The 114780-nt window shown below is 64.5% G+C and carries 100 protein-coding genes and 9 pseudogenes (1 of these 109 running past the window's edge); 69 read left to right on the top strand and 40 right to left on the bottom strand.

Annotated elements, in window-relative coordinates; genetic code table 11:
* The first annotated feature begins 145 nt into the window (after positions 1 to 145).
* The 3 genes from SJY11_RS01340 (at position 146) to SJY11_RS01330 (ending at position 4336) form a co-directional block, all read left to right on the top strand.
* A complete protein-coding gene (locus tag SJY11_RS01340) occupies positions 146 to 1510 on the top strand; it encodes a nucleotide sugar dehydrogenase (protein ID WP_376984678.1) in 1365 nt (454 codons plus the stop codon).
* Positions 1511 to 1743: 233 nt separating this feature from the next.
* On the top strand, positions 1744 to 2766 hold the full coding sequence (gene mgrA / locus SJY11_RS01335; RefSeq protein ID WP_376984677.1) for an L-glyceraldehyde 3-phosphate reductase: 1023 nt from the start codon (positions 1744 to 1746) through the stop codon (positions 2764 to 2766).
* Between the two features lie 148 nt (positions 2767 to 2914).
* Entirely contained in the window at positions 2915 to 4336 is a 1422-nt protein-coding gene (locus SJY11_RS01330) for a phosphomannomutase (protein WP_376984676.1), read from the top strand.
* Here the strand turns inward: SJY11_RS01330 and SJY11_RS01325 are convergent.
* Positions 4297 to 4572, bottom strand: a complete 276-nt coding sequence (locus tag SJY11_RS01325; RefSeq protein WP_376984675.1) for a hypothetical protein — start codon at positions 4570 to 4572, stop codon at positions 4297 to 4299. The genes SJY11_RS01330 and SJY11_RS01325 overlap by 40 nt on opposite strands.
* Before the next feature lie 826 nt (positions 4573 to 5398).
* Here SJY11_RS01325 and SJY11_RS01320 point away from each other — a divergent pair.
* Positions 5399 to 5902 (top strand): ParB/Srx family N-terminal domain-containing protein, encoded by a 504-nt coding sequence (locus SJY11_RS01320; protein ID WP_376984674.1) that lies wholly within the window; start codon positions 5399 to 5401, stop codon positions 5900 to 5902.
* Positions 5903 to 6065: 163 nt separating this feature from the next.
* Positions 6066 to 6560 (top strand): phage terminase large subunit, encoded by a 495-nt coding sequence (gene terL / locus SJY11_RS01315; protein ID WP_376984673.1) that lies wholly within the window; start codon positions 6066 to 6068, stop codon positions 6558 to 6560.
* A gap of 108 nt (positions 6561 to 6668) precedes the next feature.
* On the opposite strand, the gene SJY11_RS01310 is transcribed toward terL, so the two are convergent.
* The 4 genes from SJY11_RS01310 to SJY11_RS01295 form a co-directional block, all read right to left on the bottom strand.
* Entirely contained in the window at positions 6669 to 7034 is a 366-nt protein-coding gene (locus tag SJY11_RS01310; RefSeq protein WP_376984672.1) for a hypothetical protein, read from the bottom strand.
* A gap of 28 nt (positions 7035 to 7062) precedes the next feature.
* The gene (locus SJY11_RS01305; protein WP_376984671.1) at positions 7063 to 7425 is read right to left on the bottom strand and encodes a hypothetical protein; all 363 of its coding nucleotides are present in this window, start codon (positions 7423 to 7425) and stop codon (positions 7063 to 7065) included.
* Positions 7426 to 7529: 104 nt separating this feature from the next.
* Positions 7530 to 8162 carry a lambda exonuclease family protein gene (locus tag SJY11_RS01300; protein WP_376984670.1) on the bottom strand — a complete coding sequence of 211 codons (633 nt, stop codon included), beginning with the start codon at positions 8160 to 8162 and terminating at the stop codon, positions 7530 to 7532.
* On the bottom strand, positions 8162 to 8884 hold the full coding sequence (locus SJY11_RS01295; protein ID WP_376984669.1) for an ERF family protein: 723 nt from the start codon (positions 8882 to 8884) through the stop codon (positions 8162 to 8164). The genes SJY11_RS01300 and SJY11_RS01295 overlap by 1 nt, the downstream gene beginning before the upstream one ends.
* A 235-nt stretch (positions 8885 to 9119) precedes the next feature.
* Between SJY11_RS01295 and SJY11_RS01290 the strand changes: the two genes are divergently transcribed.
* From SJY11_RS01290 to SJY11_RS01145, 30 genes and pseudogenes are all read left to right on the top strand, one after another.
* Entirely contained in the window at positions 9120 to 9482 is a 363-nt protein-coding gene (locus tag SJY11_RS01290) for a helix-turn-helix transcriptional regulator (RefSeq protein ID WP_376984668.1), read from the top strand.
* Between the two features lie 203 nt (positions 9483 to 9685).
* Positions 9686 to 10267 (top strand): SIS domain-containing protein, encoded by a 582-nt coding sequence (locus SJY11_RS01285; RefSeq protein WP_376984667.1) that lies wholly within the window; start codon positions 9686 to 9688, stop codon positions 10265 to 10267.
* 40 nt (positions 10268 to 10307) lie between these two features.
* Positions 10308 to 10880: a D-glycero-alpha-D-manno-heptose-1,7-bisphosphate 7-phosphatase gene (locus SJY11_RS01280; RefSeq protein WP_376984666.1), complete on the top strand. Its 573-nt coding sequence runs from the start codon at positions 10308 to 10310 to the stop codon at positions 10878 to 10880.
* Entirely contained in the window at positions 10859 to 11596 is a 738-nt protein-coding gene (locus SJY11_RS01275; protein WP_376984665.1) for a transaldolase, read from the top strand. Before SJY11_RS01280 ends, SJY11_RS01275 begins: the two co-directional genes overlap by 22 nt.
* 24 nt (positions 11597 to 11620) lie before the next feature.
* On the top strand, positions 11621 to 12634 hold the full coding sequence (locus SJY11_RS01270; protein WP_376984664.1) for an NAD-dependent epimerase/dehydratase family protein: 1014 nt from the start codon (positions 11621 to 11623) through the stop codon (positions 12632 to 12634).
* Positions 12634 to 13635, top strand: coding sequence for an NAD-dependent epimerase/dehydratase family protein (locus SJY11_RS01265; RefSeq protein ID WP_376984663.1), 1002 nt, complete (start codon positions 12634 to 12636; stop codon positions 13633 to 13635). Before SJY11_RS01270 ends, SJY11_RS01265 begins: the two co-directional genes overlap by 1 nt.
* Entirely contained in the window at positions 13566 to 15191 is a 1626-nt protein-coding gene (locus SJY11_RS01260; RefSeq protein ID WP_376984662.1) for a PfkB family carbohydrate kinase, read from the top strand. The genes SJY11_RS01265 and SJY11_RS01260 overlap by 70 nt, the downstream gene beginning before the upstream one ends.
* A gap of 4 nt (positions 15192 to 15195) precedes the next feature.
* Complete coding sequence (locus tag SJY11_RS01255; RefSeq protein ID WP_376984661.1) at positions 15196 to 16137, top strand: Gfo/Idh/MocA family protein; 942 nt, start codon at positions 15196 to 15198, stop codon at positions 16135 to 16137.
* The gene (locus SJY11_RS01250) at positions 16134 to 17411 is read left to right on the top strand and encodes a nucleotide sugar dehydrogenase (protein WP_376984660.1); all 1278 of its coding nucleotides are present in this window, start codon (positions 16134 to 16136) and stop codon (positions 17409 to 17411) included. The genes SJY11_RS01255 and SJY11_RS01250 overlap by 4 nt, the downstream gene beginning before the upstream one ends.
* 6 nt (positions 17412 to 17417) lie before the next feature.
* On the top strand, positions 17418 to 18302 hold the full coding sequence (locus tag SJY11_RS01245; RefSeq protein WP_376984659.1) for an NAD-dependent epimerase/dehydratase family protein: 885 nt from the start codon (positions 17418 to 17420) through the stop codon (positions 18300 to 18302).
* Positions 18295 to 18954 carry a class I SAM-dependent methyltransferase gene (locus tag SJY11_RS01240; protein WP_376984658.1) on the top strand — a complete coding sequence of 220 codons (660 nt, stop codon included), beginning with the start codon at positions 18295 to 18297 and terminating at the stop codon, positions 18952 to 18954. Before SJY11_RS01245 ends, SJY11_RS01240 begins: the two co-directional genes overlap by 8 nt.
* Positions 18951 to 19463, top strand: a complete 513-nt coding sequence (locus SJY11_RS01235; RefSeq protein WP_376984657.1) for an NUDIX hydrolase — start codon at positions 18951 to 18953, stop codon at positions 19461 to 19463. Before SJY11_RS01240 ends, SJY11_RS01235 begins: the two co-directional genes overlap by 4 nt.
* A gap of 16 nt (positions 19464 to 19479) precedes the next feature.
* Positions 19480 to 20472: a GDP-mannose 4,6-dehydratase gene (locus SJY11_RS01230; RefSeq protein ID WP_376984656.1), complete on the top strand. Its 993-nt coding sequence runs from the start codon at positions 19480 to 19482 to the stop codon at positions 20470 to 20472.
* 7 nt (positions 20473 to 20479) lie between these two features.
* Positions 20480 to 21316, top strand: a complete 837-nt coding sequence (locus tag SJY11_RS01225; RefSeq protein ID WP_376984655.1) for a transketolase — start codon at positions 20480 to 20482, stop codon at positions 21314 to 21316.
* Positions 21313 to 22233 (top strand): transketolase family protein, encoded by a 921-nt coding sequence (locus SJY11_RS01220; protein WP_376984654.1) that lies wholly within the window; start codon positions 21313 to 21315, stop codon positions 22231 to 22233. Before SJY11_RS01225 ends, SJY11_RS01220 begins: the two co-directional genes overlap by 4 nt.
* A gap of 20 nt (positions 22234 to 22253) precedes the next feature.
* A complete protein-coding gene (locus tag SJY11_RS01215; RefSeq protein ID WP_376984653.1) occupies positions 22254 to 23117 on the top strand; it encodes a sugar nucleotide-binding protein in 864 nt (287 codons plus the stop codon).
* Complete coding sequence (locus tag SJY11_RS01210; protein ID WP_376984652.1) at positions 23063 to 23587, top strand: glycosyltransferase family 2 protein; 525 nt, start codon at positions 23063 to 23065, stop codon at positions 23585 to 23587. Before SJY11_RS01215 ends, SJY11_RS01210 begins: the two co-directional genes overlap by 55 nt.
* Positions 23574 to 24173: a hypothetical protein gene (locus SJY11_RS01205; protein ID WP_376984651.1), complete on the top strand. Its 600-nt coding sequence runs from the start codon at positions 23574 to 23576 to the stop codon at positions 24171 to 24173. Before SJY11_RS01210 ends, SJY11_RS01205 begins: the two co-directional genes overlap by 14 nt.
* A gap of 103 nt (positions 24174 to 24276) precedes the next feature.
* Positions 24277 to 25362 (top strand): CDP-glucose 4,6-dehydratase, encoded by a 1086-nt coding sequence (gene rfbG / locus SJY11_RS01200; RefSeq protein ID WP_376984650.1) that lies wholly within the window; start codon positions 24277 to 24279, stop codon positions 25360 to 25362.
* Positions 25359 to 26132 carry a glucose-1-phosphate cytidylyltransferase gene (gene rfbF / locus SJY11_RS01195; RefSeq protein WP_376984649.1) on the top strand — a complete coding sequence of 258 codons (774 nt, stop codon included), beginning with the start codon at positions 25359 to 25361 and terminating at the stop codon, positions 26130 to 26132. The genes rfbG and rfbF overlap by 4 nt, the downstream gene beginning before the upstream one ends.
* Positions 26133 to 26146: 14 nt before the next feature.
* Positions 26147 to 27379: a class I SAM-dependent methyltransferase gene (locus SJY11_RS01190; RefSeq protein WP_376984648.1), complete on the top strand. Its 1233-nt coding sequence runs from the start codon at positions 26147 to 26149 to the stop codon at positions 27377 to 27379.
* Positions 27380 to 27388: 9 nt separating this feature from the next.
* Entirely contained in the window at positions 27389 to 28300 is a 912-nt protein-coding gene (locus tag SJY11_RS01185) for an NAD-dependent epimerase/dehydratase family protein (protein WP_376984647.1), read from the top strand.
* Between the two features lie 48 nt (positions 28301 to 28348).
* A complete protein-coding gene (locus SJY11_RS01180) occupies positions 28349 to 29113 on the top strand; it encodes a cephalosporin hydroxylase family protein (protein WP_376984645.1) in 765 nt (254 codons plus the stop codon).
* A 21-nt stretch (positions 29114 to 29134) separates the two neighbouring features.
* Positions 29135 to 29698 (top strand): dTDP-4-dehydrorhamnose 3,5-epimerase, encoded by a 564-nt coding sequence (gene rfbC / locus SJY11_RS01175; RefSeq protein ID WP_376984643.1) that lies wholly within the window; start codon positions 29135 to 29137, stop codon positions 29696 to 29698.
* Positions 29698 to 32418: a putative sugar O-methyltransferase gene (locus tag SJY11_RS01170; protein WP_376984642.1), complete on the top strand. Its 2721-nt coding sequence runs from the start codon at positions 29698 to 29700 to the stop codon at positions 32416 to 32418. Before rfbC ends, SJY11_RS01170 begins: the two co-directional genes overlap by 1 nt.
* Complete coding sequence (locus tag SJY11_RS01165; RefSeq protein WP_376984641.1) at positions 32415 to 33875, top strand: hypothetical protein; 1461 nt, start codon at positions 32415 to 32417, stop codon at positions 33873 to 33875. Before SJY11_RS01170 ends, SJY11_RS01165 begins: the two co-directional genes overlap by 4 nt.
* Positions 33872 to 34729 carry an ABC transporter permease gene (locus SJY11_RS01160; protein WP_376984640.1) on the top strand — a complete coding sequence of 286 codons (858 nt, stop codon included), beginning with the start codon at positions 33872 to 33874 and terminating at the stop codon, positions 34727 to 34729. Before SJY11_RS01165 ends, SJY11_RS01160 begins: the two co-directional genes overlap by 4 nt.
* Positions 34730 to 34744: 15 nt before the next feature.
* The gene (locus tag SJY11_RS01155; protein ID WP_376984639.1) at positions 34745 to 36241 is read left to right on the top strand and encodes an ABC transporter ATP-binding protein; all 1497 of its coding nucleotides are present in this window, start codon (positions 34745 to 34747) and stop codon (positions 36239 to 36241) included.
* Between the two features lie 181 nt (positions 36242 to 36422).
* Positions 36423 to 36957 (top strand): annotated as a pseudogene (locus SJY11_RS01150) (helix-turn-helix domain-containing protein); the annotation flags it as partial.
* Positions 36958 to 37386: 429 nt separating this feature from the next.
* Positions 37387 to 37539: a hypothetical protein gene (locus tag SJY11_RS01145; protein WP_376989414.1), complete on the top strand. Its 153-nt coding sequence runs from the start codon at positions 37387 to 37389 to the stop codon at positions 37537 to 37539.
* Positions 37540 to 37563: 24 nt separating this feature from the next.
* Here the strand turns inward: SJY11_RS01145 and tnpC are convergent.
* From tnpC to SJY11_RS01105, 7 genes and pseudogenes are all read right to left on the bottom strand, one after another.
* Positions 37564 to 38496, bottom strand: a pseudogene (gene tnpC / locus SJY11_RS01140) (IS66 family transposase); the annotation flags it as partial.
* Positions 38497 to 38504: 8 nt separating this feature from the next.
* Positions 38505 to 39242: an IS630 family transposase gene (locus tag SJY11_RS01135; protein ID WP_376989225.1), complete on the bottom strand. Its 738-nt coding sequence runs from the start codon at positions 39240 to 39242 to the stop codon at positions 38505 to 38507.
* Positions 39134 to 39448: pseudogene (locus SJY11_RS01130) on the bottom strand (helix-turn-helix domain-containing protein); the annotation flags it as partial. The gene SJY11_RS01135 and the pseudogene SJY11_RS01130, both read right to left, overlap by 109 nt.
* 184 nt (positions 39449 to 39632) lie before the next feature.
* Positions 39633 to 40208 (bottom strand): annotated as a pseudogene (locus SJY11_RS01125) (transposase domain-containing protein); the annotation flags it as partial.
* A 98-nt stretch (positions 40209 to 40306) separates the two neighbouring features.
* The gene (tnpB, locus tag SJY11_RS01120; protein WP_376984638.1) at positions 40307 to 40663 is read right to left on the bottom strand and encodes an IS66 family insertion sequence element accessory protein TnpB; all 357 of its coding nucleotides are present in this window, start codon (positions 40661 to 40663) and stop codon (positions 40307 to 40309) included.
* Entirely contained in the window at positions 40660 to 41103 is a 444-nt protein-coding gene (gene tnpA / locus SJY11_RS24620) for an IS66-like element accessory protein TnpA (RefSeq protein ID WP_465247431.1), read from the bottom strand. Before tnpA ends, tnpB begins: the two co-directional genes overlap by 4 nt.
* A gap of 35 nt (positions 41104 to 41138) precedes the next feature.
* Positions 41139 to 42119: an IS481 family transposase gene (locus tag SJY11_RS01105; protein WP_376984637.1), complete on the bottom strand. Its 981-nt coding sequence runs from the start codon at positions 42117 to 42119 to the stop codon at positions 41139 to 41141.
* A 64-nt stretch (positions 42120 to 42183) separates the two neighbouring features.
* Between SJY11_RS01105 and SJY11_RS01100 the strand changes: the two are divergent.
* Positions 42184 to 42705 (top strand): annotated as a pseudogene (locus tag SJY11_RS01100) (IS630 family transposase); the annotation flags it as partial.
* A 181-nt stretch (positions 42706 to 42886) separates the two neighbouring features.
* On the opposite strand, the gene SJY11_RS01095 reads toward SJY11_RS01100, so the two are convergent.
* Positions 42887 to 43795: a hypothetical protein gene (locus SJY11_RS01095; protein WP_376984636.1), complete on the bottom strand. Its 909-nt coding sequence runs from the start codon at positions 43793 to 43795 to the stop codon at positions 42887 to 42889.
* Positions 43796 to 43948: 153 nt separating this feature from the next.
* On the opposite strand from SJY11_RS01095, the gene SJY11_RS01090 reads away from it, so the two are divergent.
* From SJY11_RS01090 to SJY11_RS01060, 7 genes and pseudogenes are all read left to right on the top strand, one after another.
* Positions 43949 to 46138: a hypothetical protein gene (locus SJY11_RS01090; protein WP_376984635.1), complete on the top strand. Its 2190-nt coding sequence runs from the start codon at positions 43949 to 43951 to the stop codon at positions 46136 to 46138.
* A gap of 141 nt (positions 46139 to 46279) precedes the next feature.
* Positions 46280 to 47397: pseudogene (locus SJY11_RS01085) on the top strand (IS5 family transposase).
* A gap of 407 nt (positions 47398 to 47804) precedes the next feature.
* Complete coding sequence (locus tag SJY11_RS01080; RefSeq protein ID WP_376984634.1) at positions 47805 to 48506, top strand: WbqC family protein; 702 nt, start codon at positions 47805 to 47807, stop codon at positions 48504 to 48506.
* Positions 48499 to 49350 carry a class I SAM-dependent methyltransferase gene (locus tag SJY11_RS01075; RefSeq protein WP_376984633.1) on the top strand — a complete coding sequence of 284 codons (852 nt, stop codon included), beginning with the start codon at positions 48499 to 48501 and terminating at the stop codon, positions 49348 to 49350. The genes SJY11_RS01080 and SJY11_RS01075 overlap by 8 nt, the downstream gene beginning before the upstream one ends.
* A gap of 25 nt (positions 49351 to 49375) precedes the next feature.
* The gene (locus tag SJY11_RS01070; protein ID WP_376984632.1) at positions 49376 to 50329 is read left to right on the top strand and encodes a glycosyltransferase family 2 protein; all 954 of its coding nucleotides are present in this window, start codon (positions 49376 to 49378) and stop codon (positions 50327 to 50329) included.
* 84 nt (positions 50330 to 50413) lie between these two features.
* On the top strand, positions 50414 to 51136 hold the full coding sequence (locus SJY11_RS01065; RefSeq protein WP_376984631.1) for a TylF/MycF/NovP-related O-methyltransferase: 723 nt from the start codon (positions 50414 to 50416) through the stop codon (positions 51134 to 51136).
* Positions 51133 to 52572: an NAD(P)/FAD-dependent oxidoreductase gene (locus tag SJY11_RS01060; protein ID WP_376984630.1), complete on the top strand. Its 1440-nt coding sequence runs from the start codon at positions 51133 to 51135 to the stop codon at positions 52570 to 52572. Before SJY11_RS01065 ends, SJY11_RS01060 begins: the two co-directional genes overlap by 4 nt.
* Positions 52573 to 52699: 127 nt before the next feature.
* Here SJY11_RS01060 and SJY11_RS01055 read toward each other — a convergent pair.
* Positions 52700 to 53227, bottom strand: a pseudogene (locus SJY11_RS01055) (IS630 family transposase); the annotation flags it as partial.
* An 84-nt stretch (positions 53228 to 53311) separates the two neighbouring features.
* Between SJY11_RS01055 and SJY11_RS01050 the strand changes: the two are divergent.
* Positions 53312 to 54450, top strand: a protein-coding gene (locus SJY11_RS01050) for an IS3 family transposase (protein WP_376984629.1) whose coding sequence is annotated in 2 segments (ribosomal slippage) — positions 53312 to 53570 and positions 53570 to 54450 — 1140 coding nt in all. Because the reading frame shifts where the segments join, the coding sequence is not laid out codon by codon here.
* A 61-nt stretch (positions 54451 to 54511) separates the two neighbouring features.
* Here the strand turns inward: SJY11_RS01050 and SJY11_RS01045 are convergent.
* Positions 54512 to 54933: pseudogene (locus SJY11_RS01045) on the bottom strand (helix-turn-helix domain-containing protein); the annotation flags it as partial.
* Positions 54934 to 55022: 89 nt separating this feature from the next.
* Positions 55023 to 55409, bottom strand: coding sequence for a DMT family transporter (locus SJY11_RS01040; RefSeq protein WP_376984628.1), 387 nt, complete (start codon positions 55407 to 55409; stop codon positions 55023 to 55025).
* An 86-nt stretch (positions 55410 to 55495) separates the two neighbouring features.
* On the opposite strand from SJY11_RS01040, the gene rffA reads away from it, so the two are divergent.
* Entirely contained in the window at positions 55496 to 56632 is a 1137-nt protein-coding gene (gene rffA / locus SJY11_RS01035) for a dTDP-4-amino-4,6-dideoxygalactose transaminase (protein ID WP_376984627.1), read from the top strand.
* Positions 56629 to 58773, top strand: coding sequence for a hypothetical protein (locus SJY11_RS01030; RefSeq protein WP_376984625.1), 2145 nt, complete (start codon positions 56629 to 56631; stop codon positions 58771 to 58773). Before rffA ends, SJY11_RS01030 begins: the two co-directional genes overlap by 4 nt.
* 143 nt (positions 58774 to 58916) lie before the next feature.
* Here the strand turns inward: SJY11_RS01030 and SJY11_RS01025 are convergent, their stop codons facing one another.
* Positions 58917 to 59048, bottom strand: coding sequence for a hypothetical protein (locus SJY11_RS01025; protein ID WP_376984623.1), 132 nt, complete (start codon positions 59046 to 59048; stop codon positions 58917 to 58919).
* 48 nt (positions 59049 to 59096) lie between these two features.
* On the opposite strand from SJY11_RS01025, the pseudogene SJY11_RS01020 reads away from it, so the two are divergent.
* Positions 59097 to 59558, top strand: a pseudogene (locus SJY11_RS01020) (helix-turn-helix domain-containing protein); the annotation flags it as partial.
* Positions 59450 to 60187, top strand: coding sequence for an IS630 family transposase (locus tag SJY11_RS01015; protein ID WP_376989223.1), 738 nt, complete (start codon positions 59450 to 59452; stop codon positions 60185 to 60187). The pseudogene SJY11_RS01020 and the gene SJY11_RS01015, both read left to right, overlap by 109 nt.
* On the opposite strand, the gene SJY11_RS01010 is transcribed toward SJY11_RS01015, so the two are convergent.
* The 6 genes from SJY11_RS01010 to SJY11_RS00985 form a co-directional block, all read right to left on the bottom strand.
* Positions 60141 to 61712 (bottom strand): hypothetical protein, encoded by a 1572-nt coding sequence (locus tag SJY11_RS01010; RefSeq protein WP_376984621.1) that lies wholly within the window; start codon positions 61710 to 61712, stop codon positions 60141 to 60143. The genes SJY11_RS01015 and SJY11_RS01010 overlap by 47 nt on opposite strands.
* A complete protein-coding gene (locus SJY11_RS01005) occupies positions 61681 to 63414 on the bottom strand; it encodes an MBOAT family O-acyltransferase (RefSeq protein WP_376984620.1) in 1734 nt (577 codons plus the stop codon). The genes SJY11_RS01010 and SJY11_RS01005 overlap by 32 nt, the downstream gene beginning before the upstream one ends.
* Positions 63339 to 64568 (bottom strand): TIGR00180 family glycosyltransferase, encoded by a 1230-nt coding sequence (locus SJY11_RS01000; RefSeq protein WP_376984618.1) that lies wholly within the window; start codon positions 64566 to 64568, stop codon positions 63339 to 63341. The genes SJY11_RS01005 and SJY11_RS01000 overlap by 76 nt, the downstream gene beginning before the upstream one ends.
* Before the next feature lie 54 nt (positions 64569 to 64622).
* A complete protein-coding gene (locus SJY11_RS00995) occupies positions 64623 to 65774 on the bottom strand; it encodes a class I SAM-dependent methyltransferase (protein ID WP_376984616.1) in 1152 nt (383 codons plus the stop codon).
* A 117-nt stretch (positions 65775 to 65891) separates the two neighbouring features.
* Entirely contained in the window at positions 65892 to 66758 is an 867-nt protein-coding gene (locus SJY11_RS00990) for a glycosyltransferase family 2 protein (RefSeq protein ID WP_376984614.1), read from the bottom strand.
* Between the two features lie 60 nt (positions 66759 to 66818).
* The gene (locus SJY11_RS00985; RefSeq protein ID WP_376984613.1) at positions 66819 to 67187 is read right to left on the bottom strand and encodes a hypothetical protein; all 369 of its coding nucleotides are present in this window, start codon (positions 67185 to 67187) and stop codon (positions 66819 to 66821) included.
* Positions 67188 to 67754: 567 nt separating this feature from the next.
* On the opposite strand from SJY11_RS00985, the gene SJY11_RS00980 reads away from it, so the two are divergent.
* From SJY11_RS00980 to SJY11_RS00935, 10 genes are all read left to right on the top strand, one after another.
* Entirely contained in the window at positions 67755 to 69803 is a 2049-nt protein-coding gene (locus SJY11_RS00980; protein ID WP_376984611.1) for a hypothetical protein, read from the top strand.
* Positions 69804 to 69888: 85 nt separating this feature from the next.
* A complete protein-coding gene (locus tag SJY11_RS00975) occupies positions 69889 to 72039 on the top strand; it encodes a hypothetical protein (protein WP_376984609.1) in 2151 nt (716 codons plus the stop codon).
* A gap of 170 nt (positions 72040 to 72209) precedes the next feature.
* Positions 72210 to 73121 carry a sterol desaturase family protein gene (locus SJY11_RS00970; protein ID WP_376984607.1) on the top strand — a complete coding sequence of 304 codons (912 nt, stop codon included), beginning with the start codon at positions 72210 to 72212 and terminating at the stop codon, positions 73119 to 73121.
* A 140-nt stretch (positions 73122 to 73261) separates the two neighbouring features.
* Complete coding sequence (locus tag SJY11_RS00965; protein WP_376989222.1) at positions 73262 to 74230, top strand: lysylphosphatidylglycerol synthase transmembrane domain-containing protein; 969 nt, start codon at positions 73262 to 73264, stop codon at positions 74228 to 74230.
* Positions 74227 to 74766, top strand: a complete 540-nt coding sequence (locus SJY11_RS00960; RefSeq protein ID WP_376984605.1) for a hypothetical protein — start codon at positions 74227 to 74229, stop codon at positions 74764 to 74766. Before SJY11_RS00965 ends, SJY11_RS00960 begins: the two co-directional genes overlap by 4 nt.
* Positions 74763 to 75257: a helix-turn-helix domain-containing protein gene (locus tag SJY11_RS00955; protein WP_376984603.1), complete on the top strand. Its 495-nt coding sequence runs from the start codon at positions 74763 to 74765 to the stop codon at positions 75255 to 75257. The genes SJY11_RS00960 and SJY11_RS00955 overlap by 4 nt, the downstream gene beginning before the upstream one ends.
* A gap of 75 nt (positions 75258 to 75332) precedes the next feature.
* The gene (locus SJY11_RS00950; RefSeq protein ID WP_376984601.1) at positions 75333 to 76034 is read left to right on the top strand and encodes a glycosyltransferase family 2 protein; all 702 of its coding nucleotides are present in this window, start codon (positions 75333 to 75335) and stop codon (positions 76032 to 76034) included.
* Positions 76035 to 76065: 31 nt separating this feature from the next.
* Positions 76066 to 77049 (top strand): class I SAM-dependent methyltransferase, encoded by a 984-nt coding sequence (locus tag SJY11_RS00945; protein WP_376984599.1) that lies wholly within the window; start codon positions 76066 to 76068, stop codon positions 77047 to 77049.
* Positions 77050 to 77191: 142 nt separating this feature from the next.
* Positions 77192 to 78361: a hypothetical protein gene (locus SJY11_RS00940; protein WP_376984597.1), complete on the top strand. Its 1170-nt coding sequence runs from the start codon at positions 77192 to 77194 to the stop codon at positions 78359 to 78361.
* Between the two features lie 197 nt (positions 78362 to 78558).
* The gene (locus SJY11_RS00935; protein WP_376984596.1) at positions 78559 to 80598 is read left to right on the top strand and encodes an NAD(+) synthase; all 2040 of its coding nucleotides are present in this window, start codon (positions 78559 to 78561) and stop codon (positions 80596 to 80598) included.
* A gap of 9 nt (positions 80599 to 80607) precedes the next feature.
* Here the strand turns inward: SJY11_RS00935 and SJY11_RS00930 are convergent, their stop codons facing one another.
* The 5 genes from SJY11_RS00930 to SJY11_RS00910 form a co-directional block, all read right to left on the bottom strand.
* Positions 80608 to 81363 (bottom strand): SDR family NAD(P)-dependent oxidoreductase, encoded by a 756-nt coding sequence (locus SJY11_RS00930; protein WP_376984594.1) that lies wholly within the window; start codon positions 81361 to 81363, stop codon positions 80608 to 80610.
* On the bottom strand, positions 81336 to 82376 hold the full coding sequence (locus tag SJY11_RS00925) for a ketopantoate reductase family protein (protein WP_376984592.1): 1041 nt from the start codon (positions 82374 to 82376) through the stop codon (positions 81336 to 81338). Before SJY11_RS00925 ends, SJY11_RS00930 begins: the two co-directional genes overlap by 28 nt.
* 160 nt (positions 82377 to 82536) lie before the next feature.
* Positions 82537 to 83490 (bottom strand): isoaspartyl peptidase/L-asparaginase family protein, encoded by a 954-nt coding sequence (locus SJY11_RS00920; RefSeq protein WP_376984591.1) that lies wholly within the window; start codon positions 83488 to 83490, stop codon positions 82537 to 82539.
* Between the two features lie 192 nt (positions 83491 to 83682).
* A complete protein-coding gene (locus SJY11_RS00915; protein WP_376984589.1) occupies positions 83683 to 85272 on the bottom strand; it encodes an ABC transporter substrate-binding protein in 1590 nt (529 codons plus the stop codon).
* On the bottom strand, positions 85269 to 85820 hold the full coding sequence (locus SJY11_RS00910; protein WP_376984587.1) for a MarR family winged helix-turn-helix transcriptional regulator: 552 nt from the start codon (positions 85818 to 85820) through the stop codon (positions 85269 to 85271). Before SJY11_RS00910 ends, SJY11_RS00915 begins: the two co-directional genes overlap by 4 nt.
* A gap of 161 nt (positions 85821 to 85981) precedes the next feature.
* Between SJY11_RS00910 and SJY11_RS00905 the strand changes: the two genes are divergently transcribed.
* The 10 genes from SJY11_RS00905 to SJY11_RS00860 all read left to right on the top strand — a co-directional run bounded on the left by SJY11_RS00905 (position 85982) and on the right by SJY11_RS00860 (position 96482).
* On the top strand, positions 85982 to 86683 hold the full coding sequence (locus tag SJY11_RS00905) for a creatininase family protein (RefSeq protein ID WP_376984585.1): 702 nt from the start codon (positions 85982 to 85984) through the stop codon (positions 86681 to 86683).
* A gap of 211 nt (positions 86684 to 86894) precedes the next feature.
* Complete coding sequence (locus tag SJY11_RS00900) at positions 86895 to 87869, top strand: ABC transporter permease (protein ID WP_326906222.1); 975 nt, start codon at positions 86895 to 86897, stop codon at positions 87867 to 87869.
* The gene (locus SJY11_RS00895) at positions 87866 to 88762 is read left to right on the top strand and encodes an ABC transporter permease (protein WP_376984583.1); all 897 of its coding nucleotides are present in this window, start codon (positions 87866 to 87868) and stop codon (positions 88760 to 88762) included. Before SJY11_RS00900 ends, SJY11_RS00895 begins: the two co-directional genes overlap by 4 nt.
* A 178-nt stretch (positions 88763 to 88940) precedes the next feature.
* Complete coding sequence (locus tag SJY11_RS00890; RefSeq protein WP_376984581.1) at positions 88941 to 90644, top strand: dipeptide ABC transporter ATP-binding protein; 1704 nt, start codon at positions 88941 to 88943, stop codon at positions 90642 to 90644.
* A 127-nt stretch (positions 90645 to 90771) separates the two neighbouring features.
* Entirely contained in the window at positions 90772 to 91671 is a 900-nt protein-coding gene (locus SJY11_RS00885) for a polysaccharide deacetylase family protein (RefSeq protein ID WP_376984579.1), read from the top strand.
* A gap of 116 nt (positions 91672 to 91787) precedes the next feature.
* Entirely contained in the window at positions 91788 to 93617 is a 1830-nt protein-coding gene (locus SJY11_RS00880; RefSeq protein WP_376984577.1) for an OmpA family protein, read from the top strand.
* 149 nt (positions 93618 to 93766) lie between these two features.
* Positions 93767 to 93952, top strand: coding sequence for a hypothetical protein (locus SJY11_RS00875; protein ID WP_376984575.1), 186 nt, complete (start codon positions 93767 to 93769; stop codon positions 93950 to 93952).
* A 158-nt stretch (positions 93953 to 94110) separates the two neighbouring features.
* Complete coding sequence (locus SJY11_RS00870) at positions 94111 to 94254, top strand: hypothetical protein (protein ID WP_376984574.1); 144 nt, start codon at positions 94111 to 94113, stop codon at positions 94252 to 94254.
* Between the two features lie 90 nt (positions 94255 to 94344).
* The gene (locus tag SJY11_RS00865; protein ID WP_376984571.1) at positions 94345 to 95085 is read left to right on the top strand and encodes a M48 family metallopeptidase; all 741 of its coding nucleotides are present in this window, start codon (positions 94345 to 94347) and stop codon (positions 95083 to 95085) included.
* Positions 95086 to 95285: 200 nt separating this feature from the next.
* Positions 95286 to 96482: a multidrug effflux MFS transporter gene (locus SJY11_RS00860; RefSeq protein ID WP_376984569.1), complete on the top strand. Its 1197-nt coding sequence runs from the start codon at positions 95286 to 95288 to the stop codon at positions 96480 to 96482.
* 17 nt (positions 96483 to 96499) lie between these two features.
* Here SJY11_RS00860 and SJY11_RS00855 read toward each other — a convergent pair whose 3' ends face one another.
* Positions 96500 to 98647: a transglycosylase domain-containing protein gene (locus tag SJY11_RS00855; RefSeq protein ID WP_376984568.1), complete on the bottom strand. Its 2148-nt coding sequence runs from the start codon at positions 98645 to 98647 to the stop codon at positions 96500 to 96502.
* Between the two features lie 303 nt (positions 98648 to 98950).
* Between SJY11_RS00855 and SJY11_RS00850 the strand changes: the two genes are divergently transcribed.
* Positions 98951 to 99352 carry a DoxX family protein gene (locus tag SJY11_RS00850; protein WP_326906212.1) on the top strand — a complete coding sequence of 134 codons (402 nt, stop codon included), beginning with the start codon at positions 98951 to 98953 and terminating at the stop codon, positions 99350 to 99352.
* Positions 99353 to 99426: 74 nt separating this feature from the next.
* On the opposite strand, the gene trxA is transcribed toward SJY11_RS00850, so the two are convergent.
* The 11 genes from trxA to SJY11_RS00795 all read right to left on the bottom strand — a co-directional run.
* Positions 99427 to 99747, bottom strand: coding sequence for a thioredoxin (trxA, locus tag SJY11_RS00845; protein WP_067988329.1), 321 nt, complete (start codon positions 99745 to 99747; stop codon positions 99427 to 99429).
* A gap of 114 nt (positions 99748 to 99861) precedes the next feature.
* Positions 99862 to 103332 carry a double-strand break repair helicase AddA gene (gene addA, locus SJY11_RS00840; protein ID WP_376984566.1) on the bottom strand — a complete coding sequence of 1157 codons (3471 nt, stop codon included), beginning with the start codon at positions 103330 to 103332 and terminating at the stop codon, positions 99862 to 99864.
* Positions 103329 to 105212 (bottom strand): double-strand break repair protein AddB, encoded by a 1884-nt coding sequence (gene addB, locus SJY11_RS00835; RefSeq protein WP_376984564.1) that lies wholly within the window; start codon positions 105210 to 105212, stop codon positions 103329 to 103331. The genes addA and addB overlap by 4 nt, the downstream gene beginning before the upstream one ends.
* A 1217-nt stretch (positions 105213 to 106429) precedes the next feature.
* The gene (locus SJY11_RS00830) at positions 106430 to 107149 is read right to left on the bottom strand and encodes a nucleotidyltransferase family protein (protein WP_376989221.1); all 720 of its coding nucleotides are present in this window, start codon (positions 107147 to 107149) and stop codon (positions 106430 to 106432) included.
* A gap of 229 nt (positions 107150 to 107378) precedes the next feature.
* A complete protein-coding gene (gene tsaE, locus SJY11_RS00825; RefSeq protein WP_376984562.1) occupies positions 107379 to 108923 on the bottom strand; it encodes a tRNA (adenosine(37)-N6)-threonylcarbamoyltransferase complex ATPase subunit type 1 TsaE in 1545 nt (514 codons plus the stop codon).
* Complete coding sequence (locus SJY11_RS00820; protein ID WP_376984560.1) at positions 108920 to 111400, bottom strand: sensor histidine kinase; 2481 nt, start codon at positions 111398 to 111400, stop codon at positions 108920 to 108922. The genes tsaE and SJY11_RS00820 overlap by 4 nt, the downstream gene beginning before the upstream one ends.
* A gap of 410 nt (positions 111401 to 111810) precedes the next feature.
* Positions 111811 to 113253 (bottom strand): adenosylhomocysteinase, encoded by a 1443-nt coding sequence (gene ahcY / locus SJY11_RS00815; RefSeq protein WP_376984558.1) that lies wholly within the window; start codon positions 113251 to 113253, stop codon positions 111811 to 111813.
* A 196-nt stretch (positions 113254 to 113449) separates the two neighbouring features.
* Positions 113450 to 113731: an HPr family phosphocarrier protein gene (locus SJY11_RS00810; RefSeq protein ID WP_236840553.1), complete on the bottom strand. Its 282-nt coding sequence runs from the start codon at positions 113729 to 113731 to the stop codon at positions 113450 to 113452.
* Between the two features lie 59 nt (positions 113732 to 113790).
* Positions 113791 to 114192: a PTS sugar transporter subunit IIA gene (locus tag SJY11_RS00805; protein WP_069053509.1), complete on the bottom strand. Its 402-nt coding sequence runs from the start codon at positions 114190 to 114192 to the stop codon at positions 113791 to 113793.
* 109 nt (positions 114193 to 114301) lie between these two features.
* Positions 114302 to 114748 carry an HPr kinase/phosphorylase gene (locus SJY11_RS00800; protein ID WP_376984556.1) on the bottom strand — a complete coding sequence of 149 codons (447 nt, stop codon included), beginning with the start codon at positions 114746 to 114748 and terminating at the stop codon, positions 114302 to 114304.
* Positions 114749 to 114755: 7 nt separating this feature from the next.
* On the bottom strand, positions 114756 to 114780 hold the 3' portion of the coding sequence (locus SJY11_RS00795; protein ID WP_376984555.1) for a stimulus-sensing domain-containing protein. Its footprint extends 1775 nt past the window's final position; only the last 25 of its 1800 coding nucleotides appear in the window; its start codon lies off the right edge, out of view — the gene reads right to left on this strand; the stop codon is at positions 114756 to 114758.

Genomic DNA, 114780 nt, shown 5'->3' with positions numbered 1-114780 from the left:
ATGTGCGAGCGATTGTCCTGCCATCTTCAGCGCGATCCAGCGCCGTGCGCAATTCTCTGCCTTGCTTGCGCGCAATAGGCATGGCGCGTTACCGGATGCGGCCGCGCCTCTCTCAGGTGTCGTAGCGAAATCGGAAATGCCATTCATGATCGATACCTCGGCTCTCGGGAATGGGGCGCTCGTCGACGCTGCCGTTCTCGAAGAGCGATTCCGAAAAGGCCGGTCTCGCGTCGGCATCATCGGGCTGGGTTATGTCGGGTTGCCGCTGGCGCAAGCCATCGCCGCCAGCGGGCACTGCGTGCTCGGCTTCGACATCGACCCGTCCAAGATCGAGGCGTTGGCGGCCGGGCGCTCCTATATCCGGCACATCGACGGCGCCGGGCTCGCCGCCTTCCGCGCGCAGGGCCGGTTCGATGCCACCACGGATTTCTCCCGGCTCGGCGAGATGGACGCGATCCTGGTCTGCGTGCCGACGCCGCTGACCCGCCAGCGCGAGCCCGATCTCAGCTACGTCGCCGAGACCACCCGCCAGATCGCCAGGACCCTGCGGCCGGGCCAGCTGATCGTGCTCGAAAGCACGACCTATCCCGGCACCGTGGCCGAGGTGATGAAGCCGATCCTGGAGAAGGGCGGGCTGATCTCGGGTCGCGATTTCTTCCTGGCCTATTCGCCGGAGCGCGAGGACCCCGGAAATGCCGATTTCGCGACTGCCGCGATCCCGAAAGTGGTCGGTGGCGACGGTCCTGATGCGCTCAGGATGGCGCTGGCGCTCTATGGCGAGGTGGTGCAGCACACCGTGCCGGTTTCGACCATCGAGACGGCCGAGGCCGTGAAACTGACCGAAAACATTTTCCGGGCGGTCAATATCGCGCTGGTCAACGAGCTCAAGGTCGTCTTCGACGCCATGGGTATCGATGTCTGGGAGGTGATCGAGGCCGCCAAGACCAAGCCTTTCGGCTATATGCCCTTCTATCCCGGCCCCGGGCTCGGTGGCCATTGCATCCCGATCGATCCGTTCTACCTGACCTGGAAGGCGCGCGAATTCGGTCTCTCCACCCGCTTCGTCGAGCTTGCCGGGGAGGTCAACACCGCGATGCCGCGCTATGTCCTGGCGCGGTTGGGCGAAGCGCTCGACCAGATCCATCGGCGCGGATTCAACGGCTCGCGCATCCTCGTGCTGGGCGTCGCCTACAAGAAGAATGTCGACGATGTGCGCGAGAGCCCGGCGCTCAGCCTGATCGAGTTGATCGAGGGCAGGGGGGCGACCGTCGATTTCCACGACCCCTTCGTGGCGCAGCTGCCGCCGATGCGTGAGCATGCCAGCTTGCATGGTCGGCGTGGCGTGTCCTGGCATGAGGCGCTCAGCGGCGGCTATGACGCCGCCCTGATCGCCACCGACCATGACGGCGTGGACTATGCCGCTCTGGTCGATGCCGTCCCCCTCGTCCTCGACACCCGGAACGTCTGCCACCGGGCGGGCCTGCAGCGCCCTCATATCGTCAAGGCCTAGCCCGACCTGGTGGATTGTCAGGACGAGCCAGCGTCTGGCAAACCGCGGGTCGGGCAGGTGGGAGAGATTGCGGGAGGGAAGCCGGCTGCGGGTTGGGCCGCCTGCGGTCAGCATGAATGCGCCGGCCGCACAAGAGCCCCACATGCAAGCGGCCGGAGCCCGATGGCGGCTGCCACCGGGACGGCAAAGCGCTAACCTCGCGGCACCATGCCGAATCGGGAGGGAAGAGGCCGATGCCCAGCGAGACCCGCTACGACCAGATGACCTACAACCGCTGCGGCCGCAGTGGTCTCAAGTTGCCGGCCCTGTCGCTCGGTCTCTGGCATAATTTCGGCGAGACCACCGCGCCCGATCTCGGCCGCCGGATCTGCCGCACCGCCTTCGATCTCGGCATCACCCATTTCGATTTGGCCAACAATTACGGGCCGCCGCCCGGCTCGGCCGAGACGGCGTTCGGGGAGATCCTGCGGCGCGATTTCGCCGGCCATCGCGACGAGATGGTGATCTCAACCAAGGCCGGCTACCGCATGTGGCCGGGCCCCTATGGCGAATGGGGCAGCCGCAAATACCTGCTCTCCAGCCTCGACCAGAGCCTGAAGCGGATGAAGCTCGACTATGTCGACATCTTTTATTCGCACCGCTTCGATCCCGAGACCCCGCTGGAAGAGACGATGGGCGCGCTCGACACGGCCGTGCGTCAGGGCAAGGCGCTCTATGTCGGGCTGTCCTCTTACAATGCCAAGCGCACGCGCGAGGCGGCCGCGATCCTGCGCAGCCTCGGCACGCCCTGCCTGATCCACCAGCCGAGCTATTCGATGATCAACCGCTGGATCGAGGAGGACGGTCTGCTCGACACGCTCGATCAGGAGGGCATCGGCTCGATCGTGTTCTCGCCCCTGGCCCAGGGCATGCTGACCTCGAAATATCTCGGTGGCGTGCCCGAGGGCAGCCGCGCCGCGAAGAAGGCGCCGTCCTTCCGCGACGGCTTCCTCTCCGACGATAATCTCAGGCGCATCGCCGCCCTCAACGAGATCGCCGCCGGCCGCGGCCAGAGCCTCGCCCAGATGGCGATCGCCTGGGTGCTGCGCGGCGGCCGCGTGACCTCCGCCCTGATCGGCGCCAGCCGCCCCGAACAGGTCGAGGATTGCGTGGCGGCCCTGAAGCGGCCCGATTTCACGGCGGAGGAACTGGCCCTCATCGACGCGCACGCCGGCGAAGGCGGCGTCAACATCTGGGCGGCTTCGGCCGAGCGGTGAGCTGGGACGATGGGGGGCTGAGCTTGACCCCGCATCGGCTAGCGGCATCCCGTTGCCTCCGGTGGCGTCGTCAGATTAGGAAATTTGGTTCCCCAACGCTGTCTCCGACGACGGCGATCTGTATCCGCAACATTGACAGGTGGTCCCGATGACGAGTCTCAAATTCGGAACCTCGGGCCTGCGCGGCCTCGTTGCCGAGCTCGTCGGCCTGCCGGCCTACAGCCATGTCCGCGCCTTCTGCGCGATGGTCGGCGAGGACGGCGCGGCGGGACCAGGCGGCGACGTTCTGATCGGGCGGGATCTGCGCTCGTCGAGCCCGCTGATTTCGGCGCAATGCGCGCGGGCCATCGTCGATGCCGGGCTGGTTGCGGTCGATTGTGGGGCGATCCCGACGCCGGCGCTGGCGCTCGCGGCCGTCCAGTGCGGCGCGCCGGCGATCATGGTCACCGGGAGCCATATCCCCGATGACCGCAACGGCCTCAAATTCTATCGCCGCCAAGGCGAAATCGATAAGGCGGACGAGGCGCGGATCCTTGCCTGGCATGCAAAACTGAACCTCTCTGTCGCCCCCGACGAGCCGGTCACGCCCCGCAGGCACGATGCGCTGGCCGCCTACCAGGCCCGCTATCGCGAGTTCTTTGGCGCGGATGCCCTGCGGGGCCTGACGGTCGGCGTCTACCAGCATTCCTCGGTCGGGCGCGACGTGATCTGCGACCTGATCGCCGCGCTTGGCGCCACGCCCGTCCCGCTCGGGCGCGCCGACCGCTTCATCCCCGTCGACACCGAGGCGCTGCGTCCCGAGGACGTGGCGCTGGCGGTCGAATGGGCTGGCAGCCAGAAGCTCGACGCGATCGTCTCGACCGACGGCGATGCCGATCGCCCGCTGGTCGCCGACGAGTTGGGCCGGTTCCTGCGCGGCGATCTCGTCGGCGCACTGACGGCGGCCTTTCTCGGTGCGGACGCGATCGTGACGCCTGTGACCTCGAACTCGGCACTGGAGCGCTTGGGTCTGTTCCAGCAGGTGATCCGCACCCGCGTCGGTTCCCCCTATGTCATCGCCGGCATGGCGGAGGCGACAGCGGCCGGCGCGCGCCTCGTCGTCGGCTTCGAGGCCAATGGCGGCGTGCTGCTGGGCTCTGAAGTCGCGCATGAGGGCGTCAGCCTCGCCGCCCTGCCGACCCGCGACGCGATGCTGCCGATCCTCGCCACCCTGACGGCCATTGCCCGCGCCCAGAAACCGCTGAGCCGCCTCGTCGCCGAGCAGAAATTCGCCATCGCCCTGTCGAACCGCCTCCAGGAGGTGCCGCAGGAGAAGACGGCCGCCTTCATCGCCAGGCTCGACGCGGAAGATCCGGCTTTTCGCGATGCGGCCTTTGCCACGCATGGCGGTGTCGCCACACGTGACCGCCGCGACGGCCTGCGCCTCACATTGGGCGACGGTAACACTGTCCATTTCCGCGCCTCCGGCAATGCGCCCGAACTGCGGGTCTATGTCGAGGCGATGGATGAGGCGGCGGCGGGCGCCCTCCTTCAGGAAGGGCTGAAATTCGCGCGCGAGACGACTGCCTGAGTCTGATTGCTGCAGCGGCTCGCACTGGTCAGCGCCCGTTCAACGAGTGCCCGAGTTCTTTCGAGGCACTCGTCGACGGCGTACCAGAGCCGCGGATTGAGTTCGATGTTGAACAGGACGCCGTCGGGGAAGACGCAGCGCTCCATCACCGCCTCCCAGGGAATGGCGCCCCAGCCGACCGGCAGGTGAATGTCGCCATGGCCGAAGGCGATTTTCTCGCTCGGAACATCAGCCACTACGTCGACGCGCGGGCGCAGCGCGGAATGTGGCTCTGGCGGGCAGCGAATTCACCGTCCGAGCCGGCTATTGCGACGTTCATCGGTTCCCCATCTCGGCTCACTTTTCGCCGATGTCGCCTGCGAGAGGCGCTTATTGTTCGACCGCCCTGACAAAGCCGATGGCACGGGAGCTTCGATCGCCTCGGAAACCGGTACACAGCCCAACGATCAAAGGCTCGAGTGCGTTGCCAAAGAGAGGGAGCCGACAAATTCCCTGCTAGTAGGGAAATCTCGGCGGATTTGCCCCCAATTGCGGGCTCTCCAACCCTGCACTGGAGCGGAAAATCCGAAGCGTTTCCATCTCCTTGGTCGAATCTGATGTTCTTCGCGCGCTGGAGTTCCGTGCCTTTCAGCAGGGAATTTCCATCCAGCGCAGCAGGGAAAGTCCTGGCCGTGAGCAGGGAATGGCCGGCTGGGAGCAGCGATCTGTCATTCGGCTGCTGCGCCGACCGGCGCGAAGTTGGCTTTGTCAGCGCCGATCGAAGCGTGGGCGGCTTTGCGGACGAAGAGACCCTATGATCCTAGAATCGTTGGGGAATTTTTTCCATGATCCCTTGCAGGACACAGCGGGATGGCTTATATCGATCCCCGTCACGACTGTTCGTGACATCAGCCGAGACCGATCAGATCGAGTCGCGGCATCCTTGTTGATTTGGCATTTTCACTTCGCGTGAGCAGCCCTTTTCAGGCAAGGCGGAATCCACAGCAGTGATGCTGGCGGGATACGCTTTGCCGCGGGTGCTCACTTGTCCTGGTCGTCTCCTTGCAAAAGGAAACGATCGAAATGTCTTCCCTGCCCGAACCGATCCCCACGCCGTTTCGCATCCGTCAGCGGTGCCGTCCGCCCGCGGGCGATGCGACCGTTCAGAACACGGACGCTGAGTTGAACAGCGCGATGGCGCAGTTCAAGGCGGAGGTTGTCGAGCGCCCGCTCGCCGCACTGAAGCCCTCGCCGCGCAATGCACGCACGCACACCAAGAAACAGATCCACCTGATTGCCGAGAGCATCAAGGGGTTCGGTTTCGTGGCGCCGATCCTGATCGATGGTTCGGGTGAAATCGTTGCCGGCCACGGGCGCTACGAGGCGGCCAGGCTGCTGGGCATGACGACGGTGCCGGTTGTTTGCCTCGACCATCTCGCTCCTCACCAGATTCGCGCCTACCGGATCGCAGACAACCGCCTGGCCGAGCTGGCAGGCTGGGACAACGAGATACTCAAGGCCGAGCTGTCGCATCTGATCGAGGTCGATTTCGAGCTGACGGATTTGAAACGCCGCAGATTGACCTGATCGTGAGCAGCGATGTGAGCCCGGCGCCCAAGGTCGATCCGGCTGATGCGGTCGAGCCGGTTGGTGAGCAGGCGGTGACGCAGCGCGGCGATCTTGGCTGCTGGGGAACACCGCATCCTGTGCGGAGATGCCCGTGAGCGGGCGGATTATGAGACGCTGATGGGTGGTGACCCTGTCAGAAGCCTCCGACTGGTCGGTCGGTACGGTCTGGGGTGCGCGGGGGCAGCACTACTACCTGCTGGATGTGGTGCGCGGTCGCTGGGAGAGCCCCGAACTGCGGCGCAAGATGATCTCTGTGGCCGCGGAGTACGGCGTCGACGCAACGCTGATCGAGGACACCGAACTGGGCCGAGCGCTGTCACAGGATTTGCGCCGGACAGGCCAGCTCTACCCGCTTCTGCAACAGGCCCGGTTCGACAAGACGGCAAGGCTGCTCGCCCAGGCAGCCCGGTTCGAGGCAGGGCAGGTGTTCTTGCCTGAACGGGCCGATTGGCTGGCAGACTACCTGTCTGAGCTGCTGGCGTTTCCAACGGGGCGTCACGACGATCAGGTCGATTCCACCAGCCAGGCCCTGAAGTATCTGACCGCGCGCACGCCGGTGGTTCCTGTGCGGCCCCAAAAGGTCGTCCGGCCGCAGTCGCGCTTCCAGCGGGCTTGAACTAGGCACGCCGGCGCTGTTGCAACACAGCGCCGGCGGCGTTGGCGGTGATGTCAGTCGACACGACAGACACCTTCCTCGAATGTCGATCGGCACAAACCCGCCCCATCACTGCGGCACCGTCACCACGGTCATGGTGTAGCCGCGCTGGGCCATACAGCCGACCATGATCTGCCGCAGCGCGCTATTGCGCTGGCCCTCCAGCCTACCGGCCTCCATCGCGTCGGCAAGGCTGCGTCCCATATAGATCGGGGCCGCCATGGCCTGCGCCTTGGCGACCTCGCCTTTGCAAATCGCATCGTCCTGCTGGAACTGCGCCAGGGCCGTGGCATCGGAGCGCCCGTCGAGGCGGTTGAAGCTCATGACGGTGCGGGTGGTGCAGGCCGATAGCGACAGGCTCAGCAGGAGGGCGCCCAGGATAGGCCATCGCCTTGGAGGGCGTTGATACGGCGGCGAAAGATTTGCGGTCGTCATGCGGGCGTCCCTGATGAAAGTGATGGAGTTAACGATCGTCGCGGCGCCAGGCGGCGGGCTTGGCCAGCGGGCGGGACGCAGATCGCTGTGGTTCTGGCGCTGCAAACCCCGCCGTCCTGAGCCGCGGTCGGGTCCGGATGCCAAGATGCCTGGCCTCGCGGCGCTTGGCCTCGGCAATGTCGGCGAGGTCATGGGCGGTCTTGCCACCGGGCGCACGGTGACAACAGTCGCGCCCAAGCACGCGGCCATCAGTGATTGAAAGCGCGGCGCTCTTGTCGAGGATGAGGGCTTCGGGAATGATGTGATCAAACTCGATCACCTTGCCGGTGATGTTGAGCCCGCAGCCCTCGCAGATGATCTGGTTGGCGCCCGTCATGGTGCGCTTGATCATCTCGACCTTCTGGGCCCGCGAGAACTCGCGGCGTGGGGGCGAAGGAGGCGAGGGGGCTCGCCCTGGAACGGCGATCCCGTCGCCGGATGTGGACCCCGCTGACATCAGGCGGCCTTGGCCTGGCCATAGCACCTGATTTTCTCGACGGTGAGATCAAGCTCAGCGTTGAACGCTTCGACCGCGTCAGCCAGCTCACCGATATAGGCTTCATCGCGATGTGCGCGGGTGATGAAGATCGGCATGCCCGGCCAATAGACCGCGATGTCGATCCATTCGCGCTGCGCGATCCAGAGCTGGCCCTGGCATTGTGCCTTGTGCTCGGGCGGGAACTCGCCGCGCAGAATGGTCTCGACCATCAGGTGGGGCAGCTTGGTCTTGATCTCTAGCAAACCATCATGGCCGATCAGGGCATCGGGCGAGGCACCGGCCCGGCCCCGCCGCAGGAAACCGACGCGCTCGCAAGCCGTACCCGTGACGAAGCCGTAGACGCTGCGGGCTTCGTCCTCCATCAGCTTGCCGCGCTCCATGTGGAAGGAGCTGATCGTCTCCATCGGTTCGCCGGTCAGGCGCTCGCCTGCGAGCTTGTAGAGGTAGCTCAGCCGCGTCTTGCTCTCGGCGCCGCCGCGTCCCTTGGTCAGGATCGCGGCAAACTCGGATGCCGTGGGGATGCCGAGGCGGCTTTGGATCCAGTCCGGAGAGCCCTGCTCGCAAGCGATGATCTCGAGGTTGTCGTTCATCAGTTGGTCCGCCTTGAGTTGAGCATGGTGAGCGCCTGCCGAAACCGTGTGGCTGGCAGATCGGTGACGCCCTTGATCTGGAAAAACTGCAGCAGCGCGTCCTTGTCGGCGCCGACCACCTCGATCAGGTTGAGGAGCTCGCGCGCCTGCTGGCGCGTAATCTGCGCTGATGAGGGGCCGGCTGCCTGACCGTCATCGTCGTCGGAGGCGGCAAGGCCGAGCGCGGCCTTCAACGTCATGCGCTGCAGATAGGTCAGCGTCGATCCAATCGCCTGGATGCTGTTCTTCTCGCCGCTTTCATCGGGGCTGGCCGAGAGGCTGTTCTCCTCGCTATGGCCATCGCGATGCGAGATCACACAGAAGACCGTGACGAGTGCGCCTGTGCTCTGCGAGCGGAAGCGGTAGGACAGCCCGTTGCGGGCGAGGATCGGGGTGATGGTCCGCGCGATCTCGGCCAGATCCTCATGCCGATAAGGCTGCCGGCCCAGCACCGCCGTACGATTCTTGGCGATGATCGGGATCTTCGCCTTGGCTGCCGCGAGAGCCTTGTCGAACGCTCTGCGAGCAGCCTGCGCCTGCAGGCGCTCATGAAAGCCGATCAGGCGATCGAGAACCTCGCTATCGGCGCCCCTCGCCAGAGCAGCGCTCAGGAGGTCCAGCACGGGCGGTGGAGGCGGGGAGGGGGGCTTCGCTGCTGTTGGGATGCGGGCCAATCGTGACATCGGGTTCTCCTGGCGACTGAGGTGTGGGCGTGACTCATCGTTCCTCCGCTGAGGCAGCGGGAGTCGGTCAGAATCGCGGATGGCGGGATCAGGCGAGCGCCGAACGTCCAGCCGGCGCAGCGCAGCTGCTGGTCAGGTCGATGGGGCCAAAAGCGCCGCTGCGTCGTCGGAAAAACTTGGAGAAGGGTGATGGGTCGATCGCTGCATGGCTGAACTCCGGTAACGAAATACGTCGATGAACGACGATTACCGTCGTCTTGCGTGGCCAGTCAACGGAAAGCGTCGATGCTCGACAAAAATCGAGATCGAGGGTAGATGCATGCGCATGATCACCCCTGCCCAATCCCGCGCAGCGCGAGCCCTCATCGAATGGTCACAGGAGGACCTCGCCAAGGCGGCCCATCTCGGATTGTCGACCATCCGCGATTTTGAAAAAGGACGCCGGACCCCATCTCACAACAATATGCTTGGGATCAAAACAGCGTTGGAAACGGCCGGCGTGTTGTTCATCCCGGAAAACGGTCACGGCGTGGGAGTCAGGTTGGCGAAACGATACGCAGAGTTTAGGGACGGTAAGCAAATTTTAGTTCGGGCATAGAGAATGCCATATAGCCCCTGTCGCGCGGCAGTTGGTCCTAGCTTGCCCGCTCGAGGTGTCGTCGCAGCGAGGCGTCATTGACGTGCCCTCTCCGTGAGGGACTACGAGACCCAGAGTTCCGGATCTCCGCATCCTTTCTGGGTCCTTGACGATCAACGAGCCGCGCCTATAGATGACGGCTCACCAAGGGGCTGTGGTTAAAAATGCATTCCAGTGCTTTCTTCGCGAAAGCGGCAGATATCTGCTCGCAGATCGACGTGACCAAAGTGGAGGCGCTTGCCGACGAACTCGTCGCATTGCGCGATCGGGGCGGGCGGTTGTTCATCCTGGGCGTCGGCGGTAGTGCCGGCAATGCGAGCCACGCCGTCAACGATTTTCGCAAGCTCTGCGGCATCGAGACCTACACGCCGATCGACAATGTCTCGGAGTTGACGGCCCGCACCAATGACGAGGGTTGGGAGACCGTTTTCGCCGGCTGGCTTGAAGTGAGCCGTCTCAAGAGCGACGACGCGCTGCTGATTTACTCGGTGGGCGGCGGAGACGTCGAACGGAACGTCAGCGTTAACATGATCCGTGCCATCGATCTCGCCAAGGAGCGCGGTGCAAAGGTGTTCGGCATCGTGGGACGCGACAGCGGCTACACGGCGAAGACGGGCGATGTCGTGGTCGTCGTTCCGCAGGTTGCACCGGAGTGGGTCACCCCCTTGTCGGAAGCCTTCCAGGCCGTGGTTTGGCACGGGCTGGTTTCTAACCCGAAGCTTCAGAAGCGCGCCACGAAGTGGTGAGCCATTCGGGCGTACGCGGCCAGTAGGGGCTCGCACGGGCATGACTGAAGTTCCTGCCGTTTTTCTTGATCGGGACGGCGTCATCGTCGTTCCGGAATTCAGGAACGGGCGGAGCTACGCGCCTGTGACGCTTGAGACCTTTGCTCTTTACCCGGCGATCGCGCCGTCCCTGTTGGCGCTGCGCGAGGAGGGATTCCGGATCGTCGTCGTCACAAATCAGCCGGATGTCGGCAAGGGGCTTATTTCGCCCACAGTTCTCGACGAGATGCATCGCATCATGTGCGAGTCGCTGCCGATCGATGATGTCCGAGTGTGCGCTCACACGCGCGAAGCCGCATGCGACTGCCGGAAGCCTCGGGCAGGCATGCTGTTGGCGGCTGCCCGTGCGAACGGTCTCTCGCTGACCGAAAGCTATATGGTCGGCGACCGCGACAGCGATATCGAGGCCGGGAAAGCCGCAGGCTGCAGAACTCTCTTTGTCGACCTCTCCTATACTGCTGAACCGAAGCCAGCGAATCCCGACTGGGTCGTATCTTCGCTTCAGGAAGCCGCTGCCGTCATCCTTGCCGACAAACGAAAAAGGAACCCAAGATGTCCGCCCTCGACTCTCTGAAGGTCAAGATTTTTGCCGACGGCGCTGAACTCGACGGCATCGTCAAGATGTCTCAGAACCCCCGCATCAAGGGCTTCACCACCAACCCTACGCTGATGCGCAAAGCCGGCGTGACGGATTACGAGGCTTTTGCTCGTAAGATCATCTCAGCCGTGCCGAACTACCCGGTGTCGTTCGAGGTCTTCGCCGATGATTTCGACGAGATGATCGCCCAAGGGCGCGCCATCGCCACCTGGGGTCCGAATGTCAACGTCAAGGTGCCGGTGACGGATACCAAGGGCAATTTCGCCGGACGTGTTATCGAGACCCTTTCGAAAGAGGGCGTTGTCCTCAACGTGACGGCGATTATGACGGTCGATCAGGTGAAAGCGATCGCCAAGGTGCTTGATCCCAACGTCGCTGCGATCATCTCGGTGTTCGCAGGCCGGATCGCCGACACCGGCGTCGATCCCATGCCGCTGATGCGCCGTTGCGTCGAGGCGCTGGCTGATTGCCCAAAGGCCGAACTCCTCTGGGCGAGCCCGCGTGAGCTGCTCAACATTTTCCACGCCGATGAAGTCGGCTGCAAGATCATCACCGTCACGAACGACGTACTCGCCAAGCTGGCCCTTGTCGGCAAGGATCTCGAAGAGTATTCGCGCGAAACGGTTCAGATGTTCTACAAGGACGCGACGGCGTCCGCTTTCACCATCGACTCGTCCAAGGTCGCCGCGTAAGCCGGTCCTGTCTCGGAGCTACCCATGTCCCTTCCTTTCAAGAACGTCCTCGTGACAGGCGGTGCGGGCTATGCCGGCAGCCTGCTCTGCCCGCAGCTCCTGGCCAGCGGTTACAACGTCACCTGCTACGATATCGGCTTTTTCGGGACGGAGTTCCTCCCGCACAGCAATCCGAACTTCAAATTCATTCAGGGTGACATCCGCGATGTCGCCAAGCTGCGCGAGGCCTTCAAAGGCATCGAATGCGTCGTCAATCTCGCCTGCATCTCGAATGACGCCAGCTTCGAGCTCGACGAAAGCCTCTCGACCACGATCAATCTTGATGCCTTTGAGCCGATGGTGATCGCGGCGAAGGAAGCCGGCGTGAAGCGCTTCGTCTATGCTTCTTCGAGCTCGGTTTACGGCGTTTCCGAGTCGCCCAACGTTACCGAGGATCATCCGCTTCTGCCGCTGACGCTCTACAACAAATACAAAGGCATGTGCGAGCCGCTGCTCAAAAAGCACACCGACGACAGCTTCATCGGCGTCATCTTCCGTCCGGCGACGCTGTGCGGCTACGCTCCCCGCCAGCGCCTTGACCTCTCAGTCAACATCCTGACCAACCACGCCGTCAACAACAACAAGATCACCGTTTTCGGCGGCGACCAGATGCGCCCGAACCTACATGTTCAGGACTACTGCAACGCGGTCGAGATGCTGATGACCGCTCCTGCGGAGAAGGTCCAGAACGAGACCTTCAACATCGGCTTCCAGAATATGAGCATTGCCGACCTCGCGCTGCTCGTGAAGGCTGTGGTGGAGGAGGAGTTCCCGGAGAAGGCGCCGATCGGCATCGTCACGACGCCGAGCGACGACAACCGATCCTACCATATCAATTCGGATAAGGTGACGCGCGTCCTGGGCTTCAAGCCGCAATTCAGCATCGAGGATGCCGTGCGCGACCTGTGCAAGGCATTCAAGGCGGGCAAGTTGTCCAACTCGATGACCGATACGGGTTACTACAACGTGAAGACGCTCAAGGCCAAGGAAGCCGCCTGATGAGCAAGCCTGTCGCCGTCGTCACAGGAGGCGCGGGCTTCATTGGCAGTCATATGGTCGACGTTCTGATCGAGGCCGGCTTTGCCGTCCGCGTCGTCGACAACCTGACCGGTGGGCACCTCAGCAACCTCAAGCAGCATCACGGCAATCCCGATCTCACGACGGAATGGGTGGACATCCGCACTCTCGAGCCCGGCAATGCCGTGTTCGAGGGCGCCCGCTATGTCTTCCATCTGGCGGGGATCGGCGACATCGTGCCGTCGATCGAGAAGCCCATCGACTACATGGACGTGAACGTCCAGGGCACGGTGCGCGTGCTGGAATGCGCGCGCGCGGCAGGCGTGCAGAAGCTCGTCTACGCGGCCTCGTCTTCCTGTTACGGTCTCGCCGACACGCCGACCCGGGAGGACCATCGGATCGATCCGATGTACCCCTATGCGCTCTCAAAGTATCAGGGTGAGCAAGCTGTTTTCCACTGGAACAAGGTTTACGGCCTGCCGGTCAACTCGATCTGCATCTTCAATGCCTACGGTCCTCGCGTGCGGACCACGGGTGTCTATGGTGCCGTGTTCGGCGTGTTCTTCCGACAGAAGCTTGCCGGCGCGCCCTATACTGTGGTCGGCGACGGAACACAGGCCCGCGACTTCATATATGTGCGCGATGTGGCCGAGGCCTTCTTCGCCTCGGCCATGACGGATGTCGTCGGCGAGCGGTTCAACGTCGGCGCGGACGATCCGCAGGCCATCAACCGGCTTGTCGAGATCCTGGGCGGCGACGTGGTCTATGTGCCAAAGCGCCCCGGCGAGCCCGACGTCACCCATGCTGACATCACCAAGATCAGGTCGATGCTCGGCTGGGAGCCAAAGGTGCCGTTCGAGCAGGGCGTCGCCAACATGCTCGCCAATATCGAGCGCTGGAATGACGCACCGCTATGGGACCCGAACTCGATCGCGAAGGCGACCGAAACCTGGTTCCGCTACATGTCGAAGAACGAAGGCTGATTCCCATGGCTATTTCGCTGACCGAGCGCTACCGCCACAAGATCGTCACGGCGGAGCAACTCCGCGAGATTCTCGGCCCGCCGCCGCGCAAGAAGCGGGCGATCATGTGCCACGGGGTCTTCGACGTCGTCCATCCCGGCCATGTGCGTCACCTGCTCTATGCCAAGAGCAAGGCGGACACGCTCGTCTGCAGCCTGACGGCCGACAAGCACATCTCGAAGGGCGCGCACCGGCCGCATATTCCGCAGGAGTTGCGAGCGGCCAACCTCGCGGCCTTCGAGATGGTCGACTATGTGGTGATCGACACCAACGCTAAGCCTCTCGAGAACATCCAGATCATTCAGCCCGACTATTTCGCCAAGGGCTTCGAGTACACGGCAGTGGGCATGCCGCCGAAAACGGCCGAGGAGGCCGCGATTGTCGAAGCCTATGGCGGCGAGATGATCTTCACGCCCGGCGACATCGTCTATTCGTCAACGAGCCTGATCAATCTGGCACCGCCGACGATCCAGTACGAGAAACTGCAGCTGGTGATGGAGCGCTACGGCGTCACCTTCGATAAGATGCGCGCCGCGATCGATGGCATGGTCGGCAAGAAGGTCCATGTCATCGGCGACACGATCGTCGATAGCTATACGCAATGCGCGATGATCGGCGGCCAGACCAAGACCCCGACGATGAGTGTTCTGTTCGAGCGCAAGCAGGACTTCGTCGGCGGCGCCGCCATCGTAGCGAAACACCTCCGCGCAGCGGGGGCCGACGTCACCTTCACCACTGTGCTCGGTGAGGACGGGTTGAAGGACTTCGTGCTGGACGATTTGCATGAGGTCGGTATCGACACCAAGGCGATCATCGACTCGACGCGACCGACCGTGAACAAGAACGCGATCGTGGTCGGGGGCTACCGTCTTCTCAAGGTCGATACGCTGGATAACCGATCGATCTCGGACACGATCCTGTCCCAGATGACGTCGGCGGTCTCGAGCGTTCCCGCCGATGCGGTGGTTTATTCCGACTTCCGTCACGGCATCTTCAATCGTCGCACGATCCCGGAGTTTGCGCGTGTTCTGCCGCCGGCGGCCTATAAGGTCGCCGACAGCCAGGTCGCGAGTCGCTGGGGCAACATCACCGAGTTCCAGGGCTTCGATCTGATCACGCCGAACGAGCGCGAGGCTCGCTTTGCGCTCGGCGACCAGGACTCGGGAATTCGCCCGCTGGCGTCTCAGCTCTATGACAAGTCGGCATGCAAGCTGCTGATGCTCAAGCTCGGCGAGCGCGGGATGCTGGTCTGCCGCGGGGCGGACCATGAATTGCTCGACAGCTTCTACGTCATCGATACCTTCGTCGAGCAGTTGGTGGATCCGGTGGGAGCGGGTGACGCGCTTCTGGCGTATTCGACGCTCGCCATGCTGGTGTCGCAGGACGATGCTGCCGCGAGCATCTTGGGCGCCATGGCCGCTGCGTGCGAATGCGAATATGACGGCAACATTCCGATCACCCCCGAAGCCATGCACCGCAAGATCGACCTGGTCGAAAAGCGCGTGAACTTCGGTTAATCTGATGCGGGTCGTTGTTGCAGGCTTGGGTGTTCAGGGACACAAGCGTCGCCGTTTTGCGGGTCGCGATTTCGTCGCGACCGTCGATCCGGTCAATCCGGAGGCGGATTTCCGCGATCTGGCCGATATTCCGCTCGACCGTTACGATGCGGTGCTGGCCTGCATCCCCGACGCGCCCAAGGTCGATCTGCTCAATTACTGCATTGCCAATGGCAAGCATGTCCTTGTCGAGAAGCCGCTCTGGGCCGCCGATGAAGCCGACATCATCGCGCTGGAGACGTCCGCACGGGCTCGCGGGGTCGTGCTGTACACGGCCTACAACCACCGCTTCGAGCCGCATTACGTGCGGATGCGGGACCTGATTGGTTCCGGCGAACTCGGCGAGATCTATTCCTGCAGAATGTTCTACGGCAATGGCACCGCACGGCTGGTGCGCGATTCCGTCTGGCGTGATCACGGCGCCGGCGTGCTGCCCGATCTCGGATCGCATCTGCTCGACACGTGCCGTTTCTGGTTCGGCGACATCTCCGACGCCTTCGCGCTGGTCGGGGCCCATGCCTTCGAGAACCGCTCGGCGGATCATGTCGTCATTGCCAATGAGGCGAGGCGGCCGCGGATCGAACTGGAGATGACGTTGCTGATGTGGCGCAATCACTTCACCTGCGACATCCTTGCCGAAAAGGGCACGGCGCATATCAGCTCGCTCTGCAAATGGGGTCCGAGTGAGTTCACCAAGCGCATGCGCGTGCTGCCGAGTGGGCGTCCGCCGGAAGACAGCGTCACGCTGGTCCAGGATGACCCGACCTGGGCCCTCGAATACGCCCACTTCAAGGGCCTGGTCGAGGGCGGTGCGCAGACCGATCTGACAGATGCGCTCTGGCTCCATCGCACGCTCAAGCGGCTCGGCGATGCCGTCGAGGCCCGAATCGCGGAGAATGCGGCATGACCACCGTCGGGTTCGCCGGCATGACCCATCTTGGCCTCGTTTCGGCGACGGGGATCGCCGCCAAGGGGTTCAAGACGGTCTGCTACGATGGCGATGCCGCGCTTGTCGGGCGCCTGCGCGCCGGCAATCTCCCGGTGCTCGAACCGGGGTTGGACGCGCTCGTCGCGGCCAATGGCGATCGGCAGCATTTCACGGCCGATCTGGCGGACCTGTCGGGCTGTGACGTCGTCTACATCGCTCCCGACATCCCGACCGACAATCAGGGCCGCAGTGACACCGCCGTCATTCACCGGTTGATCGATGCGGTGGCTCCCGTGCTGGCCCCGACCGCCATCATGGTCGTGCTGTCGCAGGTTGAGCCGGGCTTCACGCGTGGGCTGAGCCAGCCTGCTCCGGAGCGACGCTACTACCAGGTGGAGACGCTCGTCTTCGGCCGGGCCGTCGAGCGCACGATGGAGCCCGAGCGCTACATCATCGGTTGCGCCGATCCCGCAACGCCGCTGCCGCCGCATTTCGACGCTGTGCTGAAGGCCTTCGACTGTCCGATTCTGCCGATGCGCTACGAAAGCGCCGAACTGGCCAAGATTTCGATCAATTTCTGCCTGGTCGCCTCCGTTAGCGTCGCCAACACCTTGGCCGAGGTCTGCGAGGAGATCGGAGCGGACTGGTCCGAGATCGTCCCGGCTCTGAAGCTCGACCGGCGCATCGGCGCCTATTCCTACCTCGCCCCCGGCCTCGGCATTGCCGGCGGCAATCTCGAGCGTGATCTCGCGACGATCCAGCGTATCGGTGCGCAGCATGGGACAGATACCGGCGTCGTCGCGGCCTGGAAGGCCAACAGCCTACATCGCCGCGATTGGGCGGCGCGGACCATCAGGAAGGGCCTTCTCGACGCGAAGCCGGATGCGACGCTCGCGATCTGGGGGCTGGCCTATAAGGAAAACACCCATTCGGTGAAGAACTCCCCTTCGCTAGCCACGATCGGCCAGCTCGCCGGTGCGAAGCTTCGGCTTCACGACCCTGTCGTGCCGGCGAGCGTCGTCTCCCGGCCGGGTAGCGAGGGGGTCGCTTCCGCGCTCGAGGCGCTCGATGGCGCAGACGCTCTCCTGATCCTCACGCCTTGGCCCGAATACCGGGACATCGCCCCTGCCGACATCGTCGCCCGGCTCGGCGGGAGGCTCGTCCTCGATCCCTATGCGGTCCTCAACGCCGACAAGGCGCGCGCGGCCGGGCTCGACCATCGCACGCTCGGGCGCGCCCCAGTCAGGAACTGAGACACCATGCTGACGCATCACACAAACGCCGACAGCCGGCCTGAACGGGTCGTCGTCATCGGCGCCAACAGTTTCGTCGCCAGGGCTCTGACGGCGCGCCTGATCACGGCTGGCGTCGAGGTGCTGGGGCTCGGTCGTGCCCAAGTCGATCTCGCTGCGGACGGCGCAGGCCCGATTCTAGCCGGCTTTCTGCGGCCCACGGACAGTGTCGTCGCCGTCGCTGCCAAGGCTCCTTGCCGCAATGTTGTTGACTTCCTGGTCAACGCCCGGATCATCGCGACGATGGTGGATGCGCTGCGGGCCCAGCCTGTCGCGCATCTCCTCAACATCAGCTCCGACGCGGTCTATGGCGACGAGCCGGTTCCGCTCACCGAAGCCGCGCCCGCGGCGCCTGGAAGCCTGCACGGCGCAATGCATCTCTCGCGCGAGATTGCTCTGTCGGGTCTGGGCATCCCCTTCGCCACCTTGCGGCCGACACTGATCTACGGGGCATCGGATCCCCATGGCGGCTACGGCCCCAACATGTTCCGCCGGAAGGCGAACCGAGGCGAGGAGATTCTCCTCTTCGGCGAGGGCGAGGAGCGCCGCGATCATGTTGCGGTCGAAGATGTCGCCGAACTGGCCGCGCGGATCCTGCTGAGGCGCTCGACGGGGCGCCTGAATGCAGCCTCCGGCCAGGTCACCAGTTTCCGCGACATCGCGGTCGCGGCCGCCCGCATCGCAGGCCGCAGCGTGGCCATCACGGGGCGGCCCAGGTCGGGCCCGATGCCGCACAACGGCTATCGCCCCTTCGATGTGTCGGCCACGACGGCCGCCTTCCCCGAATTCACCTATACGGACCTGGAGAGCGGCATGGTGCGGGCCCAGGCGACGGAGTTTCCCCATGGCTGAGGTCGATCTGCTGCGCTCCCTGCCCAAGCCGAAGCGCAACATCCAGAAGCGGTCCGAGGCCAAGGACCCGGCCGTCATCGCCATCGCCAAACAGTATGGCGAGATGTACTGGGACGGGCCGCGCGAATATGGCTATGGCGGCTATCGCTACGACGGGCGCTGGCGTGCGGTCGCCCGCGACATCATCGCGCATTATGGCCTGGCGGCCGGGATGAAGGTGCTGGATGTCGGCTGCGGCAAAGGTTTCCTGGTCAAGGACCTGATGCTTGAATGCCCGGGTCTCGAGGTCTTCGGGCTCGACGTCTCGCTGTACGCCATCCTGAACGCGCCGGAGGAACTGGCGGGCCGGCTCCACCTCGGCACGGCCGAGAAGCTGCCCTTCCCCGACAATGCGTTCGACTGCGTCATCTCGCTCAATACCATCCACAACTTCCCCCGGCCGCGTGCGATCAAGGCGATGGCCGAGATCGAGCGGGTGTCCAAGACCAACAAGTCCTTCGTCGTCGTCGACAGCTACCTGACCGAGGAGCAGAAGGCGGTGTTCGAAAGCTGGGTCCTGACCGCCGAGTTCTACGGCTATCCGGACGAGTGGATCGCCGTGTTCGAGGAAGCGGGCTACACCGGCGACTGGAACTGGACCATCATCGAATGAGCGACCCGCTGTTGTCGCGCAATCTGTTCAGCCCGCCGGTCAAGCTCAGCTTCAAGGACGCGGCGGCGGCCCTGATTTTGCTCGATGACGGCCGCTATCTGATGCAGTTGCGCGACGACAAGCCGGGCATCTTCTATCCCGATCACTGGGGCCTCTTCGGCGGGGCGATTGAAGACGGAGAGGATGCCGAGACCGCGCTCCGCCGCGAATTGCGGGAGGAACTCGGCTATGATACCGGTCCCGTGACCTATTTCACCAAGATGGATTTCGGCTTCGACAGCATCGGCGCGAGCCGCTCGGTCAGGGTCTTCTACGAGGTTGCGATGAAGGCGTCGGATCTCGAAGGGCTCGTTCTGACGGAAGGCAGCGCTTTCGAGGCTGTCGCTGTCGGCGACCTCCTGATCAACCGTCGCATCGTGCCCTACGATTCCTTCGCGATCTGGCTGCACCACCACTGGCGCAACCGGGTCTGGGACGATGAATCCCGCCAACCGAACCCAATAAGCTAGCGAGAAGAGAAGACCGATGGGCAAGACATACTGCATCCTGGGCGGCGGCGGCAGCTTCGGCATCCATGCCGCGCTCTATCTTCTTGATCATGCCAACCCGAAGAAGGTGATCGGCATCGGCCGTAACCCGCTGCGGCCGGAGCCTTTCTCGCTGGGGATCGAGAAGCGGGAAGGCTATGTCTACCACGCCCGCCATCTGACCTATGAGATGGATCTCCTGCTCGAACTCCTCGACAAGGAGAAGCCCGAGGTCATCGTGAATTTTGCCGCGCAGGGCGAGGGCGCGGTGTCGTGGAAGCACTCCTGGCGCTTCTTCGAGACGAATTCGATGGCGCTGGCCAAGCTCTCGGAAGAGCTGATGAAGCGCGACTGGCTCGAGCGCTTCATCCAGATCGGAACCTCGGAGATGTATGGTTCCGTCGAGCACGCGACCAAGGAAGACGAGCCGATCAAGCCGTCGAGCCCCTATGCGGCTTCCAAAGTTGCCTTCGACATGTATCTCGAGTCGGTTCACAAGTTCCTCAAGTTCCCGATGAACGTGATCCGGCCGTCCAACGCCTATTGCCCCGGCCAGCTCCTCCATCGCGTCATCCCCAAGGCCGTCTGGTGCGGGCTGACGGGGAACAAGCTGCCGCTGCATGGTGGCGGTCGGGCTGAGAAGTCGTATCTGCATGCGCGCGACCTCGGCCGCGCGATCCATCTCGTTGCGGAGAAGGCGCCTTTCGGCGAAATCTACAATGCCGGCCCGAAGGACCCGACCTCGATACGCGAAGTGGTTGAGCGCACCGCCAACGCGCTCGGCATGCCGTTCGAGGAGCTCTGCACCGTGACCGGTGATCGCCTCGGCCAGGATTCCCGCTATTGGCTCGACTCCAGCAAGATCAAGAGGGATCTCGGCTGGGAGCCGGAGATCGGCTGGGATGAAGGCCTCGCCGAGATGGTCGCCTGGGGGCACAAGTACATCGACGAGTTGCGCCAGTGGCCGACCGATTACGTGCTGCGCGGGTGATGGGCCGATGACCGACCTCCAGGGTGCTTCCGCCGTGCCGCGCAACAGCTTCGACAAGGCGGCTGCACAGAACCGCTGCCGGACCTATCGTCGGCGCATTCTCGAGATCTCGCAGCAGGTCTCGGCGCTTCATGTCGCGCCGGCCTTCTCCTGCACCGAGATCACGGATTTCGTATACAACGAGCTGATGCGCCCGGAGGTGGATGGCTCGCAGGACGTGTTCATCATGTCCAAGGGCCATGGCTGCATGATCCAGTATGTGATCCTCGAGGAGCGCGGCGTGCTCTCTCGCGCGGACCTCGACTCCTACTGCAAGCCGGACGGGCGCCTCGGCGCCCATCCGGACTATGGTGTCCCGGGTATCCATGCCTCGACGGGTTCTCTCGGTCACGGGCTCGGCATCGCCACCGGTCAGGCTCATGCGGAGAAGCTGAAGGGGACCGACACCCGGATCTTCTGCGTCCTGTCCGACGGCGAGTTCCAGGAGGGCTCGACCTGGGAAGCGATGATGATGGCCGGCAATCTGGGCCTCGATAATCTCGTCGCCTTCATGGACAACAACGACTTCTCGGGGCTCGAGCGGATGAGCGAAGGCCACAAGGCTTTCTACCCGCTGGTCGCCAAGGCCGAGGCGTTCGGCTGGGAGGCTGTCGAGGTCGAGGGCCACGACGAGGAGGCGATGTTCGAGGCGATCGGACGGCGCAAGGGCGGCAAGCCCTTCCTCATGATTTGCAGGACGATCAAGGGTAAGGGTGTCTCCTACATGGAGCACGTTCCGATCTGGCACTATCGCTCACCGAACGCGGGCGAATATCAGCAGGCGCTGCAGGAAATCGAGGCATGAGGAACAGGTTCGCCGATACGTTCTACGAGCTCGGGAAAGAGGATCCCCGACTCTGCATCGTCGTGGCCGACATCTCGCCTGCCGGTTCCATTGCGAAGTTCCGCGAAGAGTTCCCGGGCCGTTTCGTCAACACGGGCGTCTCTGAACAGATCATGATCGGGATGGTGGCGGGCATGTCGCAGCGCAAGCTGCGGCCCTTCGCCTACACGATCGCGACGTTCACGCTCTATCGCCCGTTTGAGATGGTGCGCGACGATCTCTGCTATCAGCACCTGCCCGTGACGATCGTCGGCATCGGCGGCGGCGTCACTTATTCGACGCTGGGCGCAACCCACCACGCGCAGGAGGATGTCGCCATCGCCTGCACGCTGCCGAACATGTCCGTCATCGCCCCCTGCGATCCGGCGGAGGTCGAGTTGGCGACCCGCTGGTGCGCCACCCAGGAGCAGGGGCCGGTCTATCTGCGTCTCGGCAAGGCCGGCGAGCCTGATTTCACCAAGGACGCTCCCGAGCCGTGGCAGTTCGGGAAGGTCCGTCTGATCCGGCCGGGCGAGGATGTCGCGATCATCTCCTACGGCACGATCATGAAGCAGGCTTTCGGCGTCGCCGAGCGCTTCAAGGAGCGCGGCCAGAGCACTGCGATCTATTCGATGCACACGGTAAAGCCCTTCGACCGCGACGGCATCGCCGCCATCCTCTCGCGCTTCAAGAAGGTCGTCGTGATCGAGGAATGCGCGCCCAATGGCAGCTTGTCCATGCAGGTCCAGCAGCTCGCATGGCAGATGAAGGCGAGCGCCAGCGTCGATGTCTTCACGCTGCAGGATGCCTTTATTCACTGCTATGGCAGTCATGACGACATCCTTGCGGCTCATGGGCTCTCCGTGCCCCGGATCAGTGAAGCACTCGGACTCGGCTGAGGCGGTCCGGGCGGCGCGGCGTGGCCCATATTCTGATTCTGGGGGCGGATGGCAGCATCGGCCGGCATATGGCTGGCCGTCTGACGTCGCTCGGTCATGCGGTGACCGAAACCACCCGCCGCGCCGAGTCGGTGCGGCCGGGCCGCATCCTGGCGGACTTCGCTGATCCAGCGTGGTCCGCCACGTCGCTGCCGGCGGCCGACATGATCCTGATCTGCGCCGCGATGGCGCGCTTTGCCGACTGTCGCGAGCGGCCCGACATCGCGCGTCGCGTCAATGTCGACATGCCGGCGCAGATCGGTGCCCGAGCGCGTGGGACCGGCTCGCGCGTCGTCCTGCTGTCGACGAGCGCAGTGTTCGATTGCCTTTCGCCGCTGCGGAAGGCGGAAGACGCCATGGCGCCCGCATCGGCCTATGGCCGCATGAAGGCCGAGGCCGAGGAGGCATTTCTGGCGCTGGGGCCCGCCACGGCGGTGCTGCGGCTGACCAAGGTTCTGACGCCGGACATGGCCCTGCTGACCGGCTGGGTCGCGGCCCTGAAGGCCGGGTCGTCCGTGCGCGCGTTCGCCGACATGACCGTTGCCCCGATTACGCTCGCCGACGTCGAGGCGGCGCTTCTGGCCCTACTGGCAGACGGCGGCAGTGGGCGCTATCAGGTCTCGGCGGCCGACGACGTCTCCTACGCGGCCATCGCACGTCATCTCGCCCAGAGGCTGGCGGTCGACGAGAGCCTTGTCGAAGCCGTCGGTGCTTCTTCTGCCGGAATACCGGATAACGAGATCATGCGGTACACCAGTCTCGACACCAGGCGCCTCCAGGCCATCTCCCGATGGCGGCCGTCCTCCGCTCTGGCGGCCGTGGACCGGGTCTTTCCTTTGCCTTAACGCCGCCATGCGCGACCGACATGGTCGGGCACGGAGAAAGGTCTAACGCGCAGCCGTCCTTCAATCTCGTCGAGCCCGTGCCGGAATCAACGTTGCAACCGAATCTTCATCGTCCGACCGTCTCGGTCATCATTCCCAACTTCAATCATGCGACCGTGCTGCCGCGCGCGGTTCGGGCTTACCTCGCCCAAACCTTGAAGCCGACCGAGATCATCATCATTGACGATTGTTCGACGGACGACAGCATTGCGATCGCGACCTCCCTGGTGGACGAGGCGCCCGACATCGTCCGGCTGCTCCGGCACGAGATCAATGGCGGGCCCAATGCCGGTGTCGCGACCGGGCTCAGTGTGGCGACCGGCGAGTTCGTCACCTTCGCGGCTGCCGATGATGTCGTCGAGCCGGAGTTCCTGCAAGTCTCGGTTCGAGGCGCTCCAGCACCATACGCGGGCTGGTTTGAGCTTCCTTGACCCGTCGCGATTGCTTCTGCCGGACGAAATCGTCGAGCGCGTCCCCCTCTCCCTCGCGCCGGTGCCGACCTATTTCGACCCCGACGACATGGAGCGGCTCTTCAGGCGCAATTCCTTCACTATCTCGTCGAACACGGTCGTCTACCGTCGCGCGGCCATCGCTGCGCTCGGCGGCTTTCGCAAGGACCTGGAGTGGCAGGCGGACTGGATGGCGAATCTGGTGACGTCGTTCCGGCTTGGTGCCGTCTACATCCCGCGGGCTCTCGCCCACTTCACAGTAAATCCCAAGGGCTATGGCGAGCGCGGCGTCCGCTCTGCCGAAGGCCAACGCCGCCTGCTGGAGACATGCCTGCGCGCCATTGAGCAGGACTATCCCGACGTCGCCGACCGTTTCAAGCGCGCGGGAACCATTCCCGAAATGCGGCTGCGCACGCTCGGTTGGCTTCTGGCGAGCGAGCGCGGTCGACGCTTCGTCAGCCCCCGTCTGGCCTCCGTGCTGGTCTTGCGCGAGGCCTGGGCCAGGCTGCGCCCCCTGGCGCCGCTCGGCCTGCGCCGGTGGATGCGCCGCCGTCTGGCCGCCCGCTGAAAGTGGCGCCCAGGGCGGATTTGCCTTGCCTTTACAGGATGGTGGCGAGGGCTTATGAGCCAGCGATCTCTCCTCGTCGCCAGTAACTTAAGCGATCCGGTTTATGCTGAACCCCGAATTCTGGCGCGGTCGCAGCGTGGTCGTGACTGGGCACACCGGCTTCAAGGGCGCTTGGCTCTGTCTGTGGCTGGAGCGGATGGGAGCCCGTGTCAGCGGGTTTGCTCTCGCTCCTGATGCCATCAGCAGCCCCTACGAACTGCTGCGCCCTGCACTGGCCAGCGAGCATATCGGCGACATCCGCGAGAGCAGGCCGATCGCTGCCTTTCTGCGGCAGGCCGAGCCGGAGATCGTGATCCACATGGCCGCTCAGCCGCTCGTGCGGCTGTCCTATGCCCAGCCGGTCGAAACCTTCTCGACCAATATCATGGGCACGGTGCATCTGCTTGAGGCGGTGAGGGCCTGCCCGTCCGTGCGTGCGGCGGTGATCGTCACCACGGACAAGGTCTATGAGAACAAGGAGCACGGGCTGGCCTTCCGCGAGGAGGATCCGCTCGGCGGGCATGATCCTTACAGCAGTTCCAAGGCCGGCACCGAAATCGTCACCGCCAGTTATCGGGCGAGCTTCTTCGGCGCGCCCGGGGCGGCGCGCATCGCCTCCGCGCGAGCCGGCAATGTCGTAGGCGGCGGCGACTGGTCGGCCGATCGGCTGATCCCCGATCTCGTCCGTGCCTTGGGGGCAAAGGCGCCGATCTGCCTGCGCTATCCGCGTTCGGTCCGTCCCTGGCTGCATGTGCTCGAGCCGCTTTCGGGTTATCTCGCCCTCGCGGAGAAACTGGTCGAAGCGCCCGAGGCGGCCCCCGATGCGCTGAATTTCGCGCCGGATCCGGCGCAATCGTACACGGTGGCAGACGTCGTCGAACGTTTCGGGGACGAGTTCGACGGAAAGCCCGGCTGGATTCAGGCCAACGGGGATCATCCGCGCGAGGCGGCGCTGTTGATGTTGGATCCCGCTCTGGCGGCGCTGCAGCTCGGCTGGCGCGCGCGCCTGGATTTCGACGCGACGATCCGCTGGACTGCGGAATGGTATCGCGACCATATGGCCGGAGCGGATATGCGCGGCCGCACGGTCGGCCAGATCGAGCGCTACGCCGCCCTGATCGCGGCTCAAGGGGAGACATTGTCGGCATGAAGGTTGTCATTCTGGCTGGCGGCTTCGGCACAAGGCTTTCCGAAGAGACGGTGTTGACACCCAAGCCGATGGTTCAGGTCGGTGGTGCGCCGATCCTCTGGCACATCATGAAGACCTACGCCCATTGGGGTTTCAACGAGTTCGTGGTGGCGCTCGGCTACAAGGGCGACGTCATCAAGGATTATTTCCTGCACTACGGCGAACTGGCAGGCGATCTGACCGTCGATCTGCGCCGCAACAGCGTGACCCAGACCCGCCGCAGCCACGAGGACTGGACGGTTCATCTGGTCGATACGGGGCTGAAGACCCTGACGGGCGGACGCCTGCGCCGACTCGCCCATCTGCTGGGCGATGAGCCCTTCATGCTCACCTATGGCGACGGCGTGTCCGACGTCGACGTTCCGGCGCTCATCGCTCTTCACCGCCAGCGCGGCGGCCTCGCGACCGTGACAGCGGTGCGCCCGCCGGCCCGTTTCGGAGGTATCGCCTTTGAGGATGACCACGTGACCGGGTTTGCCGAGAAGCGTCAGACGGACGAGGGCTGGATCAACGGCGGCTTCATGGTGATGGAGCCGGGCGTGATGACCTATCTGAAGTCGGACGAGGATGTGCTCGAGGTCGATCTGCTGGAGCGGCTTGCCGCCGACCGTCGTCTCGTCGCCCATCGTCATGAGGGTTTCTGGCAGTGCATGGACACCGTGCGCGACCGCCAGACGCTCGAGGGTCTCTGGGAGACGGGCCGCGCACCCTGGAAGCTGTGGGACAAATGACCGGATTGTCTGCCATGACCTCGCATCGCTGCCGCGCCTGCGGTTGCACCGACCTGAAGCCCGTCCTCGATCTTGGCAAGGTGCCACTGGCCAACTCGCTGCTGACGGCCGAGGAGGTCGCGGCGGGAGAGGAGGATCGGTTTCCGCTGGCGCTGTTCTTTTGCCCAGAATGCACCCTGGTCCAGATCGGTGAGACCGTCATCCCCGATCGTCTGTTCAAGCACTATCTCTATGCCTCGTCCTTCTCCGAGACGATGCTGCGCCATGCCCGCACCCTCGTGGAGCGGATGATTGGCGAACGCTCCCTTAGAGGCGAATCCCTCGTCGTCGAGATCGCGAGCAATGACGGCTATCTGCTGCAGTACTACAAGCAGAACGGCATTCCGGTTCAGGGCGTCGAGCCGGCCGAGAACATTGCGGCGATGGCTGTTCGCGACAAGGGGATCCCGACGCTGGTTGAATTTTTCAGCTCAGAACTCGGGCTGCGTCTGGCGGCCGAGGGGCGTCTGGCCGATGTGGTCCATGCCCATAACGTTTTCGCACATGTGCCCGACCCCAGTGACTTCGTCCGGGGGCTGAAGGCCGTCCTGAAGCCCGAGGGCGTCGTAGTCATCGAGGCGCCCTATCTGGGGACGCTGATCCGCAAGCTCGAATTCGACACGATCTACCACGAGCATTTCAGCTACTTCAGTCTGACGGCTGTCCATCGCATGGTTGAGCGCTGTGGGATGCGCCTCGTCGATGTCGAGGAGGTTGAGATCCACGGCGGATCGCTCAGAATGTTCATCGGCCATCAGGGTGCGGCGGCCCCGTCACCGCGGGTTGCCGACATGTTGGAACGCGAGGCGAAGGAGGGCATGTGCGACTTCGCCTTCTATGAGAGCTTTGCCGAGAAGGTAGGGGCGCTGAAGCAGGATCTGGTTGGTCTCTTGCAGCGGCTGAAAGCCGATGGACGCAGCATTGCGGGCTATGGCGCCTCCGCCAAGGGCAGCACGCTGATGAACGCCTTCGGCATCGACGCCACCTTGCTGGACTTCATCGTCGATCGCTCGACGCTGAAGCAGGGCCTGTTCACGCCGGGCAACCATCTGCCGATCCTTGAGCCTGCCGCGCTCGTCGAGCGGAAGCCCGACTATGCCGTTCTCCTGACCTGGAACTTCGCCGAGGAAATCCTGGCGCAACAGCAGGCCTATCGGGAGGGCGGTGGGCGCTTCATTCTCCCGGTGCCTGCCGTCGAGATCATCTGAGGTTGAGCCGTGCCCACGGTCATGCTCACGGGGCCGTCTGGTTTCCTCGGCTCCCATCTGCTGTACCGCCTCCTGCGCGAACCGGAAGTGCGGGTCCATGCCGTCGCTCGCACGGGGACGGGGCGGACGCATGAGCGTCTGACCTGGCATCGCGGTGATCTTCTCGAGCCGGGCCTCGCATCGCGACTGATGGCCGAGATCAGGCCGACGCATCTGCTTCACAACGCCTGGTTCGCGGTACCGGGGCGGTTCTGGAGCGATCCGTCCAATCTTGCCTGGCTCCGGGCAAGCGTCGATCTGATGGCCGCCTTTGCGGCAGCCTCCGGCCAGCGCTTCGTCGGGGTCGGCACCTGCGCGGAATACGACTGGACGGGCACTGAACCCTATGCCGAAGACCGGACGCCGATCAGGCCGGCCACGTTGTATGGGAAAGCGAAGGCCGCTTGCTGGGCTGCTGCGCAGGTGTTCGAGGCTGCCGGTTCATTCCAGGCCGCCTGGGGGCGCATTTTTCTGCCCTATGGGCCGGGTGACACAACAGGGCGGCTGCTACCGAGCCTGATGTGCGAGCTCAGGGCCGGGCGGCCCATGTCACTGGGGGATGGCAGCCTCGAGCGCGACTTCATCTACGCCGCAGATGCCGCCGACCTGCTTGTCAGAATGCTGATGTCTCAGGCAAACGGCGCATTCAATGTGGCGAGCGGACAGGCAACAACCCTGCAGGTTGCGATCGATCATGTCGCCGATCGGCTCGGTCGAAGGGATCTGCTGCGTTTCGGCGAGCGGCCGACACCCGTGAATGAACCGTCGCGACTGGTGGCAGACCCGACCAAGGTTCGGGAGACGTTGGGCTGGACCCCGCAGACTTCGCTGTTGCACGGGCTTGATACGGTGCTGCAAAGCAGCTTACAAGGCCACCAATGAAAAGCGGCGCCGCCCGCATTCCCTGACCAAACGAAAGCTCTGCCGCTGATGCGCCTGATCATCGACACGAATGCCAAGACCGTGCAGAAGGATGACGGGAGCGCCCTCGATCTTTACGGTCGCGAAGCTTTCGACCTGCTGGCGCAGCTTTGGCTGAAGACGAGCTGGAACCAGAAGTACTCATACACCTTTTCGTGGATGGGCCGGCCGGTTATTCAACATCCCGACGACATGATCCGCCTGCAGGAGGCGATCTATCGGCTGAAGCCCGACGTGATCATCGAGACCGGTGTGGCCCATGGCGGTTCGCTGATTTATTCGGCCTCTCTGCTCAAGGCGATGGGCAAGGACGGTGGCAGGGTCGTCGGTGTCGACATCGAGATCCGGCCACATAACCGCAATGCGATCGAAGCGCATGAACTCGCCGGCATGATCACGCTGGTGGAAGGCGACTCGGTTGCGCCGGCAATCGTTGCCCAGGCCGCTGCAGCGATCCGGCCCGGCGACGTTGTCATGGTCATCCTCGATTCCAACCACTCCTATGCCCATGTCACCTCAGAACTGGACGCCTATGCCTCGCTCGTGACGCCCGGTTCCTATATCGTGGCGACCGACGGGATCATGGAGATGGTGTACGATACGCCGCGTGGCCAGCCGGGCTGGGATCAGGACAACCCGTCCCGTGCCGCCGTCGACTTTGCCGCGCGCCGCCCAGATTTCGTCGTCGAAGAGCCGCTGATGCCCTTTAATGAAAGCGATCTCGATCGCTGGGTCACGGCCTGGCCGAACGCCTGGCTGAAGCGCGTTTCCTGACAGCGATCCGGGGCGGAGCGTTTGAAGATAGAGGCACTCACGCCGGTCGGGCTTTACCTCCTGACGCCCGAGCCCATCACGGATGTCCGGGGCTTCTTCGCGCGCTGCTTCAGCCGGGACGAAATGGTCGGTGCCGGGCTCGTGGCCGATTATCCGGAGTGGAGCCTGTCCTTCAATCGCCGTCGTGGGACGTTACGGGGCCTTCACATGCAGAGGCAGCCCCATGCCGAGGTCAAGATGGTGCAGTGCATCCGTGGAGCGGTGCTGGACGTCGCGGTTGATCTGCGGCCGGACTCGCCGACCTTCGGTGCGTATCGGGCGATCGAGCTCTCGTCAGAGAATCGCCGGTCTTTTTATATTCCGGCAGGCTTTGCGCACGGATACCAGACGCTCACGGACGACGCCGAATTGCTCTATCACATCAGTGTCCGGCATGCGCCGGACCATGCCTGCGGGGTCCGCTGGGATGATCCGGACCTCGCCATTGAATGGCCTGAGGCCGATGGCCGGACCATCTCGGATCGGGATCTGAACCTGCCCTTCCTGGCCGCACTCACGACCGAATGGCGGATCGGAACAGTCTGATGTCGATGTTGCACCCCGCCACGATCCTCAAGATCGACCGCGCCAACCGGCTCATTGGGCGAAACCCGAAGACGGTCGTCTTCGTGACGCCCCTCTTGCGGCCGCGCGAGATCAAGATGGCTTCGGGGCTGCGCAGCCATGGCTGGAAGATCGTGCTGCTCTACAGGCAGACCACGCCCTTCGACCCTTCGAACTTCTTCGATCTCGCGATCAAGCTGCCCGACGAGGCGGCAATGCACCGCGTCGCGAAGATCCTCGAGCCGCGCCTATGTCATGTCTTCTCCGGCGCGGTGGACGAGGGCATCCTGCGGTTCTGCCGCGACAAGCCATCGCTCGTCGTCGTCGATCTCAACGACATCTTCTGCCCCTCGCTGTTCAATTACCTGCACGAGCGTTTCGAGCCGACGCGCGAATGCCTTGATCTAGCGGACGGCCTCGTCTGTCGCGATCTGCAGCCGAAGGTCGCCCAGCGGCTGGACCGCTATAACCTTCCCTCGAACATCCTGATGTTTCCGGAATATCCTTGGATCGACGGCCCTGCTGCGGCCGGCGCCAAGCCGAAGGGCGACCCCGCAGAGGTGAGCGTCGTTTCGGTCGGTACCTTCACGCTCGAGACGCAGGGGATGCTGGACAGCGCCTATCTCAAGATGGCGCGGATGCTGGCCGAGCAGAAGATCCATTTTCACATCTACCCTCACTGGTTCTATCGGGACGCGCCGGGTTCCTCGTTCCGTTTCGACCCGGACAAGGATTTCGCTGACTTTCTCGCGCTCGAGCGGGAAACGCCCTATGTGCATCTCCACGACAGCCTTCCGGTCGAGGAACTGGCGCGCGAATTGCCGCAATATGATTTCGGCATTGTGGCAGGGGGATGCGAAGCGCTGGGGCAGAAGCTCGGTTTCCTCACCGAGAACTACATGCAGAGTTGCTATTCTGGCCGTATCGCGGATTATCTCGATGCGCGCCTGCCGGTGATCATCAACCGCGAGGTGGGGTTCAACTATCGTTTGCTCGATCACTACGGCATCGGCGTCGATCTCGGCGGGCTGCAGCAGCCCGGGTTCCGCGAGCGGCTGCTGACGCTCAAATCCGACGGAGACCTCGCCGAACGCGTGGCGTCGACCGCGCGCCGGCTCGACCTCAGCCCGCAGAGCGCGCGGCTCGATCGATTCTACGAAGCCATGTTGCGGGAAAGGCCGGTCAGCGACATTCGCGTGCCGGTCTGGATGCGTGCCACCAAGAGGCTGCCCGTGCTCGGTCGGCGCATTGCGACGGTGCTCGAGAAAGCCCAGGAGGCCAACCGCGGAGACTGGATCGAGGCCAGGAATGCACGCTTGCGCAACCAGCTTGATGCCGAAAAGGCGGAGCGCAAGGCGCTTGTGGAGGCTACGGAACGGTTGCTTGCACTGCTGGGCGCTCCTGCCCCGAAGGTCTCCGTCGAAGCCGGCATGCGCGACCGACTGATCGATCGGCTAGACACTGCCGCTGATGAGCTACGTCGGAAAGCCTCCAGCCGTGTCTTCGATCGCGACCAGATGGCGGTCAAATACCACGCGACATTGGAAGAAAACCGGGCTCTTCAGGCGCGGATGGCCGATCTGCGGCAGGAACTCCAACTCGGCGGCCTCCAGGTGGACGAAATCGCCGGTCTCCTGAACTGGCCGGAGATTTCGAACGACAAGGAGCGCGCGAGCAGCTTCGCCGAGCTTCTGCGGATGACACGCTTGTTCGTCGAGGCCAGCCGCCGCGGCGCTGGTTCGCCTGGGGGCACCTCCTCGGCCTGGAGTCTGCTGAACCGCAAGAACCTCGACCAGCTCCTGGCCGATGGCTACCGGCGCTTTAAGCGCACGATCGCGCTCAACTACTTCACCTTTGCGGTGCAGGCGGGCGATCCTCAGATCGCTACGCTGGAGGCTTTGATCGGCCAGCCGCGGGCGGGAGAGCTCTGGGCGCTCGCCGAGCAATTGCCGGATGATCCGGATTTCGAGATCAAGCCTCAGACGCACTTCCGCTATCTGATGCTCCTGCTCTGGGAACATGCGCTCTCGATTGACGCGCTCGGCGTGCTCGACAAGGTCGAAGAGCCGGAGGAGGGTTCCCCGGTTTCACTCTCAGTCAACGGGGCGCGCATCTCGCAGGATCTCGCCAACTCGGCGATCGAGATGTATTCGATCGGGCAGGGCGTTGACTTTTCGTCGGTTCGGCGCGTCGCCGAGATCGGTGGCGGGTATGGGCGCAACGCCTATATGCTGGCGCGGTCGCACCCCCATCTCAAGATCGTCATGGTGGACATTCCGCCTTCGCTCTATCTTTCCCAGCGGTACCTTACCTCCGTTTTGCCGCAACGGGAGGCGTTTCGCGTGCGCGATTTCGGCAGCTTCGACGAGGTGAGGGCGGAGATTGAGGCGGCTTCGCTGGTCTTCCTTCTGCCCCACCAGCTGGCGATGCTGCCTGCGGACTATCTGGATCTTGCGATCAACATCTCGTCCTTCGGCGAAATGACCAAGGACCAAATCGAGTATTACTTCAACGAGATCGATCGGACCACGCGCGGGGCGTTTTTCTCCAAGCAGTGGGTCGAATCAAAGAATCCATTCGACAGTCTGGCCCTGACCGAGGCCGATTATCCGGTCCGATCGAGCTGGCGGAAGGTTTTCTCGCGTCCCTGCGTCACGAATGATGCCTTTTTCGAATCGCTCTACGAGACGAGAAGCCGATGAGTAAGGCCACGCGATACTGCGGCATCTACGATTTCGAGCTGCTGCCCTACGCGCTCGGTGATGCGCTGACGTGGAACGTGCAGACGGCGCTGCGTTGCCTTGCGGCTGGCCGCCGGGTCGTCGATGCCTATATCTGCATCGATCCGAACCACCCGTCGAGCATCTATCAGCGCGGCCTCGTAACCTCCGAAAATTGCGCGTTGTTTTTCAACGAGCTCTTCGGCGCCTTCGGTACGCATCCGCTTTTGGGGAACATCCACCTCTACGCGTCGCGCGACGAGATGCTGACCCGGCTGAGGGAGGTCGCGGCCGGCGACGCCGTCAACGGCGAGGTGCTGGAGGATTACGAGAGTGTTCTGGGGCAGCGGGACAATGCCGACGCTCTCAACAGCTACTTCATCAAATACATCTATTCGCATGCTCGGCTGAATGCCTATCATGAGGATCATGGCCGTATCCCTCTGCTCGTCGAGAGCCGGGGATGCGCGCCCGACGTCGAGGGGCTGCTCGCGGGCCCGCTCGCCGGAAAACGGGTCGTGGTCATTCATCCGCGCCTGCGGCGGCTCGACAACGGGCTCGCCGGGGACCACACCTATTCCCGCGATTCCGACTTCCTCGAATGGTTCGAGTTCGTGCGGCTCGCGGAAACGAGCCACCCGCAAGTGCAGTTCGTGGTCATGGGGCGGCTCCAGGAAAAGCCGCTCGAACTGCTGCGACGCCCCAATGTGACCAGCCTGCGGGCGCTTGGGCTCGGCCTCGGTCATGAACTGACCCTGATGCTCCGCTCGGACCTTTTCATCGGCACGTCGAGCGGTTTTGCGGCGATGGCCAATTTCTCCGAGGTTCCCTATTTCATCACGCATATGAATCCGGAATCCTGCAACGCCTACGCGATTCCCAATGGGGCGGAACGGCTGCCCTTCGCCGCACCGAACCAGGTCCTTGTCTATGAGCGCGAGAGCCGGGCACTGCTTCAGTCCCTGCTGGAGCGTGGTCTTGCGCTTCCGCCGCGCAACGCCGCGCCTGCGCTTCAGCGCAAGACCGTTGTCGATGTCCGCGCTTTCGAGCGTGACCGCGCGGCCCTTCTCGTGCCGCACGCATCGACGAGCCGGTTTTTCATCGACGACACCTATGCCGATCAGGAGACGGCCTTTCTGGTCTGGCCGCGTGTGCAGGCAGGCTTCGAGGCTGCCACCCAGGGGCAGGATGGCCAGGCTCGGGCCACGGCTCAGCGCGTCGCCGACAATTTTCCGCGCCTGCCAGGTCGGTTTGCTGAACTCGCCGCCCTGTCGAAGGGAGCGGTGCCGCCGCCGCAGCGATTGGCCAAGGATCGCCTCAAGCGTCGCCTAGTGCGGTTAATGGATGGGAACATCCTGCCGGATTCGCTTCGTGGAACCGCGATCCACAGCATCGGCCGTCGGATCAAGGATATGGTGTTGGGGTACAGACGCCGATGACACGGTTTGTCTACACGCCGGACTCCCGGCCGGTTTATGCCAACCTGCTGTCGCCGATCCGTGTCGTTCGTGATCTGTGGCGCTACAGGGAGTTGACTTGGACGCTGGCCCAGCGTGATTTTACCGCAACCTATCGCAGCACCTTTCTCGGCGCCGCCTGGACCATCCTGAGCCCGCTGATTCTGCTGGCGCTCTTCACCTTTGTCTTCGGATATATTTTCAACGGGCGCTTTACCGGTAAGGCCGAGGAAACACCGGCCGAGTTCGCGCTGGCCCTCTTCGTCGGCCTGAGTTTCTACCAATGCATCGCTGCGGCGCTGACACAGTCGCCGAGCCTGCTGATGTCGAATGCGAGCTATGTGAAGAGCATTGCCTTTCCGGTCGAGACGCTGGCCGTCGGCAGCGTCACGATCATGATGATGAACCTGCTGATCGGCCTCGCACTGTGTCAGATCGGCTTTGTCGTCCTGCACGGGTTCATGCATTGGACGTCGGTGTTTCTGATCGTCCACATCCTGTGCATCGGGCTGATCGCGCTTGGCATATCCTGGTTCCTGTCGGCGCTGTCGGTGTTCATCCGGGATGTGCCTTCGGTGACGTCTCCACTGAGCATGGTCCTGATGTTCCTCAGCGGCGTCTTCTTTCCGATCGAATCGCTGCCTCCGCGGCTGCAGATCATATTCAAGCTCAATCCGCTCGCGCTCATCATCGACCAGGCACGAGGCGCCATGCTGTTCGGCAAGGTGCCGTCCTTCACTGTTATGGCTCTGGCGCTGGCGCTCAGTGTCGCGATCGCCGTGGCCGGCTATGCGTTCTTCATGCGCAGCAAGTCAGCTTTTTCCGACGTGATGTAGAGATTGGGCTGACAGGTGTCGGAAGCAGGCAAAGGCGAGCAGGACGAGATCGCCGTCCGGGTTCAGGACGTATCGAAGGTCTATGGGCTTTGGTCATCGCCTGGTGCGCGCCTCAATCATGTCATGCTCGAAATGGCCAAGAGCGTTATCCCCGGGAATTCGGGCCTCGCTCAACGGATCGACCGCAAGGTGGCATCGATCTACCGTGAGTTCTCGGCCCTGCGCCCGCTCTCCCTCGACATCAGGAAGGGCGAGAGCTGGGGATTTCTGGGAGTCAACGGCAGCGGCAAATCGACCCTGCTTAAGATGATATCCGGCAATCTGCGCCCGTCCAGCGGCCGGATCGAGGTGGATGGTCGCGTCGCCATTCTCGACTACTCGTCGGGGTTGCATGGCGATTTCACCGGGCGGGAGAACATCTTCCTCAAGGCTGCCGTGCTGGGCATGACGCGCCGCGACGTCGAGGCGAAGCTGACCTCGATCATCGACTTCGCCGATATCGGGGGGTTCATCGACCAGCCGGTGAAGACCTATTCGAGCGGCATGGTCGCGCGTCTGGGGTTTGCGATCGTCGCGCACACCGAGGCGGATATCATCATCACCGACGAGGCGCTGGCCGTTGGCGATGCCTTTTTCGTCCAGAAATGCATGGACTTCATCCGCGGTTTTCTCAAGCGCGGGACTTTCCTGTTCGTCTCCCACTCCACGAACGACGTCATCTCGCTCTGTCAGAAGGCCGCCTGGCTCGACCACGGCGATCTCAAGATGGTGGGCTCGGCCAAGGACGTCGCCGAGGCTTATCTAGGGAGCCATTCGCTCGCCCGATCGAAAGACTACCTCGAGAGGCAGGCCAAGGCCGTCCAGGAGGCCGCGGATGAGGCGGCGGAGGCGCGAGCTGACCATACGGAGGGCAGCGAGCGGGAGCGGTCGATGGCTCAGCCAGCGCTTGCCGAAGCCACCAATGCGCGGCCGACGCGCCGCATCCGGGATGCGCGCGTCGAGGTGATCAACGGCAGCAAATGGCGCAACGACATCGAAATCCCCGAACTCACCATGGACGCGGGAACCGGCGTCGGCGGAGCCCGGATCGAGGAGGTTGCGCTCGAGGACAGCGAGGGCGACCGGCTCTCCTGGGTGATCGGGGGCGATGCGGTTAGGCTGCGGATCACAGTGAAGGCGCAACGGCGACTGACCTCACCGATTGTCGGATTCCAGGTCCGCGACCGACTGGGCCAGACTCTTTTCGCCGACAACACCTACCTGGCGACACTCGACAACCCGTTGGTGGTGGCGTCGGATTCAAGCGTTGATGCAAGCTTCGAGTTTCAGATGCCGCTGCTGCCCGTCGGCGTTTACGCTGTGAGGGCTGCCGTCGCCGACGGGGCCGAGAGCGACAACGCCATGCTGCATTGCGTGGACACGGCTATGGTGTTCCGTTCCGTCACGTCGGGTGCTCGCCACGGCTTGGTCGGCGTTCCGATGGAACGCGTTTCGCTCGCTCGGGTTGACTGAATTGTTGATTTAGCGGCTTGAATGTCAACCACTTTGGCTTCCAACGAGGGGTCAACTGTTGGCTCGATTGTTCAAGAGAGCGCCACGGGCGACTGATACCAACGGGCGCTGAGGCTGACTCACGTGGGTGTTTTCGGCGGCTCGTTTCGCTGATTCCATGGGCGCGAGGAGGATTCGCGCCATGGCTGCTGCGGTGAAGCTTCGAACGGACTATTCGGCCGTGGACCTGCGCCGGCTCGCGGCGGGGTTGAGGCACGCCAACCAGAGCCGACGGCTTTTGTCGCTGGCGGCGGTTCTGGACGGGATGGACCGGAGCAGGCCGCGCGAGTCGGCGGGATGGACCGCCAGACGTTGCGCGACTGGGTTCACCGGTTCAACGAAGGCGGCCCCGACGGATTGAAGGACATTCGCTCGAGGGGGCATCCGCCCAGGCTTTCGATCGATCAGCTCGCCGCCTTGGCAACGATCGTCGAGACTGGTCCCGACCGGGCCGCCAATGGCGTGGTGCGCTGGCGGCGCATTGGCCTGCAGAAGGTTGTCCGCGAGCGCTTCGGCGTCGACTATCACGAGCGCACGATCGGCAAGGTTTTGAAGCAGATCGCTTCTCCCATATCCATCGCACGGCCGCACGATCCGGCGCAGGACGCGCGCGTGATCGAGGCGTTCAAAAAAACTTCGCAGTGACGCTGGAGGCCCATATCGCCCATTTGCCGAGGCGCTAGATGTTTAGTCCCGGCATCTGGTGGAGCGGGTTTAGCCTGAAGCGATGAGGTTCAGCAGTAAGCGATGTCCCGCTGGCACCTTTGCGGGCGCGGTCTGAGTGCCGATCTTTGAAGCCCCTGAGGGCTTCGACACATGACGATTTCAGAGCTTACGCTTAAATCCAGCGACGACGATCCGGTTCGGCGGTTCGAGGTCTTCACCGGGACCGGGCGCCGACGCGATTGGTCGGACGACGACAAGGCAAGGATCGTGGCGAGAGCTACGAGCCGGGCGCGACGGTGAGCGCGATTGCGCGCCGCCATGCCTTGTCTCCGCAGCAGCTTTTCGGCTGGCGGCGTCTTTTGCGGCGAGCACCAGAGCCGGCATCATCGCCCATGTTCGTACCCGCGGTGGTCGATGCAGTTCGTTGCGAACCCGAGACCATGAGGCCGCCGGCCACGCGTCGTCGTCGCACTGTCGCCAGGCCAAGCGGCGGGATCGAGATCGAGATTGACGGCGTCGTGGTGCGTGTCGGAACCGGTGCGAGCCCCAAGACGATTGCCGCGGTGATCGGCGCGCTGAAGGGCGGCGCGTGATCGGCCCGACCGTAAGCGGTGTTCTCAGGCCACGGCTTTGAGCTGCTGCGGTGCGTAGGCCCAGGGCAGCAGGTCGTCGATCTTGCTTTGCGGGTGGCCGGCGACGATACGGGTGATGACGTCGACGAGGTAGGCTTGCGGATCGACGTCGTTGAGTTTGCAGGTTTCCACGAGCGAGGCGACGACGGCCCAGTGCTCGGCGCCGCCATCGGATCCGGCAAAGAGCGCGTTCTTGCGGTTCAAAGCGATCGGTCGGATGGCGCGCTCGACGACGTTGGAGTCGATTTCGACGCGGCCGTCGTCGAGGAAGCGGCTGAGGCCCGCCCAGCGCGAGAGCGCGTAGCGGATGGCCTCGGCAAGCTTGCTCTTCTGGCTGACGAGGAGAAGCTTGGCGTGCAGCCACGGCTCCAGCGCCGCGACGATGGGGCGGCTCCTGGCTTGGCGGGCGGCACAGCGTTCCTCGGCCGAGCAGCCTCGGATGTCAGCCTCGACCTGATAGAGCGTCGCGATGCGCGCGAGCGCTTCCGTGGCGATTGGGGCGGGGCCACTTTGCGCGAGATCGTAGAACTTGCGCCGGACGTGTGACCAGCAGAAGGCCAGGCTCACGGCATTCCTCTCGGCCAGCGCCTTGTAGCCGGCGTAGCCGTCGACCTGCAGCACGCCGGCGAAGCCTTGAAGATGCCGGATCGGCTGCTCGGCCTTGCGGTCGGACGCATAGAGATAGGCCACGCCAGCCGGGTCGGCGCCGCCCCAGGGCCGTTCGTCACGGGCATAGGCAAAGAGCTGGCCGGTCTTGGTCCGGCCTCGGCCGGGATCGAGCACCGGCGCCGTGGTCTCGTCGGCGAAGAGCTTGGTCGACGCCTTCAGCCGGTCGAACAAGCGCTCATGGACCGGCCGTAGGAGGAAGGCCGCCTTACCGACCCAGTCAGCCAGGGTTGAGCGGTCCAGATTTATACCAACGGCCCTCATTCCTGACCGATATGCGCCCATTCGCGCCTCCCGATGGATGTGATGGTGCTGGGCTGATCGACGAGGCGGTTCCACGCGTCGCAGGCGGCCTCGATGATGTCGTCGTAGGTGTCGAAGACGCGGTTTGAGAGCCAGTTCGCGCGCAGATACTGCCAGATGTTCTCGACCGGGTTCAGTTCGGGCGAGCGCGAGGGCAGGAAAATCAGCGAGATGTTTTTCGGCACGACGAGCCTGGCGGTCGTGTGCCATCCGGCGCGGTCGAGCAGCAGGACGGCATGGGCGCCTTTCGCGACCGTCCTGGCGATCTCGTCGAGATGGGCCTGCATGGCGTGGGTATCGGCGAAGGGCATGGCGAGCGCCGCGCCGACGCCCCGCGCGGGGCAGATCGCTCCGAACAGATAGGCGCTCTCGTAGCGCTGATCGGCGGGCTGGCGCGGCCTCGTTCCGCGCCTGGCCCATTGCCGGACCAGGCTGTTCTTCTGGCCGATACGGGCTTCGTCCTGGAACCAGAGTTCGATCGGCTTGCGCTTCGGCACATGGGCGAGATGGGCCTCCAGCGTCACCGCGAAGTTTTTTTGAACGCCTCGATCACGCGCGCGTCCTGTGCCGGATGGTGCGGCCGCGCGCTGATATGGGAGAAGCCGATCTGCTTCAAAACCTTGCCGATCGTGCGCTCGTGATAGTCGACGCCGAAGCGCTCGCGGACAACCTTCTGCAGATCGATGCGCCGCCAGCGCACCACGCCATTGGCGGCCCGGTCGGGACCGGTCTCGACGATGGTCGCCAAGGCGGCGAGCTGATCGGCCGAAAGCCTGGGCGGCTGTCCCTTGGAGCGAATGTCCTTCAGCCCGTCGGGGCCGCCTTCGTTGAACCGGTGAACCCAGTCGCGCAACGTCTGGCGGTCCATCCCGCCGATCCGCGCGGCCTGCTCCCGATCCATCCCGTCCAGAACCGCCGCCAGCGACAGAAGCCGTCGGCTCTGGTTGGCGTGCCTCGACCCCGCCGCGAGCCGGCGCAGGTCCACGGCCGAATAGTCCGTTCGAAGCTTCACCGCAGCAGCCATGGCGCGAATCCTCCTCGCGCCCATAGAATCAGCGAAACGAGCCGCCGAAAAGACCCCGTGAGTCAGCCTCAGCGGCCCTTGGTATTACGCCCTGCCGGGCGTAAATCTGGGCCTGGCGGTAAAGCGGCAGGTGGTCGGCGTATTTGGCGACCAGAACATGGGCCACCGTTGCCTCCGTCGGGATGCCGCCCTCAACGAGCCTAGCGGGCGCAGGCGCCTGGACCACGACCTCCTCGCAGGTCCGGCAGGCGTATTTCGGCCGACGGGTCACGATCACGCGGAACTGCGCAGGGACGATATCGAGACGCTCGGAGACATCCTCGCCCATCGAATGCAGCTCGCCCCGGCAGCATGGGCAGGTCTTGTCCTGGACGTCGATGATCTGCTCGACCCGCGGCAGGTGTGCGGGCAGCGCTCCACGGTTGGCGCGACGCTTCCTGGCCCGGTCGGCATGCTTTGCGGGATCAGCCGCTTCCTCGCCGGCGAGGCCCTCGGCCTCGATCTGCTCGGCCTCCTCGAGGCCGAGCAGCAGCTGATCGATAGGCAGGCTCTCGGCTCGGCGCCCGAAGCGATGGCGTTGGAGTTCCTTGATGATCTGACGCAGCCGCTCGTTCTCGGCGCGCTCTTCCGCGAGCATCGCCCGAAGCGCGATCGGATCGCTGGTCAGTGGGTTGGCCGCGTTGTTCACGAAGCCGATTCAATCATGGATTACAGTGGCTTGCCAGTCTGGAACGATCAACTTGCCGCGACGGGGACCCGTGTCTCGCGCCGTTCATGCACGCGCCGCCAGTCGAGGCCTTCGAGCAACGCCTGAAGCTGCGCCGCTGTCAGCCGCACGACGCCGTCGGCGATGGTCGGCCACTGGAACTTGCCGTCTTCCAGCCTCTTCGAGAACAGGCAGACGCCCGTTCCATCGAAGTACACCAGCTTGATCCGGTCGGCGCGCCGCGCCCGGAACACATAGACCGCGCCGGAAAACGGATCGGCGCCCATGCTCTCGCGCACCAGCGCGGCCAGGCCCTCCGCGCCCTTGCGGAAGTCGACCGGCTTTGTCGCGATCATGACGCGGACCGCGCCGGTCGGGCCGATCACGAGCCGCCCTTCAGGGCGGATAGTACCGCGGCGATCGTCTTCGGGCTCGCACCGGTTCCGACACGCACCACGACGCCGTCAATCTCGATCTCGATACCGCCGCTCGGCCTGGCGACAGTGCGACGACGACGCGTGGCCGGCGGCCTCATGGTCTCGGGTTCGCAACGAACTGCATCGACCACCGCGGGTACGAACATGGGCGATGATGCCGGCTCTGGTGCTCGCCGCAAAAGACGCCGCCAGCCGAAAAGCTGCTGCGGAGATAAGGCATGGCGGCGGGCAATCGCGCTCACCGTCGCGCCCGGCTCGTAGCTCTCCGCCACGATCCTTGCCTTGTCGTCGTCCGACCAATCGCGTCGGCGCCCGGTCCCGGTGAAGACCTCGAACCGCCGAACCGGATCGTCGTCGCTGGATTTAAGCGTAAGCTCTGAAATCGTCATGTGTCGAAGCCCTCAGGGGCTTCAAAGATCGGCACTCAGACCGCGCCCGCAAAGGTGCCAGCGGGACATCGCTTACGTTCAGCAGCCCAGCGCTTGCAGATGAACTCATAAGGTGTGAGGCCTTTTAGGGTCTTCAGCCGCCGCCCGAAGTTGTAGGCTGCGATGAAGTCGGCGAGATGGCGTTCGAGTTGGGCATGGTCGTCGTAGTGGTAGCGCCTGACTGTCGCCTCTTTGATGGTGCGGTTCATCCTCTCGACTTGCCCATTCGTCCAGGGGTGCGCGGGCTTCGTCAGCCGATGCTCGATGTCGAGGTCGGCGCAGGCGGCCTCAAAGGAATGGCAGCGGAACAGCACGCCCTCGGCCCGCATCGCCTTGATGTCGGCAGGCGTCCAGCCGTCGCCGGTTGGCTCGGTGAAGTGCGTGCCATTGTCCGTCAGCACGATATGGACCTTGTAGGGAACGGCTTCGACCAGGTGGCGCAGGAAGTCGCCGGCGACGCGCCGGGTCGCCTTCTTGTGCAGCTCGACCAAGGCGAACTTAGACGTGCGGTCGATCGCCACCAAAAGATAGAGCCTGCCTTCCGCCGTCTGCACCTCAGCGATGTCGATGTGGAAGAAGCCGATCGGGTAGGCCTTGAACTTCTTCTTCGCGACCTTCTCGCTATCGACGTCGGGGAGCCGGCCAATGCCATGGCGTTGCAGACAGCGGTGCAAGGACGAGCGCGTCAGACGCGGGATCGTCGCCTGTAGAGCGTAGAGGCAATCGTCGAGAGGCAGCAGCGTGTGCCGTCGGAAGGCGACGATCACCGCCTCTTCCTCAATTGTCAGCACCGTCGACTTCGGCTCCTTCGGACCGGTCCGTTGGTCGGCGACCGAGGTTCGCTTGCGCCACTTCGCCACCGTCTTCTGGTTGATCCCGTGGCGCTTCGCCAGCGTCCTCAGGCTCTCTTGACTATGCTGTATCGCTCGACGGACAGCCTCAGTCGTTGTGGCGCTCCCGTGAAGAACCTGGCCCATAGCGCATCCCTCGCTGCCGGCGAAAATAATGCACCATCAAATCCCGGGATCAAACATCTAGACGATCGAACTCTGGTTCCAGGACGAAGCTCGTATCGGCCAGAAGAATGGCTTGGTCCGGCAATGGGCCAGGCTCGGAACGAGGCCGAGGCAGCCCGCCGATCAGCGCTACGAGAGCGCCTATCTGCTCGGGGCGATCTGCCCCGCGCGGGGCGTCGGCGCGGCGCTTGCCATGCCCTTCGCCGATACCCACGCCATGCAGGCCCATCTCGACGCGATCGCCAGGACGGTCGCGAAAGGCGGCCATGCCGCCCTGCTGCTCGACCGCGCCGGATGGCACACGACCGCCAGGCTCGTCGTGCCGAAAAACATCTCGCTGATTTTTCTGCCCTCGCGCTCGCCCGAACTGAACCCGGTCAAGAACATCTGGCAGTATCTGCGCGCCAACTGGCTCTCAAACCGCGTCTTCGACACCTACGACGACATCATCGACGCCGCTTGCGACGCCTGGAACCATCTCGTTGATCAGCCCAGCACCATCACATCCATCGGGAGGCGCGAATGGGCGCATGTCGGTCAGGAATGAGGGCCGTTGGTATGAGGCAGTCGATTGAACCGTACAGCATAGTCTAGCGGGTCATAGGGCGCTGGCGAAGCGCAACGGAATGGACGATGGGACACAAGCGAATTGCCGCAAGCAAAACGCGGTGCCACAGAACGGGCTTGTCCGAAGGATCCGAGGTCAGCGACGTCAAACGTGGCTTACTTTAACGATGATCGTCATTCAATCTAGCTTTAACGGCGGCCAGCAACAAAACATATGATGAAATGAAAAATACTATAAGTTCAGCTATAATACGATGATTGATACTATAAGGAATGAAAAAAAAGGAGGCTCGGAAAATCAAAAGAGCCATTGCTAGTAGAACTATAACAAAATAAAACAACTTAGAACGGCGATAATTAGCGTGCCGTCGAAGAGACTCAGCTGCACTGCAAAATAAAATAGAAAAGTTACTATAGCCGCAGCGACAGAAAGCAATTATTCGTGATTTACCGCTCCGAATCCGCTCGGAAAACATCTTTGTCAAAAAGTAAAATAGCACGAGAATAACGACGAATCCACCAGCCAACCAAGACACATCACGAGCCGGCGCGCCAAATAAAAGGTAATGGTTGAAATCGACAAGCGGTCCCAGCTCATAAATATACACATACTGATAATTGACGACTGATTTATTGTCTCCAGGTACTACGTATAACACGCCCGAAGATGCATCACTCGGGGCAGTTACATGAGAAAACAATGGGGTTTTGGAAAATCCTACTTTTTTTATTGCCGACGAAGTACCCAAGTACAGCCCTGAACTGCTATACCAATTTACTTGTACCGAAGCGACGGAGTTCGTTTCATTAATACTCGAGGCGCAAGCTGCTATTCCATACTGGCGACCGCCAAACACGCCAACCGTCTGAGCAAATACGGTGGCATGATCTCTGCCCGGGCCGACGGTCGCACCTCCGCCACTACTCGTCGCAACATTATATCCTTCGCTCCATCCGTCGTTCAACTCGAACGACGGCGACTTATTGATAGCTCGCGACAGCGTGCCGACTAGGGGAGGGCAATCAGCCACAGTTTGCCCCAGTGCGGCTAGCTCGAAGCGACGCGTCATTTACCAAGAGACGTCGCATATGCATCGACCACCATCCAAAAAAACCGACTCAGTCTAAATTTTACGTCAATCTCTCAAACCTCGCAATAGAATTTGTTGACAAAGTCCGCGGCTGCCATATAGAACGATTATCATGCTTGTCGGGTGCCTTAGATGAATTTACAAATGTTAAGTCAGAAAAAATCGTGGCGTCAGAGCAAATTCGATGTTTTTTTTCTAATAAACATAACCTATATAGCAATCTTTTATTTCAGTTTTAATTATAATGATGCGTGCCTATATTGGGGAATGGACGGCAACATATGGACCGTCCAAAAATCAATACAGTTACAGAATAGAGAGTTATTCAAACAGGCTGGTGCTTCTCCATTTGACGGCAGTTTTGATACTTATTTTCCGATCTATGTTGAGTATTTAGTGTCAGACTGGGCTCGGCGGATTTTGAGCTTGGATAACGCGTCGAACTCGATTTACTATACAATTCATTCGGCCTTTCTAATGCTATCGACCCAGTTCTTGGGTCGTTCATTACGGTTCGATTGGGCAACATGTTATCTCGCTTCATTCGTGTTGCCGACAGCAATGTTGCCAGTCGTTTATGGTGAAGCGTCGTATTTTTATGCATTGTTCAGTATTGTTCCTGATCATTCGCAGTTAATTGGTTTCGCGATGATCACAGTAGGGTGCATATGGTCATTAGGGCACAGTAGCGGTCTTTATCGAGTTTTTTTATTATTTGTTCCGACGGTCTGTGTTTTAATAAGTATTCTTTCTGCCCCAACTTTTGTGGTCCTACCAGCGCTTGCAATAATCGTTTATTGTTCAGCGGCAATGTTTGATTTCCGAAAAAATTCGGGGTTTAAGTATCGATGGATGTCCGTTTTATTGATAGTTGCCGCTCTGGCATTTTCTGGATCTGCGATCTATATTTACACAATATACAAATATAATGCCTATTCATACTTTTCTTCTGAAATGAAGCAGCCGCGAGAAGAGCTAATTTATGCATCGACATATTGGTATCAATCTGCCGGAAAGTTCGCAATTGTACTGAGCATTGCGGGGTCTACCCTTGCCATTTATAGGCGAAACTACTATATCCCATTTGCATTATCTGTGACACATTCGGTTTTTCTGCCGCTGTTTGTGATGTTAAGCTCTGTCATGGTTGTTTATTACTCCGAAAATATGTCTGTGTCACCAGTATATTTCGAGTCCGGTATTTGGCCATTTATTGTTCTATTCGCGTCTTTCTTCATTACTCAATCGGTGAGATATTTATTTAGGCAGTTTACTATTAAACATTTACAAGATAGTGCAAATTTCACAATTATGTTTAAATTTAGATTGTATAGCATTAGTACGGTGATTCCTTTATTTGTTACGTTGAATAATATTGGGGGTTATTTAATTTCTAATAGTACAAATTGTCGAGGGTTTTCGCCTATCAATTCAACTGACATAACAGATTACATAGCTCAAAGTATTTCGATTTTTCCGGGTCAGCGTTTCCGTGGCTTCGCTACGACTATCACCGGCGTTGAATCATCGGAATCCGTGTCATGGATGTCACTTCATCAATTTGACTATAATACATGGAGCAATACAGGTAATGATCATCGCATGCTTGGACTTTGGAAGTTCCGCATACCGACACTAATGCAGTATAGTTCTACAATATCGCCTCAGTATTATGGTGTATTGACGCATTTCTTAGCGCGTAAAAATGATGTGCAGGTAAGGGGCGTGCTAACACTGACGCATCCGAATCTGAAGATGATGCAGTTGTGGGGCGTAAAGCACGTTATTACGGACAATGAAGAGTTTTCAGAAAAATCTTCGGTACGAATCCGAGTGAAAGACAATACGAATTTGTACGTAATTGACCTACCCGATCCAAATTTGGGGAACTACTCACCCGTTGTAAAGCTACCAGCGAATGATTTCCGGTCCGGGCTGAGAATTATGGAAAGCAAAAATTTTGATCCGCGACGGGATGTTGTCATGTTTGATAACAACGAGATTGACAGTCGGCGATTGGAGCTACGGTCTGGAAACCTGGAGTATTTAAATTATACATCTCGAGGGTTTTCGGTAAAGGCAAAATCTGAAGGTGATTCAATCATTATCCTGCCGGTACAGTACAGCCATTGCTGGAAAATTGCGAATATATCTGACGCTAGAATAGTAAGAGCGAATCTTTTACAACTTGGTATTTTGTTTTCGCATGAATTAGAAGCATCGATCGAATTTAAATACGGCCCGCTCTGGGCCAGCGCCTGCCGGTTGCGTGATATCGACGATATGAATAGGTTTGACGTTCGTTCAGTGCGAGGAGATTGAGACAGTGGTTGTTCGCGCGGTGGTGTCTTTTGAGAAGCGATCCGATTTGTCCGTCGTCAAATGCCCTAGCAGGCTGTTAAAGAAGTTGCTCGCGGATCCGGCCTTGACGTGATTCACTTCTCTGCGCTGGGGAGAGGCGGGATGCGGGGATCGGACGAGAGGACGGGGGCGCTTTTCAGCTACGTGGACCTGGAGGCCGGGTGCCCGTGGGTCACCCGCTGCGGGCGATCCGGTCGCTGGTGAGCGAGGCTCTCTCAGTGATGGGGACCGACCTTTCGGCGCTCTAATCGGGCCTCGGCCGGCCGTCGATCGCCCCGGAGAAGCTGCTGCGTGCGATGGTGGTGCAGGCCTTCTACTCGATCCGCTCTGAGCGCCAGCTGATGGAGCGGCTGGAGTTCGATCTCCTGTTTCGCTGGTTCGTCGGGCTCGGCATCGACGACGCGGTCTGGGATCGCTCGACGTTCTCGAAGAACCGCGACCGGCTTCTCGCCGGCGACGTCGCCGCGCAGTTCCTGTCGGCCGTGCTGGCCGGGCGCCGTGTGAAGCGGCTCCTGTCGAGCGAGCACTTCAGCGTCGACGGCACGCTGATCCAGGCTTGGGCGTCGATGAAGAGCTTCAGGCCGGTCGAAGAGCCTGGACGAGGCCCCGGCCCGAACGAGCCGCCACCGCCGGCGTCGGGCGGGCGCAACGCCGAGGCCGACTTCCGCGGCGAGAAGCGTTCGAACGCGACCCACGCCTCGACCACCGATCCGGACGCCAAGCTCTATCGCAAGGGTCCCGGCATGGAGGCGCGGCTCGCCTTCCTCGGCCATGCCCTGATGGACAACCGCTCCGGCCTCATCGTCGATGCCTGCCTGACGACGGTGTCTGGCCATGCCGAGCGGGTGGCGGCACTGGTGATGATCGAACCGCATGCCGACCGGCCGCGGCCCATCACGCTCGGGGCCGACCGCGGCTATGACGCGTCAGACTTCGTGAACGAGCTGCGTTCGATGAACGTGCGCCCGCATGTGGCGCAAAACCTGACCCGTTGCCGCGGCCGCTCGGCCATCGACGGTCGCACCACCCGCCATCCCGGCTATGCCGCGAGCCAGCGCATCCGCAAGCGCATCGAGGAGGGCGTCAGTTGGATGAAGGGGGTGGCCGGGCTCGACAGGCCCAAGCTGCGCGGCGTCGACCGGGTCGGATGGGCCTTCACCTTAACCGCCGCAGCCTACAACCTCGTCCGCCTGCCGAAGCTGTTGGCGGCGCCGGCATGAGCGAGATCACCGATGCGGCCCCCGCGACGATCATCGTCGAAGCCGCGCGACGCCCCGTGCCCAGGCCGACGACCCTGATCGCGCTCACCAGGCGCCCTCGATCATCCCAACGCTGCCGGTAAGTGACACCACTCCGCCAGCCAGCGCCTTCTTCAACAGCCTGCTAGCGCCACCGAGGGGCGATGTCACATAGCGGATTCATGGGCCCGCACCAGACGGGCTCTTTACAAGGCTTGCCTGATTGTGATGATGGAGCGATATCAAACCGCAGACCCTAACGTGATCCCTTTCAATGGCGATGGCGATGGCGATGGCGTTCGAGTTTGATGTGATGTTTTGTAGCGCCGCAGCGGATAATTGAAATAATCTGAGCGAAGTAAAATTTTTAGACAGTGACGAGCTCCTCGATGCGCATTGCGATATTGCAGTCATCATACATTCCATGGAAGGGTTATTTTGATATTATTGGATCTGTTGATGTTTTCGTTGTATATGACGATGTTCAATATAGCAAAAATCACTGGCACAATCGTAATCTTATCAAGACACAGCACGGCATCAAATGGCTGACCGTCCCTGTGTCGAAGGCGGAAGGGGCGTTTCAGAAGATCGAGGATGTTTCGCTGCCGACACCGTTTGCACAGAATCATTGGCGCGCTATCCAGCAAGCCTATTCGCGCACCGCATTTTTCGGACTTTACGGGCCACCTATAGCGGCGCTTTACGATCAAGCTGCGGGGGTCGCCAATCTCAGCCAGCTGAACGTTCTGTTCTTAAAAGCCATTACATCACTACTCGGATTCAAGACACGATTTATACAATCTCGTGATCTGGGGATTATCGGAGGACGCACGGCAAGGCTGGCTGGCATCTGCAGAGCGCTCGGCGCCACCCATTATATTAGCGGCCCGTCCGCTAGGGCATATCTTGACGAGGTTTTGCTAGACCGAAATGGTATCGCCGTCGAATGGATGGATTACTCGGGATATCCGCCCTATACACAACTGCACGGAGAATTCTCCCATCAAGTGTCCATTCTTGATCTCATTTTTAACACCGGCCCGGATGCGCTAAGTTACATGAAAGCCGGCCGAGCAAATCATGAATAAGTCGTTCTTAGATCGATGGTGTGCCTCGATACCCGGTCTCATCAAAGTCGCCGAAGGACATTGGCGTTCGAAGACGTTGGGCGATCCAGTCTCCTATCCGGAGGACGATCTAGCATTGCTCGCGGAGATCGAGCCCAATTCCTATTGGTTCAACCACCGAAACCGCGCCATCGAAGCAGTAATGAGGCGTTTTCCGCCGAACGGAACGGCCTTCGACATCGGTGGTGGCAACGGCTACGTTAGTCAGCATCTGTGCCGGGTGGGCTTCGACTGCATCGTGGTCGAACCGGACCCGAATGGTTCGGCAACAGCTCGCATGCGTAAGGTTGCTACTGTCGAGGCCGCCTTTCAGGAGTTGGCTATCCCTTCCGCCAGCCTCCCTGCAATCGCTTTGTTTGACGTCCTGGAACATATCGCAGATGAGGGCACAGCTCTTGCTGGCCTATACGCCTCCCTGGCGCCCAGCGGACGCGCCTACGTCGCGGTCCCGGCGTATCGGTGGCTTTGGTCGGCGGAGGACCGGCATGCGGGTCACTTTAGGCGCTACACGCGACGTTCGCTAGCCAGGGCACTGCGACGAGCGGGCTTTGAGGTCGAGTTCTCCACCTATCTGTTCGGGGTCCTCGTCCCCGCGGTGCTTTTACTGAGAGCGCTGCCGAGTTGGCTTGGGTCGAGGCAGGGAGGCGGTGCCCAAAGCGCTGCCGATCACGCTTTGCCGGATTCAGCTATCGGACGATTCGTTGGGCGCCGCCTCCAGAGTGAGCTGGCTCGTTTGCAAGCCGGAGCAACGGTGCTAATGGGCACGAGCGTGCTGGCGGTGGCAAGGCGGCGGGATGCCACCTGAGGCTAACCATCTGGAGAGGGCTGTCTTGAAACTGTCGGTCGTCGCGACGCTTTACAAATCAGCGCCTTACATTGAAGAATTCTGCACGCGCGTTTCCGCCTCGGCCCAGACGCTGGTGGGGAATGAGTTTGAGATCATCCTCGTCAATGACGGCTCGCCGGACAACAGCCTGGATATTGCGCTGGCACGAGCGGCACACGATCCGCACATCAAAATCGTCGACCTGTCCCGCAATTTCGGTCATCACAAGGCCATCGTCACTGGGCTAAGCCAGACGCGAGGGGAATTCGTTTATCTGATCGACATCGACTTGGAAGAGCAGCCGGAATGGCTCATTCCGTTTCATGCCAAGCTGCTCGATGAGGGCTGCGACATGGTTTACGGGGTTCAGCGTCAGCGGAAAGGCGGATGGTTTGAGCGGATTTCCGGGGCGATGTTCTATAAGCTGTTCGCCTTTTTCACCGGCGTGTGGCTGCCGCCGAACTGGGTTACTGCCGCTGTCATGACGCGGCGCTTCGTGGATGCGCTTGTTTTGCATGACGAGCGCGAGATGTTCCTGGGCGGCCTGTATCACCTCAACGGTTTCGATCAGCGTGGTCATCTGATCGATAAGGCAAGCACAAGCTCGACAACTTACACCCTTCGCAAGCGGCTCTCGCTGTTGGTCGGGGCGGTTACGGCGTTCAGCACGCTTCCTCTCATGTGGATTTTCTACACCGGCGTGCTGATATCTCTCGGATCGTTCTTGTTTGGAATATACATCGTATTAAGGCAATTAATTTTCAATATCGCCGTTGCAGGATGGGTTTCTGTTATCGTTTCAGTGTGGTTCTTGGGTGGGTTATCGATTCTATTCATAGGCGTCATTGGAATTTACTTGGCAAAAACGTATTCCGAATCAAAGCGAAGACCATATACGACGATTAGAAATGTGTATCCCGCAGGCCAATTCAGCAAGTCTGCTGCCGCAGGGAGCTGATAGATCAGGATGGTAGAGACATTGGCTAAAACTCACGAATCCGCATCCACCTCGTATTCGAACGAAGCCAGCCTGGATGCGCGCATGGCGATCTTCGAGGCGATGCAGGCGTACAGCGCGACGCCCGAGGAGAAGGAGCGATCGCTCGGCCTGTTCCTGCGGGGCTCGTTGCTAGCCAGGTTTCTCGCCGTGGCAGAAATCTACAGGCAGATCGTCGATCTGCCTGGAATGGTGTTCGATGTCGGCACTTGGCGAGGCCAAACAGCCGTGCTGTGCGAGAATTTGCGGGCGATCTACGAGCCGCTGCATCTCAATCGGCGTATTGCCTGCTTCGACACCTTTTCAGGATATGCAGGCTTCTCAGAAAGGGACAAAGCGACGGCTCTGCATTCGGACGGGACCTATGCGCTTGAGGGAACGGACTATGCCGAGTTCCTGCGCGGCTTGCTGGTGATGCACGAGAAGAGCAATGTCCTTGGCCATAATAATGGCAAGCACCGCGTGATAGCCGGCGATTGTCGCGAAACGATCCCGCAATTCTTTACCGAGAACCCTGGCGAGTTTGTCGCGCTCGCATTTTTCGATGTCAATTCATACAAGCCGACGCTCGAGGCGTTCGATCTCATTTATGACCGGCTCGTTCCGGGTGGCATCATCGCGTTTTGGCAACTCACCCGCGACGTCATCCCGGCAGAGGGGCGCGTCTACGCTGAACACATCCTTGGCAAGGTCTCGCATCGCATCCGCCGCGCGGAGACCTATCCAGGCCTTTGCTATATCATCAAATCCGGCTCCGTGCAGACATGAAGACCGTCATCATCGGCAATGGCATTGTCGCTCTCACCATCGCGTTCCGCTTGACCCAGCGAGCCAATGCGGCCGACGAGATTGTGATCATTGGCAGTCACCAGCGCCCGTCATCGGCCACGCTGGCAGCGGCGGCCATGCTCAATTCTTACGCGGAGATCGAGGCAGGGTCGCTCGACAGTGAACTCGATCGGTACCGCTTCGAACTCAGCCGGAACGCAACGGCTGCCTGGCGGTCATTCGAGGAAGAGCTTTCAGCGAGCGTCGGCGGCGACAGCCGCCGATTTGGCGCGCAATCGGCCGCCGGGCGCGTATCGCGGGGCACCTTCATCGTCAACAACACTGCGACCGACGATCTCGAAGACGAGAGCTTCGACGCGATCGTTGCAGCTCTCGATCACTATCAGGAACCCTATCAATGGGTCTCGCCCAGGGATATTCCCCAGTACAATCCCAGGCAGCGCACGCGGGCGTTGCGGGCTATCCTGATTGAGAACGAAGGCTGGCTCAATCCTCGCCTGACGCTGGAGAAGCTCGATTTCGTTTTGCAGCAGGATGTGCGCGTCACGGTGTTGGACGCGGAAGCCCGGCGTCTTCTGGCTACTGACGGGCGCGTGAGCGGCGCCGAGCTCGATGACGGCACGATCGTCGATGGCGACCGTTTTCTGCTGGCGGCTGGTGCCACAGTCTCGGACATTCTCCGCGCCAGCGATCTCGGGCTGAATGTTCAGCGCGTTTTCTCGGGCGTCGGCACTTCCATCGAGATCAAGAGCCCGGAATTTGCGTTGAGCGCCTGCATCCGGACTCCGAACCGTGGGCTTGCCTGCGGTGTCTACTCCGCCCCCTACCCCGGCGCGCCCGGAGAGGATCAGGATCACGTCCTGATAGGTGCTTCGAACTTCATTTCTCCGGACCGCGTCACACGGCCTCGCCTCTCAGCGGTCGATAACCTTCTGCGGAACGTGATCGATCAAATCAATTCCAACTATTATCGCGCAGAACTCGTCCGCGTGAATGTCGGACTGCGACCATCGAGCCAAGATACCTATCCTATGCTCGGACAAACTGAAATCCCGAATTTCTTCATCGCCACGGGCACGAAGCGAGACGGCTTTCACCTGTCCCCCCTTATTTCCACGATCCTGGCGGACATCATGGATGGCAAAGCGGTCGATCCCCGTTTCTCCGCCCTCCGCCCGGACCGCCCTTTGATCCGTGCGCTCTCACGTCAGCAGGCCATCGACAAGGCGGTACGACACACGATCAACGCTGCCTATCAGCATGGTTTCGCGCCGCCAGACGGCCGTCTGGACGACCAGATCGCCAAGCTTCACCGAGATAATTTCGAACGGTTGCATGACCAGGTTGGCGCGCATGACTGGGGCATTCCGCCGGAAATGCTCGACATGTACCGCTATGGTCATGCGGTTGCGTGAGTGCGGGACGCACCAAGAGCATCTCGCTGCCGTGGGGGGGCGCGTCGCGCAGGCGGGCGCACTTGTGCCGCAGCGAAATGGCAACTCCATGTTCCCTCAGCCGCGACACGACTAGAGCGTTTTCCGATCAGATTGCATCATGCCCTGCGGCGGTGAAGTAGTTCAGGCATTCTGCGTGATCGAAGAGATCGATGATGCGGCCGATGGCGCTCCAGAGACCGCCGACGGTTCGCTCGGCTGCCTTGCGCAGGAGGGCCTTGAGCTTTGAGAAGGCCATCTCGATCGGGTTGAAGTCAGGGCTGTAGGGCGGCAGATAACGCAGTTCGGCGCCTGCTGCCTCGATCATTTCGCGCACTCTGGGTCCCTTGTGGCTGGAGAGGTTGTCCGTCACGACGACGTCGCCCGGGCGCAGTTCTGGGACGAGCACCTTGGCGACATAGGTCTCGAAGGCATCGCGGTTGATCGGCCCGTCCAGAACCCAGGGCGCGATGAAGCCGCGCAGGGTGAACGCCCCGACGAAGGTCGTCGTTTTCCAATGACCGTGCGGGACGGCCATCCTGAGCCGCTCGCCGCGCGGACATCGGCCATGACGGCGCGCCATATTGGTCGATGCCCAGGTCTCGTCGATGAAGACGAGGCGCTCGGGATCCAGGTCAGAGCTGGCTCGGGAAATCTGGACACCGGGCATAGGTGGATTTTCGGCCTGAACGCGGCATGATTGCCGTGAACAGGAGCGGATATGACGAGACGCGTTCGCCGGAACCACAGCCCGGCTTTCAAGGCGAAGGTCGCTTTGGCGGCGATCAAGGGCGAGAAGACGCTGGCCGACCTGGCGCAGCAGTTCGATGTCCACCCCAACCAGATCACGCAATGGCGCAGCCAGCTTCTTGAGGGGGCTGCCGGCGTGTTCGGGTCCGAGGCGAAGTCCGAGGCCGGTGCGCCTGCGATCGACGTGAAGACCTTGCATGCCAAGATCGGGGAGCTGGCGCTGGAGAACGATTTTTTGTCCGGCGCGCTCGGCAAGGCCGGCCTTCTGAGCGCAAAGCGATGATCGACCGCGCGCACGACCTGCCACTGAACCGGCAGGCAAAGGTGCTCGGGATCAGCCGGGGCAGCGTCTATTATCTACCCCGCGCGGTTCCTGCCGCCGACCTGGCGTTGATGCGCGCGATCGACGCGCTGCATCTGGAATATCCCTTCGCGGGCAGCCGCATGTTGCAGGGGCTGCTTGGGGCCGATGGCCATAGGGCTGGACGTCTTCACGTCGCCACGCTGATGAAGCGCATGGGGATCGAGGCGCTTTACCGCCGCCCGAATACCTCGAAGCCGGCGCCGGGGCACAAGATCTTCCCCTACCTGCTGCGCAAGCTGCCGGTGACGCGGCCCAATCAGGTCTGGGCGATGGACATCACCTACATCCCGATGGCGCGGGGCTTCGTCTATCTCACGGCCGTCGTCGACTGGTTCAGCCGCAAGGTTCTGGCCTGGCGGCTCTCGATCACCATGGACGTCGCCTTCTGCATCGAGGCCGTCGAGGAGGCGATGGCGCGCTTCGGCAAGCCGGAGATCTTCAATACCGACCAGGGCTCGCAGTTCACCAGCCGCGAGTTCACCGCCCTGCTGATCGGCGCGGGCATCAGGATCAGCATGGACGGCAAGGGCGCCTGGCGCGACAACGTCTTTGTCGAGCGCATCTGGAAATCGGTCAAATACGAGGAGGTCTATCTGCGCGCCTACGCCAGCGTGTCCGACGCGCGCGCCTCGATCGGCCGTTATCTCGCTTTCTACAACGGCCGGAGACCTCACCAGAGCCTGGGACGGCAGACGCCCGATCAGGCCTACTTCAACGCGCTGCAGCCAATCCCGGTTGCGGCATAGCCAGGGCCGAAATCCACTTAGCGACAGCCCGCAAACTGTTCAGACAAACCGAGCCAGCTCTGTCGGGCTGGCTTTCGAACCACTCCTGCCGGCGCTTCAGAATATCGGCGCGGTCCTGTTCGCTCGCATGCGCCGACTTTTTTTGAGCGTGATCTTGTGTCGGTTGAGGAACCGCCAGAGCCCGGCGATGCTGGCGTTCACCCCCTTCGCTTCAAGCGCGGTCCTGAGCTCGCCAAGCGTGATCTCACGGTTGGCCGCAACACAATCCAGGATCGTCGCGCCATGTCGTTCGAGCCCATGCGAGCGCCGGTCGCCGCCGAGAGGGCCGGGCCGCGCATCGCCTTGCTCACGCTCCAGCTTACGCCAGCGGCTCACGCTCGCCGCACTCACACCGAACCGCTCGCCGGCCTGGCGGTGCGTCAAACCCCGTGCGACCGCAGCCAGCACCCGAACCCGAAGATCAACAGACAGAGCTTTCGACATCCCCGCCGGCCTCCGACCCGGCAGGCAGTCTGAATCAGCTCCAGGCTGATTTGGGAATCCCAAATGATTCAATCAGATCGAAACCCGCTCTAGCCCTGCGTCGAACTCGCGACTAACAGCACCCCGAGGACGATCATGACGTTGCCGCCCAGTGCCTGCCATGAGAACGTCTCGCGCAGCAGAACCAGCGAACCCAGAAATATGAGGGGATATGACAGGGCGGCGAATGGATAGGCGACAGACAGAGGCAGCCGCGAGATCGCTGCATACCAGAGCAGACTTGCGACCAGCAGCCCGCCAATACCGATCCAGATTGCCCAATCGGCTGCAAGCTGCAGTCCGTAGGCAAGTAGTTCTCGGGGCGATAGCGGTATCGCCCCGAGCAGGCCAAGTCTCGATTTGATCAGAATCTGCGCGGCGGTAAGAGACAGAACCGCCACAGCGATTAGGGCCATTCCGACGAATTTGGTATCCAATTCTGCCTCCCGTCGGTCCCCACGCCAGCCCTTGGCATGTCAAATTCCCTATGGCAATACAGTCGCCTGAATATGGAACGCGCAGCATGATTCTCTTCAATGAGCCCTACCTCACCGGTCGGGAGCAAGATTATATAGCCGAAGTCTTTGCGCTTAGGGATTTTGGTGGAAACGGGGTTTTCTCAAGACGGGCCGCGTGTCTGCTTGAGAAGTCGCTTGGAAAATCGCGCGTCCTACTCACTCATAGCTGCACGGCAGCGCTGGAAATGAGCGCACTCCTTTGTGGCTTGGGCCCTGGCGACGAAGTTATCGTCCCATCCTATACCTTTTGTACAACTGCGTCCGCAATGCTGCGTACCGGGGCGCGGGTCGTGTTCTGCGAAATCGATGCTGAAACTCAGATGATGGACATGGCCGATGTTGCGGCCCGCATAACCGACCGAACGCGGGCGATCGTCCCGGTGCATTATGCGGGGATCGCCGCGGACATGGATGGTCTTAAGACCGCGATCGGCGGTCGCGCAATCTACATCATTGAAGATGCGGCGCAGGCGCTTGGAAGCACGCTGGACGGAAAGCCGCTTGGCACGTTTGGCCGCTTCGGCTGCTTTTCGTTTCATCAGTCGAAGAATCTCCATGCGGGGTTGGCCGGCGCCTTGGTGATCTGCGATCCCTCCGACGAGGGGGAGGCGTTCTGCGTTTGGGAACGCGGGACCAACCGTCAGCAGTTCATCGACGGGATGGTCGATAAATACACCTGGGTCGCTTTGGGATCGAGTTTCTATCCGACGGAGTTGCAGGCAGCCATGCTGCTCGCGCAGTTGGAAAGACAGGATGAAAACACTGCCCGAAGGGTCGCGCTGTTTGAAGCTTATCATGAAGGTCTCGTGACCTTGGAACGGCATGGATTAGCTCAATTGCCTCGCGTTGATGAGCGCCGCAGCGTGAACGGCCACGCTTTTTCGTTGATCTTCGCCGATGCGGCCTTGCGCGAGCTGGCCCGAAAGCAGCTCAATGCCGCCGGTTACCAAGCACAATTCCACTACATCCCGCTGCACTCGTCGCCGATGGGCCTTTCAATGGGATATCGAGCCGAAGATCTTCCGGTGACCGAGGACATTGCGGCACGAGGATTACGTCTACCGCTCTATTATCAGATGAGCATCGACACCGTTCGCCGCATCACGTCGACTCTGTTGAGTATACTCGGCGTGCCGGCATGAAATCCGCACATGGGTGCGCGGTAACACACTCCGGCGCAACGCATTTTTTCTGGGTACGGCTCTCGCTGATCCTTTTCGGCGCACTCGGCCTAGCCCTGGCGCTGTGGCTCAATCGGTCTCAACTGCTTATCGGGTTCGATGGTGGATACATAAGAGATCTCGCCCGTCGTCAGTTTTTGTGGGACGTGCCTCTGACTTCGATTTCCATGGATGTTTACCAAGGCATCGGTGACATCTTTTTCTGCGCGATGAATGTCACGCTGTTTCCCTCATTTGCGTTGACGGCGTGGATGGGACAGACGGATTTCGCAAAAGTCGGCGTCTATTTCATCGTCGCAATCGAGATGCTCGCTGCGACTGCTTGTCTGGCGCGGACCTTGGGGATGGGCCGGCCCACAGCCGTCGCCGCCGGATTACTCCTCTGTCTCTGCATGTTCCCGCTAGGCGGTCCGGGGTTGATCTATCCCATCCTTGCACTCGTTCCCCAACAGGGCACGTTGATTGCCGTGTCCTCATTGCTTGGCGCCTGCTTCTTGCGGTTCGGTCAGACAGGAGTACGACAAAATTGGCCGTTCGCCGTGGGAGCGATGAGCCTCGTGGCGTTCTTCCTCCTTGCCAGCCCGTTGACGCTTATCCTTGCGATTCCCTTCCTACTGATCTGCGGCGTAGCAGGGCTGATCGGCGTGCAACGTTCGGGCGAGCGAGCAGCCAAGACCTGGTTCGTCGCCAGCTTCTTACTTTTTCTCATTGCCAGCGGACCAGCCGCATTCGTGCTCGGGCTTTTCATTGACACGGCAGTCTTTGTTTTTCCGGGCGATTTCGTCAATAATCGCGCCACCATTCTAATGGCTTCGATCCTGTTTCACTGGTCGATGGTGGGGCCGGTGGGGCCATTTCTTGCTGTGCTCGCTTTTTGCGGCGCGGTGCTTGGCATCTTCGACAGCTCGGACCGCCGGACGCGCATCTTCGCGGTCGCGCTGCTGACCTACTTCGTATCCAGGATTTCGTTCTGGCTCCTGACGTATCTGGTCGATTTCTGGCGCGGACCCGGCGCCCTCTATTTTGAATTCTTCGTTCTGCCGCTTTATGCTATTTTTGCGGTGCGTTTTATCGGCCGCTGCCTCGGCCGATGGGGCGCCGCGTTGGGGGCCTGGAGCATTCCGTTGCTCGTCGGAGGCACGGCTTCCGCTGCAGTCGTCCTCGCCGTCACGGGCCATCGATCCAATTGGAGCTTTCCCTATCCACCCGCAGCGACTCCGTTCACCGAAATCATCGCATCCGAAAGCGGGGTGCCACTTGGCAGCAATTTTGCCGGCCGCACCGCCAGTATCATGATGCTACCGGATAAGGCGTCTGTCGGATGGGAGGATCTTCATCAACTCGACGGTGCTCTTTCCGCGGCGACGGGTAACGAGATGCGTCTGGTCGGGCTAAACCACTTCGGAATACCAACTCTCTTCCAGTACGGTCCAACGACGACTCCGGCATTCCACCTCGTGACGTCGCGCTTATTGGCTCGTGATGAAGATCGTCAAACGCGAAGCGTGCAAGTTTTGCGACGGATCGAAGCGCCGGCACTTAGCATGCTGGGTGTTCGCTTCGTGATCTCGGATCTGCCGCCGCCGGTGGATCGGGCCCGCCTTCGAGCCACGATGCAGTACAGCGGCCAAACCCTCCATCTTTACGAGTTCGATCGACCCAATCTGGGGAACTATTCGCCCACCCGGTCCCTAGGTGCACTGGATATCGGTCCAGCCATCGCCGCAATGAAGTCCGCCGATTTCAATCCGCTTGAGAGCTTCATCGGTGCGCCGGAAGGTATTGAAATCGGTCCTCTCACGCCGGCGACAGACGCCTCGATGTCCTTCGACGGCGTCAGCCTTCATGTTCGTGCGAAAGCGGTTGGACGGTCTGTCCTGATCTTGCCAGTCGAGTACAGCCGCTGTCTCGATTTCGTGCATGCACCAGGAACAGGGGGTCGCGTCTTTCGTGCCAATATCTTGCAGGTTGGAATCCTGTTCGAGAGCCGGCTAGAAGCCAAACTGACGCTCTGGCATGGGCCGTGGAGTAACCCGCTGTGCCGCATACGTGACCTGATAGAAATGCGAGAGGTTGGACTGGGCAACCTCCCGGCTCAATAAGCGCTTGATGCGTTTCACTCGGGCATCCCATGACGTTGCCCCCTGAAGCGCCCTCGGTTTGAATTGGACTCCGTCGAAAGGAGACGGAGCGGGTGCACCGTCTACTCTCTGCCGCGAAGGGACATCCGGCGGCAGCTTGCCTGCTACCGGTAAGGGGCGAGAGCCGGGGAGATATGGTCCGCCACGCGCCCTCCGGTCGGGCCCGACCAGCCGGAGCCGATCTGGGCGGCGGTCCCGTCGGCCATCAGGGCATAGAGCTTTATACCAGCGGCCATCGAGGCTGACTCACGTGGGTCTTTTCGGCGGCTCGTTTCGCTGATTCCATGGGCGCGAGGAGGATTCGCGCCATGGCTGCTGCGGTGAAGCTTCGAACGGACTATTCGGCCGTGGACCTGCGCCGGCTCGCGGCGGGGTCGAGGCACGCCAACCAGAGCCGACGGCTTCTGTCGCTGGCGGCGGTTCTGGACGGGATGGATCGGGAGCAGGCCGCGCGGATCGGCGGCATGGATCGCCAGACGCTGCGCGACTGGGTCCACCGGTTCAACGAAGGCGGGCCCGACGGGCTGAAGGACATTCGCTCCAAGGGACATCCGCCCAGGCTCTCGGCCGATCAACTCGCCGCCTTGGCGACCATCGTCGAGACCGGCCCCGACCGAGCCGTCGATGGCGTGGTGCGCTGGCGGCGCATCGACCTTCAGAAGGTCGTTCGCGAGCGCTTCGGCGTCGATTATCACGAGCGTACGATCGGCAAGCTTCTGAAGCAGATCGGCTTTTCCCACATCAGCGCGCGCCCGCACCACCCGGCGCAGGACGCGCGCGTGATCGAGGCGTTCAAAAAAACTTCGCGGTGACGCTGGGGGCCCATCTCGCCCATGTGCCGAAGCGCAAGCCGATCGAACTCTGGTTCCAGGACGAAGCCCGCATCGGCCAGAAGAACGGCCTGGTCCGGCAATGGGCCAGGTGCGGAACCAGGCCGCGCCAGCCCGCCGATCAGCGCTACGAGAGCGCCTATCTGTTCGGGGCGATCTGCCCGGCACGCGGCGTCGGCGCGGCGCTCGCCATGCCCTTCGCCGATACCCACGCCATGCAGGCCCATCTCGACGAGATCGCCATGACGGTCGCGAAGGGCGCCCATGCCGTCCTACTGCTCGATCGCGCCGGATGGCACACCACGGCCAAGCTCGTCGTGCCGAAAAACATCTCGCTGATCTTCCTGCCCTCGCGCTCGCCCGAATTGAACCCGGTCGAGAACATCTGGCAGTATCTGCGCGCGAACTGGCTCTCAAACCGCGTCTTCGACACCTACGACGACATCATCGACGCCGCCTGCGACGCCTGGAACCGCCTCGTCGATCAGCCCAGCACAATCACATCCATCGGCAGGCGCGAATGGGCGCATATCGGTCAGGAATGAGGGCCGTTGGTATTACGGGTTCGCTCGGCCGCGAGACGTCGATCGGCGCAATCAGGGCGAAGCTGGCCGGGGAGGCGCCGCTGGCGATGTTCTGCTCGATATCGATGCGGCGGCCGATGGGTTCGCTGCGCGCGACGATCCGGCTCCCGACCACGGCGACGATGGCCTTGACCGGCCCGTTGGCCGCTTGATCGGCGGCCCATCCGGTCGCAGTGATGCCGACCGGCCCCAGAGATGCCGATTCCAGCGCGCCCGCGAAGCGAGCGACGATCGGATGGCGCGTCGAGCCGATCAGCAGCGCATCCGCTTCTGCAGAGCCGATCTCGTGGCCGCCGAAATAGGCAGCCCGCAATGCGGCGAGCCGCGTTCCGGCGCCGCCGGCGAGATCTCCGCGCGCGTTCTCGAAGGTCAGCGCGAAGGGCAAATTCCGCTGGGTCCAAGCCCGTATCGCGTCTCGCCGCTGGGCGACATGGGCCTTCACCGTCTCGGGGGTCAGCTTGACCAAGAAGTTTTCCGGCGTTCCTGGCTCCGGGCGGCCGAGCAGCGCCAGTTGCATCGCCTTGCCGACCTCGAGCGAGAAATGGATCGGATCATTCCAGTAGACCATGCGGCTGGCCGGCGCCTCCTCGCTCCAGGCATTGGGCTGGGCAAAGCTGTAGATCTCGGCCTTCGCCGCCAGCCGCGTCAGCCACTCCTCCACCAGCCCCCAGCCATCGACCGTGTCGATGAAATAATCGAAATAGGCGTGGTTGGGTGTCGCCAGGAAGGTCAGGGTGATGTTGCGACGCTTCGCCGTCTCGATCATCCGGTCGACCGACGCAAACGCCTCATCACTGAGAGCGAGCTTCCCGGAGCGGCGGAAGATGTCCCACATGCCCGCCGGGAACGCGCTGAACGTGCCGCTGGGGTCATGTCCCGGTGGATAGAAGAAATAGCCGCCTGGGCGGACTTCGTAGGTGGCGCGGTGGCCTCGACGGTTGTGGGCGAGGGTGATCAGGCTGTCGATCACGGCGGTGCCGCTGAACGTCAGCGAGACAGCATCGCGCAGCAGATGCCATGCGGGCATCGGTTCGGCTGCCTGGCCCTGTCCGACGAAATTGTAGAGATAGATCTCCACGAAGGCCTGCTCGATGGTCGGCGCAATGCGTCCGTAGAGATCGAGATAGGCGACGTTCATGCCCAGCGAGACGGCCGGTACCGAGGCGTTGTAGGCCGGCGCGAAGGAACTGCCCTCGAGCACGGCGGGATCGATCGACTGATGGATCCGCGACGTACCCAGGAATACGGTCCTGGGTTGTTTCTGCCAGACCTCGATTGGCTTGATCAGCCGGTCGATGTCCTTGCGTTTCGGCTTGAGCGCGTTGAACCCTTGGGCGGAGAGCCGCAGAGGCGAGATGCCGTAGGGGTCGACGACGAGGGCCAGTGCGATGATCAGCGCGGCCGCGGCGATGCAGCCGCCGGCCAGCCAGCGCAGGAAGCCGCGTGAGGCTGCCTCAGAACTGGAAGTAAAGGAAGGGGCTGACACGGGCCAATCCGAGTACTGAAACGACGAGCATGAAGCCGAGCAGAACGGCCTGGGCCGGCCCGAGCCGCCTCAGGATCCCGCTGCCGTCCTGTAGCCGGTCATCGATGCCGATCGCGGGCTCAAAGCGGCCGAGCAGGCGGAAGGTATTGGGCATCAGGAAGGTCACGGCGGCAACGAGCACCAGCAGCAGCCCCGCGGGTTTGGCCATCGTGGCGAGGTAATTGGGCGCAAGCACGGTGGGCCACAGCTCCCGCGGCGGGAACCACGTGTTGAACGATCCGAAGATCTCGACAAACTGTGCCGTGAGGAAGGCCTTGGAAGACGCCAGCGTTCCCGGCCCGGGGACGAGAAAGGCCAGCATCGTCATCGCTTGTGACAGTGTCTGCGATCGGAACGGCACCCAGGCGAGCGTCACCAGTATGAAGGTCAGCAAAACGAAGGCAGCGTGCGCCAGCGCGTTCCGGAACAGGCGCGTCTGCGATAGCGGCAGGGCCGCCCACGCATGGTTGATCGCCAGCATCAGCCCGTGCAGGGCGCCCCACACGGCGAAGGTCCAGTTGGCGCCATGCCACAGGCCGCCGAGCAGCATGACCAGCCCGAGATGGAGATAGCGGCGGGCCGGACCGTGGCGGTTGCCGCCGAGAGGAATGTACAGGTAGTCGCGCAGGAAGCGCGACAGCGTGATGTGCCAGCGGCGCCAGAACTCGACGATCGACGCGGATTTGTAGGGCGACAGGAAATTGACGGGCAGCTTGATGCCGAACATCCGCCCAAGTCCAACGGCCATCTCGGAATAGCCGGAGAAGTCGAAATAGAGCTGTAACGAGTAGCTCAGCACGGTGACCCAGGCTGAGGCGAAGTCCAGCGTCTGACCGGCCCCGATGCTAGCGTAGCCGGCATCGGCATAGACCGCCAGCGTGTCGGCGATGACGACCTTCTTGAAGAGGCCGATGATGAAGATGCTGAGTCCGATGGAAAGGTCCTGGCTGAAATCGCGGCGCGGTGCGTCCTTGAGCTGGGGCATGACCTCGGCGTGATGGACGATCGGCCCCGCGATCAACTGGGGGAAGAAGGTCACGAAGAAGCAATAATTCAGCACCGAGAAGTTCTTGACCTGCCCGCGATAGGCGTCGACCAGGAAGGCGATCTTCTGGAAGGTAATGAAGGAGATCCCGATCGGCAGCAGGACTTGTGGCAGTGTCCAGCCGGCGCCGAACACCACATTGACGTTGCTGACGAAGAAGTCGGCATATTTGAAATAGCCGAGCAGTCCGAGGTTGAAGACCAGGCCGGCGATCAGGACGAACCGCGCCGCTTTGGCCTGCCCCGGCATTCGCATCAGAATCCGGCCGAAAATCAGGTTCGCAACGATCGACGTCAGGATCAGGAGCAGGAATTCCGGCTTCCACCAGCCATAGAAGAACAGCGACGCCACGGTCAGCCAGAGGATGGCCGCATTCAGATTTTCCAGACGCCGCAGCAGCGCGAAGCCCGCCAGAACAACGGGCAGGAACGCGAACATGAAGACGTAGGAGTTGAACAGCATCGGGCGGGTCAGACCGGAGGAAAGAGGGGGCGGGACGCTTCGAGCAAATCGATCGGTCAGTGCAAACGCCCGGCCCGCCGTCAGGGTGGGCCGCTGTCGAGGTAGTGGCAGAGTTGGCCGTAGGCGTCGCGGAAGGCATCGTTGGCGGCGAGCCATTTCAGGCCAACCGGCAGCTCGATCGTCCAGGCCGCCTGGCTGGCCGCGGCGATGGCGCGATCGAGGTCTGCGATCGCCGCCTCATAGCCCACGGTTCCGGTTACGCGGGGCCGCTGCATCCGCCGCAGCTTCCGCAGGACCCTCCTCGCAAAGCGTTCTGCCCAGGCCAGGCGGCGCTCGCCGCCGAGCGGGCTGATCAGCCGGAACAGGTCGTCCTGCTGCTTGACATAGGCGTCGTCAGGCCAGAGCGGCTGGAGAACCGAGTGGAAATAGGCGGGCGGACAGCCCTTAGAGAAATAGACCGCATGGCAGACGTCCATCACTCGTGCGAACTCGACCTCGCTGAGATTGGATTCCTCGCCATGGTGCTCGGCAAAATTCCGGAGCCGCGCGCGATAATCGAGATAATGCGCGCTGATCTCGGCTGGGTTGTCGGCGAACCAGTAATAGGTCTGCCATTTGTCCCGGTCGGGTTCGGCCGCCGGCCCGGAGCGTCGTGCTGCATAGAAGCTGGGGAAGCGCTTGACCTTGCCCTTCAGCAGGGCGGCGCAGGATTGGAACAGCTCCTGGAAATGGAGGCTCGGCAGTTCAGCGGCCCCCTCGAAGATCTGCTGCAGGTCCCGGCTTCTGAAGACACCATAGAACATCGATTCGTAGTTCTGGCAGAGCCTGAAGACGCGCGCGCCGGGATGGTGCGCCTCGTTGCTGGGCCCGGCATATTCGCGCGTCACGAGGAGCCGGTGGCCGTGCTCGCCGAAGTTGATGTAGAGCCCGTGGGCACAGACATAGCCCTGGGATCGACCAAGGGTCTCGATGGCTTCATCGAGACCGGCGGGAAAGACGAGATCGTCGTCGGCACAGAGCGAGACCGTCGGCGTGACCACCTGCTTCAGCCCGTCTCGGATCTTGGCGACCATCGGCACGGTGTTCGCAAAGGCGACGTGCCGGCCGCTGCCCGACACGGCTGCGACCATCAGGCGATTCTCCTCGGCGATCTCCGGTCGGCTCGAATCGAGGACCAGCAACTGTAGCTCCGGCGCGTGCCGGGCGTAGTAGGTCACCAACCGCCGCAGCAGTGCTGCGCGATTATAGGTCGGGATCACCAGCGTATGGCCGCGGAGGAGGCTGCGACCCTCGACGCTCGCTTCAGTCATGGCGGCGGTTCTCGGCAATGGCGGAGGACGAGGGAAGAGCGGTGGCGGTGAGGATCAGGCCGCCGGCATCAGATAGGACACGCCGGGGCGCTGCAGCCGGCTCGCCACGGCCTTGGCGACCGGCGTGATCAGCGTCATGTAGACCACGCTGCCATCCGCAACCGCGTCGGGCGGAATGATCGGGCGCCCCAGGAACTCGGCGCCGCTCCGGCTGGGGTCCTCGTCGACGAAGAATGAGACATCGTCGCCCACGACGCCAAACAGCCACATCGCCGCGACCGAGCTGCCGAAGATGCCGAACTTGCCGCCGCCGGCGATGGCACGCTTGGCGCCCGCAATGACGGAGTGCAACCAGTCGAGCTGTGACTGCACGCGCTCGATCGCCTCCCGCGCGGAAGGCATGGGCGGGAGTTCCGCGACGGTCCCCGAGCGGGTTGCGACCATCGACAGCTCCTTCGTCACCCAGTCATCGGCGACGATGGGAGCCGCCAGGCCCGCACGCTGCGCGACCATCGCCAGGTGATGTCGCGTGAAATGGGAAACGTGATCGGCGATAAGCAGGTCGAAAGGTGTTACGGCGGCGTTGGGCACCTCGACGAAAACGCAGCCGTTGTCGCTGATCTTGTCGCGCAGCATCGCAAGCCCCTCGCGGGGATCGGTGAAATGCTCCAGCGCGTGCATCATCGTGATGACGTCGAACCCACCAGGAAGGGTTTCCAGCGCACCGGTGTAGAAGCGGTCAAAGCCGGGAATGGCTTGAAGTTCGGCGAGGTGCAGGTCGCTCAGTTCATGGCCGTTGAGACGCCACCCCGGACGAGCCTTGGCGAAGGCTTTGAGCATGACGCCGTTCCCGCAGCCGACATCGATGAGCGTGCCCTCGGCGCCGAGGCCCCTGGCCGCAGCCAAGCGGTCGATGATGACGTTGCTGCGCAGCCGCGGCTGCCCCACCGCCGCGTCGAACACCGCCTGCTCGACGCCGCCCGACTGGAAGTAGGGCTGGTAGTTTTCGTAGATGCCATCCGCTTCCGTCTGCCAGGCGGCGTCAGTCGGTTTCTGAACCGCCCCGCAGGCTACGCAGGCCATAAGCCGGCCCCCGGGAGGGAAGGCCTTGCAGTCGGACGTCACGCGGGCGAGGCTGGGGTAGTCAGCGAACTCGTGGAGTTCGGTCCCACCGCAGATTCGGCAACTCTGCGTCATGTTCGTCATCGTCACCGGTCTTCAGCTGGTCAAGAAAGGGTTTTGCCCGCTGCGGGCCCGTAGCCGGCCGTGAGCGCCGCTGTTCTAGGGTAAACGTTTCATGGCGGCAAGCGCGCGCAGCCGGCGTCAGACAGGGTTGCGCCACCAGTTCTGCAGGGGGATGGTCAGGCGGGGACGGCGCATCAGAGATTTCGCCAGGAAGTAGGCCTGTGCGAGCCTTCTCCCGACATTGCCATGCGCAGCCGCGCGCTCGAGATCGAGATAGGCGAGCAGGTCACCGCGTTCGCGCGCGCTCACGCCCGGCAGCGCGGCGACGCCGTCGAGGATTCGCCGGGCGGCGTCCTCGACAGCGTCCGGCCGCGCATTGCCGCCGCGGGCTATGGAGGCGCCGAGGATGTCGGCCACGAGCAGCCGGCCGCCCAGCATGGCGAAGCGCAGGAACCATTCGAGATCCTCCAAGCGCCGCAGGCCCTCCGGCAAGGGGCCGCAGGCCTGGAAGACGGCACGCCGGATCAGCAGAGTCGTGCCCGGACAAAACCAGCAGCCGGCAAAAAAATCCGAACGAGTGCGGGAGGCGAGCGGCACTCGACGCCGGACCACCGCACCGCCCTCCGTCTCCTGCCAGCCGCAGGCGATCGCGACCATCTCGTCCGGTTGATCGGCCAGGAGGCGTTTTTGGGCTGCGAGTTTCCCGTCCATCCAGAAGTCGTCGGAGTCGAGAAAGGCGATGAGCGGCTTGGTCGCCTCGTCGATGCCGAGATTGCGGGCGCCGGCGGCGCCGCGATTGCGGTCGCTGCGGATCAACCGGACGGGCGCCCGCGGGGCGGGGATGTCCGGCAGCGTGATGGCGGGCGAGGAGCCGTCATCGACGACCAGGATTTCGTCCCGCGGGCCCAGCTGGGCCAAGGCCGACCGGAGCGCGGCGCCAAGCGATTCCTGGCGACCGAAGACGGGAATGATGACGGATACGGCGTCCGCGGGCTGCACCTGCACGGCATCGGTTCCTGAACGTGATGATCGAAGGCGCCTCTTATGCAGCGCTCTGAGGCCACCTCAGTGGGCTCGAAAGGCAGCGGCGTGGATGATGCGGGCATCGACATAGGTCGTGACGCCGTCGCCCACCGCCGATTGCCTGCGCCCGAACTTAGTTGCCTCGTCGGCGGGGATGATCACGGCCGGATCGTCGGGCTGGCGCGGACTGCGATAGCCGATGGCCAGCCAGTCGCCGGATCGCAGCCTGTCGATCAGGTATTTCTGTCCGGCGCCCCTGTCGATCTGATATTCGGCGATACTGAGAATGCCCCAGAGGAGGGGATGCGGCTCCTCGATGCGCGAGGTTGCGCGCGTCACCGGCGCGGTTCGGCCCCAGAGTTCGGCGATGGCGTAACCCTCTTCCCAAGAGGCTATCAGGGCGGGGGCCATCGAGACGGGCTGCTGGCGGTCTGACACGAGAGGCTCCCGGGCATCGGTTGTCGTGCGGAGGTCGAGAAGCTACGGTGGCACCGTCCCTACAGCGACGAGGCGGTCTGCGCGAGCCCTGCCCGAGATTTCGGCGTCATCGTCCCGTGTGGATACCCGAGGGGACGCGATTGACCCGTTCAGGTCGAAGGACTATGCCGCTGCGATGCAAGCCACGTCGCAGCCACGTTTCGAGTGCCCCGCCTGCGGGTCGCCGTCCGTGCTGTTGCCCCGGCCCCTGTCGAACGACTCGATCGTCCGATGCCGCGAATGCGAGAAGGGTCTGGGCACCTGGCTGAGCTTCCAAGAGCGAGTGGCCGCCACCCTGAAGGCGTCGGGCCGTCCGGTCTCTGCCGATCCCATCCTCGGAAGTTGAGCGGCCCCTTGGCCAGCGACTCGGGTGGTCATTCTGCGATGCCACCAGGGCAGCACCGCCGCTGGGGTGCTTGACGATGGCGGTCGCGCCGCGTCAACAGGATGCGTGGATGGAGAGGAACGCGCCCGATGCCCCACCCTGAGGATCGGCAGAGCTTGCATCGAACCGATCTGAGTGATGCTTGGGTGTTCGCAGGCGTCGTCACGGTGCTTGTCGCTGTGATCTGGGCCGCGGCCTACATGGCTATGGGGCGGACGCCGGTGCCGGCGGGTCTGGGCTTCGACGGTCAGCCCATTCGCGACGGAACGATCAACCCTGTCGGTCAGCTCCTGGCCTATCAGCTGGCCTTGGCGAGCCTCGGCGGCGTCGTGATCGCGGCCGTCGTCTGGCCTGGATTTGTGAAGGGCTGGCGTCGCTCGTTTCGCCCTGAGAGTAGCGGCCTGGTGATCGCAGTCGCGTCTCTATCCGGAGCGGCGGCACTTGCCTGGGCGATTGGGGCTTTTGCGGTTCCCAAGATGCCAACTGATACGGTCATTCCGCCATTCGCGCAGTGGTATTCCATCCTGTCGTTGCCATCAAAGACGTTTTACGTCGGGAGCGTGACCGCCTCGGCCGTGGTTCTCGCCGTCGTGGTGCGCTTCGGGGCAAAGATCGGGCAGGACTGGCTGTGGGGCTTGTCACTGCTGCTCATCCTGGCGTTGACGCTGCCGGGACTGTTCGAGCCCGTGACGCTCGTGCAGATTCCGTCCGGCACCTTACAGGGTGTCGAGGCTCACTTTACGGGCGTCATCGGGTCGAACCCGGCTGGGAGTTTCGAGATTGATCGCCCCGTCGGATACAGCCTTCTGGTGACCCTTGTTAAGGTTGCCTACGAGCAGTCGGCTGGTCCGATGTCGTTCTTGCAGGAAGTGAGATCCGTCCAGGTTGGAAATCTCGCCTTCGCGCTGGCCTGTATGTTTGCTTGTCGCGTCTGGTCCCCTCGCCAAGCGCTCACAGGGTTCATGATAATTCTCCTGATTATGCCGTGGGTACACAATAATCATCAGGGATTATTCTTCCCGAATCAGGCCGGCTGGCGCTTTCTAACCTTTCCGCTGCTTGTGATTGTCATTGCAGTGTCCCGTTTCATGACGAGCCTGTCGAGGTCGGCCGTGCTCGGTGCATTTGCTGGTCTTGCATTGCTCTGGAATCTCGAAACCGGGATCGCGGTAACGGTGGCGATCGTCACATTCATCGGCTGCCGAACGATGCTCTGGCGGGAAGCGGCCGCCGCCGCCTTGGCCGCTATCGCTTCTGGAATTCTGGCGATGGCGATGGCCCTGCTTTTCACCTTTCCTCTGGCAGGACTCACTTCGTTGTCTGACGCTGCGTGGGTTGTTCAAGGTTATTTCGGCAGACTGGCCGTCGGCGACGGTTACGGTTTGCCGCTGGCCTTCGACTCGCTGGCTATCATCATGGCTCTGTATGCGATCTGGTCCGTCGCGCTGGCGGCCTTCCGACTGGGGGATGGAGTGCTGTCTGAAGAAGCGGCATCCTATGCGGCCGTGGCGGCTGCAATGTTGGTATGGGGCGCCTACTACGCCGCGCGGCCAGACCCATGGAACCTCTGGAGCTACCTGTTTTTCTTTGGACTTCTCCTCAGCGCGGGCCTGTCAGCCGATGCCCGACGATGGGCAGGCAGAAGCTATGGTGTACCCGGTCTCTCGGCCTTCGCTTTCATTCTCGTTGTCGGTCCGGCCATAGCGGCCGGGCAATACCAAGCGCTCCGGACAGTCTCCTCAGGCCTCAGTGGCATTTGGGAGGAACCCGCTGGATCGGCCTATGTCGACGGAGTTCGTCTGCCAACTGCGGATGCCGCTAGGCTTGCCCGTCAGGCGGAGGAGGTCCGGCTAGCGACGGAAGGAACGCTGGTTTTGACGGGAAACAGTCACCTCCTGCCGAAGTTATCGGGTCGGCCGGAGCTGTTCCTGGAAAAAGACCCCGTGTTTGCCCATGCCTATCAGGACGACTACCGGTCGTTGTTGGCGATCATCATGAAGCGAACGCCGCGGAGAATTCTGATCGATGACCCTGCCTCGCTCCCGACAGGAAGTACACATCAGCGCTTCTTCATGGCCTTGCAGAAAGATCTCTCAGCCTCTTTTTCTGGAGAGGTTATCCCCTCGGGGTGGGTGGATTTGCGTCCGCGAGTTCCACCGGCCTAGCTGTTGCCTGCAAGGCGCAAGGGAAGCGACCCTCAAGATGCGGCACCAAATCCGATCCCGACCAGCAAGGCTCAGATAAATAGATATGTTCGCATCCAGCGATAGAGAAATGTCGTTCGGCAACGTGGCGTTGCTGTCATTGATATTTTTATCGGTAATGGCCCTTTCATTTTATATGAATAAAGATTGTTTATATTGGGAGAAAGATGGAATTTCGTGGGTCATACAAGGTAAAACGCAATTAGAATTTAAGCCGTTGTTTGATCAGGTGGGGGTCTCCCCTTTTGAAGGAAATTTTGATTCCTATTTTCCAATCGCCCGTGAATATTTTATTGCAACTTTGCTTCAGATAATAATTCCTTCGGGTCTCCCATTTAAAATAATCACATATACGATCTATGCGGCATTTCTCGTCGTTTGCGCTTATATCATGGCACGGACATTCGGGTTCGACCGATTGATTGCGCTGCTCGGCGCCTGGCTGCTTCCACTTGCCATCTATCCCGCCTTCGTCAACGAACCGAGTCGCTTCTACGTCCTCTTTAGCATTGTGCCGGATCACTCGCAGATCGTCGGATTTTCGATGCTGATCGTGGCCGCTCTCTGGGGAATCGATGCGAAACGGCGGGCAACCTATCCGTTGATTCTGGCGCCGGCAGCTTGCCTCATGATCGTGATCCTCGGAGTGGCGACATATATGCCGCTAATGGTGCTGGGGACTGCCCTCTATGGCGGCGCATCGCTCCTGGAGTTTCGCGACAGGAGGTCACTGGTGTTGAGGGGGCTCGCGATCGGCTTGATCGTCATCGTGCCATTGACCCTGGGGACGCTGCACTACCTCTATGGACTGTTTCGCTACACGGCTTTCCAGTTTTTCGCGCAAGAGTTTCTTCAGACGCGCTCGGACAATGCCTTCGCCTCAACCTTCTGGTGGGGTAGCTACGGGCGCTGGGCGATTTCGCTGGGGCTGCTGGGCGCCGCCATGACGGCCCTGATGGCACAGGGGCGGCTTCGGCTCGTCGCTTTAGTCCATATCGGCATTACGGTGCTCTTCCAAGTCATCGCGTTCATGATCATCAATTACGCGCCCAACTACAAAGGTATTTCGCCCGTCTACCTCGAGACCTGCCTATGGCCTTATTCATTGATGTTTGCCGCTTCCGGCCTCGTCACCGCGTTGCGCCTTGTCTTGCGCCTAGTCGAACGTATAGCGGGCGGCCGGCGGCTTGTCGGTGATGCCTTCCTGGCACCGGGGTTGTTGCTCGCGTTCCTGGGCGGGGTGGTTGGCGCCAATGCTTCGACTGCGATGACGGCGGGGCCATCTCCCTGCCGAGGCTTTTCGCCGATTGCAGCGACGCCCATAACCAAGACGCTGCAGCAGGCGATCGCGATCCGGCCTGGTGCCCGGTTTTCCGGATTGGCAGCGACGGTGACAGGGGTCAATGACAAGGCGCGAGTGTCTTGGCAGGATCTGCATTTGCATGATCTGGAAATCTGGCAGGCGACCGGCAACGACCACCGAATGCCGGGGCTCTGGAATTTCGGCGTGCCGACATTGATCCAGTACGGGTCGTTTATTACGCCGCCTTATTACCTGATGCTGAGTCAGCTGCTGTCGCGGACCACAGACCTGCAGGAGCGGGGAGCGATTGTGATTTCGCGGCGCAACGATGCAATCATGCGGTTGCTCGGTGTCCGTTACGTCATCGCCGAGGGCCAGCGCGATGGCGACAATGTCGTCGCCCAGATGCCGTCGAAAGGCGGCTCGTTGCGATTGATCGAACTACCTGATCCCAATCTCGGGAATTTTTCACCGACGCAGGTTCGGCAGGTCAATTCATTCCAGAGGGGCATGGAGTTCCTTCAGGATCCGCAGTTCGACGCCCGACGCGAAGTCATCACGGTCGAGCCCCTTGCCGACCCCCTGGTCGAAGGTACCTTGGGGGCATTGACGTACGAAAGCGATGGCTTTCGAATTTCCGGTCATAGTGAAGGTGAATCCGTCTTTGTACTCCCCGTTCAGTTCAGCCACTGTTGGACGGTCCGTGGGGATGGCCCGGTGTCGCTGTTTCGGGCTGATCTCGCGCTGATGGGCATTCGCTTCCGTGGTCGGCTTGATGCGAAGCTCACGTTCCGGTACGGACCGATTTATGCAGGTGGGTGCCGGCTGCGGGATTTGCGGGATATGACGGCATTGGACGTCGGGGCGGGCCGGACCACGAGCGGGAGGCCGTGAGGGGCTTGCTTTAGTGTGGAGCGAACTCGGACGACTTGACCGAAGCAGGGGTGCGGGACGTGGCCGGCATGTCGGGATGGCGCCTCCGCCTGTCGACAAGCGGGGGCCGCAGGGTGTTTTCAAGCGGCTGTCTCAACGTCCGACGGCGTTGGCTGTAAACGAGGCCAAGCATGATTGAGCAAGTTGTCCACCTCTATGATCGCTTCATGGTCACGACATGGCCTTGGGTCGCGGGGCTCGGATTCCAGACGATCGCGGGGATGCTCGTCGCATTCGCTTTGCTTGAGCGCTTCTTTCCGGCCGAAAAGGGCCAGCCATGGTCGGCCTATTTTCTCAATCTGAGGATCACGGCGATCTATGTCGTGGCCAGCAGTGTCTGGGGCGGCTTCGCTGGCGCTTCGATCGCCTGGGCAGGGGCATGGCTAGGGCTCGGGCTGATCGATCTGCGCTTCAGCGCCGGTGGAAGCCTCGGCCTTCAGGTCGCTGCCGGTTTCCTGTCGGTCGTTATCGCCGACTTCTTCTATTACTGGTTTCATCGCACGCAACATACGTTTCCCGCCCTGTGGGCGCAGCACAAGGTTCATCACCTGGACGAGCATCTCAACACGTCCACGGCGATGCGCCATCACTGGCTGGAGGAACTGTTCCGCATTCCCTTCCTAGCCATTCCTATCGCCGTCTTGTTCAAGCTGGATCCGGGGCCGGCTGGCCTTTTTGGACTGCTGTTCGCGGCCTGGGGCTATTTCATCCACGCCAATCTCAGGCTAGAACTGGGGCCCTTGACCGCTCTTCTGGGTGGTCCGCAGGTCCATCGAATCCACCACAGCCGGCTCGAAGAGCACTACGACAAGAACTTTGCGGCCTTCTTCCCGATGTGGGACATCCTGTTTGGGACCTATCATCGCCCGCGAGCGGGCGAGTTTCCACCGACGGGCATCGAGGGAGAGCGGGTCGACACGGCCCGCGAGGCAGCCGTGATCCCGTTCCGCATTTGGCTGCGCCCGGTCATTCGCTGGCTGGAGGCCCGTCATGCCGCCGTGCTGGGGCCGCTGAGGAACTGGCTGGGTGTCGTAAAGAAATAGGCTCCCGGCGAGACGGAGACAGTGCTACGGGAACAAAATCGCGCTGAATCCGCACTTGCTGGTGAGGTTGGCAAGGGGGCAGTTTGCGTGTAGCTGACCACGATGGTGATCGAAAAGCCGACGCGGCGGGGCCAGGGTTCGTGAGAATTTTAGTAAACGTCGCACGCGCGGCCATCGCGATCTCGATGCTGGGTTATCTCTTCAGCCGGATCGATCTGGCGGAGGCCTTCGCGCGGGCCGTCAATGGCGATCTGGTGTTCATCGTGTCCGGCACGCTCGTGCTCGCCTTTCAGCCCTTGATCGGCGCCATCCGCTGGCTCGTCGTTCTGGCGAGCAACCGCTCCGCCGTTCCATTGCCGCTCGCCCTGCGATGGACCTATATCGGCGTCTTCTTCGGACAGGTCTTGCCGGCCACGGTCGGGGCCGATGCGCTCAGGATCTGGTATGCGACCCGCCGTGCGCTGAGCCTTAAGAACGCCGTCACGAGCGTGATGCTCGACCGCGTCGCGATGATGCTGACATTGATCCTGCTTCTGTGTTTCGGCGGGACGTTCCTGCGCCGCTATGTCGACGGAAGCATGCTGACGCTGGCTCTGCTGGCGATCCTTGGAGGTGGTGTTGCGGGATTGTCGGCCGTCATCTTCGGGGATCGGCTGCCGATCCGTCTTTACCGGTTCCGGCTCGTCCGGGGCATCGGTCATCTCGCGCGCGATGCGAAGTCTCTCCTGAACAGCCCTCGGTCGGCCCTGATCGTGTTCGGAATGTGCCTGCTCAGCTATCTGACTCTGATGACGAGCATCTACCTGTTCGCACGCGGGTTCGGTGCCGAAAGCCGTTTTCTCGACATCATCGTCCTCCTGCCTCCCGTTCTCGCCGCCAGCATGCTGCCCATTTCGATCGGCGGTTGGGGGACGCGCGAACTGGCCATGGTCGCGGCCCTCGGCACGGCAGGGATCGCACCCGAGACGGCGCTGCTCGCATCGCTGTGGCTGGGCCTGGGAAGCATCGTCATCGCGCTGCCTGGCGCATTCTTTTTCCTGACGGATCGAGGGTCTCCCGGCAGCATTGCGGCCGCGGCGGCTTCCGTGCAGCAACAATCCGGGGCGTGACGGCAGCGATGGATTTTTCTCTCCCTCCGTCTCTGGCTGTGGCGCTGGCCCTGGGGCTGTTGCAGCCCGTCATCCTATTGGCTGTGACACGGCTGTCCGCGCTGTCCGGCCGGAATGCGGCGCAATTCCTGTTCGCCGTCGCAGCATCCTATGGGCTTTGGGTGGCGACGATGCTCATCCTTCCCGGCCTGCGGCCCGGAACGGTTACGGAAGGCGCCGTCGGCGCAATGGCGTTGGCCGGAGCGGCGCTCGTGTATCTGGAAATATGGGGGCTGCTCTCGCGCGGCTACACGCTCGGCGTCCTTCTCACGCTCCACCGGGCCGCCCGCCCCCTGACGCCGGCCGAGATCGCGGCGGACTATCGCGGCGGCGACGGCCTCGACTGGATCGTCCACCACAGGATTGGCGGGCTCGAGGCGAGCGGAATGGTTGTTAGGCATGGTCGCCGGCTGGCGTTGTCCTCGTTTCCCGGCGCGCTGATCGGGCGTCTGCACAGGTTGGCGATCGCCGTTTTGGGGCTTCGGCATACCGGATGAATGCGAGCCTCTTCATCGGCCTCGCCTGGTTTGCTTGCGCCTTCCTGGCCATCCTCGCGGCCCTGAGGGTCAGCCGCAGCGAACCGGCGATGCTCGTCGTCGCGACGCCCTTGGCGGTTTACGTTCTCGGTCTCGCGGCCGCCAGCATGACGTCATTTGCGGACCCCGCCCTGAACTTCTGGATCGTGTCGATCGTCTACTGGTTCCTGGTTCTGAGCTTCCTGATGGCGTTCGGCGCGATCTACAAGTCGCTGTCGCTGCGCATGCTGCTCAGCCTGCTGGAGGCGGAGGCGCGCACCCTAGACGATACGGAACTGGCCGAGCGCTATATCAAGCAGCAGAGCTTCCAGGATCGCCTGGGCGTGATGGTCGACAAGCGGCTGGCCGTGATCCAGCCGGACGGACGCGTCGTCCTGACCCCGCGGGGCCGCTCCATCGCGCAACTGACGCGGCGCATCCAGAACCTCTACAGAATCGAAAAGAGCGGATAGAGCGTGCAGCACTTTTCAGAAATCGAACTGGCCTCGTCGGCGTCCTTTCGGGACTATGCCGCTAATGGCATCGACGTGACCTTCTTCGTTCCCTGTTACAACGAGGAGCCCAACATCGAGGGGACGATCGAGACGATCCATGAGGCCGCCACGCAAGTCGGCGTCCGCCACGAGATCCTCGTCTTCGACGATTGCTCAAGGGACGGCACGGTCGAGGTCGTCAAGCGGGTTGCGGCGGCCAGGTCGGAACTGCCGCTGCGGCTGCTGCGCAACGCCGTCAACCAGGGGCTCGCACGAAATTTCATCGATGGAGCCTTCGAGGGACACGGTACCTATTACCGCCTTGTGTGCGGCGACAATGTCGAGCCGGTCGAGACCCTCGTCAAGATTCTGCAGAACTTGGGCCAATCCGACATCATCGTGCCTTATCACACGCATGTGGAGGGGCGGACTCTGCGTCGCAAGCTGATTTCGCGGCTCTATACCAAGCTCGTCAACCTCGCCAGCGGACGCGATCTGCACTATTACAACGGGCTTCCGCTCGTTCGGCGGCGCGATGTCCTTCGCTTCCATGTCGAGGCCACGGGCCTCGGCTATCAGGCCGAGTTCCTGCTCCGGTTGCTGCAGGAAGGGCGCAGCTTCATCCAGATTCCGCTGACTGCGAGCGACAAAGAAGGCTCCCTTGCGCTTAGCCTGCGTAATTTCGTTTCGGTCGGACACTCGCTTTTCAAGATCGCGATGCGGCGCCTGAGCATCCATCTGTTCGGGAAACGTTGACCGTGCTCCTCATCGGCGCCATGGAGTTTACATGCTGACCCAAGACGCATCAGGCGACGCCGTTTTGACCGAGGCCGCGGCAGGCGCGGTGCCGTTCGGCTATCTCAGGCGGACGCACTGTCCCTGTTGCGGGACCCCGTCCGAGCGGTCGAGGTTGGCCTTTGCGTCTGCTCCGCCGGCGGAAGAACTGCCGATCGACCGTCACAGCGATTTTGCCGCGGGCTACACGTCCGAACGTGTCTTCTTCAGTTACTTCACCTGTCCGGAGTGCCAGGCCCGCCACTGCAAGACGTTCTACACGGAGGAGCAACTGCTCTGCCTCTACCAGGAGCAGGTCGAGAACATGGGGCAGGTCCCCCTCCCTGCGCGGCAACGCGCCCAGAACGACTATGCCGCCCGGATGCTGAAACATGTCCGGGCCCCCGGGGCTTTTCTCGAGATCGGTCCCGACATCGGTCTCTTCGCCGAGTATTGCGCGGGCCGGCACAGCTTCGATCATTACTGGATGCTCGAGCCCAACCGGGTCGTCCACGAGGAACTGCGCACGCGGTTGAGCGGTCAGCCGCTGACGATCAAGGAAGACATGTGGCCGACGGACGACATTGCCGCCGGCAGTGTCGCGGCCACCGCCTTGATCCATGTCCTCGACCATTTGCTCGACCCGCTGGCCTTTCTCCAGTCGCTCCACGCCAAGCTGGCCCCTGGTGGGGTCATCATGACGGTGACGCACAACAGCCAGTCGGCGCTCGCCCGATTGCTCGGCCGCCGCTGGCCGCCCCACGCCCTGCAGCATCCCCAACTCTACAACCCTTCGTCGATCACGCGGCTCTATCGGCGCGCCGGCTTCGAGATCGAGGAAATTGCTCCCGCGATGAACCATTTCCCCATCGGCCATTTGGCGCGGGCGGCATTTGCCATCATCGGGATGGGCAAGGTCCTGCCGGAATTCATGGGACCGATCATCCCGATTAGCCTGGGCAACATCGCCGTCGTCGCGCGGAAGTCGGGTAACTGAGGGGCAGGTGTTCGTGCCAAAGCGCGGTCGGGTCGGCACCCCCGGGCTCATCCGACGGATCGTGCGGTGCGCACGCGCTGCAGGGCGCAGACGTCCGGTCCGTGAACGCCACGGTCCTAGTTGCCCCGCGCAGGAGGGCTTTGTGAGCACGCTTGTATCCGGCGGGAAGGACCCGTCATCCGAACCTCGTCGCATCTACCGCCATTTTTTCGCGACGCTGCTGCTCGCCGCGCTCGTTTGCGCCGTCTTGGTGTGGGGCTTCATCGCGGCGGCAGACCCTTATGGTGTGTCCCCGATCGGGACGGCGCGGCCAGGCTTCAACAGCACGAAGCTCAAGCGGCTCAACATCGATCGGCAGCTCAAGCCCTTCGAGGTCTGGCGTTATCAGCCGGACACGATCTTCATCGGAACCTCGCGCGTCAATCAGGCGCTCGATCCGGCCATCCTCGACGGCACCTCTTTCGGACGTGCCTATAATGCGGCGATCCCGGCCAGCACCCTGGCCGAGAACGAGGCGAGCCTGGCCTTCTTCGTCCGTCTTGCGCCCGGCCTCAAGAATGTCCTCATGGAAGCATTCTTCTATAATTTCACCCGCGATCAGGCGCCGGCGCCGGCGTTCACGATCGGCCAGTTCGCGTCGGATGTCCTGGCCCTGCAGTTCAGCTTTCAGGCGCTGAGGCATGCCGTCGACACCGTGCACTACAATCGCATCACCGATGCGGTCCCTGCCCATGTGACAACACGCGGGTACTGGATTCCCGACTCCTGGGCCAAGCCCGGTGATACGTTTCAGGAGAAGCCGTTCATCTCATCGATCGTCGCGGCCGAGGAACAGTTCCCGCTGCAGGGAATCAAGCCGAGTGCGGTGGCGACGCTGGACCGAATCGTCGCCTTGGCGAAGGCGCATGAGGTTGAACTGACCTTGCTCGTGCTGCCGGCCCATGCCTGGGATGACTACAGGCTCCTCTCGCTCGGTCATTGGGAGAAGCTGGAAGATTACTACCGAATGCTGGCGGGTTACGCCGGCGTCGTCTCTTTTGCGCAGCCCAACGAGGTGACGCAGGAGCCCGCCCGCATCGGCATGCGCTGGTGGTACGATCCGGTCCACCCCAGCCTTAATGCAGGGCGCATGGCGCTCCGGGCGATCAGGGGCGATCCAGTGGGCACGCCGAGCAACTTCATGGTTCGGCTCACCCCCGAGGCTCTGCCAGCTCTTCTGGCGGAGCGCCGGGCCGCAGCCGAGCGTTGGGCCGCCGAGAACCCTGACTTCGTGGCCGCCTTCGAGGCGGAGAAGGCCCGGCAACGGCAGTAGATCGATCGCAGCGGGCCTCCGACCGGCCGGTGGTCCCTGGAAGGTTCCGTTGCCACCCGCGAGGAGCCTATTGTCTGCGGGGGACGGCAGGACCTGCGCCGCCTGTCGCTGTTGCTCTTGTTCCGTCGCCTGCGCAATAAGGGGGGAGCCTCGGCTGTGTGCTGCGGCGCGTTGCGACGTCCGGGAGCCACCTCGGCATGACCTTTCACAACCTCTACAGCCACGGCTTCATCCGCCTCGCCTGTGCGGCGCCGCGGCTGAAGGTGGCGGATCCGGCGTTCAATCTGACGCAGCTACTGCCGCTGCTGCGTCGGGCGGAGGAGGGGGGCGCCTCGGTCGTGCTGTTCCCGGAACTCGGCCTCAGCGCCTATGCAATCGACGATCTGCACATGCAGAGCGCGCTGCTCGATGCGGTGCGCGACGCGCTGGCCGCGCTGGTCGACGAGAGTCGTGGCCTGCGGGCGGTGGCTGTCGTCGGCGCACCTGTGCGGGTCGAGGGGCGGCTCTTCAACTGCGCGATCGCCGTGCATCGCGGCCGCATCCTCGCCGTCGTGCCCAAGACCTATCTGCCGAACTATCGCGAGTTCTACGAGCGCCGTCAGTTCGCCTCCGGTGAGCGCGCCGGCATCACCGCGATCCAGCTCTGCGGCCAGGAGGTTCCTTTCGGCACCGACATCCTGCTGAGCGCCTCCGACGTCCCCGATCTCACCCTGCATATGGAGATCTGCGAGGATGTCTGGATGCCGGTGCCGCCGAGTTCCTTCGCGGCGCTGGCGGGCGCGACGGTGCTGCTCAACCTCTCCGCCTCCAACGTCACCATCGGCAAATCGGACTGGCGGCACACCCTCTGCAAGGCCCATTCGGGCCGCTGCATCGCGGCCTATGCCTATTCCGCTGCCGGCACGGGGGAATCGACCACCGATCTCGCCTGGGACGGGCAGGCGATGATCTACGAGAACGGCGCGCTTCTGGCCGAAGCCGAGCGCTTCGCGGCCGAGCCGCAGTTGATCCTGGCCGATATCGACCTCGAGCGGCTGGCGCTCGACCGCATCCGCATGAACACCTTCGGCGACAATGCCGATGCGCTGCGCGACCGGCTGAATTTCCGCCGCATCACCTTCGCGCTGGAGCCGGACCGCGAGAGCGATCTCGGCCTGCGGCGCGAGGTCGAGCGCTTTCCCTTTGTGCCGAGCGACGATGCCAGGCTGAACGAGCTCTGCTTCGAAGCCTACAACATCCAGTCGCACGGCCTGCGCCAGCGGCTGGCGAGCACCCGCGTCGACAAGATCGTCATCGGCGTCTCCGGCGGGCTCGACTCGACGCAGGCGCTGCTGGTCGCGGCCGACACGATGGATGCGCTCGGGCTGCCGCGCGAGAACATCCTCGCCTACACGCTGCCGGCTTTCGCCACGAGCGCGGGCACCAAGACCAATGCCTGGCGGCTGATGAAGGCGCTCGGCGTCACCGCCGCCGAGATCGACATGACCCCGGCCTGCCGGCAGATGCTGGTCGATATCGGCCACCCCTTCGCCGAGGGCGAGCCCGTCTACGATGTAACTTTCGAAAACGTGCAGGCGGGCGCACGCACCTCGCTGCTGTTCCGCCTCGCCAACAAGAACAACGGCCTCGTGCTCGGCACGGGCGATCTGTCGGAGCTGGCGCTGGGCTGGTGCACCTATGGCGTCGGCGACCAGATGTCCCATTACAACGTCAACGGCTCGGTCTCGAAGACGCTGATCCAGCATCTCATCCGCTGGGTCGCCCGCACCGAGCGCTTCGGGGCGGAAGCGTCAGCGACGCTGGAGGCGATCCTCGCCACCGAGATCTCGCCCGAGTTGGTGCCGGGAGACGGCGAGGGGCCGAGCCAGAAGACCGAGGAGTTCGTCGGTCCCTATGCGCTGCAGGATTTCAACCTGTTCTACACGACGCGCTACGGCTTCAGGCCGAGCAAGATCGCCTTCCTGTCGCACCATGCCTGGGCCGATGCGGCGCGCGGCACCTGGCCGCCGCATATGGAGGCGGCCAAGCAGGTCGCCTACGACCTGCCGACGATCAAGCGCTGGCTGACCGTCTTCGTGCGCCGCTTCTTCGAGACCAGCCAGTTCAAGCGCTCGGCCATGCCCAACGGGCCGAAGGTCTCGTCGGGCGGCTCGCTCTCCCCGCGCGGCGACTGGCGCGCGCCGAGCGACGCCTCGGGGGCGGCGTGGCTGGCGGATCTGGCGCGCATTCCGGATTGAGGGTCGGTCTCAGGAGCGCCCGCCATCCACCGAGAGCACTTGGCCAGTGATCCAGCCGGCCTGCTCGCTCAGGAAAAACAGGCTGGCGGCCGCGATGTCGGCGGGTGTGCCCAGCCTGCGGGTGTGGATGCCCTCGACCAGGCGCTTCTGGCCTTCTGGCCCATAACTCTCCCATTGCCGCTCGGTCGCCGGGTTGGAGCGCACGAACCCCGGCGCCACCGAATTGACGGTGATGCCGTGCGGCCCGAATTCCCAGGCGAGCTGCTTGGTCAGCCCGACCAGCGCATGCTTGGCGGATGAATAGGCCTGAATGCCGGTCAGGCTGGGGCGCAGGCCCGCGCCCGAGGAGATGGTGACGATCCGGCCATGGCCGGAGGCCTTCATCGCGGGCGCCGCCGCCTGCGCCAGGAAGAAGGCGGAATCGACATTGGCCGCAAAGATCACGCGCCAGTCGGCCTCCGAAATCACTTCGATCGGCCGCCCGACCTGACCGCGCACGCCACCTGCCGCATGGACCAGAAGCTCCAGCCGCCCGCTTTGCGCGACGATGTCGGCGACGAGCTTGGCCGCCGCCTCGGCCGAGCCGAGATCGACCGCATGGGGAATGGCGCCGATCGCAGCCGCCGTGGCCGTGACGCCGTCTGCGTCGATATCGGCGAGATGGACGGTCGCGCCGGCCTCGACCAGGGCGGTGGCGATGGCCCGCCCGATGCCCTGGGCGGCGCCCGTGACGAGGGCTACGCGGTCGTCAAAACGGATTTGCATCGGTCGATCAGCACTTTCAGGGTCTCGGGGGATTGCGGCCGCCGGCCGTCCTCGATGTCGTGGATCAGGGTCACCAGCGTCTCGACCGCCGGTGTGGGCACGCCGGCCTCGCGCCCGAGCGCGGCGATGATGCCGATCTGCGGATCGACCTCGGTCTTGCGCTTGCGCACCGCGAGGTCGCGCCAGATGCCGGAATGGGTCTTGGCGGTCTTCGAGGTGTAGTCGGCGAGCCAGGCGACGGTCTCGATCTGCGGATATTCCGGCTGGCCGGGCGCGAAGACCATCGGGTCGAACTCGCCGAAGCCCAGCGTCTTGACGCCGCGCGCGGCTGCCACCGCCGCGACCTCCTGCCCGAGCGCCAGCCAGACCACGAGGCGGTCGGGATCGGCGAAGTTCGCCGACATTGAATCGGGCGTCAGCGCGGTGCCGAACAGCATGGCGCCATAGGAGAGCTTGCCCCAGAGATAGCCCCAGATATTGGTCGTCAGGATCGATTTGGGCTCGAAGACGAGCAGCAGCTTGTGCATCTCGATCGCGCGCGGCGTGATCTGCCCGTCGATCTCGCCGACGACCACCGCGCCGGCATTGCCGTAGAGGATCTCGCCCGGGCCGTGCCAGTCGGCGCCGAAATTGACGAAGCAGCCCATCGTGCGCTGCGCCCCGACGGCGGCTGCGATGGCGATCTCGTTGAGCCCGTTCTGCGCCGAGAGCACATAGCCGTCGGCCGCCAGATGGGGCTTGAGCGCCGCGACCGCCTCGTCGGTCGCGCCGGCCTTCACGGCGAGCACGATGCGCTTGTAGGTCCCGGTCAGCTCGGCCGGCGTCACGGCGGGGATGACCTGGCGAAATTCCTCGATCGGGCCGGTGACCGAGAGCCCCGTCGTCCGGCAGGCCTCGACATGCTCGGGCACGATGTCGACCAGCAGCACGGGAATGCCGGCGCGGGCCCAATAGGCACCGAGCGTGCCGCCGATGGCGCCGGCGCCCCAGATCAGGATAGGTTCGGTGGTCATGAGCGTGCTTCCTAAAGAGTCATCCCGGGCGCAGCGCAGCGGAGACCCGGGATCCATTCCGGAACGCCAACCCCGCAAGGCTCCGGCATGGATCCCGGATCGGCGCTGCTGCGCAGCTTGTCCGGGATGACGCGGAGAGGGTGGGGCAGGGAGCCAGCCATCACGCCGGCCCCGCGATCTCGACATCCGCATGCGTCGCGACATGGACGGTGCCGTCCGGCGTCACCCAGCCGCGATACATGCCCTGCGTGTTGTAGGGCGCGACGATGGTGCCACCTGCGTCGATCGCCACCAGCCCGGCGCCGATCTTGTGGGCCGTGAGCTCGCCGAGCACGGCGCCGCTCGCCTCCTCGAGATCGAGGCCCTTGTAGCCGATCAGCGAAGCCAGCTCATGGCCGACGCAGTAGCGGATGAAATACTCGCCCTTGCCGGTGCCCGACACGGCGCAGCGCCCGTCGCGGGCATAGGTGCCGGCGCCGATGATCGGGGAATCGCCGACGCGGCCGACGGGCTTGTTGGTGTAGCCGCCGGTCGAGGTCGCCGCCGCCAGATGCCCCGCGGCGTCCAGCGCGACCGCGCCGACCGTTCCGTGCTTTTCGGCCTCGCTCGCCTCGCCGGCCGTGCCGACGAGCTCGCGGATCTTCATCGAGGACAGGTTCTTGCGCCGCCGCTCGGTCGAGAAATGCCCGTTCTCAACCGTGTCGAGGCCTTCATGGGCGGCGAAAATGTCGGCGGCCGGGCCGACCAGCAGCAGCGGGTCGCCGCGAAGCATCAGGGCCTTGGCGGCGCTGACGGGATTTCGGATGCGCTTGACCGCCGCGACCGCACCGGCCGCCAGCGTCGAGCCATCCATGATCGATGCATCGAGCTCGTGCTCGCCTTCGGCGTTGAAGGCCGCGCCGTAGCCGGCGTTGAAATGGACCGAATCCTCCATGACGCGCACCGCCGCCTCGACGGCTTCGACCGCCGTCCCGCCCTGGCTGAGGATGGCCCAGCCGGCCCGCAGCGAGGCCGCGAGGTCGGCCCGGGCTTCCGCCCATTCCGCCTCGCTCATTTCGGATTTCGGCAGCGTGCCGCAGCCGCCATGGATGGCGAGGGCGATCGGTTTGGTCATCAGGCGATGGAACCTCGACGCGAACCCCTCCCCCTCGTGGGGAGGAACAGGGGTGGTGGCAAACGACCGGGTGAGCGGCCGCGAGCAGGAGCATGGGATGATGGTTCGGCCTCGCATGCCGGGTGAGAGCGCTACCATGGAGCGCCCCACCCCTGACCCCTCCCCGGATGGGGGAGGGGAACGCGGCTCGCCTCACTTCTTGGCGGGCTTGATGTCCATCGCCAGCGTGTCCTCGTCGACGCGCGGGGCGATCGTCACCTTGTCCTTCTGCATCGCCCAGGCCGAGCCGACCGCGACGATCGGCAGGCGCGGCCGGTCCTTGGCGACGATGGCGTTGGCCTGCGCGAGCAGGTCGTTGCGCTTGGCCTCGTCGAGTTCGACCGACGCATCCTCGATCAGCTTGTCGAGCGCGGGGTTCTTGTAGCCGAGCACGTTGAAGGCGCCGAGCTTCTTGGCCGGGTCGTTGGAGTGGACGACCGAGGACAGCGTGTAGTTCGCCTCGCCGGTCAGCGTGCCCCAGCCCGACATCGCCATCGAGAACTCGGCGCGCGTCCGCGCCGGGAAGAACACGGCTGCCGGCTGGGCGTTGGCGGTGACGTCGAGGCCGATGCGGGCGAGCATCTGCGCCACCGAGGTGCCGACCTGGCGGTCACCCGGCAGGCGGTCGCTGGTGAAGGAGAAGGTGGTCTTGAAGCCGTTGGGGTAGCCGGCCTCCTCGAGCAGCTTCTTGGCGCGGGCGAGGTCGACCTTCAGCGGCGGCAGGCTCTTGTTGAAGCCGGCGATGCTGGAGGTGACGAGTTGGTTCACCGGCGCACCGAGGCCCTCCATCGCGATCTCGACGAGCGCCGGCCGATCGATGGCGAGGTCGATTGCCTCCCGCACGCGCGGGTCCTGCAGCGGGTTCTTCGGCAGCGGCGAGCCGTCCTTGGCGCTGATCTGCGGAGACTTGTCCCGCATGTCGAGTTCCATGTTGAAGACATAGACGGTGTCGATCGTGGCGACAGTGAGCTTCGGGTCGCGCTTCAGCGTCGCGACGTCGGAAGCCGGCGCGCGCACGATGATGTCGACCTGTCCGGCCTTGAGCTGGGCGACGCGGGCGGCGTCGTTGGGCAGTTCCTTGCGCACGACGCGCGCCCAGGGCTCCTTCGGGCCCCAGTAGCCGTCGAAGCGCTCCAGCACGAGCTGGTCCTTCGGCGTCCAGGAGACGAATTTGTACGGGCCGGTGCCGATCGCGGCCTTGCCGGAGTTGAAGGTCTCGTTGGCATTGTCCTTGGTCAGGCCGGCGGCGGCCTTGGCCGAGACGATGAACAGGCGGATGAAGTCGTTGGGCAGGTTCGGCGCCGGTCCGTCGGTGACGATATGCACCGTCAGAGGGTCGATGATCTTCACCTCCTTGACGCGGCGCACATAGATCGTCGTCGGGTTCGGGCCGGCGACGACCGGGATGCGCTCGATCGAGAATTTGACGTCCTGCGCCGTGAAGTCCGAGCCGTCATGGAACTTGACGCCGGAGCGCAGCTTGAACTCCCAGGTATCGGGCGCGATCGCCTTCCAGCTGGTGGCGAGCCGCGGCTCGATCTGCAGCTTGTCGCCCGACCAGGTCAGCGTGTCGAAGACATGCTTCAGCGCTTCCGCATGGGTGCCGGTCGCGGTGAAATGCGGGTCGATCGAATCCGGCCCGGCGCGCACGCCGATGGTGAGGTTCTGGGCGAGCGCGGCCGTCGAGACGGACGCCCCCAGCAGGAGGGCCAGAGCGGTGACGCGGGCGATGTGGATGTTCATGATGCGGTTCCCTCTTTTTCAAGATCGTGGGGCCAGGTCGGTGAGGCGATCACCAGCTTGTCCATGAGTTCGCAGAGCTGGCGCTGCTCGGCGTCGGTGAGAGCGGACAGCATCGCTGTCTGCTGCTGGATCATCAGCGGCATCGTTTCCTCGAAGATCGCGCGGCCGGGCGCGGTCAGGTAGAGGACGAAGCTGCGCAGGTCCTCCGGATCGGTCTCCCGCCGCAGCAGGCGCCGCTGCAGCAGCCGCTGGATCGAGCGGCTGAGCGTGTTTTTCGGCAGGCCCGAGGAGGCGACGATGTTCTTGGCGGCCACCCCGTCACGCAGGCCCACCGCATAGAGCGCGACGAATTCGGGCCGCACAAGTCCGTAGCGCGTCTCGATCCAGCGATAGACCGGATCGTTGAAGCGGAAGGCGATGAAATTCAGGCGGAAGGACAGCCAGCAGGGGTTGTCCCACAGCTTGGTGACGGTCAGCGGGTCGAGCTCTGTCAGCGCCTTCTCACGCGAGGCGCCGACACGCGAAACCGCCGTTGGCGCCCGACGCATCTCCAAGGTCCTCCCCGTCCCCTGATAGTTCCAAATGGAACTTGACGCTGTCGGGCGCGAGAGTCAAGGATGCAGGGAAGCGAGGATGATGGAGCCGCGTCGCGCGGGCAATCCGATTCTGCTGCGCCCATCGAGTACTACCTCCTAGCAAGGATCAGGCCGTGCGTGTCGCCGAGATGAACTGGATGCAGATCGACGAGCAGGCGAAGCGCGATGACCGCTGCGTCCTGCCGCTGGGCTGCGTCGAGCAGCACGCCTTCCTCAGCCTGGCGACAGATGCGATCCTCGCCGAGAAGGTCGCCCATGACGCGGCAGAGCCGCTCGACATCCCGGTTTTTCCCGTGCTGGCCTATGGCATGACCCCGGCCTTCGCCGCCTATCCGGGCACGGTCTCGCTGCGCATGAGCACCTATGTCGCCGTGATGGAGGATCTGCTCGAGGCATTCTATCGCTCGGGCTTCCGCCGCATCGTGCTGGTCAACGGCCATGGTGGCAATTCGCCGGTGATGACGCTGGCGACCGAATGGATGGGCAAGCGCACCGATGCCAGTGTGAGGCTGCACAACTGGTGGGCAGGCCCGCGCTTCCAGGAGGCGGTCAAGGCGGTCGACCCTGCAGCATCGCATGCGTCCTGGATGGAGAATTTTCCCTGGACCCGGCTCGAAGGCGTGGCCATGCCCGATGCGCTCAAGCCGCCCTTCAACGCAGCCCTCTATCAGGCCGCCAATCCGGCGCGGAGGCGCGAGATCCTCGGCGACGGCAATTTCCACGGCCGCTACCAGCGCTCCGACAACGAGATGCTCAGCCTCTGGCAGGTCGGCGTCGAGGAAACGCGCGCCGCGATGATGGAGAACTGGCCGTGAGGGTTACCTTCGCCTTGCCGCCGGTCGGCGCGACCTGCCCTCTCCCCCCTGGTGGGGGAGAGTTGGAGAGGGGGGGCGTTCCGCTTGGTGAAGGGCATGAGAACCGGGCGACGGGGCTACGATGGATTACATGCGCGAATGGCGCGCCTGCCGTTGCGCCCCCCACCCCTAACCCCTCCCCACAAGGGGGAGGGGGATTAGCAGTGCGCCCATGCTAGGCCACATCCTCGGCCGGCTGGGGCAGGCGCTGGTCGTCATGCTCGTGATGTCGGCGCTCGTCTTCATCGGCGTCTACGCCATCGGCAACCCGATCGACGTGCTGATCGGGCCCGATGTCAGCCAGGACATCCGGCTCGACACCATCGCGCGCTACGGCCTCGATCAGCCGCTCTACGTTCAGTACTTCACCTTCCTCGGCCGCATCCTGCAGGGCGATTTCGGCCGCTCCTTCGTCTTCGGCATGCCGGTGCTGGACCTCATTCTGTCGCGCCTGCCGGCGACACTGGAACTGACGCTGGCGGCGGTCTGCGGCGCGGCTCTCATCGGCATTCCGGCCGGCATTTATGCCGGCTACAAGCCGGATGGCTTTGCCGCCAAGGCGATCATGACGATCTCGATCCTCGGCTTCTCGGTGCCGACCTTCTGGATCGGCCTCGTCTTGATCATCGCCTTCGCCGTCGAACTGCAATGGCTGCCGGCCGGCGGGCGTGGCGCGACCCTGCCGCTCTTCGGCGTCGAATGGAGCTTCCTCACCGCCAACGGCCTGAGCCATCTTTTGCTGCCGGCATGCAATCTCGCCTTCTTCAAGCTCGCTTTGATGACGCGGCTGGCCCGCGCCGGCACCCGCGAGGCGATGCTGTCGGACACGGTGAAGTTCGCCCGCGCCGCCGGCCTCTCCGAATGGACCGTGCTGCGCCGGCATGTGCTGCGGCTGATCGCGATCCCGCTGGTCACCGTCTTCGGGCTCGAATTCGCCTCGACGCTGGCGTTTGCCGTCGTCACCGAGACGATCTTCTCCTGGCCCGGCATCGGCAAGCTGATCATCGACTCGATCACCTCGCTCGACCGGCCGGTGATGGTGGCCTATCTGATGCTCGTCTCCTTCGTCTTCATCATGATCAACTTCCTCGTCGATCTCGCCTATGTCGGGCTCGATCCGCGGCTGCGCCGGGCGGGCTCGCGATGAAACAGCCCGTTCCAGCCCGGGAGATCTCTCCGGTCGCGCGCTTCTGGGCCGAGTTCCAGGAGAGCAGGGTCGCGGTCGTGGCGCTCGGCGTCGTCGTGCTGATGCTCGGTGTCGCGATCTTCGCGCCGCTGGTCGCGCCGCAGAACCCCTATGACCTCGCCAATCTCGTCCTGATGGATGCTCGCCGCCCGCCCGGTTTCGTCGGCTCGGCCGGCTACACCCATATCCTCGGCACGGACGCGCAGGGCCGGGACCTGTTCTCGGCGATCCTCTATGGCTTGCGCATTTCGCTGCAGATGGGGCTGATCGCCGGTTCGCTGGCCTTCACCCTCGGCGTGACGCTGGGCGTCGGCGCGGCCTATCTCGGCGGCCGCTGGGAAGCCTTCATCATGCGCGTCGTCGATCTCCAGCTCGCCTTCCCGGCGATCCTGCTGGCGCTCGTGCTCTCGGCCCTGCTCGGCCAGGGCAAGATGCAGCTGATCGCGGCGCTGGCGGCCGCGCAATACGCCTATTTCGCCCGCACTGCCCATGGCGCGGCCTCCGCCGAGCGCGGCAAGGATTATGTCGAGGCGGTGCTTTCGACGCCGCTGCCGGCCTGGCGCGTTGTGGTCAAGCACATCTTCCCCAACTGCCTGCCGCCGCTGATCGTGGTCGCGACCGTGCAGGTGGCGAGCGCGATTGCGCTGGAGGCGACGCTCTCCTTCCTCGGCGTCGGCCTGCCCGTGACCGAGCCCTCGCTCGGCATGCTGATCTCCAACGGCTTCCAGTACATGCTGTCTGGCCGCTACTGGATCTCGATCTACCCCGGCATCGCCCTGATCGTGCTGATCGTCGCCATCAACCTCGTCGGCGACCGCATTCGTGACCAGGTCAATCCGAGGCTGAAGCGATGATGGCGCCTTGTTCGGAAAGGCTTTCGAACCGCGCGCTAACCCCTCCCCCTTGTGGGGAGGGGCAGGGGTGGGGGTCGGCCCGCTCGGTGAGCGCTCACCAGGCGGCGCGACCCCCATCCCCATACCCTTCCCCACAAGGGGGAAGGGAGGAGCGTCACGATCGGCGAAAGACTTCGTGATGACCGACACCCCGCTCCTCGAAGTCAGCGACCTCGCCACCTTCTTCCACGCCCGCGCCGGGGTGGTGAAGGCGGTCGACGGCGTTTCCTTCAGCCTGAAGCGCGGCGAGGTCATGGGCCTCGTCGGCGAATCCGGCTCGGGCAAGAGCATCGCCGGCTTCTCGATCATCGGCCTGCTCGATCCGCCGGGCCGCATCGAGCGCGGCTCGGTGAAGCTGGAAGGCCGCGAACTCGTCGGCCTGCCGGCGGACGAGCTGCGCGCCATTCGCGGCAAGGCGATCTCGATGGTCTTCCAGGACCCGATGATGACGCTGAACCCGATGCTGACCATCGGCGACCAGATCGGCCTGGCACTCGAAGCGCATCAGAGCGTCTCAGGCGCTGAGCGCCGCCGGCGCGCCATCGCGGCGCTCGCCCAGGTCCGCATCCCCGAGCCCGAGACCAAGGTCGATTTCTACCCGCACCAGTTTTCCGGGGGCATGCGCCAGCGCGTCGCCATCGCGATCGCGCTGCTGCACCGGCCGCGGCTGATCATCTGCGACGAGCCGACGACCGCGCTCGACGTTTCGATCCAGGCCGAAATCCTGGCCGAGATGAAGGAGCTGGTTGCCGAACTCGGCACCGCCCTGATCTGGATCAGCCACGACCTCGCCACCGTCGCTTCGATCGCCGACCATGTCTGCGTCATGCGCTACGGCAAGATCGTCGAGGCCGGCCCCGTGCTGCAGGTTCTGACCCGGCCGCAGCATCCCTACACCCAGGGCCTGCTCGACTCGCTGCCTTCCCGGGCCAAGCCCGGCGCGATGCTGGCGCGGGGCGCCGGCACGGATGCCGCCCCGCCGCCGCGCCTGCCGCGCCAGGCGGAATCGGGCCATCGCCGCGTCGATCTGCCCTATGTGGTCATCGAGACGGTCGGCAAACGCTTCCAGCGCAAATCGGGCGTGCTGCGCCTGCTCGCGCAGAAGGCCGGCCTCGTCGGCCCCCTCCCGGCAGTACAGGCGGTGGACACCGTCACGCTGTCGATCGCGCGCGGCGAGGCGCTCGGCCTCGTCGGCGAATCCGGCAGCGGCAAGTCGACGCTCGGCCGCATCGTCGCGGGCATCTATGCACCCGACAGCGGTCATGTTCTGCTCGACGGCGAGCCGGTGATGAGCCCGGGCGATCGTCCGCACAAGATCACCACCCGCATCCAGACGATCTTCCAGGACCCCTTCGCTTCGCTCAATCCGCGCATGCGCATCGGCGACAGCATTGCCGAGGGCCCGCTCGCCCATGGCCTCGTTGGCCGCGCTGAGGCCGCAACCTATGTCGCGCAATGGCTCGCCGCCGTCGGGCTCGATCCTGCTTTTGCCGGCCGCTACCCGCACCAGTTCTCCGGCGGCCAGCGCCAGCGCGTCGCCATCGCCCGCGCGCTTTCCATGCAGCCCGATGTTGTCGTCTGCGACGAGCCGGTCGCCTCGCTCGACGTCTCGATCCAGGCGCAGATCATCAACCTGCTGCTGCGGCTGCGGCAGGAGCTCGGCCTGACGCTGCTCTTCATCTCCCACGATCTCTCGGTCGTCCGCCATCTCTGCGACCGCGTCGCGATCATGCATCGCGGCAAGATCGTCGAGAGCGGTCCGGCCGGCGAGGTCTACGACAACCCGCGCGATGCCTACACCAAGCGCCTCCTGGCGGCGGTGCCCGTGCTGCCGGTGGCGTGACCCAGTGCGTCCGTGAACCTTTGCGTCATTGCGAGCGGAGCGAAGCAATCCAGAGCCGCGCGCCCGACGATCCCCTGGATTGCTTCGCTGCGCTCGCAATGACGGCGAGGCTGCAAAGGAGACCACTATGTCCGAACCCGAACTCCTCCCCTGGCAGTGGCCGGAAGAGACCTGGCGCGCCAAGGTCGATCGCGTGCGCGCCGGCCGCAACCTGAAGCCGGCGAAATGGAAGAACGGAGCGCGCTGCGCGGTCGCGCTCTCCTTCGACGTCGACCATGAGACCAATGAACTGCGGGACGGCGGCAAGTCGGTCGGGCGGCTGTCCTGGGGCCAGTACGGCAACCGCGTCGGCATGCCCCGCATCCTCGATCTCATGAAGAAGGAGGATATCCAGGCGACCTTCTTCGTCCCGGCGGTCACTGCGCTGCTTTACCCGGACGAGCAGCGCCGCGTGATCGCGGAGGGCCACGAGATCGGCCTCCATGGCTGGATTCATGAGGTCAACACCGCCGTGCCGCCCGATGCCGAGCGCGAATTGCATCTGCGTTCCGCCGACACGCTGGAGAAGATCACCGGCGTCCGCCCGGTCGGCATGCGCACCCCCTCATGGGATTTCTCCGAGGTGACGCTCTCGATCGAGCGCGAGCTCGGCCTGCTCTACAATTCCTCGCTCTTCGCCGACGACGACCCCTATGAGATCGTCGAGAAGGGCGAGCCGACCGGCATGGTCGAATTGCCGGTCGAGTGGATCCGCGACGATGCTGTCTATTTCAACATGAATCGCTTTCAGGCGCTGCGGCCCTATACGGCGCCGGAAGCCGTGTTCGACATCTTCCGCCGCGAGTTCGACCGCGCCTATGAGGAGGGCGGGCTGTTCCTGTTGACCATGCACCCGCATGTCATCACCTACCGCTCGCGCATCTGGATCCTCGAAAAGCTGATCTCCCACATCAAGGAAATGCCCGACGTCTGGTTCGCCAGCCATGCCGAGATCGCGGCCTTCGTGAAGGAGCAGGCCGGAATCTAAAGGAGGTGCCGCCCGATTCCTGCGGAACCGAGCCCAATTTCCGCCGTTTTTAGTTCAGGACGGGTTCAGCGCATCCGGCGCGTTCTCGCTTTCAGACGAAAACGGAAACGGATTTCATGACGCGCACCAAGAACTGGCTTCTGGTCGGCACCATTCTCCCCGCCATCGCCCTGTCGCAGGCGGGGGGAAGGGTGGCCGCCGCCGCTCCCGACCGCTTCCCACAACTCGCCCAGGCGCCGCCCCAGTCCGACGACCAGCCGGGCCAGCCGCGGCGCGAGCGTGCGCCGGGCGTCCCGCGAGCGCCGGGTGGTCCTGCGGCTCCCGGAGCGGAGCGCCCCGCCGCACCGCGACCGCCGGGCGCGCCCCCGGCCATCCAGCGGCCGAGCGCCCCGCAGGCGCCCACTGCTGCCCCGCCCGCGGCCCCCCGCGCCCCGGCCCCGACGGAGGCTGCGCCGCCGCGTGCGGAGCCCGAGCCACGCCGCGACCCGCCGATGCCGCGCCCGGCGCCCCAGATCACCGCGCCGCCGTCTGGCCAGCAGCCCGCCCGCACGGTCCCCGTGCCGCCCGTAGATGGCGAGCCGGCTGTCCGGCCGACGCCGCCGCGTCCGCCTGCCGCCGCGCCCGAGCGTCGGACCCCGGCGGAGCGATCGTCTCCCGCAGAGCGCCGGGGCCCCGCTGCCGCGCCCGCCGCCCCGCCAACTCCACAGCCTGCCCCGCAGAACCGCACCGCTCCGGCCCCGGCGGCGCCTTCGGTCGCGCCGACCGCCCCGACGCCGCCTGCCGCGCCCACCGCGCCGCAGAGCCGCACGGCCCCGCCCGCGCCGACCCAGCCTCCGGCACCCCAAGCGGCTCCCGTTACACCGCCCCCGGCCACTCCGGCCCCCGCGCTGCGTGACGGCCAGACCCAGGCCACCCCGCCCGCGGGGCCCGGCGGCGTGCCGGGTCAGGCCACCGACCCACGCCAGGGGCGCCGCAGTGGCAGCGGCCTCGGCGGCGCGGCTGCGATCGGCCTCGGCGCCGGTGTCCTCGGCGGCATCATGGCGACGCAAGGAGCGCAGCGGCTGGAGGACGTGCGCGGTCGCCGCGAGGAGCGGCGGGAGGGTGACGTCACCATCATCCGCGAGCCGGGCCGCACGATCATCCGCGACGACGACCGCACCATCATCCGCCGCGACGAGACGCAGCGCTTCCGCGATCTCGGGCTGGAAGGGCGCACCGAGCGGCGCGGCGACGAGAACCGCACCGTCTTCGAGCGGCCCGATGGCAGCCGCATCGTCACCATCACCGATGAAAACGGCCGCCTGCTGCGGCGTGCCCGGCTCGACCGCGAGGGCAGGGAGGTCGTGATCATCGACAATACCCGCCGCGACCGGCCGCGCGACCGTTTCTCGGACGAGATCGTCGTGCTGGAGCGCCCGACACTGCGCATCCCGCGCGAGCGTTACGTCGTCGAAGCCGAGCAGGCCGATGAAGGCCTGATCTACGACACCATCGTCGCCCCGCCGCTCGGGCCGATTCCGCGTCGCTATACCCTCGACGAGGTCCGCTATTCGCCCGATCTGCGGGCGCAGATGCGCAGCGTCGACATCGACACCGTGACCTTCGCCACCGCCTCCTGGGACATCGCACCCGGTCAGGCGCAGCGCCTCGCGGTCATCGCCGATTCGATCCGCCGTGCGCTGAAAGCCTCGCCCAACGAGGTCTTCCTGGTCGAGGGCCACACCGATGCCGTCGGCCCCGATATCGACAATCTGTCGCTGTCGGATCGTCGCGCCCAGTCGGTCGCGGAAATCCTGACCCGCGATTTCGGTGTGCCGCCCGAGAACCTGACGACGCAGGGCTATGGCGAGCAGTATCTCAAGGTCGCGACCCAGGAGGCCGAGCGCCTGAACCGTCGCGTCACGCTGCGGCGGATCACCCCGCTGCTGGCGGGGCAGGGCGGCTGACCGGACCAGCCCTCACCCTCGATACGGAAGGCCGCCGCGAGGCGGCCTTCCTGTTCGGTCGGGCCGTGCATTCGCGCAGTCGCGTTCACGAAGGCTCAACGTCCCGCGCCTATCACCGAAGCGAGGGAGGATCCCCGATGAGCGACTCCATGGCCATTGCGCAGAGCTTTGCCGCCCTGCAGGCGGCCTCAACGCAGCTGGCGCTGCAAACCGAGATGCTGCGCCAGCAGACGCAGAGCGACCAGGCCATCGTCGCCCTGCTCCAGCAGAGCAGCGAGCCGTTGCAGGCGGCTCTTCCTGCGGGCCAAGGCGAGGTCGTCGACATCAGCGCCTGAAGACGCGCTCTCCCACGTGAGCTTCGATTTCGCTGGGAGGACCAGTTCAACCTGGGCTCCATCTCGATCAGGCGAGCGCCCATCACGACGAAACCCGGCCCAAAGACGCCCACAAGGTCGCGCATTTCTGCGCGATGTGCGGGCCGAAATTCTGCTCGATGAAGATCAAGCAGGATCAGCGGGCGGAAGTTCAGGCGATGGACGAGGCGCAGCGCGCGGCGTTCGACCGGGCGGCCGGCATGCCCGGCACGGCGCAGGAGTTCCGCGACCGCGGCGCCAGCCTCTATCTCCCGGCAGAGTAAGATCCACGGCCCCAAGCCGGCCCGCCTGAGGGAAGGGGTCCCTCGACGCCCCCTTCCGGAACGGCCGCGAATCCCGCACAATCGCAGGCGATGCGGCTCTCCCTCTTCAAGCGCAAGCCCGATCCCGAACGGATCGAGGTCTCCCATGCCGGGGTGCTCTATCCCGTGCAGATCAAGCGGCGGGCGAGTGCGCGGCGGATGACGCTGCGCGTCTCGCAGGCCAGCGGCGAGATCACGCTGACGCTGCCGGAGCGGGCCGATTTCGCCGCGGGCCGGCTCTTCGCGGAGAACCATGGCGGCTGGATCGCGGCCCGCCTCGCCAAGCGCCCCCAGCTTATTCCCTTCGAGCCCGGCCGGACGATACCGTTCCGCGGCACGCCCCATCGCATCGTCCACTGGACCAAGGCGCGCGGGCTGACCCGCGCCACCAGGGACCAGGACGGCGCGCCGATCCTCGCGGTCGCCGGCGAGAGCGCCCATGTGCCGCGCCGGATCAAGGATTTCCTGCGCCGCGCCGCGCTGGCGGATCTCGAGGCGGCGGTCGCCCGGCACACGGCCGCGCTCGGCATCCCCGCCCGCAAGATCACGATCCGCGACACCACCAGCCGCTGGGGCTCCTGCTCCTCGCAGGGACATCTCAACTTTTCCTGGCGGCTGATCCTGGCCCCGCCTCTGGTGCTGGACTATCTCGCCGCCCATGAGGTCGCCCATCTCAAGGAGATGAACCATTCGCATCGGTTTTGGGCACTGACGCACAGGCTCTGCCCGGCCACCGAAGAGGCGGAGGCCTGGCTCAAGCGCCATGGCGCGGGGCTGCATGCCTATGGGTAGTCTCGACAGCCCTTGGCGCGAAGCATAGAGGAATTGCCTTAATCCTCGGGCCAACCCGTCATCCTGGACAAGCGGCGAAGCCCCGCAGATCCGGGATCCATCCTAGGGTCACGACGGCGCCCCATGATGGATCCCGGCGCTCCGCTTCGCTTCGGCCAGGATGACGAGGTGGTTTAGAGCCAGGACGAGCCGCGACCCGCATGACACTCCGCCCCGATACCCTGGCGATGACCGCCGTTCTCGCCATGCTGACGGCGCTGGGCCCGCTCTCGACCGATTTCTACCTGCCGTCGCTGCCCGACATCGTCCGCGTCATGGAAACCGACGTCGCCGGCGCACAGGCGACGCTCTCGGCGTTCCTGTTCGGTTTCGCGGGCGGGCAGATCCTCTGGGGGCCGCTCTCCGACCGGCTCGGCCGCCGCCCGGTCCTGCTGACGGGGCTCGCCCTTTTCACCCTGGCGACGCTGGCCTGCGCGCTGGCGCCCTCGATCGAGGCGCTGACAGTGGCCCGCGCCGTCCAGGCGCTCGGCGCTTCGGGACCGATCGTGCTCGGCCGCGCCATGGTGCGCGATCTCTATGAGGGGCCGCGCGCAGGCCGCGAGCTCGCCCGGATGGGCATGATCATGGGGCTCGTGCCGGCGGTCGCGCCGGTGCTGGGCGGCGTGCTCCAGCAGGCCTTCGGCTGGCGCTCAACCTTCGTCGCCTCGCTCGCCTTCGCGGCTGTTCTCGCCGCCGTCGTCGGTTTTCTCCTGCCCGAGACGATCCGCACCCGCTCGCGCGAGCCCCTCTCCCTGCTCGCCATCATCCGCGGCTTCGGCACGCTGCTGCAGAACCGCGCCTACCGCGTCTATGTCGGGCTGACGGCGCTCGCCTATGGCGGGCTCTTCGCCTTCATCTCGGGCTCCTCCTTCGTGCTGATCGGCATCCATGGCCTGACGCCGACGCAATATGGCCTGTCCTTCGGCTTCGGGGTGCTCGGCTTCATCCTCGGCACCATCCTCGCCCAGCGCCTCGTCGGGCGCCGCGGTATGGACGGGGTCATCGGGCTCGGCGTGATCTGTCTCGCCGGGGGCGGGCTGACCATGCTGCTCTGCGTGCTGACCGGTTTTGCCGGCCCCTTCGGCGTCATCGTGCCGATGGCGCTCTATGCCTGCGGCGTCGGGCTGACCATGCCGCAGGCCCAGGCCTCGGCGATGATGCCCTTTCCCGACCGGGCGGGCGCCGCCTCCTCCTTCACAGGGCTCTGCCAGATGCTGTTTTCGGCCTGCGTCGGGCTGCTCGTCGGCCATGCCATGAAGAGCGGGGCGCTGCCGCTGCCGCTGGTGATGTCGGCGATCGGCCTCGCCGCGCTGGTGCTGTTTCGGGCGAGCGCTGCGATCCGCGCCGGCAAGGCCTGACGATAAGGCCTGACGGCTCAGCCGCCGAAGAGCCGCTCCAGGAAATTCTTCTCCTGCGGTGCCGGCGGCACCCAGGCGCGGTCGCTGTCGGCGGTCTGCGTGTTGGCGGGCGGGCGCGTGCTGGCGACCGGCGCGCCGCCGTCGAAGATCGAGCGCGGCGTGCCCTGCCAGAGGCCGCCGGGCAGCGGGGCGGGCTGCAGTCCGGCATGGGCCGCTTTCATGTATTTGCCCCAGATCTCGGCGGGGAGACCGCTGCCGGCGACGCGCTTCATCGCGCTGTTGTCGTCATTGCCGAGCCAGACGGCGGTGACCAGGCGGGCCGTGTAGCCGACGAACCACGCGTCTCGGAAATCCTGCGTGGTGCCGGACTTGCCGCCGACCTCCCAGCCGGGGATGTTGGCCTTGGCGCCGGTGCCGCTGACCATCACCTGGTGCAGCATGGCATTCATCATCGACAGGGCCTGGGGCTGGATCACCGGGCCGAAGCTCGCCGCCTTGCGGGCATAGATCACCTTGCCGGCGGAGGATTTCACCTCCCGGATGACATAGGGCAGCACGCTCTGGCCGCCATTGGCGAAGGTTGCATAGGCCGCCGTCAGCTCAACCGGCGTCACCTCGGAGGTGCCGAGCGCGAGCGAGAGATTGGGCTGCAGCGCCGAGTTGATGCCGAGCCGCTGGGCGGTCCGGATCACCTCCTTCGGCGTGACTTCGCTGATCAGTCGCGCCGCGATCGTATTCAGCGAATGCGCCAGCGCGGTCTGGAGCGTCACCGGACCGCGATAGCTGCGCGAGTAGTTCTCAGGCTCCCAGCCCTTGAAGGAAACCGGGCTGTCGTCGCGGATCGTGTCGGGCGTCAGGCCCTTTTCCAGCGCCGCGAGATAGACGAAGGGCTTGAAGGCCGAGCCCGGCTGGCGCTTGGCCGCGGTGGCGCGGTTGAACTGGCTCCTGGTGTAGTCGCGCCCGCCGATGAGGGCGCGGATGCCGCCGTCGTTCGCCATCGAGACGACCGCGCCCTGGCTGACCCCCTGCTTGGCGCCCTGCGCCGTCAGCGCCTCGACCAGGATGGTCTCGGCCGAGGACTGTAGCTTGGTGTCGATCGTGGTCAGCACAGTGACGTCGCCATCGACCGCACCGATGAAGTCGTCGAGCACGTCCATCACATAATCGGCGGCGTAGTTGACCGAGCCCGCGCCGATGCGCTCGGCCGCTTCCGCGGGAGCGACGAGGGCGGTCTTGGCGGCGTTCTGCGAGATCAGCCCCTGGTCGGCCATTGCGGCGATGACGAGCTGGGCGCGCTTCTCGGCCGCTTCCGGGTTGCGGTTGGGCGCCAGACGGGACGGTGCCTGCACCAGACCCGCCAGCATCGCGGCCTCCGCGATCGTCACCGAGCGCGCCGACTTGTTGAAGTAGCGCTGCGCCGCTGCCTCGACGCCATAGGCGCCCGAGCCGAAATAGACCCGGTTGAGATAGAGTTCGAGGATCTGGTCCTTGCTGTAGGTCCGCTCCAGCCAGAGCGCCAGGATCGCCTCCTGGATCTTGCGCGCGGCCGTGCGCTCCTGCGTCAGGAACAGGTTCTTGGCGAGCTGCTGGGTCAGCGTCGAGCCGCCCTGCACGCCCCCGGTGCGGCGCAGATTGTTGACCATCGCGCGCGTCAGCCCGATCGGGTCGATGCCGAAATGATCGTAGAAGCGCCGGTCCTCGATCGCCACGAAGGCCTTGGGCAGATAGGGCGGCACCTCGCCGATGGTGACGGTGCGCCCGCCGGTCTCGCCGCGATTGGCCAGCAGCGAGCCGTCGGCGGCCAGGATCGCGATGTTGGGCGGCCGTTTCGGCACGGTGAGCTGGTTGATCGGCGGCAACTGCGCGGCGTGATAGGCGACGAGCCCGCCGAGCCCGATCGCGCACCAGAGCCCGAGCACCAGCGTCCAGTAGAACAGCCCGCCGAGGAAGGACCGGCCGCGCCGCCCGCGCCGCCGGCCGCCACCTCCACCGCTGCGCTTCTCGCGTCGCGCCGGCTGGCGCGCCTCGCTGCGCGGCGGGGAGCGGTGGCCACGAACGGGGCGGTCGTCGTCGGAAAGGCGCATGTCGAAATCGTCGCGGCTTTCGCCCCGCCCTGGTTCGAAGGAGGGCTCGCGCCGCTCGGCCCGTTTCGTCCGGTCGTTCATCCTGCCCCGTCACGCCGAAGGCCGCCGGAGGTCACGGCCGGCCGGGTGCTCACACAGGAGTTAAACATGGCGCTTTTAAGGGGTGGTTAAGCCTGCGGGGCCTTACGGCCCCCCCTGGTGTCGCGGGAATGTGAAGATGTTGCAAAGCCGCAAGCATCACCTGGCGGCCTTGGCGCCTTGCCCAGCCTGCGACAATCCGTCATCACCGGTCGAAAAATGACGGGAATGGAAATGCCCCGGGCCATCCGGCCGTGTTGCGGACGGCCCGCCCGACCCGAGATCCCGTACTGGAAAGAGAAACCCATGCCTTCCCTCGATTCCGTCAAGCGCTTCGACCCCTACTTCCTCGCGTTGCTGCGGATATTCACGGCGCTGAGCTTCATCTCGCATGGCACGCAGAAGATCTTCGGCTTCCCGGCTCCGCCGTCCTGGGGTATGCCCGGCGCCTTCTCGCTGCCCTGGATCGCCGGCGTTCTCGAGATCGCCGGCGGCGCGCTGGTTCTCGTCGGCTTCCTGACGCGCCCGACCGCCTTCCTGCTGTCGGGCCTGATGGCCGTCGCCTACTGGATGGCCCATGGCTCGAAGGGCTTCTATCCGATCCTGAACGGCGGTGAGGCCGCCATGCTGTTCTGCTTCATCTTCCTCTACATCTTCGCCGCCGGCCCGGGCGCCTTCAGCGTCGACGGCCTGCGTCGCCGGGGCTGATCGGCCCTCCGGAACATAAAAAGGCCCGCCATCCGGAAGGATGGCGGGCCTTTTGTCTTTGCACGGTGTGCGGCTCAGACGGCGCCGGCGATCCAGCGCGAGAGGTCGCTCTTGGGCGCGGCGCCGACCTTCTGGGAAGCCAGCTTGCCGTCCTTGAACAGCATCAGCGTCGGGATCGAGCGGATGCCGAACTGGGCGGGGATCGCCTGGTTCTCGTCGACATTCATCTTCACGATCTTGACCTTGCCGTCCATTTCACCGGCGATCTCCTCGAGCGCCGGGCCGATCATGCGGCAGGGGCCGCACCACTCGGCCCAGAAATCGACGACGACCGGCTCGCTCGACTTGAGGACGTCCGCCTCGAAGCTCGCATCGGTGACTTTGCTGGTGGCCATGGCGTTTCGCCTTTCAAAGAGGAGTGGCGGGAGCGCCGCCTTCGTTGCGCAAGCTAGGAACGCACCCCCGCGGGGTCAAGGCGGCGCCGCTAAAGGGGCGGCCCTGTCCACGGATCATGGCGCGTCCATCCCGCCGGCGCCGAGCTGCGCGAGCAGCGTGTCGAGCACGGCGGCCTCAGGCTCCAGCCGGGTCAGCGTCGCGGTGTAGACCAGCAGCGCCCGCACCCGCCGGCCGGGATAGATCTGCCCGACCAGCGCCCGGTAGACGGCGAGCTGCGCCAGCGTGGTCGGCGCGATCGCCGCGAGATCGCGCGGCGGCCGGGCGGTCGTCTTGAAATCGGCGATGATCACCTCGTCGGCCTGGATGGCGAGCCGGTCGATCTGCCCCGAGACCGGCCGCCTCTCGCCGGCGCCCCAGGCGAGCAGGCCGGTGATCGGCACCTCCGCCAGCGAACCCGGTCCGAACAAGGCGGCGAGCGCCGGGTCGGCCAGCAGCGTAAGCGCCTCCGTGATGATCGCCTCGCGCCGCGGCTGCGGCAGCGCGGCGCCGCGCGAGGAAGCGAGCGCAGACGCCACCGCCGCGCGCCGCTCGGGCGCAATCTCCGGCAGCATCTGCAGCAGGAGATGGGCGAAGCGCCCGGCCGCGGCGGCCTCCGCCAGAAAGGGCCCGTCGACCGGTCGGTCGGGAGCATCGGCGGCGGTGAGCGCGCTGGAGGGCTTCAGCGGTGGCGCCGGCTCGGCCTCCCGCGGCGGCGGGCGTGACAGCCAGTCGGGAGCGGACTCGGGCGTCACGGGCGGCGCCAAGGCCTCCACGGCAACGGGCTGCGACCGCGAGATCATGAAGCGACGCAGCTCAGCGTCGCCCTCGCCGATCTCGACGAGCCCCGGATCGGAGGCGGCGAGCCCGGCCTCGACCATGGCATACCAGCTCCCGGCCGGGGCCTCGCCCTTGGCCTGCGCACCGCAGACGATCAGCCGGTTCTCCGCCCGCGTCATCGCGACATAGAGCAGGCGGTGATGCTCCTCGACCATCTGCTCGACGACGCGGGCCTTGGCCTGCGCCGTCGCCTGCGCGTCCTCGGCGCTGGCGGGTGGCCAGATCGGCACCGCTTGCCGCCGCGGCGGCTCGATTGCGAGGATCTTCGGCAGCCGCTTGGCGCCGGGCGGCGGGGCGAGATCGGCGAGGATGACGATTCCCGCCTCGAGCCCCTTGGCGCCATGCACCGTCATGACGCGGACCTCGCCGCGGCTGGAGGAGAGATCGCGCTTCACATCGGTGGCGGTGCCGCAGACATGGTCGAGGAAGCCGGCCAGCGAGGGGCCGTAGCGGCGCTCATGGTCGAGCGCGGCAGAGAGGAAAGCGTCGAGCGCGTCGCCGGCTTCGGCGCCGAGCCGCGCCAGAGCGAGATTGCGCCCGCCACCCGGCCCGAGCAGCCCGGCGAAGAAGCGAAACGGCCCGCAGCGACCCGCTTCTGCCGCAAGCTCCGTCAGCCGCGCCTCGACGGACGCATAACGCGGCTCGCTCGCGGCGGCCTCGCGCAGCGCCGCCCGCAGCGAGCCGCTGCGCTCTGGCGCGAGGCGCAGGAGGTCGTCGTCGTCGAGCCCGATCAGCGGCGTCTTCAGCGCCGTGGCGAGCGTCAGGTCGTCTTCCGGCAGCAGCAGCGTGCGCCCGAGCACGACGAGATCCTCGACCGCCGGATGGGTGGCGAGGGTGAGCCGGTCGCGGCCGGTGACGGGGACGCCGGCATCCTTCAGCGCCTTGACGATCGTCTCGAACAGCGCGCCGCGCTGCCGCAGCAGGATCATCACATCGCCGGGCGCAAAGGGCTGGCCGAGATCGTCCACGCCGCGGCGCGTCCAGCCGGCGAGCGTCGTGGCGATGCGCTGGGCGAGCTTGGCTGTGCCGCTGCGCCGCTCGGGGGCATCGACCGGGGTCGTCCAGGCGTCGAGTGGCTCGCCGGAATCATTGGCGCAGAGAGGCCAGAGATCGACGCAGCCGGGGTCGCTCCGGCGCACCGTGTCATGGATTTCCGGCCGCTCCGAGCCGTCGAAGACGAGACCGCGCGCATGCTCCGGCAGGGCGAAGACGGCATCCACCGCCTGCATGATGTCGGGCGCCGAGCGGAAGGAGGTGTTGAGGCTGATCGCCTCGAAGCGCTGCTCGGCCTCGCGGATGCGCTGCCCGAGCTGCCGGCGCTGGGTGTTGAAGGCGGCGGGCGCGGCGCCCTGGAAGCCGTAGATCGACTGCTTCTCGTCGCCCACCACGAAGACGGTGCGCGGCTGCGGTCCGGCCTCGCGGCCCCCGGCGCTGAACTCGTCGGCGAGCTGCCGCAGGATCGCCCATTGCGCATCGCTGGTGTCCTGCGCCTCGTCGAGCAGGATGTGGTCGATGCCGGCATCGAGCTTGTAGAGCACCCAGGCCGCCTCGACCCGCGTCAGCAGCGAGCGCGTCCTGGCGATCAGGTCGTCATAGTCGAGCAGCGAGCGCTCGCTCTTCTGGCGCTGATAGGAGGCGAGCATCCGCGTCACCAGCAGCGCGAGCGCATGGCTGCGGTCGCGGATCGCGATCGCGTTGAGGCGGTCGATGGCGCCGCAGAGCTCGGTTTCGAGCTCGTCCAGCGCGTCGCTCGCAGGCGGCTGCAGGCGCGTCTTGTCGGAGCGGCCGCGCACATCGGCATGGACCGCCTGCGCCTTGGTCAAAAGCCCCGAGCGACAGAGTTCGACGGGGTCGTCGCCCTGCCCCTTCAGGGCGCGGCGCAGGATCTCGGCTGCATCCTTCTGCGTCTTGGAGCCGCCCGACAGCGCCGCGACCAGCCCCTCCATGCCCGCGGCCTGCGCCAGCCAGCCCTCGAAGCCGCTTCGCACTGCCTCCGCCGACAGCTCCGGCGCGATCCCGAGCGCGGCGGCGATGCCGTCGCGCATCTCGCCGGCATCGCGGGCGCGGCCCTCCGCGTCGTTGAACAGGGTGCGCTGGCGCAGCGCCTCCTGCATCATTGCATCGAACGTGTCCTGGGCCGCCTGGCGGGCGAGCAGGTCGAGCGCCTGCGCCTCCGCGCCCTCGGGAGCAGCCGCGACCAGCCGCAACAGCTCGCGCCGCGCCTCGCGCAGCATATCGGCCTGGGCGAGGTCGTCCGCGACCTCGAAGCGCGGCGGGACATTCGCCTCGAACGGCGCCGATTGCAGCACGCGCGTGCAGAAGGCGTGGATCGTCTCGATCTTCAGCCCGCCCGGCGTCTCCAGCGCCTGCGCAAACAGGCGCCGCGCCGCGGCGAGGCTGTCGCGCGAGGGCGGCTTGCCGGTCAGATTGGTCAGCTCCTTGACCAGCTCCGCATCCGGCAGCGTCGCCCAGGCGCTCAGCGCCGCGAAGACGCGGTTGGCCATATTGGCGGCGGCGGCCTTGGTATAGGTGATGCAAAGCAGCCGCCCCGGCGCCACGCCGTCGAGCAGCAGCCGCAGCACGCGGTTGACCAGCACATAGGTCTTGCCCGAGCCGGCATTGGCCGAGACCCAGGCGCTGAGCCGCGGATCGGCCGCCAGCGTCTGGTTCTGCTGGGTCAGGGGTGGGACGATCCAGCCGGGCTTCATGCCCCGTCCTCCTCGCCACCCTCGGAGGCGGCGGCCCATTCCTTGACCCGCGCCAGATGGTCATAGGGCGAGGCGAATTTGATGTAGTCCGGCGCGCGCCGCGAGACGAAGGCCTCGCGCCCGCCGCGCAGCGCCTCGACATGCGCCAGCAGGCGTTCGAGATGGCGGCTCGCCACATCCGCCAGGCTGCCGTCGTCGAACGCCAGCGGCTTGTCCTTCGCCCAGTTTTTCGGGTCGTGATGCAGCTTCATGTACAGCACGGCCTCAACCGGGGTGGGGCCGACCGCGCCCTCAAAACCGGACCGTGCCGCCAGTTCCGCTTCCAGCGTCAATTGCGGCGCAAACCCCTTCTCAACCTGCGCCTTGCTCGGCGGCGCGCCGGTCTTGAAATCGATGATGCGCAAGGTCGGCGTCCGCGTGATCTCGACCCGGTCCGCCTTGCCGCTGAGCCGGAGCGTCTGCCCGTCGGAGAGCGTGAAGCGGTGGCCGGTGAAGACCTCGACGGCGACACGGGCCAGCGCGCCGCGCCGCCGCTCCTCCCAGGCGATGAAATGCCCGGCCGTCAGCAGGAAGCGTGGCCACCAGAAGGCCCGCACCTCCGGCGCGTCAGTGAAGCGTCGGAACGCCTGCTCGCCGATCGCGATCAGCCGTCCATAAGCGTCGGCCGGCAATTGCTCGGGATAGGTCGCGGCAAAAGTCTCGACGATCTCGTGCAGCAGGCTGCCGCGATCCTGCGCACTCGGATCCTCAACCAGCCCGTCGAGCGCATCGAGCTTCAGGATCTTGCGGGCATGGATCTGGTAGGGGTCGCGATAGAGTGTCTCGACATCGGTGACGCTGAGCGAGAGCGGCTGCAGCGCCCGCGGCGGCTTGGGCGCCGGCCGGCCGATCGGGCGCACGGGGGCCGGTGCCGAGAGCCGCCCGGCCAGCGCCGTCAACCGCTTCCCTTGTGCCAGCGCCTCGCCCCAGACGGGCGCCGGCGTCACCGCCTGCAGCCGCTGCCAGAAACGCGAGGCGATCGTCTCGGACTCCCCGGCCTTCCTCGCCCGCGTCAGCGTCACGCAGGGCGCCGCCAGCGCCATGGCGAAGTCATGCGCGGTCTGGCCGACGCGGCGCTCCGGTGGCGACAGGCCGAGCTCGGCGCGCATCGGCCGGTTGATGAAGGCGTCGGTCGTGGTCTGCGGCGGCCAGACGGTCTCGTTCAGCCCGCCGAGCACGACATGGTCGGCCTCGAGCAGGCGCGCCTCGAGCAGGCCCCAGATCCGCACGCGCGGATGGCCGCCGCCGCCGCGCTTGACGACGCGCTCGGCTAAAAGCCCGTCCAGGATCGCAACGACATCGGCGGGCCGGCCGCCTTCGGGCATGTCGGGCTGCGCGGCGGCGAGATCGTCGAAGAGCCCGGCCAGCGCCTCGCCATCGGCGTCGCAGAAGGCGCAGGCCTGCCCGTCCTCAGTGAGGCTGACGGCCTCAACCGTGGCGCGCGCCGCGGCGGTCATCACCGCCAGCGACGGCGCCTGCAGGAACAGCGCCTCCAGCAGCGGCGAGAAGGCGGTGCCGAGCGCCGCCAGCACCCTGGCCGCCGCAGCAGCATCCGCGTCGCTCAGGCGCTTGCGCGGACCCGGCGCGTGGAGTGCTTCGCGAAGCTCGCTCCAGCGTTCGAACTGTTCGTTGAGGCCTGCCAGCCCCCGCCCGATGCTCTCGCCCCGCCACAGCCCGATCTCCAGCGCCGAGGCGCCGCGCGCCGTCTCCTCGCGTGGCAGCCCGAGCCGGCAGAGCGGATGGGCGAGCAGCGGCACGAGGCTCGCCGGTGTCATCTGCGCCAGCGCCGCTTCCAGCACGAGCCGCAGCAGCGAGCCCGCCGGCCAGCGCGCCAGCGGCAAGCCGGCCGAATCGTCGACCGCGATGTCCCAGCGCCGGAGCTCGAACCGTCACCCGCTCGGCGAGGCCGCGATCGGGCGTGATCAGCGCCGCCTGCCGGCCGGGCGTCTCCAGCGTCTCACGCAGCGCGACCGCCACCGCCAGCGCCTCCTCGCGCTCGTCGGCCGCCTCGACGAGGCGCAGGTCGCGGAAGGCCAGCGCTGCCTCCTCAGGGGGAAGGCGCTCGCGCAGATCGGCCCAGCTCTGCGTCACCGAGGCCGGCAGCATCGCCTCGCGCAGCAGCCGCGAGCGCGCGCCATGCGCGGCATCGGGCTCGGCGAGTGCGCGCACATCGGCCCGCACCGCCTGCAGCGTGTCGAGCAGATGGTGCAGCGCCGCCTGCGGATGCGAGGGGGCGGGCTCCTCGGCGATCGCCCGCCAGGCTTCTTCAGGCAGGTCGAGGTCGAGCCCGGGCAGCACCACCGCGCCGTTTGGCAGCCTCGCGATCGCCGCGAGCAGCCGTGCCGTGGCGGGGACCGTGCCGGTCGAGCCGGCGGCGATGATCGGCCCCGTCACCGCGCCCGACAGCAGCCGCTCGCGCTCGGCGGCGAGCATGCGGTTGCGGAAGGCGGCGGGGTCGCAGGCGCCGCGCTCGCTCAGGATGGTCGGCCAGGCCCCGCCCAGGATCGACAGGAACTCGGCGTTGAGCTGCCAGATCTTGTCGAAACGGGCCGCGTCGAGCCGTCCGAGCCGCTCAACCGCGACATCTTCCGTCTGCATCTGGTCGAGCAGCGCGGCGAGGTCGCCCGCGAGCCCATAGGCCTCGGCCAGCGTCGCCGGCACCAGCGAGGGCTCTGCGGGATCGAGCCGCAGATGGCTGCGATTGGCGCTGCGCCCCCAGGCATCGACGAGCCGGGTCAGGATCATCCGCCGCGCCAGCGGGTCGATCGGCGCGATGCGCTCCTCGGCCAGCGCGCCGGCGCCGATCAGCGCCGTCTCGGCCTCGTCGACATCGCCCAGCGGCAGGATCCGCGGCAGCAGCAGCGGCGCGCCGCCGAGCTTGTCGGAGAGGCAGGCGGCGAATGCGCGTGCCGCGCGTCGCGTCGGCAGATAGAGCGTCACCCGCGCCAGCGCGGCGGGGTCCTCGGGGTCGTGGACGCGCCCGAAGCGGCCCTCCAGCATCGCCTGCGCTAGCACCTCCAGGAAGGGTGCGCCGGCGGGGATCGTGAACAGGTTGAGTTCAGCCATCGGCTCGCGCGGGCGCGGCCTGCGCCGCCGCGAAGGCGGCTTCGGCCGGCGCGATCGCCTCGGGCGTGCCGACATGCAGCCATTGCCCGTCGAGCACCAGCCCGTGCAGACGGCCGACCGCGATGGCACGGTCGAACAGCAGATTCAGCGAGAACGGCCCCTCGGGCGTGTCCGCGAAGAGATCGGGCTTCATGATGGCGACACCGGCATAGACGAAGGGTGCGCGCTCCGCGCTGCCGCGCCGTGTCAGCAGCCCGTCCTCGCCCCGGAAGAAATCGCCGTGGCCGTCGAAACCGACGCTGCCCTCGCGCCGCGCCAGCAGCAGCAGCATGTCCATTCGTGCGGCATCCCAGCCCCGTGCCATGGCCTGCATCGCCGAGCCGCCCGCCTCGCTCCAGAGCGAATCCGAATTCACATGGAAGAAGGGCTCAGACCCGAGCAGCGGCAGCGCCTTCTTCACCCCGCCGCCGGTCTCCAGCAGCAGCGCCCGCTCGTCGGAGATCGTCACACGCGGGACGCTGCGGCCGGCCAGATGCGTCTCGATGAGGCTCGCGAGGTGGTGGACATTGACGACCGCATCCTCGACGCCGGCTTCAGCCAGCCGGTCGAGCGCATGGTCCAGCATCGGCTTGCCGCCGATGCTGACGAGCGGCTTGGGCAGCGTGTCGGTGATCGGCCGCATCCGCTTGCCGAGCCCCGCCGCCAGCACCATGGCGCGGCGGATCGGTTGGGAATGGGCCTGCGTCACGCGAATCTCCCTTGACGGCGCGCACGCTAGCAGATGTGCGGGCGACAACCACTCTCAGCCCTCATCCTGAGGAGCGGGCAGAGCCCGCGTCTCGAAGGATGGTCCAGTGAGTTCAGGAGCCTCCTGAAGCATCCTTCGAGACGCCGCTGACGCGGCTCCTCAGGATGAGGGCTGGGTCTTGCAGGCCGCCTCCTCAACCCACCTCGATCAGCTTCGGCAGATGGGCCTGATACCAGCCCTTGAGCTCCTCGAGCGCCGGGTGTTCGAGGTTGCGGCGCAGATAGGCCTCGATGCGCGGCAGGTGCTTCAGATAGGCCGGCTTGCCGTCGCGCTTGTCGAGCCTCGCGAAGATGCCGGCGATCTTGGTGTTGCGCTGCGTGCCGAGGATCGCATAGGCGCGGGCAAAGCCGGCGAGGTCGAATTCGGGATCGTCGGCCCGCCGCGCCTGGCCGTAAGCCGCGAGCAGCCGCAGCTCCAGCGCGGCGGGCACGTCGATGCGCGCATCCTGCCCGAGCGAGGCGAGGTCGTAGGCGGGGTGGCCGATGACCGCATCCTGGAAATCGATCAGCCCGAGCTTGGCATGGCCGTCCCGGCCGGGCAGCCAGATCAGATTGGGCGAGTGGAAGTCGCGCAGCGTCCAGGTGCCCGGCGCCTCCAGGATCTCGTCGAGGAGACGATTCCAGATCCGGGAAAACTCCGCCTGCGCCACCGCCGGCAGCGTCATGCCCGCGATGTGCGGCGCGTACCATTCGAGGATCAGCTCGGTCTCGATCGCCAGCGCCCCGCGGTCGTAATCCGGCAGCACATGATCGCGCCCCTCGGCCACGGGCAGGATCGTCGGCAGGGTGTGACGGTGCAGGTCCGCCAGCAGCCGGGCGGCCGCCTCGTAGCGCTCGGGGATCGGGCCATCGTCGTCGATCACGCCCTCGCTGCCGAGATCCTCGATCAGCAGCAGCCCCGTCGTCAGGTCCTGCGCATAGATCTCCGGCGCCGAATAGCCGAGCGAATGCAGCCCGCGATCCATCGCGACGAAGGCGTCGACGTTTTCGGCAAGATGGGCGATCGCGCTGTAGGGCTTGCCGAGCCGGATCGCCGGCCCGTCCGGGCGCGGCGGCGAGATCATCAGCACGGCGCTGCTGCCATCAGGCCGCGTCAGCCGCTCATAGGCGCGGCTCGAGGCGTCGCCCTGCATATAGTCGCGGCGGGCATCGTCCCAGCCGGCCTCGTCGATCAGCCGGCGCGTCGCGATCGCGATGGCGAGACGCTGGCGCCAGAGCACGCCGCCCGACAGATCCGCGATGCGGCCGGTTTCCGGGTTCTCGGGATCGACGTCGAGCACGATGTCGAGCCGGCGTCCGCCGGGCAGGCGGGCCCCGGCGCGATCGGGCCATTCCACCAGCAGGATCAGCCGGTCGAGCTCTTCGACGAGGCCGATATCGTCGAGTTCGTCAGGCGAGCGGACGCGGTAGAGATCGGCATGGAGCACGGACCCGCGCGGGGTCTCGTAGCTCTGGACGAGCGTGAAGGTCGGGCTGGGCGCCTCCAGCGTCGGGTCTTCCGCGAGCTCGCGCAGGATCGCCCGCGCCAGCATCGACTTGCCCGCCCCGAGATGGCCCGACAGGGCGACGATGTCGCCCGGCTTCAGGATGGCGGCGAGATCGGCGGCCAGGCGCAGCGTCGCCGCCTCGTCGTCCAGCTGCAGGCGGTGCGTGCCGGCCCGGGAAACCTCGTCCGTCATTCGGCGGCATCCGACAGCGGCAGCCCTGCCGCGGGGAAGACCGCCGTCACGCGCGTGCCGCGGCCCGGCGCCGAGTCGAGCTCGACACGCCCGCCATGCAGCTCGACGATCGAGCGGACGATCGAGAGGCCCAGGCCCACGCCGCGATGGCTGGAGCCGAGCGAGTGGCTCTCGAAGCGGTCGAAGACCTTCTCCTTCACCTCGGCGGGGATCCCGCGGCCCTGATCGGCCACGGTGATGCGGATATGCCCTTCGTCGCGCACCGCGCTGACGGTGATCGTCTGCCCGGGGGAAGAGAAGCCGATCGCGTTGGAGATCAGGTTGAACAGCACCTGCCGCAGGCGCTTGCCGTCGGCGCGCAAAGGCCCGGCCTCGGGCGCGATCACGACCTTGAGCTCCAGCTTGCTGTCGGTGAGGCGGTCATGCAGCCCCGCCGCCGCCTGCGAAATCGTGTCGGCCACGTCGACCTCCTCGAGGTCGAGTTGCAGGGCGCCGTTGTCGATCGTGGCGAGGTCGAGAATGTCGTTGATGATGGCGAGCAGCGCGCCCGACGAGCGCACGATATGGGAGGTGTAGTCGCGCTGCTTGTCGTTGAGGGCGCCAACGGCTTCCGTGCCGAGTAGCTGCGCGAAGCCGATGATGTTGGTGAGCGGCGAGCGCAGCTCGTAGGAGACGTGGTGGACGAAATCCTCGCGCAGGCGGGAGACCTTCTCCAGCGCCTCGTTCTTTTCGGTCAGCGCCCGCTCGACATTCACGCTGGCGGTGACGTCGGCGAATGAAATCAGCGTCGCCCCGTCCGGCAGTGGCGCTGCGGCGCAATCCAGCACCGTGCCGTCGCGCCGTTCCATCCGGCAGACATAGTCCTCGCGCGCATCGCGCACGCCGGTGACGGCGCTCTGCAGCTCGCGCCAGATCTCGTCCTGCGGGAAAAGCGGGCGGCACAGCCGCACCACCTCGTCGATATGCGGGGCGGCGGCGGCGAGGTCGGGCTTGATCCGCCAGGATTGGGCGAAGGCCGGGTTGGAGAGCTTCAGGCGCCCGTCCGAGCCGAACACGGCGACGCCCTCGCGCAGCGAATCCAGCGTCTCGCGCTGGGTGCGCGACAGCGCGTTGAAGCGCGATTCCAGCGTGAAGCGCTCGGTCACGTCGTCGAGCAGATAGGTCACGCCGCCCTGCGGGTTGGGGCTGGCGACGACATGGATGGTGCGCCCATCGGGGAGGTACCACCAGTCCTCATTGGCGCGGGTCGCGGTATAGGCCGCCTGGACGCCCGCCTTCCAGCTGCGGTAGTCGCCCAGTTCCGGCAGGCGCCGCTCCGAGCGCAGCCGGTCGAGGATCTCGCCGTCGCTGGGATGGCCGTCGAGGAAGGCCGGATCGAGCGACCACAGGCTCTCGAAGCCGGCATTGCGGTAGACCAGCCGCTGCGAGGCGTCGAACACCGCCACCGCCGTCTTAAGCCGGTCGAGCGTGCGGACATGCGCGTCCATCTGGCGCTGGAGATCGGTCCGGACCGCCTCCAGCTCGCTCATGTCGGTGGCGATGCCGGCGAACCCCGTCGGCGTTGCGATTTCGAGGATGTCGAGCGTGCGGCGCTGTCCCGCGATCACGGCCGGGGCGCGGGCGGTGAAGGTCCGTCCCTCGCGCCTCGCCTTGGTGGCGGCCTCCCGCTCGCTGCGGTCGAGCAACTCGACCCCGCCCTTGACGGCCTCGCTGCCGTCGGCGACCTCGACGGCGCGCGCATAGGCGGCATTGCACCAGCTGAGCCGTCCTTCGGGATTGCGGGTCCAGGCCGGCTGCGGCAATCCGCCGAGCAGCCCGGCCAGTGCCTGGTGCTCGGTCCCCAGCCGCTCCAGGTCGCTCTGCAGCGCCATCACCCGGGCGCGCTCGCCCGTGACTTCGCGGAAGCGGATGACGGCGCGCCCTGCGACCGGCCGGCCCTCGACATCGATGAACGGGCCGGTCTTGCTCCGCAGCGTCATGCCGAAGGATTCGCCCCGGTCCTTCAGCGCGTCGGTGGCGAGTTCGAGCTTCTTGGCATCCGCCGGGGGAGCCCAGGCACCATAGGCCAGCGCCAGCGTGGCGCCGGGCGCGCCGAGGAAACCGCTGTCGCCTTCGAAGACGGGCTCGGTATGGCGGCCCGCCCAGCTCACCACGACCTGGGGGTCGCTCGCGAGCAGGGCGGTCAGCCGGTCGTGCTGGCCACGCGTCGCCTCCAGCTCGCCGGCGAGCGCCGTCTCGCGGCGATGCCAGCGCGCCCGCTCGCGGACATAGACCAGCGACGTCGTCGCGGCGAAGACCGTGAGCCCCGCGAGCACCACCGAAAGCGCCCCGGTGCTGAAGACCTCCTGTTTCAGGGGCGCCAGCCAGCCGCCCTGGGCGAGCGCGGACGTCGGCAGCTGGCTGGCCGCGAGCCCCGGCAGAAACCCATGTCGGCCCCAGCCGCCGCGGCTCCGTTCCTGTCGGCTCGACCTGGTCATCCTGCGTCCGTCTTCTCTGTGGGCGGCACCGTGCCGCCGCCTCCGCTGTCAGGCCCGAGCGGGCGCCGAACGGCAGCGAGCCGTCCCCTGAGCCGCTTCGAAAGGCCCCTGACGCACGCCTGCCACCACACCGATACTTGCGGCTCGACCCGGCCCGCGCAGGGCGCGGGAAGCCGAATCAGCCCCACTCTAATCACCCGTGGAGTCCGGCAGGAAGTGCTTAATGGAGGGTAAATCGGGCAGATCCCGGTCGCGGCCGGGCGCTGCGGGACAGCCGTCAAGCTGTAGGGGGCGTCGGCTGCCGGCGACTCTATTAGTAGCGGCTGATGCGGAAAGGACTCAGGCCGCGGGCCAAAGAAAAAGGCCCGGCGCGAACGCCGGGCCTCCTGCCGTCCGATTGGTGCCGGATGTCAGTAGCGGTACAGCTCGGGCTTGAACGGGCCGGTCTGCGAAACGCCGATATATTTCGCCTGCTGGTCGTTCAGGACGGTCAGCTTGGCGCCGACCTTGGCGAGGTGCAGCGCGGCGACCTTCTCGTCGAGGTGCTTGGGCAGCGTGTAGACCTTGTTCTCGTACTTGGCGTGGTGGTTCCAGAGCTCGACCTGGGCCAGCGTCTGGTTCGAGAACGAGCAGGACATCACGAAGGACGGGTGGCCGGTGGCGTTGCCGAGATTCACCAGGCGGCCTTCCGACAGCAGGATGATACGCTTGCCGTCGGGGAACTCGACCTCGTCGACCTGCGGCTTGACGTTGTCCCACTTGAAGTTCTTCAGCCCGGCGACCTGGATCTCCGAGTCGAAATGGCCGATGTTGCAGACGATGGCGCGGTGCTTCATGTCGCGCATGTGGTCGACGGTGATGACGTCGAGGTTGCCGGTGGCGGTGACGAAGATGTCGGCGCGCGGAGCGGCGTCCTCCATGGTCACGACCTCGTAGCCCTCCATCGCCGCCTGCAGCGCGCAGATCGGATCGACTTCGGTGACCATGACGCGGCAGCCGGCCTGGCGCAGCGAGGCGGCCGAGCCCTTGCCGACGTCGCCATAGCCGGCGACGACCGCGACCTTGCCGGACATCATGACGTCCGTGCCGCGGCGGATGGCGTCGACGAGCGACTCGCGGCAGCCATAGAGGTTGTCGAACTTCGACTTGGTGACCGAGTCGTTGACGTTGATCGCCGGGAAGGGCAGGCGGTTCGCCTTGGCGAGCTCGTAGAGGCGGTGCACGCCGGTGGTGGTCTCTTCCGAGACGCCCTTGATCGCGTCGCGGGTCTTGGTGAACCAGCCCGGATTGGCCTTCAGCTCGCGCTTGATCAGCGCAAAGAAGATCGTCTCTTCCTCATTGCTCGGCTTGTCGAGGAACTCGGTCTTGCCGGCCTCGGCCTCGGCGCCGAGGATGATCAGCATGGTCAGGTCGCCGCCGTCGTCGAGGATCATGTTCGGCGTACCGCCGTCACCCCAGGTCGCGGTCTTCAGCACGTACTCCCAGTACTCCTCCAGCGTCTCGCCCTTGATGGCGAAGACGGGGGTGCCGGTCGCGGCGATCGCGGCGGCGGCGTGGTCCTGGGTCGAGAAGATGTTGCAGGACGACCAGCGCACATCGGCGCCGAGTTCCTTCAGCGTCTCGATCAGCACGGCGGTCTGGATGGTCATGTGCAGGCAGCCGGCGACGCGGGCGCCCTTGAGCGGGAACTTGCCCTTGTGCTCCTCGCGGATGGCCATCAGGCCCGGCATCTCGTCCTGGGCCATGTTGATTTCCTTGCGGCCATATTCCGCGAGGCTGATGTCCTTGACGATGTAATCGGTCTTCGACACGGGGCGTGCTCCAGCTGGTCTTCGAATGATGGGCGGGTCCATAGCAGCGCCCACGCCCAAAGGCAATCAAAGATATAAAGATGTCTTTATGTGATCGGTCGAAAGGGAGCGGTCTGTCGCTTTCATGACGTTTCGTCATGTCCCGCGCGGCCAAAGCCCGCCCCGATGGAGCGTGCTTGGAGGGAATTGACCGGAGGTTGCCTCGGCGGAGTGCCGCAGCCGACGAGCCGGCCCGGACTTACTCGCCCTCGCCGAAGCGGTCCGCCACGAGGGTCTCCAGCGCCTTCAGCGCCTCGTTCGCCTCGCGGCCTTTCGCCACCACCGTGATCGTCGAGCCGATGCCGGCACCGAGCGTCAGGATGCCCATGATCGAGGTCGCGCCGACCGTCTCGCCGCAGCGGGTGACGGTGATGTCGGCGTCGAAGGCGGAGGCGCATTGCACGAATTTCGCCGTGGCGCGGGCGTGCAGCCCCTTCTTGTTGACGATCTGGAACTCGCCATAGAGCGCGCCTGCGGGAATCTCAACCTCAGGGCAATCGCAATCCTCGATCTCCTGCCTGTCGTCCACGTAGTCGCCCTCTATTTCCCGGCAAGCACGCGGCTGGCGACGGTGATGTATTTGCGTCCGGCATCCTGCGCGCTGGTCACGGCCTCGTCGAGGGTCTTGTCCTCGCGCACGCTGGCGAGCTTGATCAGCATCGGCAGGTTGACGCCGGCGACGACGTCGATGCGGCCGGGCTCCATCACCGAGATGGCGAGGTTGGAGGGTGTCCCGCCGAACATGTCGGTCAGGACGATCACGCCCTTGCCCGTCTCGACCTGCTCGACCGCCGCGATGATGTCGCGGCGACGGCCCTCCATGTCGTCATCGGGGGCGATGGCGATGGTGGCAAGATTCTGTTGGGGGCCGACGACGTGTTCGAGCGCGGCCCGGAATTCCGTGGCCAGATGCCCATGCGTCACGAGGACCAGTCCGATCATTCACTATGGCACCGGAGAGCGCTTTCGGCGCCCGGACAAGGTGGCGGTTTATGCGGCAGGTGCGAAGGATAGGCAAGCGGCCCGCTTCGAACTCGTCAAATTTTCGACATCAGCTGCCATCGCCGAACAGCTGCAGGGCCGCCAGGATCAGGCGTTCGTCGCCGCTACGCCCAGCGACCGTCAGCCGCGGCAGGTCGATGCCCTCGATCCTGTCCACCAGATCCTCCGGCTGCGGCATGCGCGCCGGCTCGGTGCCGGCGATGTCGACGATCAGCCTCACGACCACGGCCGGCTGATGGGGCTCGGGCGTCAGCCCCAGCCCGCGCCGCTCGATCAGGCCGTCGAGCGGCGCGACCGGCCGCGCCAGCAGGCGCGCGCCGCGCGCGCTCAGCGCGGTCCGGTCGTCGGCGACCAGCCGCGCGAAGCGGCCCTCCCGGCGCGCGGCGTCGATCAGGGCGAGCCCGAGGCTCGACTTGCCGGCCCCCGAGGCGCCGCGGATCAGCACCCCGGCCTCGCCGATCGCGACCGTGGTCGCGTGAATGCGTGCGTTCGGCATGCCCGCCTCAACTCGCTTGCGGCAGGGCGGGG

Origin of the sequence: Allobosea sp. R86505, assembly GCF_042466375.1 — a bacterium.
In the GTDB taxonomy this organism is placed as follows: Bacteria; Pseudomonadota; Alphaproteobacteria; order Rhizobiales; family Beijerinckiaceae; genus Allobosea.
This window is presented reverse-complemented; position numbering and strand designations above follow the sequence as displayed.

What these genes read in the sequence shown, in the direction of transcription:
- SJY11_RS01340 (WP_376984678.1), top strand. Translation starts at nt 146, where the DNA reads ATGATCGATACCTCGGCTCTCGGGAATGGGGCGCTCGTCGACGCTGCC.
- mgrA (WP_376984677.1), top strand. Translation starts at nt 1,744, where the DNA reads ATGCCCAGCGAGACCCGCTACGACCAGATGACCTACAACCGCTGCGGC.
- SJY11_RS01330 (WP_376984676.1), top strand. Translation starts at nt 2,915, where the DNA reads ATGACGAGTCTCAAATTCGGAACCTCGGGCCTGCGCGGCCTCGTTGCC.
- SJY11_RS01320 (WP_376984674.1), top strand. Translation starts at nt 5,399, where the DNA reads ATGTCTTCCCTGCCCGAACCGATCCCCACGCCGTTTCGCATCCGTCAG.
- SJY11_RS01310 (WP_376984672.1), bottom strand. Translation starts at nt 7,034, where the DNA reads ATGACGACCGCAAATCTTTCGCCGCCGTATCAACGCCCTCCAAGGCGA.
- SJY11_RS01305 (WP_376984671.1), bottom strand. Translation starts at nt 7,425, where the DNA reads ATGATCAAGCGCACCATGACGGGCGCCAACCAGATCATCTGCGAGGGC.
- SJY11_RS01300 (WP_376984670.1), bottom strand. Translation starts at nt 8,162, where the DNA reads ATGAACGACAACCTCGAGATCATCGCTTGCGAGCAGGGCTCTCCGGAC.
- SJY11_RS01295 (WP_376984669.1), bottom strand. Translation starts at nt 8,884, where the DNA reads ATGTCACGATTGGCCCGCATCCCAACAGCAGCGAAGCCCCCCTCCCCG.
- SJY11_RS01290 (WP_376984668.1), top strand. Translation starts at nt 9,120, where the DNA reads ATGAACGACGATTACCGTCGTCTTGCGTGGCCAGTCAACGGAAAGCGT.
- SJY11_RS01285 (WP_376984667.1), top strand. Translation starts at nt 9,686, where the DNA reads ATGCATTCCAGTGCTTTCTTCGCGAAAGCGGCAGATATCTGCTCGCAG.
- SJY11_RS01280 (WP_376984666.1), top strand. Translation starts at nt 10,308, where the DNA reads ATGACTGAAGTTCCTGCCGTTTTTCTTGATCGGGACGGCGTCATCGTC.
- SJY11_RS01275 (WP_376984665.1), top strand. Translation starts at nt 10,859, where the DNA reads ATGTCCGCCCTCGACTCTCTGAAGGTCAAGATTTTTGCCGACGGCGCT.
- SJY11_RS01270 (WP_376984664.1), top strand. Translation starts at nt 11,621, where the DNA reads ATGTCCCTTCCTTTCAAGAACGTCCTCGTGACAGGCGGTGCGGGCTAT.
- SJY11_RS01265 (WP_376984663.1), top strand. Translation starts at nt 12,634, where the DNA reads ATGAGCAAGCCTGTCGCCGTCGTCACAGGAGGCGCGGGCTTCATTGGC.
- SJY11_RS01260 (WP_376984662.1), top strand. Translation starts at nt 13,566, where the DNA reads ATGGGACCCGAACTCGATCGCGAAGGCGACCGAAACCTGGTTCCGCTA.
- SJY11_RS01255 (WP_376984661.1), top strand. Translation starts at nt 15,196, where the DNA reads ATGCGGGTCGTTGTTGCAGGCTTGGGTGTTCAGGGACACAAGCGTCGC.
- SJY11_RS01250 (WP_376984660.1), top strand. Translation starts at nt 16,134, where the DNA reads ATGACCACCGTCGGGTTCGCCGGCATGACCCATCTTGGCCTCGTTTCG.
- SJY11_RS01245 (WP_376984659.1), top strand. Translation starts at nt 17,418, where the DNA reads ATGCTGACGCATCACACAAACGCCGACAGCCGGCCTGAACGGGTCGTC.
- SJY11_RS01240 (WP_376984658.1), top strand. Translation starts at nt 18,295, where the DNA reads ATGGCTGAGGTCGATCTGCTGCGCTCCCTGCCCAAGCCGAAGCGCAAC.
- SJY11_RS01235 (WP_376984657.1), top strand. Translation starts at nt 18,951, where the DNA reads ATGAGCGACCCGCTGTTGTCGCGCAATCTGTTCAGCCCGCCGGTCAAG.
- SJY11_RS01230 (WP_376984656.1), top strand. Translation starts at nt 19,480, where the DNA reads ATGGGCAAGACATACTGCATCCTGGGCGGCGGCGGCAGCTTCGGCATC.
- SJY11_RS01225 (WP_376984655.1), top strand. Translation starts at nt 20,480, where the DNA reads ATGACCGACCTCCAGGGTGCTTCCGCCGTGCCGCGCAACAGCTTCGAC.
- SJY11_RS01220 (WP_376984654.1), top strand. Translation starts at nt 21,313, where the DNA reads ATGAGGAACAGGTTCGCCGATACGTTCTACGAGCTCGGGAAAGAGGAT.
- SJY11_RS01210 (WP_376984652.1), top strand. Translation starts at nt 23,063, where the DNA reads ATGGCGGCCGTCCTCCGCTCTGGCGGCCGTGGACCGGGTCTTTCCTTT.
- rfbG (WP_376984650.1), top strand. Translation starts at nt 24,277, where the DNA reads ATGCTGAACCCCGAATTCTGGCGCGGTCGCAGCGTGGTCGTGACTGGG.
- rfbF (WP_376984649.1), top strand. Translation starts at nt 25,359, where the DNA reads ATGAAGGTTGTCATTCTGGCTGGCGGCTTCGGCACAAGGCTTTCCGAA.
- SJY11_RS01190 (WP_376984648.1), top strand. Translation starts at nt 26,147, where the DNA reads ATGACCTCGCATCGCTGCCGCGCCTGCGGTTGCACCGACCTGAAGCCC.
- SJY11_RS01180 (WP_376984645.1), top strand. Translation starts at nt 28,349, where the DNA reads ATGCGCCTGATCATCGACACGAATGCCAAGACCGTGCAGAAGGATGAC.
- SJY11_RS01170 (WP_376984642.1), top strand. Translation starts at nt 29,698, where the DNA reads ATGTCGATGTTGCACCCCGCCACGATCCTCAAGATCGACCGCGCCAAC.
- SJY11_RS01165 (WP_376984641.1), top strand. Translation starts at nt 32,415, where the DNA reads ATGAGTAAGGCCACGCGATACTGCGGCATCTACGATTTCGAGCTGCTG.
- SJY11_RS01160 (WP_376984640.1), top strand. Translation starts at nt 33,872, where the DNA reads ATGACACGGTTTGTCTACACGCCGGACTCCCGGCCGGTTTATGCCAAC.
- SJY11_RS01145 (WP_376989414.1), top strand. Translation starts at nt 37,387, where the DNA reads ATGAGGCCGCCGGCCACGCGTCGTCGTCGCACTGTCGCCAGGCCAAGC.
- tnpA (WP_465247431.1), bottom strand. Translation starts at nt 41,103, where the DNA reads ATGACGATTTCAGAGCTTACGCTTAAATCCAGCGACGACGATCCGGTT.
- SJY11_RS01105 (WP_376984637.1), bottom strand. Translation starts at nt 42,119, where the DNA reads ATGGGCCAGGTTCTTCACGGGAGCGCCACAACGACTGAGGCTGTCCGT.
- SJY11_RS01095 (WP_376984636.1), bottom strand. Translation starts at nt 43,795, where the DNA reads ATGACGCGTCGCTTCGAGCTAGCCGCACTGGGGCAAACTGTGGCTGAT.
- SJY11_RS01090 (WP_376984635.1), top strand. Translation starts at nt 43,949, where the DNA reads ATGAATTTACAAATGTTAAGTCAGAAAAAATCGTGGCGTCAGAGCAAA.
- SJY11_RS01080 (WP_376984634.1), top strand. Translation starts at nt 47,805, where the DNA reads ATGCGCATTGCGATATTGCAGTCATCATACATTCCATGGAAGGGTTAT.
- SJY11_RS01075 (WP_376984633.1), top strand. Translation starts at nt 48,499, where the DNA reads ATGAATAAGTCGTTCTTAGATCGATGGTGTGCCTCGATACCCGGTCTC.
- SJY11_RS01065 (WP_376984631.1), top strand. Translation starts at nt 50,414, where the DNA reads ATGGCGATCTTCGAGGCGATGCAGGCGTACAGCGCGACGCCCGAGGAG.
- SJY11_RS01060 (WP_376984630.1), top strand. Translation starts at nt 51,133, where the DNA reads ATGAAGACCGTCATCATCGGCAATGGCATTGTCGCTCTCACCATCGCG.
- rffA (WP_376984627.1), top strand. Translation starts at nt 55,496, where the DNA reads ATGATTCTCTTCAATGAGCCCTACCTCACCGGTCGGGAGCAAGATTAT.
- SJY11_RS01030 (WP_376984625.1), top strand. Translation starts at nt 56,629, where the DNA reads ATGAAATCCGCACATGGGTGCGCGGTAACACACTCCGGCGCAACGCAT.
- SJY11_RS01025 (WP_376984623.1), bottom strand. Translation starts at nt 59,048, where the DNA reads ATGGCCGCTGGTATAAAGCTCTATGCCCTGATGGCCGACGGGACCGCC.
- SJY11_RS01005 (WP_376984620.1), bottom strand. Translation starts at nt 63,414, where the DNA reads ATGGCTCGCCGCCAACGATGCCTTCCGCGACGCCTACGGCCAACTCTG.
- SJY11_RS01000 (WP_376984618.1), bottom strand. Translation starts at nt 64,568, where the DNA reads ATGACTGAAGCGAGCGTCGAGGGTCGCAGCCTCCTCCGCGGCCATACG.
- SJY11_RS00995 (WP_376984616.1), bottom strand. Translation starts at nt 65,774, where the DNA reads ATGACGAACATGACGCAGAGTTGCCGAATCTGCGGTGGGACCGAACTC.
- SJY11_RS00985 (WP_376984613.1), bottom strand. Translation starts at nt 67,187, where the DNA reads ATGGCCCCCGCCCTGATAGCCTCTTGGGAAGAGGGTTACGCCATCGCC.
- SJY11_RS00975 (WP_376984609.1), top strand. Translation starts at nt 69,889, where the DNA reads ATGTTCGCATCCAGCGATAGAGAAATGTCGTTCGGCAACGTGGCGTTG.
- SJY11_RS00970 (WP_376984607.1), top strand. Translation starts at nt 72,210, where the DNA reads ATGATTGAGCAAGTTGTCCACCTCTATGATCGCTTCATGGTCACGACA.
- SJY11_RS00955 (WP_376984603.1), top strand. Translation starts at nt 74,763, where the DNA reads ATGAATGCGAGCCTCTTCATCGGCCTCGCCTGGTTTGCTTGCGCCTTC.
- SJY11_RS00945 (WP_376984599.1), top strand. Translation starts at nt 76,066, where the DNA reads ATGCTGACCCAAGACGCATCAGGCGACGCCGTTTTGACCGAGGCCGCG.
- SJY11_RS00935 (WP_376984596.1), top strand. Translation starts at nt 78,559, where the DNA reads ATGACCTTTCACAACCTCTACAGCCACGGCTTCATCCGCCTCGCCTGT.
- SJY11_RS00930 (WP_376984594.1), bottom strand. Translation starts at nt 81,363, where the DNA reads ATGCAAATCCGTTTTGACGACCGCGTAGCCCTCGTCACGGGCGCCGCC.
- SJY11_RS00925 (WP_376984592.1), bottom strand. Translation starts at nt 82,376, where the DNA reads ATGACCACCGAACCTATCCTGATCTGGGGCGCCGGCGCCATCGGCGGC.
- SJY11_RS00920 (WP_376984591.1), bottom strand. Translation starts at nt 83,490, where the DNA reads ATGACCAAACCGATCGCCCTCGCCATCCATGGCGGCTGCGGCACGCTG.
- SJY11_RS00915 (WP_376984589.1), bottom strand. Translation starts at nt 85,272, where the DNA reads ATGAACATCCACATCGCCCGCGTCACCGCTCTGGCCCTCCTGCTGGGG.
- SJY11_RS00910 (WP_376984587.1), bottom strand. Translation starts at nt 85,820, where the DNA reads ATGCGTCGGGCGCCAACGGCGGTTTCGCGTGTCGGCGCCTCGCGTGAG.
- SJY11_RS00900 (WP_326906222.1), top strand. Translation starts at nt 86,895, where the DNA reads ATGCTAGGCCACATCCTCGGCCGGCTGGGGCAGGCGCTGGTCGTCATG.
- SJY11_RS00895 (WP_376984583.1), top strand. Translation starts at nt 87,866, where the DNA reads ATGAAACAGCCCGTTCCAGCCCGGGAGATCTCTCCGGTCGCGCGCTTC.
- SJY11_RS00890 (WP_376984581.1), top strand. Translation starts at nt 88,941, where the DNA reads ATGACCGACACCCCGCTCCTCGAAGTCAGCGACCTCGCCACCTTCTTC.
- SJY11_RS00885 (WP_376984579.1), top strand. Translation starts at nt 90,772, where the DNA reads ATGTCCGAACCCGAACTCCTCCCCTGGCAGTGGCCGGAAGAGACCTGG.
- SJY11_RS00880 (WP_376984577.1), top strand. Translation starts at nt 91,788, where the DNA reads ATGACGCGCACCAAGAACTGGCTTCTGGTCGGCACCATTCTCCCCGCC.
- SJY11_RS00875 (WP_376984575.1), top strand. Translation starts at nt 93,767, where the DNA reads ATGGCCATTGCGCAGAGCTTTGCCGCCCTGCAGGCGGCCTCAACGCAG.
- SJY11_RS00870 (WP_376984574.1), top strand. Translation starts at nt 94,111, where the DNA reads ATGAAGATCAAGCAGGATCAGCGGGCGGAAGTTCAGGCGATGGACGAG.
- SJY11_RS00865 (WP_376984571.1), top strand. Translation starts at nt 94,345, where the DNA reads ATGCGGCTCTCCCTCTTCAAGCGCAAGCCCGATCCCGAACGGATCGAG.
- SJY11_RS00860 (WP_376984569.1), top strand. Translation starts at nt 95,286, where the DNA reads ATGACACTCCGCCCCGATACCCTGGCGATGACCGCCGTTCTCGCCATG.
- SJY11_RS00855 (WP_376984568.1), bottom strand. Translation starts at nt 98,647, where the DNA reads ATGAACGACCGGACGAAACGGGCCGAGCGGCGCGAGCCCTCCTTCGAA.
- SJY11_RS00850 (WP_326906212.1), top strand. Translation starts at nt 98,951, where the DNA reads ATGCCTTCCCTCGATTCCGTCAAGCGCTTCGACCCCTACTTCCTCGCG.
- trxA (WP_067988329.1), bottom strand. Translation starts at nt 99,747, where the DNA reads ATGGCCACCAGCAAAGTCACCGATGCGAGCTTCGAGGCGGACGTCCTC.
- addA (WP_376984566.1), bottom strand. Translation starts at nt 103,332, where the DNA reads ATGAAGCCCGGCTGGATCGTCCCACCCCTGACCCAGCAGAACCAGACG.
- SJY11_RS00830 (WP_376989221.1), bottom strand. Translation starts at nt 107,149, where the DNA reads ATGGTGCTGGCGGCGGGGCTCGGCAAGCGGATGCGGCCGATCACCGAC.
- tsaE (WP_376984562.1), bottom strand. Translation starts at nt 108,923, where the DNA reads ATGACGGACGAGGTTTCCCGGGCCGGCACGCACCGCCTGCAGCTGGAC.
- SJY11_RS00820 (WP_376984560.1), bottom strand. Translation starts at nt 111,400, where the DNA reads ATGACCAGGTCGAGCCGACAGGAACGGAGCCGCGGCGGCTGGGGCCGA.
- ahcY (WP_376984558.1), bottom strand. Translation starts at nt 113,253, where the DNA reads ATGGACCCGCCCATCATTCGAAGACCAGCTGGAGCACGCCCCGTGTCG.
- SJY11_RS00805 (WP_069053509.1), bottom strand. Translation starts at nt 114,192, where the DNA reads ATGATCGGACTGGTCCTCGTGACGCATGGGCATCTGGCCACGGAATTC.
- SJY11_RS00800 (WP_376984556.1), bottom strand. Translation starts at nt 114,748, where the DNA reads ATGCCGAACGCACGCATTCACGCGACCACGGTCGCGATCGGCGAGGCC.